We start from the raw sequence: 115,343 nt of genomic DNA, 5'->3' as shown, positions 1-115,343 counted from the left end.
AAAAACGATATTCAGCCGGCAGTCTATTTTTAAGATAAAAAGTCTGTGAAAACATTTCGTACTCGAAAGCTTATCAATAAAAACAATATTGTCTTTTCTGTATTTCTCTAGTGAAATACGCTATAATAGCGATATGAAAAGCTATTTTACCACCGGACAATTTGCACGTCTAGCCAATGTTACGGAAAGAACGATACGCTACTACGATAAACAAGGGCTTTTGAAGCCTTCCTTTATCATGGAAAACGGATATCGAAAATACAGTGAAGATGATTTTATTCGTTTACAGCGCATCATTTCCTTAAAACAACTGGGCTTTTCTTTAAATGAAATTAAAATGATGGATATTGACACCAATCATACAGCAATGGAGGAATCTTTACAGCTGCAAATTGATTTGTTGGATAAGAAAATCCGTCATGCGCAGCTTTTAAAGGATTCGCTTGTGCAAACCAAACAGCTGTTACGGCAAGGAAGTTTTACGTGGGATAAAATGGTTTCGGTATTACAGCTGAATACCGAAGAAGAAAAAATTATCGAGCATTATCGTGATGAACGACATTTGTCGATTCGTATTTCCCTACATGAGCGCTTTTCTCAAAATTCACAAGGTTGGTTTAACTGGTTGTATCAGCAAATCGACTTCACAGAAGCGCATCGTATATTGGAACTGGGGTGTGGATCGGGAGAACTTTGGAAGCAGCAGCCACTCAATATGCGTAATAAGGAAATCTTTTTATCGGATATTTCGCAGGGTATGTTGGAGTCCACACGTAAGGTGCTGGGAGAAGCTTTTAACTATATGCAGATTGATGCCAACAGCATTCCTTTTAAACAGGAATACTTTGATGCGATGATTGCCAATCACATGCTTTTTTATTTGAATGATGTAACAGCCGGTTTAAAGGAAATTCACAGGGTATTAAAAAAAGGCGGACATTTCTATTGCAGTACATATAGTAAGCGACACATGCAGGAAATCAATCAGCTTGTGAAAGAGTTTGATGAACAGATTACACTGTCCGATCGCAGCTTGCCGCAAATCTTCGGTTTGGAAAACGGGGAAGAAATATTGAAACGATATTTTTCAAAGGCGGAGAAGCGATTATATAAAGATGCTTTATCGGTAGATGATGCACAGGCATTATTTTCTTATATCATGAGCTGTCATGGTAATCAAATGGATATGCTGGCAGAGCGTATGGAGGAATTTAAAAGCTTTATAGAAGCAAAAATTGAGCAGGAGGGTGCTATTTATATAACAAAAGAAGCAGGTGTATTTATTTGTGAAAAATAAAGAATGATAGCTTGCGGTAGCTATTATTCGTTAAGGAAGGTAGATTGGTAGCTTGTTTGCATATAAAAGTGTATTGCTTATATCAATACATCACAGTATAATGAACATAGAAAGAGAAACACTGTTTCTATGAAAGGAGTCGTTGTTATGGCAAAATCAGCAAGCGTATATGCAAGAATTGACCCTGTATTAAAGGAACAGGCAGAAACCATATTATCTGCACTTGGTATTCCTACCTCTAATGCGATTGATATGTTTTTTAAACAGATTGTTTTAAAAAAAGGACTTCCTTTTGAAGTGCGATTGCCGTATGAAAACCCTGTCTGCATGGAGTCGCTTAATGAAGAGGGATTGAATGCAGAGCTTGAAAAAGGATATGCGGATATTTTGGCAGGAAGAACAAAGCCCGCAAAACAGGCATTTGCCGAAATGCAAAAAGATTTTGATTTATGAAATTTGCAGTAGAATTAACAGAAAAAGCCGACAGAGATTTAAGGAATATCTTTCTTTATATTAAAATGGATTTGTGTGCACCTGCAATTGCAGAAAAGCAAATCAAACGATTATGGAAGGCTATTCTATCCCTTGATGAATTACCGGAACGTTATCGCCGTTATGAAAAGGAACTGGTACTATGTCAAGATTTCGGACAACTAAAATATAAGAATTTTCAATTTTTAGTTTAAATTATTCTGGTAGTAGTTTTTTTCATATTTGTTTGGAGATTGGTAATCACAATGAGAATGTATTCTTACTGTATTGTAAAATCCTTCTATGTATTCAAATACCATCTGATAAGCTTCTGAATAGTCATTTATCTTTTTTCTGTTTAGCCATTCTCTTTTTATCAATGCATGAAATGATTCTATGCATGCATTATCCCATGGATTCCCTTTTTTAGAGTAACTGCCGATCATTCCTACCGTTAGATTATAGTATTTTTTTGATGTGAATTGAACACCTCTGTCACTGTGTATTACTACCGGATTATCTGTTTTTCTCCTCCTTTTTGCTTCTTCCAGACATTTTAATACTTCCTCTACTTCCATTGTTTTTGTTAGTTTCCAAGCTATTATTTTTCTTGAGTATAAATCCATTATACTTGTCAGATACACAAATCCTTCTTCCTGTGTCCAAATATAGGTTATATCTGTACACCAGGCTGAATTCGGCTTTTCAGGATTGAAATTACGTTTTAGAATATTCTTCAGTTTTGATGAAAAATCACAGTCCTTAGTGGTTATTGTGCATGGTCTGATATAATGGGCTTTAATACCCATCTCACGCATAATATTGCCCACATATTTTTCGCTGACTTTTATTCCTGACTGATTCAGTTTTACAGTTATTTTCGGTGCTCCATAAATTTCATGTGATTCTTCATGAATTGCTTTTATTTTTTTACTGAGTTCCTGTTTTCTAACTTTTTGTTTAGAAGGTTTTCTGTTAACATAATCATAATATCCTGATTTACTGACATTAAGTTTATCGAGCATACCGGAAATCGAAGCATTATTATCATTCTGCTTTTTTATTTTGATTTGATAATAAAGTTCCTGTTTCGTTATTTTCCCAGTATGCCAATAGCCTTTTTTAAGACATCAAGCGCATCCTGTGTATCTTTAAGCTCCTTACGCAAACGAGCAATTTCTTTAGCTTCATCACTAGAGAAATTACCAGAACCTCTGGAAACAATAGTACCATTATTTTTATCAGCATCTTTCACCCATTTATGAACAGTACTGTCAGCAATGTCAAAACGTTTAGCAATAGAAAGTTTAGATTCATCAGGATGATCAAGTACATACTGAACAACTCCTTGTTTAAATTCATCTGTAAATGTAGGTTTAGCCATAATTAAATTCCTCTTCTTTCTGTGTTAATAATTTATGACAGTATACCATAAGATGCTTTAACTCTCACATTTAACTGATACGGTTTTTATTCTAGCATCAAACTGTGGCATCGTCGAGGTATGCGAGTTCTTTCGATAGATAACTTCGTTATTTTATATATTCCTTACTTGGAAGAAAAGGTTGTGCGTATCGTTACTGTCATGTATGGCGGTCGTGATATAAGTGAACAGTTAAAGAAAATTTAATACGAGAAGAATATGTCATATAGTGTGAGAATAAGCAGTTGATTGTTATGATCGACTGTTTTTTATATCCGTTTTTCAAAGCAAGAAGCAATATTGTTAAGGATATGCAATAAAAAATCAGGCAGTAAGTAAGCATAAAATAAAACAGAGATTTAAAATGACAATATAAAAGAAGAATTAGATAGGAATTTCATAAAATCCGTTGACTCTGACGTTACGTAATGGTTTATACTGAACTTGCCTACATAAAGAAACTATTTATGTATTCATAGGAGGAAAATGAAATGAAAGGTATTATTTTAGCCGGTGGCAGTGGAACAAGATTATATCCATTAACCAAAGTAACCAGCAAGCAACTACTTCCGATTTATGACAAACCGATGATTTATTATCCGATGAGTATTTTGATGCGTGCCGGAATTCGTGAGATTTTAATTATTTCCACACCTGATGATACCCCTCGCTTCCAAGAGTTGTTAGGGAATGGAAGTCAGTTTGGTGTAGAATTAAGCTATGTGGTGCAGCCTTCTCCCGATGGATTGGCACAAGCCTTTATTTTAGGAGCGGATTTTATCGGTGAGGATTCTGTGGCTATGGTATTGGGAGATAATATTTTCCATGGACATGGACTTACCAAGCGCTTGCGTACCGCAGCGGAAAAGGAAAGCGGCGCAACGGTGTTCGGCTATTATGTAGAAGATCCTCAACGCTTTGGTGTTGTGGAATTTAATGCGGAAGGCAAGGCTGTTTCTTTAGAAGAAAAACCGACAGTGCCAAAATCCAATTATGCTGTTACAGGGTTATATTTCTATGATAATCGTGTTGTTGAATATGCGAAAGGATTACAGCCAAGTGCACGTGGAGAGTTGGAAATCACCGATTTGAATCGAATATATTTAGAAAATAATGAATTAAGTGTAAGTCTTTTAGGTGATGGTTTTACTTGGCTAGATACGGGAACGCATGAATCCTTGGTAGATGCGACCAACTTTGTAAAAACGATTGAGGAGCATCAGCATCGAAAGATTGCCTGTCTAGAAGAAATTGCTTATGACAACGGCTGGATCGATCGTAAGCAGTTAGAGGCAACCTACGAGGTATATAAGAAAAATCAATACGGTGCTTATTTGAAAAAAATCATGGATCGTAAATATATTGATAAAGGAGTGAAAGAATGAAAGCTATAAAAACAAAAATACCCGGTGTTTTAATTATCGAAACCGATGTATTCGGAGATCATCGCGGATATTTTAGTGAAACATATTCCAAGCCTAAATATGCAGAGCTTGGAATTGATGTAGAATTTGTACAGGATAATATGTCATTCAGTGCCCAAAAAGGAACACTTCGTGGTTTGCATTGGCAAAATCCTCCCTATGCACAGTCCAAATTAGTATCTTGCACCAAAGGAGCAGTCATTGATGTAGCAGTGGATATTCGCAAAGGAAGTCCTACCTATGGAGAATGGGTTTCGGTGGAATTAACTGCGGAAAATCATCGTCAGTTCTTTATCCCACAAGGCTTTGCACATGGTTTTTTAACAATCAGCGATGATGTGGAATTTCGCTATAAGGTAGATAATGTTTATAATAAGGAATCCGAGGGTGGTATGCGATACGATGATCCTAGCGTAAATGTCGATTGGGGTTCATTGCTGAATGGGATTGAACCGGTATTGAGTGAAAAAGATGCGCATGGACCTACTTTAGAAGATGCCAATAATCAATTCGTTTATAAGGAGGAAGCGTAAGATGAGATTTTTAGTAACCGGAGGAGCCGGATTTATCGGCGGTAACTTTGTGCATTATATGGTAGAAAACTATCCTGATGATATGATCGTAAATTTGGATAAGCTGACCTATGCCGGAAATTTAGAAACATGTAAGCCGGTTGAGGATAAGCCAAACTATAAATTTATCAAGGGAGATATTGCCGATCGTGAGTTTATCTTTGATCTGTTTGAAAAGGAAAAATTTGATGTCGTAGTAAATTTTGCGGCAGAAAGTCATGTGGATCGCTCAATTGAAGATCCGGAAATCTTTGTGAAAACAAATGTTATGGGAACGACCACCTTGTTAGATGCTTGTGTGAAATATGGCATTACTCGTTATCATCAGGTATCCACAGACGAGGTGTATGGTGATCTCCCACTTGATCGTCCGGATTTATTCTTTACCGAAACCACACCACTGCATACTTCAAGCCCGTATTCCAGTGCAAAGGCAAGTGCGGATTTGTTTGTTTTGGCATATCATAGAACTTATGGACTTCCGGTAACGATTTCTCGTTGTTCCAACAATTACGGACCATATCATTTTCCGGAAAAGCTGATTCCGTTGATGATATCAAGAGCGCTTGCGAATGAAAGCCTACCGGTTTACGGTACCGGAGAAAATGTACGTGATTGGCTGCATGTATATGATCACTGTGTAGCGATTGATTTGATTGTACGCAAAGGCCGTGTCGGTGAGGTTTATAATGTCGGAGGACATAATGAGCGTACCAATCTTGAGGTTGTGAAAACTATTTTAAAGGCATTGAATAAGCCGGAAAGTTTGATTAAGTATGTCGAGGATCGCAAAGGACATGATATGCGTTATGCAATTGATCCTACTAAGTTGGAAACAGAACTAGGTTGGGTTCCTAAGTATAACTTTGATACCGGTATTCAACAGACGATTCAATGGTATCTTGACAATAAGGAATGGTGGCAAAATATCTTGAGTGGTGAATATCAGAATTACTTTGATAAAATGTATAAGGAAAAAGGACGCGTATAATATGAAGCTGTTAGTAACCGGAGTGAAAGGACAGTTAGGCTATGACGTTGTAAAGGAAGCAGAAAAGCGTGGAGTAGAAGCTGTCGGTGTTGATATTGATGAAATGGATATTACCGATGCAAAGCAGGTGCGTGAGGTCATAACCAAGGGAGGCTATGATGCGGTTGTGCATTGTGCGGCATGGACAGCGGTGGATAAAGCCGAGGATATGGAGGAAGCTTGTCGTAAGGTAAATAAAGAGGGAACGGAAAATATCGCACAGGTTTGTGAAGTATTGGATATTCCGATAATGTATTTTTCAACCGATTATGTGTTTAACGGACAAGGCAGTGAGCCTTGGAAGGAATATGATAAAAGAGCTCCTCTGAATGTTTATGGACAGACCAAGTATGAGGGAGAACTAGCAGTAGAAAAACTAGCGAAACACTTTATTATCCGTATTGCATGGGTATTTGGTAAAAATGGAAATAATTTCATTAAGACGATGCTTCGTCTTGGTAAGGAAAGAGGCGCGATGAGCGTAGTAAATGATCAGATTGGCTCTCCTACTTATACCTATGATTTGGCAAAGCTTGTTTTGGATATGATTCAAAGTGATAAATACGGTACTTATCATGCAACGAATGAGGGGATTTGCAGTTGGTACGAATTTGCTTGTGAAATCTTTAAGCAGGCAGGTATGAATGTACAGGTTACACCGGTATCAAGTGATGAATTTCCAACAAAGGCAAAGCGCCCTTGCAATTCTCGTATGAATAAAACGGAGTTGGATAGAAACGGATTTGATCGTCTGCCGACGTGGCAAGATGCGTTACATCGTTATTTAAAGGAATTAGAGATAGAATGACATGGCAAAAGCTGTGTCATTTTTTTTGATATTTATCGTTTTTACTGCGTAACAAGTTACGGTTTTTGGCACATTTTACTAAAACATGTTTAACTATTTACATTGTATTTAATTAGAATATACTACAGTTATAAAGAACTAGATCTAGTATGAATTAAGAAAGGAAGGTATTTATGAAAAAATATTCCGTTGTAATTTGCGGTGGTGGAAGTACGTATACTCCTGATATGATGGAGTTATTATGTATGATGCAGAATGACTTCCCTTTACGAAAAGTTATTTTGTATGATATTTATAGCGAAAGACAAGAAGTAGTTGGTAAATTCGGAGAAGTAATGTTTAAAGAATATTATCCGGATTTAGAATTCTTTTATACTACTGATAAAAGGAAAGCATTTGAAGATATTGATTTTGCTTTTGTGCAAATTCGTGCCGGCGGCTTGAAGCAAAGGAATAATGATGAAAAAATTCCATACGAATTTGATTGTATCGGTCAGGAAACTTGCGGACCCGGAGGTTTAGCATACGGAGTTCGCAGCGTAATACAAATGGTAGACTTGATTAAAGATATTCGTACATATAGTAAAGATTCTTGGATTATTAATTATTCTAATCCGGCGGCTATTGTTGCGGAAGCAACGAAGCGTATTTTCCCTAGTGATAAAAAAATTGTAAATATTTGTGATATGCCAACTTCTGTATTAGATGCATATTTACCATTGATTGGAGTGAAACGATCTCAAATATATCCACGCTATTTCGGATTGAATCATTTTGGGTGGTTTACCGGATTATACGATAAAGAAACAGGACATGATTATTTACCCGATTTATTAAAATATGTGGAAGAAAATTATGATGAAATTCATGAAATGTTTAAGAAAAAAATTAAAGATAAAAATGATCATTGGGCAATTACATTCTTGGATCATTTAGAAATGCTACATGATTTTCCATACTCATTACCAAATACCTATAACTTATATTATTTATATCCGGATAGGACGTTGAAGCACTATAATATCCACCATACTCGTTATGATGAGGTCATGAACGGAAGAGAGGTTATGGTATTTGATTATTGTAGAAAAATTGCAGAGCTAGGAAGAATGAAAGGTACTGAGTTTGATATTTCTAGTAAAATCAATCCGGATTATACAGTTGATAATCCCCAAGCATCATCAACTGTTTATGCAGATAATGATGTCCATGCGTCTTATTTAGTAGAGTTGGTATTATCTATTATTAATAATGCAAATGAAATTGCACTCGTTATGATTAAAAACGATGGTATTTGCCAAAATCTAGATAGTGAGATGATGCTAGAGGTATCTTGTCGTATTGGTAAGGAAGAAATTGTTCCTCTGCATTATGGAAGTGTACCGGCATTTGAGAAAGGATTGTTAGAAAACCAGTATGCTTGCGAAAAATTATTGGTTGATGCGATCTTAGAAAAAGACGCATTGAAATTAAGACAAGCGTTTACGGAAAATCGTATTGTAAGAGATGGGGACTTAGCAAAAAAATTAATATCTCGTTTTATCGAAGTAAACAAAGATTTATGGCCAACATTTAAATAAGGGAGGAAAGTTTATGAAAAAATTAACAGATTGGCTAGAGAAAAAAGTTTATCCAATTGCGATGTTTTTTGAACAAAACAAGTATTTGTCATCTATTCAATATGGAATTATGTTAACTATTCCATTGTTACTGTTAGGAGCTTTTGCTTGCATTATCAGTGATTTTCCTTGGCAGCCTTATCAAGACTTTATGATTCACTTATTTGGTGAGGAAGCATGGGCAAGTTGGAACTGGAGTGTATTAAATCCTGCCACATTTGGTTTAATTGGGTTTGTTACATTAATCGGTACATCTTATGAATTGTGTCGAAAAAACAATGTATCTATGATGCCGGGTGTTATTGTTTCCTTGATGAGCTATTTCTTACTCATTGCATTAGATGAAAACAGTATGTTATCTATGAATGAATTCGGATCATCAGCATTATTTTTAGCAATCATTGTATCAATTGTGTCATGTGAAATTTATGCATTTTGTTTAAAGAAAAATTTGGTAATTAAAATGCCGGGAAATATTCCAAAGTTTGTAGAGGAGCAATTTACAGCTTTAATTCCAACACTGATTTCCGGTGCGTTGTTTATAACTGTTCGTTTTATTATTCAAACAACGCCATTTGAAACAGCCTATAATTTAATTTATGGATTATTACAAGCACCATTAACAGGTCTTGGTACATCTTTTGTCGGTACAATGGTGATAACATTCTTGAACTCTTTCTTATGGTTCTTTGGACTACACGGAACAAATGTTGTTTCCGCTGTTATGACACCTTTATGGTATGCAGCACGTGATGCAAATTTGTTAGTATATCAAGCTGATGCATTGGCATTAAGACCGTATATCGTTACCAATGACTTTGCCAATATGATTATCTTCTTAGGAGGAACAGGACTTACTATTCCACTTGCAGTAGAAATGATTTTCTGTTGTAAATCAAAACGTATTCGTACGATTGGAAAAGGTGGTTTATTACCGGGTATCTTTAATGTAAACGAACCTATTATATTTGGATTACCACTTGTTATGAACCCTGTTATGGTAATACCGTTTGTTTTAGTACCGATAGTTTGCACCGCACTTGCTTACTTTGCAATGTCTTTTGGGATTGTTCCATTACCAACTGGTGTTGCAGTACCTTGGACAATGCCGTTTTTCCTAGGTGGGTGGCTAATGTGTGGTGATATTCGAGGCGGATTATTGCAAATTGTGATTTTAATTATAGCGGGAATTTTATATTACCCATTTATTAAAACATTAGATAAAAAATATTACGAAGAGGAACAAGAAGTAACTGTTGAATAAGATATAGGGGTGGATACAACATGATTAGAAGATTAATAGCCTATGCGATTGATTGGTATATTATGTCATTCTTTATGAATGTAATATTAGTAATATCATATTATTTTAGTCAGGGAAAATTAGTAGCAGGGTTCGTCTCAATAGAATTTTTTGAACCATCACTACAAATCCTTTTATTGATGATATTATCCATATTCTTTATTCTATATACATGTGTATTCCCCCTTATATGGAATGGTCAAACATTAGGAAAGAAAATAGTAAAAATTAAAACATATTCTTTTCGAAAATTATCAATGTTATCTTTACTGATTCGAAATTTTATCGGTATGATTTTGATTGAAGGGTGTTTCAATCCTTTGAGTAACTATATACGAATGGTAATTATGGAATTTGTTGGAAGAAATACGGTAGAACATCTCGTAACAATTTCAATGATTATTGGTCTTTTATCGCTTGTTTGTATGGTAGTAACAAAGAAGAAAAGAATGTTGCATGATATCATCTCAAATACCTATGTTAATATGGTATAATCAAATAAAAGGTGATGTAATGAACATTAATGAAATAGAAAAAAACAATAATTTGAGAGCAAATGAAGTTACGATTTTAAAAGAGATTTTATTAAGAATTCAAAATGGGAGAGCAAAAATTCCTATTCGCGAAGTCGCAAAAAGTTCTTATGTTTCTACTACCAGCATTGTTCGATTAGCAAAAAAATTAGGGTATAGTGGCTATAATGAAATGCTGTATAGTTTAAAAGGTGATTTGGTAAGTAGTATTGAATATAGAAGTAGTGATGCGATTCGCTCAATTACAATGTCAGAAGCATCTTTAAATACGATTGATACCTTGATTCAAGAAATATTAAGCCTAGAGTATGAGAGATTTCATGTGATTGGAATTGGATACTCCGGTTATGTTGCTGAATATTTTTGCGATAAACTTCTCGAGTTAGATTATTTTGCGACAACGAAAAGTCCCTTAGATTTTGAGCATTATAAGAAATCATTGATTTTGTTTATTAGTGAAAGCGGAGAAACACAAGATTTAATTTTTATTGAAGAAAGATGTCAGGCATTGGGATATAGTGTATATGTGTTGAGTGCAAATATGAAGGGCACTTTATGTCAACATGTGAAAAACAGTATTATTCTGAAAAAAGGAAGAGAGCAAAAAAATTCTCCGAATTATTTTATAGGAAATGGGATTAATTTAGTTGAAAGTGTTTTAGCAATTATAAAAGCTAATAAAAAAGAAAGGGTGTGAGTTTAATGGTACATGTCTTATTGATTTGTTCTCAAGGAGCTTCAACTGCAATTATGTGTGATAAAATTCGTCAAGAAGCACAAAAGGACGGGGTGGAAATGGAAATAAAGGCAGTTCCGCTTGCGACTTCAAGCGACTATATTTCACAAGCTGATATTATTTTATTAGGTCCTCAGATTCGTTATATGAAAAAGAAGGTACAAGCAGAGGCAGGTAATACATTGGTAATGGATATTGATATGCAAGCTTATGGAATGATGGACGGAGCGAAAGTATATAAAAGCATCAAGGAGAATTTATAATGAATGAAAATGTTTACGAAAGTATTTGCTTTCAAATTATTTCTTATGCAGGCACTGCCAAAAGTTGTTTTTTAGAAGCGATAGAAGCAGCAAAGACCGGAAGTGATTATATCTCACTCCTAAAAGAAGGAAATGATGCTTTTCAAAAAGCAAGTGAAATTCATCACCAAGCTTTACAAAAAGACACAAATCGTGAATTAGAATTAGGTCTGTTGTTAATGCATGCAGAAACGATTTTATCAAGTGCCGAAACAATTCGTGATTTAGCTAATACGATTATTATGTTAATTGAGAAAAAGTAAAATGTATTCGATTTAAGAAATAAAATGATCCCACTAAAGTAGAAGCACAAAGTAATGTGTATAATGGAGGTGGGATTTTTCTGTGGAGAGAAATTCGAAATTACAAATTCTATTTTGAATCAAAAACATCAAAACTTGAATTGTTAAATATTGCCAAATGGACAGAATTATGATAATCTTTTATGGTAAGCGCATACATTTTGAGTAGCAGATGGGAGGAGAAACAAATTCAAATATACTTATTTAGAATATGCATATAATTAACTCGTGTCAACTTAGTTCAATAGTAGATAGAAAGGAAAAGGTATATTAAAAATTCAATCGAATTGACTTTAATATATCCGGAGAAAAAATGAACAAGAAAAACTTAAAAAAAGTATTGAATGCAGTATTAGCGACCGGTATGGTTTTGCCGACAATGACTTCACCTATTCATGTATTTGCGGAAGGTACAGCAAATCCGGTTTTTGATGAAGCAACAAAGAATTCTTCAAACGACACAGCAAAAGAACAGGCACAAAGTGAAACACCGATGAATACCAATTTAGCATTAAATAAGCCGGTTAAGGCAAGTGCTGAATTTTCAACAATGCCTGCAAAGAATTTAACCGATGCCGATGAAGAATCACGTTGGTCTACGGAAGTAGCGCCACCACAGTGGGCATATATTGATTTGGGACAAAGTTATTCCATGAACACCTTTAGTGCTATTTTTGAAAAAGAAGATGTATATGCAAGCGATTATAAGATTTATGTATCTGATGATGTAAATAACTTCGGAAAACCGGTTGTAGAGCGCAGCGGTAATAAGAAAGTTAAAGTCGTTGAGGTATTGAAAGAACCGGTAAAAGGGCGTTACGTTAAATTAGAAGTTACCGGTATGTATGGTTATCAAAGTGTATCTTGTAGAGATTTTAAAGTATCATTGACTGATGGTGAACTACAAGATCCTATGGAAAACGTAGCTCTGAAAACAAATGCTAAAGCTTCTTCGATTGAAGCTGAATCCGTAAAAGCAAGCAATGCATTTGATGGAAATGCATCAAGCAGAGATTCTAGATGGGGAAGTGATGTAGGAGACGGACCTCATTGGATTTATACCGATTTAGGAAAAACTTTAGATGTTAAAACCGTAAAGGTTTTCTGGGAAACAAGAAAAGCAACCGATTATCAAATTGATATTGCCACTGAAAATCCTGAAAAAGAAGAAAGTTGGACAACGGTTTATTCCAATAAGAACAAACCTTCTACTAAGAACGAGCGAATCGTTTTAAAAGATGTGCAGAAAGCCAGATATGTACGTTTAAAGGTCAATGCTTTTACAAGTGAAGATCCAGATGGTGGAGACAGCTATAATAGTATCTCTATCTATGAAATGGAAGTATATGGCGGAGAAATCAAGGAAGATAGTTCAGAAATCGGAAATAAGATTTCCGTTGAAAAAGTACAAAAAGGTGATAAAAAATTAAAAGTTAATATCCCTAACTCAGAGGATTATGAAATCACGTATAACGGTACAGATTATGAACAGGTTGTAGATAAAGATTTAACAATTTATCAGCCGATTGTAGATACAGAAGTAAAAGTATCCTTTAAACTTGTGGATAAAAAGACACAAGAATATTCATTTAAAGAAATTCCTGTTACCGTTCCTGGACAATATGAAGTTACAGAGAAGGATAACAAAGCACCGCTTGTATTACCTGAATTAAGAGAATGGAAGGGTATGCAAGGAAACTATGAATTGACATCTTCCAGCCGTGTAATTTATGCAAGTGCAGACTTGAAAGAAACCGCAGAAATTTTTGCGAAAGATTATTTAGATATGACAGGAAAGAAGCTTACGGTTATAAGCGGAACAAAGGAAGATGCAAATAAAGGCGATATTTTCTTTGCTTTAACAAAAGATACATCAAAAGGTTTGATGGAGGAAGGAAATCTTATTACCATTGATGATGCAGTTACTGTTGAGGCTTATACACAGACGGGAGCATTCTGGGGAACCAGAACCATTTTGCAAGCGTTAAAGCAAGGCAATAACACCAGCATCGCAAAGGGTATTACCCGTGATTATCCGCTGTATCCGGTACGTGGATTCATTTTAGATGTCGGAAGAAAGACATTTACAATGGATTATTTAGAGCAGTTAACAAAAGAAATGTCATGGTATAAAATGAATGACTTGCAAATTCACTTAAATGACAACTTAATTCCTTTAGAGGATTACACAAATAAAGGAAAAGATCCGATGCAGGCTTATTCAGGCTTCCGCTTAGAATCAAATATTAAAAAAGGCGGAAACAACGGTTTGAATAAAGCCGATTTGACAAGCACCGATGTGTTCTATACAAAAGAAGAATTTAGAAATTATATTCAAGAATCAAGAACTTACGGTGTAAACATTGTTCCGGAAATTGATACACCTGCTCACTCATTGGCACTTACAAAGGTTAGACCGGACTTAAGACATGGTACAAGCGGAAGACAAAACGACCACTTGAACTTGACAAGTAAATATGACCAAAGCTTGGAGTTTGTAAAAAGTATCTTTGCGGAATATATGACAGGAACCAATCCGGTATTCGATGAACAAACAACAGTTCATGTTGGTGCTGATGAATACAGTGCTGATGGAAATGCTTATCGTAAATTCTGTAATGATATGTTAGCGTATGTGCAGAATTCCGGCAGAACCGCACGTATTTGGGGAAGCTTAACTTCTATTAAAGGTGATGTAGATGTTACCAGCAAAGATGTTCAAATGAATTTATGGAACTTCGGTTGGGCAAACATGGATCAAATGTATGAAGAAGGCTTTGACTTAATTAACTGTAATGATGCGCATTACTATATCGTTCCTGCTGCTGGATATTATTATGACTATTTAAATAATGATATTATGTATAACTTGGCGATTAACTCAGTCGGTGGTGTAACGATTCCGGCTGGTGATGAACAAATGATTGGTGGAGCATTTGCAGTATGGAATGATATGACGGATTACTTAAATAACGGTATCAGTGAATATGATGTTTACGATCGTATCGAGCAAGGCTTACCATTGTTCGCTGCTAAGCTTTGGGGAAAAGGTGTTTATTCACAAGAACAAGCACAAAATGTTTCCGATCAGTTGGGAGATGCGCCAAATACCAATTTCGCTTATGAAGTTGAAAAAGATAAAGATGGTGTTATCTTACATGAAACATTCAATGATGTAAGTAAAGCAAAGAATGCAACAAAAGAAACTGTTGATGGAAAAGAAGCATTGAAGTTAAACGGAAGCGAAAGCTATGTTCTTACAAATGAAAAAACCGCAGGTCTTGGAAATGATCTAAGAGTAAAAGTAAAACGTACTTCTACAAGTACAAACGAACAAGTATTGTTTGAATCTGAATATGGAAGCATCAAGGCAGTACAGAAGAATACCGGAAAAGTAGGTTTCTCAAGAGAAAACTATGACTATTCTTTCAATTATGAATTGCCACTTGATGAATGGGTAGAATTGGAATTCAAAAATACGAAGGATCGCACAGATTTATATGTAAATGGTAAGCTTGTTGATTCTATCAATCCAAAAGAGGATAAGACTTCTAATGAATTGGCTGACTTAACCGGAAATTATAAACCATTGCATGCAACTACTATGCTTCCAATTACAACAATCGGAAGTAAAACAAATGCCTTTGTTGGTTATGTAGATGATATCAGAGTCGGAACAGATGCTACATTTGCTTCAACGATGGAATTGGATTACGCATGTATTACGGCAAATCAATTGTTGAAAGAAAATGATGCATTCGCTGATTTATTAAAAGAAGCGGAAAAAGTATTGGCAAAATACAATCCAACACAGGAAGAAATCAATACATTAACACAAAAGATACAAAAAGAGATTTCTGCAACCGAGTATAAAAAAGCTGATTACACGAGAGTTGATGAATACTTAGCACTTATCAATGAGGAGTATTTGGAAATCTATACTGAAGAAAGCAGAAAAGAACTGGAAATTGTTGTAGCCGGTATCAGAAGAGATTTACCGGTAAGCATGCAATCTACTGTTGATGGCTATGCTACTCAGTTGGCAAGAGCAATTGCGAACTTGGAATTAAAGGCACAGGTGAATGTAAATTACATTGATTCATCTACCATTAAAGCAACTGCATCATCATATCAAAAGGACGGAAGCTCACCAGATAAAGTGTTAGATGGAGATACTTCTACTATGTGGCATACCGATTGGACAGTTACGAAAATGCCTCATTGGATTACGCTGGATATGAAAGAACCGAAATATATCAACGGTTTAACGTATGTTCCTCGCCAAACCGGAAGCAATGGTAATGTAACAAAATATGAAATTTATGTTAGAGATAGCGAACCGACAGGTACGGAAGTAAGTGAGGCAACCGGCTGGAAGAAGATCAAAGCGGGAACACTGAAAAATGACAGTACAGAGAAGGTAATTGGATTTGATGAAGTTAAGACACGTTATGTTTCATTGAAATACATTGAAGCAGTAGGAAACAACGGTTCCGCTTCTGAGATTAAATTGCATAATGCAAGAGCTGTTGCAGATACAAGCGGATTGGAAGCAATTATAAAAGATGCAGAAAAGGTTCAAGCAGATAAATATACAGCAGCTTCTTATGCTGTGCTGCAAGAAAAACTAAATAATGCGAAGGAATTGTTGAAGCAAACAGAAATCATTGCCAATGATGCGGAAATTGCAAAACGTGAATTGATTGATGCAATGGTTCGATTGGTATTAAAAGTTGATACGTCCGCATTAAAAGAGTTGGTTGAACAATCAGAGGCATTGTTAGAAGAAGACTATACAAGTGCTTCATGGGCTAACTTTAAAGAAGCATTGAATTTCGCAAAAGAAGTATTGGCAAAATCTGAGGTAAGCGAGGCAGAATTGGAAGCAGCTTATTTAAGATTGTTGAATGCGCAGTCTGATTTGGTTGCTATATATTCAAAAGAAAGCTTGGCTTCACTAATCAATCAAGCAAATTCATATAATCAGGCAGATTATACAGAAGCATCATGGAAGAAATTGAAGGATGCCTTAAACAATGCAAATGTTGTATATGATAATGAATATGCAACATTAGATGAAATCAAATCCGCGATTTTAACATTAGAATCTGCAATTTCATCATTAGAAAAAGCAGAGGTTCCGGGTATTGACGAAGAACCTGGAAATGGAAGTAACAATCCTACAAAACCGGGACAAACGCAGCCGGGTGATGTTGGAACAGGAGATAGCACAAATACAGGACTATATGCTTCAATGTTGGCACTAAGTAGCTTCGGTGCTGTTATCCTAGCTGTAATTAAGAAAAAGAAAGCCTTAAAAGATTAAAAGGCTTAAGTGCTGCATAGCACTTTGAAGAATCGTGCATAAAAGGCAGTCGATTGGAAAATCGGCTGTCTTTTGTATAATAAAAGAGATAAGTAAATCCTATTTAGGTTTGCTTATCTCTGTTTTTGAGCAGTATTATAAGTGTTAAGATTATAATAAAATGCTATAAAAAGCAGCTTGACTCGCTGCTTTTATGACTATCTATACTATATAAATTCATTGGTATTGTTTCGAATACTGGCATTCATGATGATTCCAAAGGCTGCCAAGTAGGATAAAATAGAGCTTCCACCGTAGGAAATCAATGGCAGTGTAATTCCGGTTACCGGTAATAAGCCTATGATCATACCGATATTTTGGAATTGCTGATAAAGCAGTAAACCGAGGATACCGCAAATGAAATACTTTTCAAACATATTATGCGATTTGGTTGCGATTCGACATAAATGGATATCCAAGGCTAAGCATAAAGCCAATATCGCAACACAACCGATAAAGCCCCAGCTTTGTCCGATGACCGCAAAAATGAAGTCGGTATGTGCCTCTGGGATAAATACAAGGTTCGCTCCCATACCATAACCGCTAAGTCCGGCAGAACCGATTACCATCAAGGCAGTGTAGGTCTGCATACCGGCATTGCTAATATCGCTTTCTGGATTTAACCAAGTCGTGATACGCTGTAAGCGATACCCGTTTGTCCCTCCGATCAGCTTATTTAACAAATCAAATTGAAAGAAATACATATAGAAAAATAAAATAAGACCAATTACAAGAATAGAACCTAATACAATGAGCCATTCTCGTTTGATACCGGAACAGATAACCATTGCCAATAAGGAAATACCGATAATTAACACAACACCGGTATCCGGTTGTAATAAAATCAGGACAACCGGTGGAAGTGCCCATTTTGCTACTTCCATAAATAAAGAGAAGTCCATTTCATACGATTCAGTTGGATTGTTTTGATTATGCTCATCAATAATACCGGCTGTTAAAATAATAAGCACGATTTTCATATACTCACTTGGCTGAAACGAACCGATAACCGGAAAATTAAACCATGAGGTAGCACCATTTACCGTAGTAATCAAATATAGGAAGCGTTCATTTCCGGTAAATTTATAATAAAGATGCCCAATGACCAACAACACCAAGCAGCCCATAAGAATCCAATAGGCAAGCTTGGCAAGCTCTAAGATACCGTCATTTCCGATATAGATGAGAATGGCAATTACAAGAAAGCCAAGAACATAAAAGCCTGCCTGCTTGATTAGATTTTGCATACCTGCCGCTTCTCCAATCAAACCAAAACTGGAGTAAATGGAAATTAAGCTTACCACAGCCATTAACACCAAATAAAGCGCCAGCAACATGTCAATATGATTTGGACTTTTGCTTTTCGATAAGTAATTCTTCATGCGTTTTCTCCTTCAAGTCGTAATTATTATATCACGTAAAGAATAGGATATCATAAATGAAATGAAATTGTAAGAGAACTTGTTTTATGCTTTCTGTGCTAGAATTAAAAAGATATGCAAGCAGCATGGATTATGTAAGTAATATTTGACCATGTTATAATGGATAAAGTCGTACGATAATAAATGATTATTTACATCGTCAAAAGATTAAGTAAAAATTCGAAAGATAAGTATTATTAATACTATAAAAATACCTTTGTGTTCTAATTAGTTAGCCGATTTTGTAACTTTCAGTATATTTGTTGACTCATTACATTAAGCGAAAGCTAATAATATTGCTTTTCACACATCATTTTGATAAAATATAATGTGTTAAAATAGGTGATGATCATGAATAGTATGAATAGAATGAAAAATTTAATAAGTAAATCCACTAGTGGAATTATCAGTACACAAGAAGTTTTCGAAGAAAACATTACAAGAAACACATTAAATAAGTTTATTAAAAATGGGGAACTAACAAGATTTGGTCGTGGATTATATACCATTAATAGTGCTTGGGAAGATGATTTTTTCTCATTACAGAAAAAATATAGGAAAGGTATCTATTCTCATGATACTGCCTTATACTTATTAGGCTATTCTGATCGTACACCTAGTATTTATACAATGACCTTTCCTAAAGGATATAATAGTCCCTCCATTAAACAAGAAAATATTAAAGTAGTGCGAGTTATTCCCGATAATTATGATTTAGGTATTATTGAAATACAATCGCCTAGTAATAACACTATTCGTATCTATAATTTAGAAAGAACCCTTTGCGATATTTTAAGAGGTAAAGGTAGCGATATTCAGATTATAAATGCAGCAATGAAAAAATATGCGATTTCAAAAGAAAAAAACATTAATCTACTTATGCAATATGCAGAACAATTAAAGGTTAAAGATAAAATATTACGTTATATGGAGGTACTTCTATGATTACAAAAAATGCAATGCAATTTAAATCCATAATAAAGAAAACGGCAAAAGAAAAGAATATTTCTCCTCAACTTGTAATGCAAAATTACATGTTAGAAAGATTATTAGAAAGAATTTCATTATCTAAATATCATGATAATTTCATTTTCAAAGGGGGGCTTTCTTATTTCTTCAATCGTAGGATTAAGTTCTAGAGCGACTATGGATTTAGATACCACAATTAAAGGTTTTACCTTAACACATGAATCAATCACAGATATATTCAAAGAAATTTGTAATATTGAAATTGATGACGATATTACATTTGAATTTTTAAATGTAACTGACATTAGAGAAACAGATGATTATCCAGGAATTAGAGTTTCAGTAAAAGCTAACTATTCCCCTATTAGCGTTCCATTAACAGTTGATGTAACCACTGGAGATGTAATAACACCTAAAGAAATAAAATATCATCATAATTCTGTATTCGAAGATAAAATAATTCATGTATTAGCATATAACTTAGAAACAATTCTTGCAGAAAAAATAGAAACTGTTCTTTCAAGAAGTATTGCTAATACTCGACCTAGAGATTATTACGATATTTATATTTTATACTTTCTTCATAAAAGTGATATTAATTTTTCTACATTAAGAGAAGCTTTAGAAAAAACAACAATTAAAAGAAGAAGTACACATATATTAAATAAATATGAAGATATATTAGATACTATCAAAAATAATAAGCGACTTCACGATATTTGGGATAAATATTCTAAAGATTATGATTATGTAAAAGACATTTCGTTTGAAATGACTTATGAAGCAATTTCATCAATTTTATCAAATATTTATAGCGGTGTTCTCGTATGATAAATTAATGTTTTATAGTGGCAAATTCACTTTTAGTTTACTGGGAAAGAAAACTATTCTCATCAATATTGGGATTTTTCATCAACAGAGAAATTTCTAGATAATATAATTATTATAAATATTCAAAAGAAGAATGTATAAACTTATATTCTGAATGGCTTAAAAGAGTTGTTACAATCATAAAAACAAGAACTAAGAATCTTGAAAAAGAAATTAAAAATGCCTCTTAATATTTCTCTTTTTCAACAGTCAAAAAATAGTATTTAGGAAAATCAGAAAGATTTTGATTTGATTTTAGAAACATATAAACACCATGGTTACAAGAAAGTGGCAAGAAGTATTCAATGTATCTCTACATAAAGGGATTCAAATGAATGTGAAGAAGATAAGATGACTAATGAAGAAGTTTGGACTCTTTTGCCCGATTCGCAAAGTCAATCCATATAGACGAATGGCAAAAGCACTAAAGACAGATGCAATCGCAGAAAATATCGCCAATAGGAATTTTGCACAAGAGCCAAGAAAAGTAATTTTAACCGATATAACCTATCTAATTTACAAGGGAAAAGCGGAAAAAAGCATTGAAATTTCTTACAATCAAAGATAAAAATTTGTTATAATATAGGTTACGAAATAGGAGTTGATGAGATGGCAAAGGCAAGCGGATATACCCCGATGATGAAGCACTACTTAGAGGTAAAGGAACGCAACAAGGACGCAATTATTTTTTATCGCTTAGGTGATTTTTATGAAATGTTTTTTGAGGACGCTAAGACAGCTTCCAATGAATTGGACTTGGTATTAACAGGCAGAAATGCCGGTGTAGAGGAAAAAGTACCAATGTGTGGGATTCCTCATCATGCTGCCAATGGCTATATTCAGCGTTTGATCCAAAAGGGCTATAAGGTTGCTATTGTAGAACAGCTGGAAGATGTAAGCAGCGCAAAAGGATTGGTAAAGCGTGATGTCATCAAAATCGTAACTCCGGGAACGATCATGGACGAAGTCAGCGATGAAAAAAATACGGTTTACATTGCTGCTTTGCATGACTATCAATTCGGCTTGGCGGTCGTTTTATGTGAAATGACTACCGGAGAAATGCGTGCACAGCTGATTGATAAGCAGGTCATGGCAATTCAAAAGGTCATTATGGGCAACAATGTTCGTGAGGTTGTCGTAAGCGATGGTTTTGATAAAAAGATGTTAAAGATGCTGGAGGATATGCCACAGGTAACACTGTCTTATCAGAAAAACAGCGAAATCAAGCCTGCCTATATGCATTTATTAAGTGATATTGAGGATACACGTATTCATCAAGCCTTTGGTATTTTAACCAATTATTTAGATGATACCCAAAAGCGCAGTATGGCACATTTAAACCATGTGGAATTTGTCTATGAGCATGACTATATGCAAATGGACTTTGCGACCAAGCAAAACCTAGAACTGACACAAAGTATTCGCAACAATGCCAACAGCACTACACTATGGAGCTTTTTGGACAAATGTAAAAGCTCTATGGGTTCAAGAACCCTACGAAAATGGATTGAATATCCGCTATTAGATGTCAAAGCTATCAATAAGCGTTTAGATGCCATTGAGTTTTTAAATGATAATTTCATTACGAAAGATGAATTAAGAGAACATTTAAGCTATGTCTATGATATGGAACGCTTAAGTGCCAGAGTTGCGTATGGCAGTGCCAATCCAAGAGATATCGTACGTTTGATCAAAACTTTGGAGCATACACCGGCAATTTTTGAAATCTTTAAGGATTGCAGTGCGTATGAGGAATTTCAAAGCATTGATCCTTGTATCGCACTTTATGACAAAATCAAAGATGCCATTGTAGAAGAACCGCCCCTTAGCTTAAAAGACGGTGGAGTGTTTGTGGAAGGCTACCATGCGGAGCTTGATGAGGTTCGCCGCATCGGAAAAAGCGGAAAGAATTGGATCTTGGAGTTAGAAAATAAAGAACGTGAAAGAACCGGTGTGAAATCCTTAAAAATCGGATATAATCGGGTGTTTGGTTATTATATCGAGGTTACCAAAGCCAATCTGGATCAGATTAAAGAAGAATTTGGCTATATTCGTAAGCAAACGCTGGCGAATGCGGAACGCTTTGTAACGCAGGAATTGAAAGAAAAAGAAGATGCCATTGTGCATGCACAGGAAAGAAGCATTCGTTTGGAACAGGAATTGTTCCATGCACTCTTAAGCGATATTTGTGTTTATCTGCCAAAACTTCACGATGTTGCCAAAGCACTGGCAACGATTGACGCATTGTATGCTCTTTCTGAAATATCAAGCGAAAACGGTTATACAAGACCGCACTTTCATAGTGAGCATGCGATTTTTATGGAGGAAGCACGCCACCCGATCTTGGATCGCAGTATGAAACAAACACGCTATGTATCTAACAATTTGGATATGAGCGAGGAACATGATATCTTAATGATTACCGGTCCGAACATGGGCGGTAAATCAACCTATATGCGACAAACGGCATTGATTGTTGTTATGGCACAGATCGGCTGCTTTGTACCGGCTGCCAAAGTTGATATGCCAATCTTCGATCAGATCTTTACCCGTATCGGCGCAAGTGATGACATTATGTCCGGACAATCGACCTTCATGGTAGAAATGATCGAGGCAAACAACGCATTGCAAAATGCAACTGCCAATTCTTTGATTTTATTCGATGAAATCGGGCGTGGTACTTCTACTTACGATGGTATGGCATTGGCACAAGCCATGATCGAATATATCACCAATCATATTCATGCCAAAACCTTGTTCTCAACGCATTATCATGAGCTAACCGATATGGCGGTTCATAACCAAAGCATTCGCAATGTGCATGTTGATGTGCATGAGGAAGATGATCACATAACCTTCCTTTATCGTATCAGCGATGGGAAAGCAGATAAATCCTATGGTATCAATGTGGCTCGCTTAGCGCATTTACCGGATTCAGTATTAGAAAGAGCCAATCAATTATTAGAACAGTTAGAGCAACAGGATCAAGGTGTGGCAAATATTCAAGCACCACAGATTATCCAAACGGAAAATCCATTGCATAAAGCAGTTATTGAACGCATCGAAGCAGTGGATATCAATAAAATGACACCGATGGAAGCTATGCAGTGCTTATATGAAATAAAAGCTAAATTACATACAGATAAATAAGGGAGGTGTCCGTAATGGCACGCATTCATCAGCTTGATGAGCATTTATCCAATATGATTGCGGCCGGTGAGGTCGTGGAAAGACCAAGCGGTATTGTCAAGGAACTGGTAGAAAACAGCATTGACGCAAAGGCAAAGCATATTGAAATTCAAATTCTGCAAGGCGGCATTGACTGCATTACCATTATTGATGATGGGTGTGGTATGGACGCACAAGATGCAACCCTTGCTTTTGAACGCCATGCGACAAGTAAGATTCAAGCGGTTGACGATCTTTGGAAAATTTCCACCATGGGATTTCGCGGAGAGGCACTGCCTTCGATCGCCTCTGTTTCACAGGTAACACTGCGTACGAATGATGGTATAGATAGCAGTGAAGTTATCATTTATTACGGTACGCTAAAAAGTGCTCGTCCATGTGGAACACCGAAGGGAACGATGCTGGAGGTCAGAAATTTATTTCAAAAAACACCGGCACGCTTTAAGCATTTAAAAAGCCCGCAATATGAGTTTTCTTTGATCTCCGATGTCGTACAGAAATTTGCTATTTCTCACCCCAATATCGGCTTTGAACTATCGCATGATGGACGCTCTGTTTTCAAAACAAAGGGAAATGGAAACTTAAGAGAGGTATTGATGCAGATATACGGACGTGATGGCGCCAAAACAGCCATTGAGCTGCATGGACAGGACTTGGATTATACCATTCGTGGGTATGCTTTACAGCCGCAGTTTCAAAGAGCTACCAAATACTATGTGCTTTTATATATCAACGGGCGTATGATCCGCAATTATCATTTGCAAAAGGCAGTTATGGACGCGTATGCACCCTATATGCCAAAGGATCGCTATCCGATTGCCGTTATCAATATGGAAATGGACGCACAGCTTGTCGATGTAAATGTGCACCCATCGAAATGGGAAATCCGCTTATCAAAAGAAAAACAATTGGAAAAGCTGCTGTATCAAACCATAAAAGCGGCGTTAATGCAGGATATGGAGGTACCCAATATCCAAGCTCGTAAGGAAAACAAAAAAGAGAAGATAGAAATACAAGAACTTCAATTTACCTATCCACGCGATCAAGAGGTTAAAAAGTTGCATACAGAGGTAAACGACAGCTTTGTTCATTATAATGGAAAGCCAAAACAAACGATAACAGAAGAAAGCAAGGTACAAGTTGATAAGGTTGAACCCCAAGAAGCACCTGTGGAAGCGGAAAAACAAGAAAGTGTCGATAAGAAACAGGAGCTTAGCGAAAGTCAATCAAGTGATACACAAGCACCTATCAAGGATCAAGTGATAGAAGAAGTTTCTACCACCAAGCAAGCCGAAACATTGTTTAAGGACATTGTGCCTATTCAAGAGGTCGTCATGAAAGCAGAACAAGAACCTGCTTCGGAAAGTATAAACCCAAGCCTTCCACAGCTGCATGTTATCGGACAATTTCATAATTCCTATATTTTGGCGGAAGGCGAAAAGGGCTTGTATATCATCGACCAACATGCGGCACAGGAGCGCTATCATTATGAGATGATTCAAAAACAAATCCTAAGCGGAGTGAAGGATACACAGCCGCTTTTGATTCCGATTACAGTTGAAACAACAATATCCGCCGTTTCACGTATTGATGATTTGAATGCGCTGTTGGAACAGGTAGGCATTCATTTTGAGGTATTCGGAAATACGACATTGTTATGTCGAGAGCTTCCTATTTGGCTAAAGGATACAAAGGAAGAAGCCTTTTTACAGGATATGATCGACCTTTGGCAAAAGGACGATGAAATCAGCTTGGACAAGCTAAGAAAGCATACGATCGCAACAATGGCATGCCATAGCTCGATTCGTTTTCATCGCTCCTTAACTATGGAGGAAATGAAACAGGTTATTTTAGATTTAGGAAAGTGTGAACAACCCTTCCATTGTCCACATGGCAGACCGACACTGATCTGTTATGAGGATAAGGACTTGATTCATGACTTTGAACGGGGGTAAGTATGGAAAAGGTACTTGTAATCGTAGGACCAACCGGAGTTGGAAAAACAAGCTTAAGCATTGAATTGGCAAAGGCATACAGTGGTGAAATCATCAGCGGAGATTCCATGCAGGTATATCGTGAAATGAGCATCGGTACTGCCAAAATCAAGGAAAGCGAAAAACAAGCTATTCCACACTATTTGGTAGATGAATTTCATTTTGATGAAGAATACAATGTAAAGATATTTCAAGAGCGATCACGCAAGTATATAAAGGAGATTTGTGAACGTAAGCATTTACCGATCATCTGTGGTGGAACCGGTCTATATATTAAATCAACGCTATATGATTATGAATTTCTTGATCAAGAAGAGGATCTTAGTTTTCTTCATTTTCTGCAAGCTCGCAGCAACGATGAATTATGGTGCTTATTAAAGACGGTCGATCCAAAGGCTTGCGATAATTTACACCCAAACAATCGTCAGCGTCTAATACGTGCATTGTCTATGGCACATGCGGGAAAGAAAAAAAGCTCCATTATCGAAACACAGCAACACCAACCGATCTATGATGCCTATATTATCGGTTTAACGATGGATCGTGAGCGTTTATATGAACGCATCAATCAGCGAGTGGATATGATGATGGAGGAAGGACTGTATGAAGAAATACAAGACCTTGTAAGAAAGAGAGAACATATTTGGGAGCTGCAAAGCTTTCAGGGAATCGGATATAAGGAATGGAAGGAGCACTTTATCGGCAATGCCGGTATTGAAGAGTGCGTCGAACAAATTAAGAAAAATTCCCGCAATTTTGCGAAGCGTCAATATACCTGGTTTAAAAATCAAATGCAGGTACATTGGTATGATGTAGAGGATCAAAATGCTGTGGAAGCAATCCTTCAAGATGTAAAGGAATGGTTAGGATAATGGAAGAAGCATTACAGCGTATGGAGCTTTTGATTCAAAAGGAAGGAATCGAAAAGTTAAAGCATTCCTGCGTGATGATTATCGGAGTAGGAGGCGTTGGTTCTTATACTGCCGAAGCATTGGCACGCAGTGGTATCGGTAAGCTTATTCTTGTAGATGGCGATACGATTGCGCCGAGCAATTTAAATCGACAGCTTCATGCGACCTTTCATACGCTAGATGCCTCCAAGACACAGGCAATGAAGGAACGCATTGAAAGCTATCGCAAGGATTGTGAGGTTATCTGTAAGGATCTTTTCTATGATGAAACGCAAAATGAAGCATTATTTTGTGAACCGATTGATTTTGTGGTTGATGCGATTGATACGATGACGTCGAAGCTTGGCATAATTCGCTATTGCCTAGGAAATAAGCTTCCGTTTATTTCCAGTATGGGAATGGCAAATCGTATGGATCCGACAAAGATTGAAATTACCGAGCTTATGAAAACAAGCTATGATCCGGTTGCGAAAATCATGCGGAATATGGTACGCAAACATCATATTCGCGGAAAAATTCCGGTTGTTTATTCTTCTGAGCACCCTATTACACAAAATAGGATAATTGATGAAGCAGGAAAAACACGAAAACAAAAAATGCCACCGGCAAGCTCTCCGTTTGTACCAAGTGCAGCCGGACTTGCGATTGCGGCTTATGTGGTAAAAAAGCTTTTGGAACAAACAAATAATGAATAGAGGGGTACTTTGGAAGCAAAAGTATTCCTTTTTTTATGTTTTTCCACCGATTCTTCTTTTTCCTTCGTATGAGATATATGTAGGTATATTTCAGCGAAAGGAGAGGATCGATATGCTTACCAATACAACATGCAGTAATGAAGTGAATTACTGCAACGACTTTTTCTTTAAATATGCTCTTGGAAGTGAAGATGAGGATTCCACGTATATCCGTAACACCATCATTGAGCGTGTTACCGGTATTCACCCAAAAGAAAGCATCGTTTTGAATCCCAATCTTGATCCAACACTGCTTGCGCAAAAGCAAAGCATCTTGGATATTCATGTCAAGGACGAGCAAGATCATGAATATGACTTTGAAATGCAGACTACCTTCTTACAGGCATCGGAATGGAAACGATTTGAATACTATGGGGCAAACATGCTTAGCAAGCAGCTCGTAGAGGGAGAGAACTATCGTCAGCTGCAACCGATTTATCAGATCATCTTTGTAAATGCATGTCCGCAAAATGAGAAACGATTGATCAATCGCTATATTATGCGAGATCCATATGGAGAGGCAGAAAGCAAAGAGCCACTGTTACACAGAATCTATATTCAACTGCCGATGATTGATGAAATAGCGAAGGAAAAGGGAATGGAAGCAATGAATGATTTTGAACAGGTGTGCTACTTATTTAAAAACAATGCGAATCATGCTATACTAAAGACAAAGGAAAGGTTGGTGAGAAAGCTAATGGAAAAGCATGAGAAATTCAAAGATGATGAAGGGCTGTGGTCGCTGGCAATGTCGAGACAGATGGCAGAGTGGAGAGAGAAGAACAATCTGTTGGATAGCTATGATGAAGGCAAGAAAAAAGGTCTAGAGGAAGGTACAAAACTAGGGTTAGAACAGGGCACAAAGCTTGGTTTAGAAGAAGGCAATCGACTTGGCACTTTGAATTTATTGGCCATGCAAATCAAACAGAAATTCGCTATTGATGCTAAAGAGTGGTTATCCACCTTAAGCCTATCTCAACTATACGAGCTTTCCAATCAGCTTCTTACCTGCGATACTTGGGAAGAACTACAACAAGCTATGAAGCAGTAGGTATCAAAATGTTTATTACAAAATAAGAAAGCATAAGAAAAGCCCGATCGGGCTTTTTTCTATATCGTATAATCACGTTTACCAAACAAGATCGTTCCTAAACGTACCATGGTGGATCCATGCTTGATCGCAAGCTCATAATCATCACTCATACCCATGGAAAGAATGTGAATAGATGGTCCGAAGGCTTCTTGTGCCTCTTGAAATAAGGTGTGCATACTTTCAAAACAAGCTTCTATGTCGGCTTGATTATCTGTAAGCGGACCTACACACATTAACCCTTGGATATCCAAATGAGGGAATTGTTGGCACTCCTTTATAAAATTGATGCACTCCTCATAAGCGATTCCGGTTTTGTTTTCCTCTTGTGAAATGTTTACTTCCACAAGTACGGGCATGACCTTATCAATTTTTGCGCATTGCTTTTCAATTTCCTGTGCCAGACGCATAGAGTCTAAGCTTTCAATCATATCGGCATATTTCACTGCATCTTTGACTTTATTCCTCTGTAAGTGTCCAATCAAATGCCAAGTATATTTAGGATCGTATTTTGCGACCAGCTCTTGTACCTTATTTTCTCCGAAAGTACGACAGCCTAAACGATAGGCTTCGTCAACTTCCTCTTTTGTACGTGTTTTACTAACAGCAATCAACTCTACATGAGAAGGCAGCTCTTGAAGAATTTGCTTTGTCTTTTCAATATTCATAAAAGCTCCTTACAGCATCTGCTTTCTAAGTTCTTCACTAGAGAGTGGGTGAAGGTAGCTAGGTGCAATATCAAAAACGGTCTTAGCACCGGACATGCCCTCTTGATTCATACGATAGGCAGCACGTGCATAAGCGACTAAAACACTAGATGTAAATTCCGGATTGGAATCTAATTGTAAACGATATTCTATGACATGCTTATGCTCATCTTCCCAACCGGTTGTGCCGCTATGAATAACAAAGCCACCATGAGGAATGCCGCTATGTTCCTTTAAGAAGGTTTCTTCATCAATGAAATGTACGGTTGTATCATATTCATCAAAGTAGTTTGGCATCGTAACGATTTGACGCTTGATTTCCTCTTGATCTGCACCATCTTGTGCAACAACAAATACCTCACGTGTATGTTTTTCACGTGTAGTCAGCTTCGGATTTGCCCCTGATCGTACAGCCTCTAAGGCTTTTTCTACCGGAATGGTGTATTGTTTAGCATTCTTTACTCCTTCAATGCGACGCACCGCATCGGAATGTCCCTGTGAAACTCCCTTGCCCCAGAAGGTATAGGAATTTCCGGACGTTAAGATAGCACTGGCATATAGACGATTCAAGGAAAACATGCCAGGATCCCAACCTGCTGAAATTACCGCAATTTTATTGTTTGCTTTCGCGCTGTTATCGACGTTTGCAAAATGCTCAGGAATTTTTGCATGTGTATCAAAGCTATCCACAACATTGAAATATTTCGCAAATTCCTTTGTTTGCTCAGGAAGATCTTTGGCACTTCCTCCACATAAAATCATAACATCAATGCGATCCTTCATCTCGATAGCAGCTTCCATCGTATAAACCGGTGTGTTGGCATCGTGTGGTGTGATGCTTGCGGGATCTCGACGTGAGAAAATTCCGACCAGCTCCATATCTTTTGTTTTTGACAAGGCACATTCAACTCCTCGTCCTAAATTACCATATCCCATAATTCCGACTCTAATCATTGGAAATCCTCCTTTATGTATATATACTTTTTTATGATAGCACTATTTTTTTTTCGATGCATTATTTTTATGCGTAAAATTCCTAAAAATTGTCGCTCTTCGAATTTAAAAAAGCGTAATAAGCTTGAAATTATGGTACAATAATAAAGCAAAGTATTGCGAAATTTGAGGTGCTCAGAATGAAAAAGGGACTATTCATTACATTTGAAGGCAATGATGGAAGTGGCAAGACAACCATTTCCATGTTGGCATACGAAAGCTTGAAAGCGGCTGGATATCCGGTGATTTATACAAGAGAGCCGGGTGGCATTGATATTGCGGAGCAGATTCGTCATATCATTTTAGATCCGGCAAATACAGCGATGGACGGACGTTGTGAGGCGTTGTTGTACGCTGCCAGTCGTCGGCAGCATTTAGTTGAAAAGGTGCTTCCGGCATTAGAGAAAAAGCAGATCGTGTTATGCGATCGCTTCTTGGACAGCTCTTTGGCTTATCAGGGAGTTGCACGTGGTATTGGTGTCGATGAAGTGTATGGTATCAATGAATTTGCGATTGAAGGTTGTATGCCGGACGCAACGATTTATTTAGATGTGAGTTTGGAGGTTGGCTTAGCACGTGTGGCATCACGTGGTAATTTGGATCGTATGGATCAAGAAAGCATGGACTTTCATCAAGCGGTCGCAAAGGGCTATGCCATCGTACGTGAGAAATTTGCGAAACGAATGCATATTGTTAATGCGGATCAAGAGGTTGAAAAGGTATTGGCAGATACCTTGAAAGTCTTAGAGGAGATTGTTCAGCCTTATGTTTAAGGAACGCTTACGCAAGCAGCAGCCTATCGCTTATCAAACGCTTGAAAATGCTTTGTGTCAGGATCGCTTGGCACATGCGTATATGTTTAATGGGCCAAGTGGAACAGGGAAAAAGGAAGCGGCATATTTATTGGCACAAAGTATTTTGTGCGATGCGGAAGGCTTTGCCTGTGAAAGCTGTGCGATCTGTCAAAGAGTGCTGCATAATGAATACAGCGATATGATCTATTTAGATGGCAGTACCAAAGCAATCAAAAAAGAGGATATTATGAAACTGCAATCCGCTTTTAGTAAAACGGGATTGGAAGGCAAGGGAAAAAAGATTTATATTTTGGATCATGCCGAAAATGCTACGGTTGATGCACTGAACTCATTGTTAAAGTTCTTAGAGGAGCCAAATAGTGATATGATTGCGATTTTACTTGTGGAGGCGTTGGATCGTGTGCTGCCTACGATTGTATCACGTTGTCAGATCATTCCTTTTATTGCCTTGGGAAGTGATGTCTGTTACAACGAGGCAAAGGCGGAGATTGATGATTTAGATGCGTATTTATTAAGTCGTTGGATTCGTCAAAAAGATGCGATCGTTGCTGCCAGTGAAACGGAGGATTATCAGCACGCGCGCTTTGTCTTTCAAGGGGTGGTGGAGCGCTATTTGGTATCACCGCATGAAGCTTTGTTGTTTTTACAGTTGGAGGGCTTTCCAAGCAAACAGAAAAAATATGGAAAGCAAGCCTTTGGTTATGTAGTGGATATGCTTAATATTTTAATGAAAGATGCCTTTAAGGGAAGTGCGATTACGCAGGATAGCTGGTATCAAAAACAGCTTACAAGTATAGCAGATAAAAATTACGATTATCGCAAGCTAGCACAGATTTTTATGGATACGAAGGATAAGCTGCTTCGTTCGGTAAATATTCAGTTGTTGGCAGATCAAATGTTATATAAAATGAAAGAGGTGATGAAATGAGCTACGAACATAACCCCCATAAAATCAATGCTCATCAGAAACAGCATACGCCCAAAGAGCGTAAGGAAGATAGCAAGCCTGCTCGCAGCTATCAATATGTAGCCTATGTATCGTTTTCGGAATCGAAAAAGGTTTATACCTTTGGTAGTGATGTGAATACCTACAAGGTAGGTGATAAGGTCATTGTAGAAACAATACGTGGTTTAGAAATGGGAGAAATTGTGAAGGAAAGCGAAGCATTTTTCTCCAATGGTATGGAAATTAAACCGATTCTTCGCAAGGCTACGGAAAAGGATCTAAAGCAGGTTAAGGAAAACGAAGAAAAAGCAAAGAAGGCAATGGAAATTTGTCGTGAATGTATTCAAAAGCTACATTTGGATATGAATTTGATCGAAGCGGAATATACGCTGGATTGCAGTAAAATTATTTTTGTTTATGTGGCAGATGAACGTGTGGATTTTCGTGAATTGTTAAAAGAGTTGGCTAGTATTTTCAAATGCCGTATTGAATTGCGTCAAATTGGACCTAGGAACAAATCAAAGATCATCGGTGGACTAGGAAGCTGTGGTATGGAAACCTGCTGTTCACGCTTCTTGAATGATTTTGAGGTTATTTCCATCAATATGGCAAAAAATCAGTTGTTGGCATTAAATATCCAGAAACTAAGCGGACAGTGCGGTAAGCTGATGTGTTGTTTACGCTATGAGGATAGTCAATACAAAAAGTTACGTGAAGGCTTGCCGAAGCTGAATTCACAGGTGGAATATAAAGGACAGCGCTATCGTATTACGAGTATGAATGTCTTGTTGCAGCAGGTAAAAATCGAAAACAAGGAAGATGTCCAATTCTTAGATTTTAAGGAGTTGTGGCCGGATATTGATTTTTCCAATCGTTAGGAGATTGTTATGATACGTCAAAAAAGCTTTGAAAAAGAAGGTGCTGCTTTGTATATTGTCGCAACACCGATTGGCAATTTATCCGAAATGACTCCAAGAGCTATTGAGGTGTTGAAAAGTGTCGATGTTATTGCGGCAGAAGATACCCGTAATACGATGCGTCTATGTGCTCATTTTGATATTCATACACGTTTGATTGCGCATCATAAATACAATGAGGAAACAAGTGCCGATGGCTTGCTTGATTTATTGGATAAAGGGAATAGCGTAGCATTGGTTAGTGATGCCGGTTATCCGCTTGTTTCCGATCCGGGTTATGTGGCAGTTCAAAAGGTCATTGAAAAAGGGCATCCGGTAATCCCCATCAGTGGCAGCAATGCTATGTTGGCAGCACTTGTCGCAAGTGGCTTGGATACGCAGCATTTCTTATTTTACGGATTTTTAAAAGCACAAGAAAAGGAACGTGTAAAGGAGTTGCAAGTTCTTGCGGATTATCCGTTTACCATGGTGTTTTATGAAGCACCCCATCGCATAGAAAAGATGTTAAAAAGCATGTTAGCGGTATTTGAAGATCGAAATATTTGCTTGGCACGAGAGCTGACGAAGAAGCATGAGGAGCTGATTCGAGGTAAGATTTCCGAAATCTTGGAAATCGTAGGCGAGTGCAAGGGCGAGATGGTGGTGGTTGTTGAGGGAGCAAAGGAAAAAGAAGCGATTGTTGATGCAACCTCACCGCTTGTTTATGAGGAAATTCATCGTTATATCCAAGAAGGTCTTACTACCAATGCCGCAATTAAACGGGTAGCAAAAGAAATGGGATTATCAAAAAATGAAGTGTATAAAGAATTTCATGAATTAAGCTGAAAGTCGAATCATTAGGTTCGGCTTTTTTTCAAAATCTTAAAATTTTACCAATTTTTTTAATACTTTCCAGCGTTCCTTTTGTATAATTAAAACAGAGCATTATGCACATAAAAGCGGATTGGGAATAAAGCATGAAGAGGAAGTATTAAGTAATGAAGATGCAACAGCGAAAGAAGTAGAGCAAGCTAAGAATGCATTGAGTGAAGCAATTGAACAGCTAAAACCGGTAGAAACAAAACCGATCATACCGGAAGAACCTGAAAAACCAAACAAGGGAGATTCAACAGATACAGGAGATTATACAAATGCAATAACATACGCTGCATTATTAGCAAGAAGTGGTTTACTGCTCGGAGGTATCTTGTTGAATAGGAAAAGAAGAGGAGCTGATAAGAATAAGTAAGAAATAAAGGTGCAGACTGAAAATAGAGTTTTAAAACTAAAGAATTTTTCCAAATTGAAGATTAACTAAAAACTAGGAGATTTCTTATATGGTAGTTGTTTGATTCACCATGTTTGAAATCTCCGTTTATTATTTTTCGTAATTGACGAGAATTCCACTTAAAAAGATCTATTTTTCTATAATTTTTCACTGTTTTTTCTTTTTCCTTCGTATGAGATATATGTAGGTATATTTCAGCGAAAGGAGAGGATCGATATGCTTACCAATACAACATGCAGTAATGAAGTGAATTACTGCAATGACTTTTTCTTTAAATATGCTCTTGGAAGTGAAGATGAGGATTCCACGTATATCCGTAACACCATCATTGAACGTGTTACCGGTATTCACCCAAAAGAAAGCATCGTTTTGAATCCCAATCTTGATCCAACACTGCTTGCGCAAAAGCAAAGCATCTTGGATATTCATGTCAAGGACGAGCAAGGTCATGAATATGACTTTGAAATGCAAACTACCTTCTTACAGGCATCGGAATGGAAACGATTTGAATACTATGGCGCAAACATGCTTAGCAAGCAGCTCGTAGAGGGAGAGAACTATCGTCAGCTGCAACCGATTTATCAAATCATCTTTGTAAATGCATGTCCACAAAATGAGAAACGATTGATCAATCGCTATATTATGCGAGATCCATATGGAGAGGCAGAAAGCAAAGAGCCGCTGTTACACAGAATCTATATTCAACTGCCGATGATTGATGAAATAGCGAAGGAAAAGGGAATGGAAGCAATGAATGATTTTGAACAGGTGTGCTACTTATTTAAAAACAATGCGAATCATGCTATACTAAAGACAAAGGAAAGGTTGGTGAGAAAGCTAATGGAAAAGCATGAGAAATTCAAAGATGATGAAGGGCTGTGGTCGCTGGCAATGTCAAGGCAGATGGCAGAGTGGAGAGAGAAGAACAATCTGTTGGATAGCTATGATGAAGGCAAGAAAAAAGGTCTAGAGGAAGGTACAAAGCTTGGTCTAGAAGAAGGCAATCGACTTGGCACTTTGAATTTATTGGCTACACTAATCAAACAGAAATTCGCTATTGATGCAAAAGAGTGGTTATCCACCTTAAGCCTATCTCAACTATATGAGCTTTCCAATCAGCTACTTACCTGCAATACTTGGGAAGAGCTACAACAAGCTATGAAGCAATAGGTATCAAAATGTTTATTACAAAATAAGAAAGCATAAGAAAAGCCCGAGTGGGCTTTTTCATAATAAGAGCTGTAAATGTATCGAGCGGAATAATTGAACTGTGTGCTTATTTTATCTTCATATATTGTTTAATAAGTATGGATGGCTATGAACTTTGAATATTTTTTAATGTGAGGAAGGATAAAGTGATTGATCCTAATAGAATTATTCTGTTGCTTTTTTTAAAAAGTATCGAAAAGTTAGTAATTTGATGGGAATACTAGGTCTAAAAGAAACTAGGACAAAAAAGGTGTTGTGTGCCTTAGTGGCAGAAGGAAAGCTTATAGATGGCGGAGTAATCAAAGAAAAGCGATAAAAAAACCTGCTAATTGGTTATGGACTAGCAGGCTCTTTCCCTACAATTCTTTCTAATTCTATCTCCCTCAGCGATCAAAAAGCTTTCTACGCTCGGTTGCCTGAACAAAAAGGCGCTTCAATTCTTTTTCATCATTGTTTTGCAGCGTATTCTTCAAATGATTGATTTCAGCTACAAAATCCTCGATTTCACGAATCAAGATATCTTTATTCATGAAGAACAATTCACTCCAAAGAACCTCATTGATGCGAGCAATGCGGGTTAAATCACGAAAGCTATCACCCGTATAATCAACAAGATGGGTATTATCGTTGGTATTCATCAAAGAAACCGCAATGGCATGGGTTAACTGTGAAACAAAACCAATCATTTTATCATGCTCCATCGGATCTAGTATCGAAATATTCGCAAACCCTAACAGTTCAGCAAACTCCTGCATACATTCAATGGCGGAAATGGTGTTATTTCCGGTAGGTGTAATGATGAAATTAGCATTGTGAAAGATCGTGTCATCGGCATATTGCACACCACTGACTTCTTTCCCCGCCATTGGGTGAGAGGCAATAAACTCCAAATCTGTTCGTAGTATGGCTTGAACATCTTCCACAATTCCTTGCTTCACACCACAGACATCGGTTAATAAAGCATTTGTTTTAATAAGAGATTGATGCTGCTTGATCCATGGCAATATAGCATTTGGATATACAGCTAAAATAATTACATCGGCTTGTTGAATCAGCTCATTTCCAAGTGTCGCCCCATGTTTGATCATACCTTGTGCTTTTGCATAATCTAAGCTTTCCTGCTGAAGATCAATGGCATCGACATGAAAGCCCTGTTTTGATAAAGCACAAGCATAACTCCCTCCAATCAAACCAAGACCGACGATGAGAAAACGTGTATCTTTTGTAATCATAACAAATCCACCTTTCCGCCAACTTTTTTAAAATCTTCAAAGAAGGTTGGGTAGCTTTTTTCAATCGCTTGGGCATCTTCGATGATTGCTTCTTGTCGGCTAGCCATTGCCGCTACACTTAACGCCATGACAATGCGATGATCGTTATGCCCATATAAAGAAGTTTGACAAATCGGATTAGGGTTATGCTGTATGGTAATCGTATCCGGTGTAGAGGTAATATTCGTACCAAACTTTCTTAATTCCTCCTCCATTGCCGCAATGCGATCGCTTTCCTTGATACGTAAACGAGATGCATTATAAATATGGGTAGTGCCTTCTCCATACATACCAAGTACACAAACAATAGGACCTAAATCCGGACAGTTTTCTAAATTGATAGCTTGTCCTATGAGCTTGGCAGGGTGAATACGATAGCCGTCCTTTAATGTATCAATCAAAGCACCAAATTGTTTTAAAATATCAATGATCTGTTTATCTCCTTGCTTGGAGCTTGGCGTTACACCATGTAAGGTAATACCATTGGAAATAGCACCTAATACGGCAAAGAAGGCAAGCTGAGAATAATCTCCTTCAATGGTATAATTGCAGGCTTGATATTGCTGATTACCGGGAATGTATAGTGTAAATTCATCACGATAGTATGCCTTCACACCAAAGCGTTCCATCATTTCCAAGGTTAGATCAATATATGAACGTGATTCAAACGGTGGCTCAATGTGAATTGTGGAATCTTCAGTTAATAATGGAAGGGCAAATAGTAAGCCGCTGATGAATTGACTGGAAACATCTCCCTTTAGTGTATACCCTCCGGCTTGTAAGGACTGATGAATGTGAATGCCTGAAGGTGTATGGGTAAAATCCAGTCCTTGCTTATGAAAGATATCCGCATAAACCTTTTGCGGACGATCGAGCAAGCGGCCTTGACCGGTGAAGGTAATATCTTGATTGCATAAGGAAAATATAGGGATAAAGAAGCGCAACGTGCTGCCGGATTCGTTACAAAAAATTTCCTTGGCAGCTAACTGTTGAAAGCTTTGAACACCTCGAATATAGAGTGTGCTTCCATCTTTGCGAATACTTGCGCCAAGCTGCTTCATGCCTTCTATCGTTGCGAGAATATCTTTTGAATAAGCGACGTTTTGAATTATGCTTTCTCCATGAGCAAGTGCCGCACAAATAATTGCGCGATGGGACATAGATTTGCTAGGAGGAATATGAATGCTGCCAGTGCTTTTTGATGGCAATAGATGAGCTTTCATTATAAATCTCTCCCGATGACCTTCGCAATCGCACGTCCCTTGCGAATGACCTCTGCAAAGCGATTGGGACGTAAAGATTGTGCACCATCGCTCCATGCACATTCCGGTTGGTTATGCACCTCAATCATCAAGCCATCAGCTCCTGCCGCAATTGCCGCCAGTGAAGCAGCTTCTACCAATTCCCAATCACCGGTCGCATGACTTGGATCGATGATGATCGGTAAATGAGTTTTCTTTTTAATAATCGGAATAACACTTAGATCCAAGGTATTACGTGTTGCCGGTTCAAAGGTACGAATACCACGCTCGCATAAAATCACCTTTTCATTGCCCTCGCTCATAATGTATTCCGCACTCATGATCCATTCCTCAATGGTGTTTGCCAAGCCACGCTTTAAAAGAATCGGTTTATCTGTTCTTCCAACAGCCTTTAATAAATCAAAGTTTTGCATATTACGAGCGCCGATTTGAATAATGTCTACATTATCCACAAATTCATCTAATTTATCAATGCTCATCAATTCGCTGACAATCGGAAGGCCGGTTTGTTTACGTGCCGCAACCATAGCCTGAATGCCCGCACTTCCCATGCCTTGAAAAGCGTATGGACTGGTACGGGGTTTGTAAGCACCACCACGAAGCATCACAGCACCTGCCGCTTTGACATCTTTGGCTAACTGTACGACCATATCCTCACCCTCGACCGAACAAGGACCGCCGATAACAACAAGCTTTTCCTTGCCGCCGATACGAATGCCATTCACTTCTACAATGGTATCATCAGGGTGAAACAAGCGACTTGCTTTTTTATAAGGGGAAGAAACGCGAACGACGCTATCCACATGAGGATTGGCTTCAATACGTTTTGGGTCGATGCGGCTGGTATCACCAACGACACCAAACACATTATAGTTTTCGCCGATGCTTTCATGAATTTGTAAGCCTTGTGCCTTTAACTGATCCATAACCTTTGCAATATCTTGAGCAGAGGTATTTTTTTTCATTGTAATAATCATAATTGTATTCTCCTATCGTTTTTTATAAATGTGAAGCTGCTTCTTTTTCCAATAATAAATCCAAAACACCAAGCGCTAATACGCTGTCTACGACAACTCTTGCTCGATGTATGATAGCCGGATCATGACGTCCTTCAATCACTAGCTTCACCGCTTCCTTAGTTTTGGCATCTATGGTATCTTGCTGTTTATAAATAGAGGGCGTTGGTTTTACAACGGTATGAATAAGAATCGGCATGCCATTGGAGATTCCACCGTTAATTCCTCCGTTGTTGTTGGTTTTGGTTTTTACCTTTGTATCAAAATATAAGGCATCGTTTACTTCACTTCCATAATGCTTGGCAAAATCAAAGCCAAGACCAAAGGAAACGCCTTTGATTGCCGGAATGGAAAAAAGCAGATGGGATAGATGACTTTCTAGGGAATCAAAGAACGGTTCTCCGATTCCACAGGGAAGATTATAAATACAGCTTTCTAATATACCGCCAACACTGTCTCCCTGCTTAGCAGCATCTTCAATACAAGAGTGCATAGCCTGTGCTGCAGTATCATCTAATACCGCAAATTCCAGCTCGTGAAGCTTGTTGATTTGTTGTGTGAGTATGGTTTCTTCGTGATGAAATGGTGTATCACAGATCCCATGTAGATTTTCAATGTGCGTCGCGATCTCAATTCCTTTTTGTTTCAGTATTTGTATGGCAATCGCTCCTGCCGCTACCAATGGTGCGGTTAATCGGCCACTGAAATGTCCTCCGCCTCGGTAATCCTGATAGCCCTTATACTTTACCTCAGCGCAATAATCGGCATGCGAAGGACGAAGTCGATAACGGGTTTTGGTATAATCCTTGCTTCTGGTGTTGGTATTTTCGATAAGAATGGTTATGGGTGTACCGGTTGTATAGCCATTGAAATAGCCACTGACGATATGCACCTCATCTGCTTCATGACGTTGAGTGGAAATACGACCTTTTGCTTTGCGTTTTTCCATTTGTTTTTTTATTAAATCTTCATCAATGGCAATACCGGCAGGTAATCCATCAATAACACAGCCGATTGCCGCTCCATGACTTTCTCCGAATAGGGTAATTTGTAATAGATTTCCAAAGGTATTTTTCATAAATTAACCTCCTAGCTTTGTTTTCAATAGTTCAAGTGGTGTTTCGATCAGTTCTGCTTTGCCAAGCTCTTTTACATGCACGCAGGTAACGCTGTTGCCACTGGCTTTTTTATCGTTACAAAGTAAATGATAGATGCTTGTTGGATCAAAGCTTGTTTCCTTTTGAATGCCCAAGCGTTCATATACACGCAACACACGCTGTTTGAGGCTGGGATCGTCTATAAAATAAAGCATTCCCATGGCGACACATTCTCCATGCAGGTATTCCTCTAGGTGATAGTAGCTTTCAATCGCATGTCCGATCGTATGTCCGAAGTTTAAGATTTTACGTAGATTTTGTTCCTTTTCATCTTTTTCCACAACTGCTTTTTTAACACAGAGTGCCTTGTATAAGATGGTGTCATAGACCGCTTGTATATCTTCGCTTTCAAATAGCTCGAATAGGGAAGCATCATAAATTAAACCGGCTTTTAAAGCTTCGATCAAGCCATTGATATAGTGGCGTTTGGGCAGACTTTGTAAGGTGTCGGGATCAATGATGACCTTGCGTGGCTGATAAAATGCACCGATGATATTTTTGACTTCATTTAAATTTACGGCGACCTTGCCTCCGATGCTGGAATCAATTTGGGATAGCGTTGTTGTTGGAACCTGAATGAAATCTATCCCTCGCATATAGGCAGAAGCGACAAAGCCGCTTACATCACCGATTACACCTCCGCCTAATGCAAGCACGCAATCTTTGCGGGAAAAGTGATTGTTTAAAAGCTTCTCGCAAAGTGCTTGAAAGGTAGATAGCTGTTTGCTGGCTTCTCCTGCCGAAAGAACCTCGATATAGGCTTCCTTGCATTGTTTGGCAATCGTATCTGTATAGGCTTTAGGTACATTTTCATCGGTAATGATCATGACCTTGCGTTTTAAATCAACAACCTCTTGGATATGAGCAAGAATTCCATGCTCTACCAAAATATCGTATCCGTTTTCTTTTAAATCTACATGTAGCTTCATACTAACCCTCTCTTCTTAAAGAAAAAAGCATCAATCTTTTACGATAGATGCTTTTGTTTTCGTTATAAAGTATATGGAAAATAACCACTCATTGCTGGCTTTATAACGATATCAGCTAAAATAATACATTTTTTTATTTGCCAAAGTGATCACTCCATTTTTTATATCATAATACAAAGTGTAAAGAAATGCAAGAAGTAGAGGCGTTGTTTCCTAAATTTTGAGTGGAAAGTATGATAAGCCGATAAGTCGATATATTCTTCATAAGGCAAGGACTAGATGTGAATTTACATTCCATAAAGATTGCTTTTTATCACTTTTATTTCAAAGAGTTTTAGAAGCTACATTTTCTTGAATTGATTTATTCGCATCAAAGGCTTCCAAATATCTTGGAATACCACCTAAAATACCATAAGCGATCAACTTGTTTTCATTACTGTAATTAGGGAAGAAGTTACTGCTTTCTAAATAATCGAATGGAGTTATTTCCAAGGTTGCGGTTTGGCGATCATGCAGTGGACTTTTTCTTCCATGATTTCATTTTTCATGACACTAACCGAGGGACCACAAAGAATTAAAAAGATATTTTTATTCTTCCAACTATGGTCAATAGCATGTTGTAGAAGTGATTTTACGGAAGGATTTTCTTCAATGATATATGGAAATTCATCAATGATGAGGGCAGTTCGATCTTGCACCTTATGACCAATATACGAAAAAGCATCTTCCCGGCTTTTAAATGGTGTAATAAATTGTTTATCAAAATGAAGCTGTATCGTTTTTTTCACGTACGGGAAAAAAGACAGCATTTGTATGTTTTGAAAATTCTTGAAGCAATGTTGATTTTCCAACTCATCTTCGACTGTACATCACTAAAAATTCAAACTTCTCACTATCATATAATTCATTTAGATAGTTTAATTCTTCTATTCTATCTAACATTCTATTTCCTCCGTTCAATTATATACTTATAAGTATTATACTCTTGAGTATATAAATTATTGATGGTGAGTATCGTTTATTGAGGTGCGTTTAAATAAGGCAGAAAAATTTCAATTATAAATCCGATTTCACTGGTAGGTATTTGAACTGCAAATATTTCGTTAATAACTTTAAAATTTTTATCAATAACATTAAAAAGCTTAGAATGTTCTTTAATGAGATAGCGGGCTTTAGGATATGTATAAGGTTCTTTTCGAATGCAGCGTTCTAATGCAAATGTGGTATGAAATAGAAACTTGATTAACAAATCATCACTATATGGAATTGATAAATCATTTATGATGTTTAATAAGATATTGAACAAGGCTTGGCAAGCTTTTTCAGGATTTAGAAATATCAATGATTCCGATAATAGCTTGTTTTGAATATCTTGTAGTAAATTTTTAGCATGGGGCTCTACAATATTTTGACTGGTGCTTTTTGTGGTTTTTAAATCATCAAAAACATTCATTGATTGTATTGTTACACCTAGAGATTCAATTTTTTCAGCAATAGAAACGAGCTTTTGTACGGACATATCCGTGATTATAGTAAATTCTCCTTGGTATTGCTCGGCAATTAAACTGTTGATTTTCGATATAGTGGGGCTATCCGTTGCAATAATTACTCCTTTTCCTCTATCAATTGTATGCATTTTATCAACGATTGATTGTGCGATTTGGTTATCTTCTTGTTCTGGTGTAAATGTTAAATAAGATGTATAGGATTTAAAATATTGACTGTTAATGTAATCGGCATAATTCTTAGCTATATCTTTATTAGAGGATACGATCAATAATTGAATATATTTTTTATCAATCCATTGACTTGATAAATATAGATAAGTTGCAATATAGTCAATTTCAGCATCAGATAGTTCAATGTCATATTCCTTTTGAATAATACGGTTGATTTCATTAGCATATTCATAATCATTTTTTCTAGCAATTTTACTCGTTAAACTAGAGAAAGTGAAGCTTTGTTGACCGAGTGCTAAGCGATTGGTTTCATTAGAAATGTGATGAAGAAGCCCATACAATAAGTTTTCATTCTTACAAATGGAATGATTTTTTACAATAGGGTAAATTAAGTCATAAATTTTTTGAAGTAAAACGGAACGAATAGAGTTTAGTTGAATGCTGCTTGCGGCATCAATATCTGCAATACATTGTTTGATAAGTTCTTCATCAATCAGACACACATTTGAAATATCTTCTGTATTAGGAGCTCTGTTTAAATCATATAGCAATAAGAGTTCGGAATTTTGTTGATAAGGAGAGAAAAACAAATAATCATTATGGAATAAATTGAGAGTATCGTTTAATTCGTTTATTCTTTCATTAATGTTGAAGATATTAGTAAGCACAGAGGTGGATATTTCATCGAATTCAATATTTATGAAAAACGAATTCTCATTTATGTAGTTTTGATATCCCATTGCACATGCCTGACGAATTTCCGAGCGAAGCTGAGCTAAATTACCTTTATATTCTGACATGACAAAGCAACTTAGTGCATCTTTTGAAATACGAATGGTTTTATCAATTAAAGTTGCTTCATCTTGTAGATATTGTAAAATAATTACGATTTTTTCGACGATGGATCGATCATATAAATTAGGAATATCAATGAGCATCGGAAAGCATCGACGTATATCAATGTTATCTAAAATGGCTTGAGAGGTTGAAGTAGCTACAATTAATGATTTAAGCTCTATCATTTTATTAGAGTTTATGGGAACAAAGGATTTATCTAAAATGGCATTATATAAAGCACTGAGTGCATTTGCAGGAAGATTATCAATATTGTTGAAGATAATAATATTGTTTTGAGTTGTTTGAAATACTCCGCGTTTGTATATATTTGATTTTATATTATATTCTCCAAAGATTAACTTAAGAAAGCTCTGTTCGTTAGTAACATTGTAGTTTAAACACTCAATGATCGTTGGCTTTGATTTTGGATCAATAGCCTGAGCTTCTTTTGCATAATTCGCTAATGATTTTGCAAATTGAAATCTACCGGAACCACGTTCTCCAAAAATTAGAATATTCAATCTATTTGGATAGAGAATTGCAGATTTTGCTTTTTTGATTGGTTCATACATTTTCGAATGTCGAGGATTGGTGATATAACGATGAAAACTGTTTATGGAATCAGCTTTTATGGGATTGCTTTGGTTTACTAGATAATCTTGAAGCTCTTTGTCTTTAGGAATAATAGAAGGAATAAAAGAATCCTGTAAATAATTATCTAAAGAAGAACGATCGACATAAAGTACAGGGCGAGTGCTGGTTTTAATTAAGCGCCCTTCATTATAGAGCTGATTCAATATTCTTGAGATATTTGCTCGATCCATTTTTAAATCAAGACTGATTTTTAAAGTATCAATACCAAGCTCCTTATATTCCTGTTTATTTAATTTGCTAAGGGTGTCTTTATGAATATATTGAAAGATGTGTTCCTTTTTATCCATGAGAATACCTCCTATACAAAGGATAACAGAAAAATATGGAAATTTTGCAAGAAAATTGTGTAAATTATGAAGTTGTTTTCTTCTTATATTACAATTTCGCGAAAGAAATTCGTAGATAGAGTGTAATTATGTGTGTTTTTACTTGGTTGATAACCTTAGTATATTTTATATATAGTGCTTATTTAAAGGCTTTATCAGAGATACACAGATTTGATAATGTGTAAAAAACTGTCAGATTTTACAACGAATTATGTTTTTACTACAATATGAATGTAAAAATTATCGCGGTATTTTGCATACAAAGAGGAGGTGTATATATGGTAGCTTTATTATTAGTAACACATGGGGATTTAGCAAAAGCACTATTAAATAGCGCGGCATTGATTATGGGGGAGGCTCCTTTGATCGAAAGTTATGGTCTATATCATGGCGATGATGTAGATGAATTAAAGGAAAAAGTAAAAGCAGCGATTGTTCGTTTAAATGTACAATCGCAAAGCGATGGAGTATTGGTTCTAACAGATTTGTTTGGTGGGAGTCCATCAAACGTAACTGCAAGAAGCTTGCATGAATTGGGGAATAGTGTAAAAGTCGAATGCGTAACAGGTGTGAATTTACCAATGCTGTTGGAGGTTGCAACAAGTGCTTCTTATAGGAGCTTAGAAGAACTAAAAGATGTATGTTTAAGCATTGGAAATCAAAGTATCATTAGTATAAGAGATAAAATTCAAATATAGAAAAGGAGAAGGACATGGAGATTTCAATTATTCAAGCAATCTTGTTAGGTACACTTTATTATTTGACGAATAACGGAACACCACCGCTCACAGGCTTGGGAAGTGTATCTATTCGTCAACCGGTTGTATGTGGTACGATAACCGGTTTGATTTTAGGTGATGTTGTTCAAGGATGTATCATTGGAGCAACTATCAATACGTTATATTTAGGGTTTGTAAATGCCGGTGGAACCTTACCTGCCGATGCCGGTATCGGTGGTATTGTCGGAACCGCACTTGCTTTAACTTCCGGATCAACAGCAGAAGCGGCAATCGCTATTGCTGTACCATTGGGGATTATGGGAACGATGATTTGGACGTTACGTCAAACGGTAAATATTTATTTCGTACATAAAATGGATAAATATGCGGCAATCGGAGATACCAAAAAAATGGCGTTTTGGCAATTGTGGCCTACACAAATTTTTGCCTATCTTGTAACAGCAATTCCAGTAGCTTTATTGGTGTATTTAGGAGCGCCGGTAGTACAGAGTACTATTGAAATGTTATCAGGTACACCATTACATATTCTTAGTGTAATCGGTGGATTGTTGCCTGTTATCGGTATTGCGATGTTATTGCAAATGTTAAATACACGAAGTGGAATTCTGCTATTCTTTGTATTAGGCTTCTTTTTACAGACGTATTCCGGATTAGGTATGCTGATTATCGCTATTTTTGCAGGTGTGTTTGCATACGTATATGCAGAATTAAAATTTAAAACGGAGGATTAAATCATGGCTACAAAAAAAGTTGCATTAACTAAAAAAGACTTGAATAAAGCATATTGGAAATTTCAAATTTTCGCACAGGCTTGTTGTAGCTATGAACGCCTTCAAGCACCGGGTTTCTTCAGTGGAATGCGAAATGTAATTGAAAAGTTATATGAAGATGATCCGGAAGGAAAAATCGAAGCATGTCAACGACACATGGAGTTTTATAATTCAGAATTCGGGCTTGTCGGACCGGTGATTTTGGGAGCGGCAATTGCTATGGAGGAAGAAAAAGCAAATGGAGCAGAAATTGACGGGCAAGCGATTAGTGCAATAAAAACCTCTCTAATGGGACCATTAGCCGGAATCGGAGATACCTTGCGTCAAGGAACATTGATTCCGATTATCGGATCAATCGCAATTTCTTTAGGTCAAAGTGGAAATTTGTTGGCTCCGATCTTTTACATGGTAGCTACATTAGGACTGAATTGGGGTATTAGCTATACATTATTCAATAAGGTGTATCAATCGGGAAGTATGTTCGTTGCCGAATTCTTTAATGGAAATCGCATGGAAAAATTCATGACTATGATTACTACACTTGGGGCAATCACCATCGGGGCATTAGCAGCGAATACCGTAAAGCTATCAACACCATTAGAATTTGCTTTTGGTGAAAAACCGTTAAATGTACAAACCGATATTTTTGATGCAGTAGCCTTGAATCTTCTTCCTTTCTTAGTAATCATGCTTGTATTTTGGCTGATTACTAAGAAAAAGGTAAGCATCAATAAAGTAATATTAGGTATTTTCGTTGTTAGTATTATTGGTGGATTGATTGGTATTGTATAGGGAGTGATCATATATGAAGGTTTTAATTACATCAAATAGCTTTGGTAAATTCGATCCGAAACCAAAGAAATTCATGGAGTCGTTGGGTTGGCAGGTAGTTGGAAATCGATATCATCATATTATGAATGAAGCGGAAATGATGGAAGAGGTAGTAGGGGTCGATGCCATTATTTTAGGGTCAGATACAGTTAGTAAAAAAGTATTGGAAAAAGCAGATCAATTGAAGATTATTTCACGTTATGGTGTTGGAATTGATAATATTGACTTAATGGAAGCGAAAAAAAGAAATATAGAAGTAACGGTAACTAAGAATTGTAATACCGAAGCCGTTGCGGATTATGCTGTTGGGTTAATGTTAGCAACGATTCGCCATATCTCTAATGTAGATGCAAACTTAAAACAAGGGGAATGGAAAAAAGAAACAGGACTTGATTTGTGCCATAAAACGATTGGTGTGATTGGTTTAGGGGCCATCGGGCGCCAAGTGATTAAACGTTTAAAAGGATTTGATTGCCATTTCTTGGGATATGATAAGTACTTAGATAAAGCATATTGTAAAGAAAATAATATTGAAGTATTAGAGCCTAGGGAAATATTTAAAAAAGCAGATATTATTACGTTGCATGCTCCGGGAAATCCTGATGGCACTCCTCTTATAGGAAAAGAAGAAATTGGTTTGATGAATAAAAATACTGTTATTATCAATACCGCACGTGCATCTTTGGTTGATGAAGAAGCATTACTTGAAGCATTGGAAAATAATGAAATATATGGATATGGAACAGATGTTTTTGATGGAGAACCGCATATCAATGAAAAATTTCAGGCATTAGATAATGTGGTGCTAAGCCCTCATACCGCAGCTGTTAGTGTGGAGGCTATTAACAAGATGACAAGCTGTGCAGTAGATCATATTTTAGAATTCTTTGGGATAGAAAAAGGAGAATATTATGAAACAAATTGTATGGACAAGAATAGATGATCGCTTGATTCATGGACAGGTGATGACACAATGGATTCAACATGCTTCGGCTAATGAAGTCGTTATTGTAGATGATGGAGTTGCTAAAGATACGTTTATTCAAATGATTATGAAATCAAGTGTACCGGCTAAAATCAGTTTAAAGATTTTAAATACACAAGATGCGATTGAATACTTGAATGGTGAGGATAATGGAAAAAAAGAATTCATTCTTGTGAAAACACCACAAGCCCTAGTAGCATTAACTGATGCGGGAATCAAATTGGATTTTGTAAATGTGGGTGGAATTGGTGCTAAAGCCGGACGAAAAACATTGTATAAAAATATTTCTACGAGTGAAGCAGAAAATAAAGATTTAAGAAATTTAATTGATAAGAACATTAAGGTGTTTTTTAGAGTAGTGGTTTCGGATTCAGAAGAAGATGTTGCTAAATATGTATAGGAGGAAGAGAATTTATGAATGAGGTTGTAAAATTCATTGAAGATCATAAAACACTAGTCATTTGCAGAGGAATTTATGGCGATGATCTATTGCACTTAATTACTGCGTTGCATGCAGGTGGAATTATGATGGCAGAAGTAACATTTGATCAAGCTGATCCGAGCGCAATTTCAAAAACAGGACAAGCAATAAAGATGTTAAAAGAAAACTTTCCGGATATGAAAATCGGTTCGGGAACGGTAACATGTGTTGAGCATGTAGTTGCAACAAAGGAAGCAGGAGGAGAATTTTGTTTATCTCCGAATGTAAATTTAGAGGTAATAAAAAAGTCCAAGGAATTAGGTTTGGTTTCCATTCCCGGGGCTTTAACACCAACTGAAATTTTACAAGCGCATGATGCCGGCGCAGATATTGTAAAAGTATTTCCGGCAGGCTGGCTTGGTTTAAAATATCTTAAAGATGTCAAAGGCCCGATCAATCATGTAAAATTTATGGCAGCAGCCGGTGTCAATGAAGAAAACTATGCTGATTTCTTGAAGGCCGGATATTGTTCGGCAGGGATTAGCGGAAGACTGCTTGATAAGGGAATGATAGCTCAAGAAAACTATGCAGAGCTGACAAGGCGTGCACAGGTATTTACAAAAATCGCAAAAGAAAACTAAAGGGGCTAACAGCCTCTTCTTTTTAAAAACACAAATAAGCAAGGTTTCTGATTACGCAGTTTGAATAAATAATCTAGGAGGAAATAATGAAAAAATCAATTCTATTTGGAGCAGGGAAAATCGCCAGAGGGTTTCTAGGTCAATTATTATATTTAAGCGATTTTGAAATTACATTTGTAGATGTTTATGAGCCTATTGTATCTGTTTTGAATGAAAAGAAAACATATCATGTTCATGTGTTGGGAGATGAATCACTTGATAGTGATGTTACACATATTAAAGCATATTTATTTGATGAAAAAGAAAGTATCTATCATACGTTTTATGAATCGGATATCGCATTTGTATCGGTAGGTGGGAATCACCTAACAGATGTAGCAAAAAGTTTAGCTGATATTTTCAATCGGTTTGGTATTCAAAAAAAGATAAAGAATATCATTGTTTGTGAAAATTGGAGAGATGCGGCAAATACCTTTAAAACAGCTATGTTGAAGTTTTTGAATGAAGAGAATAAGAACTTATTTGAGGAATTCATCGGTGTTTCTGAAGCTGTTTTAATGCGTACAGCAACACAACCAGATGAAGAATTAGCAAAGCTTTATCCTCAAGATGTTTGGGTACAAAACTTTTGGTACTTACCAATCGACGGTTCACGAATAAAAGAAGCGATTCCCAAAATCCAATGTGTTGAATTATTAGATGAATTTGGTAACTTCTTGACACAAAAAATGTATACCAACAATACAAGCAATGCAGTAATTGCTTATAGCGGATATTTATTAGGATATGAAATTCTAGCAGAAGCTGCCAACAGTTTAGAAATTAGTGCTTTATTAGATGATGCATATAAAGAAATCAATCAAATATTAGTCGCCGAGTTAGGTGTAGATGAAAAACAACAAATGGAATTTTCCCAAAAAGCACGTGCCAAGTATTGTGATTGGACGATTGTAGATAAAGTGATTCGTCATGGGAAAGATCCAATTCGAAAGCTTGGACCACAAGATCGTCTAATTGCACCATGTAGAATGGCTTTGAAGCATGGTATTTATCCGAAAACACTTATAGATACCATTGCAAAAGCACTCTATTTTGATGAACCAAGCGATGTGGAAGCAGTAAAGCTCAAAATGCTTCGACAACAGAAGGGAATCGAATATGTGTTGCAAACAGTGTGTGGATTAGATAAAACAGAGCGTTTATATCATGAAATTTTAAAATCAGTTGAGCAAATAAAAGAACAAGGATTGGTAAAGGGACATGAGTAATATTGTGTTGATTGGTGCCGGACAAACCGGACGAGGATATTTGAATCGTTTTTTTAAAGATGAAAAAGTAACTTTTTTAGATATTGATTCAGAGCTGATAGAAAGGCTGCAACAAGAGAAAAAATATAATATTTTCTTTGGTAAGCAAAGAGAAACATTAACATTGGATAATTTTAAAGCATATACAGTAGATTCCAAACAAGGACTCGATGCTCTTGCACAAGCAGACTTAGTTATGATTAGTGTAGGACAAAAGAATTTAGATTCGCTAGTTCCCCTGATTCAAAAAGCTTTGGCTATACGTCAAAAAGGTGATGTTGATATTTTAACAGCGGAGAATGGAGTTCATACGAAAAACTATCTAATTCCGTTATGTCAAGATAAACGAGTTCATCTAGCAGAGACGATTGTTTTTTGTACCACTTTAAAACAGGAAAATTCATTAGATGTATTTAGTGAGGATTTAGATTATTTACCATACGATGTTGTATCTTTGGGACATCAGCTTCCCTATAAGCATACAGTAGCTGAAAAAAATTTGAGTAGTTTGATGCAAAGAAAAATTTATACCTATAACTGCTTATCTGCTGTTGTTACATATTTGGGATATTATAAAGGCTATGAAGAATATGCAAAAGCGGCAAATGATTCGGAAATTACTATGTGTATGGATAACATCTTACAAAAATTAAACGCATGTATTTGTAAGGAATATGAAATTGATGTTGATGAACAAGCAAAATTTTCTCAAATGGCTGTTGCGAAATTTCAAAATAAAGCAATTGTTGATACGATTGAAAGGAATGCAAGAGATGTAGATCGTAAATTAGGGGAAAACGAAAGAATTTTAGCCCCTCTTTGTATTCTTAAAAAATATGGTAAGCAAAGTGATGAATTATTGCTGGTAGCTGCCTGTGCCGTTTATTATGGACAAAAAACAAGTACATTATTAAAAAGCTTTGAGAAGTATTTTGAAATTCTCCCTAAGGAGTGGTTTACACAGATTGTTGATTATTTAAAAAAATTAGATAATCAAATGACGATTATTGAAGTACTGTCCGTTTAGGAGCGTAGCTATGGAGGATAAAAATATTTTAATAAGTATAGGAATTTTGCTGTTATTGATAGCAGTATTTTCCATATTGCGCTATTTAAAGCAAAGAAAAATTTTCAGATTCATTCAAACGCAGAATTTTTCAAAGCTAGAAAAGGAATTGGATTCGATAACAACAAGAATGTTGATAAAACCATATAATCGTGAAAATATTCGATTAAATATGTATCTAATGGAAAGAGATAAAAAGAAAATCAATGAACAGTTTGAACGATTATATCCAATTCTTAAGAAACCTCTTCAAAATCAAGAATTCTTAACGAAAATGTTTCAACACTATTTGTTTGAACAAGATGAGAAAAGATGTAAAAAACTATTAGGTACTATTCAAGAAAGTATTCAGCAGGCTTCGATACTACATGAAGCACAAATGCTATTTCAGATATTCTTTGAAAACAGTTCTGCATATATCAATGAGCTGAAACAAAAAATGGAGACTATGGAAAATGAACAAAAAGCGATGTGTGCGTACTATATTTCTCTACAGTATGAAAATAAAAAAGATGAATACCATGCGCAAAAATATCGAGAGCTTTCAAAGCGTTTGTTTTAATGTGTTTTCATGGTAGCTGTTTTTTACTTACAGAAGTAAAAATGGTAAAATAAAAGCAATTCATTAAAGTTAGTGTATGGTATAAAGGAGATGATACTATGGAACTGATTATTGATTCATCAAATATCGAAGCGATCAGACAGCTAAATGAACTATTAACCATTACAGGTATTACGACCAATCCCTCGATTATCACCAAATCCGGAAAAGATCCAAGCATCGTCATACAAGAGCTAACGGACATCTTGAAGCCGGAGCAACTGCTATTCATTCAGGTTGTTAAAACAGATTATGAGGGGATTCTTGAAGAGGTTAAACAAATTCATGCGCTTCGTAAGAAAAATATTTATGTAAAAATACCGGTTACCAAAGATGGTCTAAGAGCAATCAAAAAATGTAAGGAATTAGGAATCAAAACTTTGGCAACCGCAATTTACACAGCGGATCAAGCCTTTTTGGCTGCTTTAAACGGAGCCGAATATTTGGCACCTTATGTCAATCGAATGGATAATTACGGAAACGGTATTGAAAATGTAAAGGATTTGATCGAGATGCTAAAGGTTCATCATATTCCATCGAAAATTGTAGGCGCAAGCTTTAAAAACACACGACAGGTTCATGAGTTGATCAAAGCAGGTATTCATGCCGTTACGGTTTCAACAGATGTATTATTTCAAATGATCGAGCACCCGGGAACAAGCATTGCAGTAGAAGAATTTAGCAATGATTGGAAAAACACCTACGCAAGAGAATCTCTGTTTCAAACAAAATCAGCTTAACAAATAAGAAGGAAAGCATCAATCACGACAGAAAGGTGCTTTTTCTTTCCCATCTAGCCATCACGATTTTGAAATCTTCTGCACAACACCCAAAGAAATGCGATATAATAATAACCAAGAAATAGCCAAAGGAAGTGAAACTATGTCAAAGCTGGAAGAAGCACGCTTAACCATCAACGAAGTCGATGAAGCCATGGCACAGCTGTTTGAAAAACGTATGCAGGCAGTGGAAGAAGTTGTGAAATACAAGAAGGAGCATCACTTACCTGTACTCGATGAAAAACGTGAAGCTTTTGTTATCGAGCATAATACAAACTATATTCAAGAACAAAAATATAAAGCAAGCTATCATGAATTTATGAAACAGCTGATGGGAGTATCCAGAGCCTATCAGAAATCGGTTTTATACGATGATGTGATTGGTTTTCAAGGAGTAGAGGGAGCCTTCTCGCATATCGCAGCCAACCGCATCTTTCCGGATCTAAAGAAAAAACGCTATGCGACTTTTGAAGAGGTATTTAAAGCGGTTGTCAACCAAGAGATTGCCTATGGTATCGTACCATTTGAAAACAGCTACACCGGTGAGGTCGGAGAAGTATTGGATCTGTTGATGCAATATCCTGTCTATGTGCAAGGAGATTATGATTTACGCATATCACAAAACCTATTGGGTATCAAGGGATCATGCTTAGAGGATATCAAGCAGGTATATTCTAAGGATCAAGCCATTCATCAATCCAAGCAGTTTTTACAGGGGCGCGGTTATGAGCTGATTCCTTATCCAAATACCGCATTAGCAGCAGAATATGTTGCAAGAATGCAGGACAAAAGTAAGGCTGCAATCGCAGCTAAGGAAAATGCAGAGCTGTATGGCTTGGATATCTTGGCAGAGAATATCAACACCAGTGATCAAAATACAACCCGTTTTCTGATTCTTGGAAAAGCCTTGTGTACCAAAGGAAATCGCTCCAGTCTGGCTATCATTGTGCCACATAAGGCAGGGGCTTTGGTTGCGGCTATGAATTTGATTGCGAAATATGGCTTTAATATGCAAAGTATTATTTCCCGTTCTATAAAAGAGCGGCCATGGGAATATTATTTCTATATTGAAATTGACGGCAATATTCATGAAGCCCAAGAGAAGAAGTTATTAGCGGAATTGAATGAAGTTTGCGAGCAAGTAAAAATACTTGGTTTATATGAAACGAAAGGAAGGGATTAGCATGAGCTTTGTAAAACGTAAGGTAGATAAGACACCGATTGAGGATACCGTATTTGCGATTGTTAAAAAAGCAAAGGAGGATAAGGAGCGTGTCGGAGCAGAAAATGTTGTCGATGCGACCATTGGTTCTTTATATAATGAAGAAGGCAGCATCGTAGCCTTCGATAGTGTATTTACACCCTACAATCAGATTGCTAAGGAAACAAAGGCAGCTTATGCCTCCAGCTTTGTTGGAAACGAGTCTTTTCGCAAGCAGGTGTATGAATGGGTTGTAGGAAATCGCTCGGCATTAGCACATAGCGTGATTGCGACACCCGGAGGAACCGGAGCTGTTGCGCTAAGCGTACAAGAAATATTAGATGAGGGAGAAACACTGGTAATTCCGGAAATTGCATGGGGTTCTTATCGTTTGATGGCAGCCATGAATAATGTAGAGGTTGCTACTTACTCTTTGTTTGAAGACGATCATTTTAATATGAAAAGCTTTAAAGAGGTATGTGAAAGAGTCATGCAGAAGCAAAAGAAGCTATTGGTGGTCATCAATGATCCATGCCATAACCCAACCGGTTACTCCTTAAGCATGGAGGAATGGAAGGAAATCGTTGCTTTCTTAAATAGTTGTGCAAAGCATGGTGAGGTTGTATTGTTAAATGATATTGCCTATATTGATTATTCCTATGATTTAGAGCATTGTCGTGATTATATCTCTTGCTTCGACGCTTTCGATGAAAAAGTGATGTGTGTGATTGCATTTAGTTGCAGTAAATCTTTAACCTCCTATGGCTTACGTTGTGGTGCGGCGATTTTAATGGCGAAAACACAACAGCTTGTACGAGATGTAGAAATCGTATTTGAAAAAGCCGCAAGAGCAACATGGTCGAATATTCCTAATGCTGCCATGGATAATTTTACGCAAGTTACTACAACGAATGTAGAAGCCTATATAAAGGAAAAAGCAAAGTATATTGCTTTATTGAAGGAGCGAAGCGATATCTTCATGAAAGAAGCTAAGGAATGCGGACTGGCATGTTATCCATATAAAGAGGGCTTCTTTGTAACAGTAGCCATGGATAATGAAACACGTGATTGCTACCATGAAGCTTTAATGAAGGAGCATATCTTTACCGTTAAGGTAAATAAGGGAATTCGTGTTGCTGTATGCAGCTTAAGCGTTACAGCAATCAAGGGTTTAGCAAAACGAATGAAGGAAATCCTAGATACGTTATAAAACACCGCAAGGTGTTTTCTTTTATGCTTCTAAGGTGTATGTAAATAAAATGAGCATATTTGTAACACCGATATTGCTAACACTAATAAGACATAAGGAAAAGAATTTGATGAAATCTATCAATTATGGTAAGTGAATAAAAATTGGTAAATGTGAAGGCAGAAGCCTATTACATATAAATCATAATACTTTAAATAAATAGATAAAAAATTAAATCATAACGTTTTTTCAATAAAAAGTACACATTTTTTACCAAATTATTGTTTTTTGGAAAATTATGTATTATCATATTAAATGACTTAATAAGCCATATATTTAAGCTTAGAAGATACTGGTAAAAAATGTGTACATTATAAACCATTAAATAAAAGGGTGAAAAATCCGTTTGTTTTTTTGCGATATACATACCCTGACATGTTTGGTTATAGAAAAATTGGAGGATTTATATGCAATTGAATATAACAACAGACTATGCAATTAGAATTGTTTTATATCTAGCTACATCACAAGGCAAATCAACTTCAAAAGAGTTACCAGAGAATTTGTGTATCCCTTAGCATTATATATTAAAGGTAACCAAAAAGTTAGAAAATGAAAAATTGATAAATGTATAGAATGGAAAAAATGGTGGATTTTCCATTGCGAAAGACAAAGCGCAGATTAACTTATTAGATATTATAAAATTGATGGAACCTACCATTAAGATAAACCGATGTTTAGAACCGGATAAGTATTGTAGTCGATGTGCAACAGAATATTGTTCTGTTAGAAAAACTTATTGTTTTCTACAAAAAATTATGGAGGAAAGATTATCTTCAATTACTGTTGAAGAAATATTGAAACAATAGTTTGTTATAAGGGGAATGAAAGAATGAAAAAGACAAAAGCGACACGATTATTATTGTTGATGTTGAGTTTAGTAGTGGCTTTCTCTTCATTTAATGTATATGAGATTTCAGATAAAAATATATATGCTGAAGTAAATGAGAATGAAGATTATATAGCTCCGGCTGAATTATCTGAGGACTATTCACATTTATATAAGGACGAAGCAATTCATATTTATAATCTTGAACAATTAAAAGCCATAGGTACTAATCAAAAAGTTAAGGATTTGGACGAAACAAAAGAAGGCTTTGGTTTGGGAAAGGATATTGTTGTTGATAATCAAACAATTACATATTCATTAGACGCAACTTACATATTAGAAAACGATATTGCATTAAATGGAGAAAAATGGAATTTGCCAGAAGGATTTAATGGTTCATTTCTTAGTAAACAAGAAACAGGCTCCCCTCAATTATATGATGAAGATACAGATACTATTTACATATATAATTCATATCAATTAGATTTGATACAAAGTGATTCAGCTTCATTAGAACCGATATTATCATTAGATTATGATGTAACTCTATTTGGACAAGGCAAATTGATCTATCCGAATAATTCACAAGATTATGTAACATATAGCAATGAACATACTTATGTTCTTTCAAAAAACTTTACTGCTTTACGACCTGCAACTGAGGCAATAAAAGTACAAAAAGAACAAGAAGAAAAGAAACAAGAAATAGAGGTTTTGCAGAATAACAGATGGGGAAATGCAGAGTTATCCGGTAGAGATTATATAGGACAGGTGTATAAAGAACTAAATGGTATAAGGTACATTTTAATTGGTAATGAACAACAATTAAGAGCAATCGGGACAAATCAATCAGTAACACCTACTTTGTTTTTATATAAGAAACCAGCGTTAGGAATTGGATCTGGAACATATAAACCTCTTTATCCGGGAGATGCGGATTTTAATACCGAGATTACCTATGATGGCGATAAGTTTAAATACTACGAAGATAAGAACAGTTCAAATAAACTTATGCACATTGATTACAATAAAGGATTATTAGATTCAGTTGTTGATATTTTAGGTAGTATTCTCGGGTTGTTATTAGGAGAATCCGAAATCGTCGGATATAATCACGAAACGAATCAACCTGATAAAAATATTGATGAAAGTAAAATAAAGGCGGAGTATAAAGATTTAAAGTATTCCAGTGATGCGAATTATATTATTTTTAGAGATATTGACTTAAATAACGTTGAGTGGAAGCCATTGATGTTTAGTGGCACAATGGTCGGTGCTGTTTCTGAAGATAAAAATGCTGAAAGTACTTTATGGAATGATAGTGGAATTGTAAATACAAGGCAATCTGTAATTTCTAATATTACAGTTAATCAAACTTCTCCGATCGACATAAAAGAACAATCAGGTGTAGGATTTTTTGGAAGTATCATGTCAAAATCTACTCAAAAAATAGGTGTTGTAGACCAACAAGTTTCTGTAAAGAATATAAAGCTTCAAAATATTTCTGTAACAAATGCAACTAGCGAGATTGTGGATCGTAGAGGATTAATACAAGAACTTTTAGATCTTTTGAAGCCAATTTTAGGTATCTTGTTAGGGGATCTTGGAGATGTGTTAGGAAATTTACTGAATCCTAATGGTGATGGAGATCCAAGTGTTTTTGCGACTGGTTCATTTGCAGGTAGAATTAGCGGTGATGTATCTGTCGAAGATTGTGTTGTAGAAAATGTAATAAAAATAAGTAACGTAAATGACTTAACCGGTGGCTTTGTCGGGCATGTTGAAGGAATTACAGAATATGGTGGCTTACAAGATGCTTTAGGAACCCTTACTACGATTCTAGAAGAAATTTTAAATATTATTCCTTTTGTAGATTTAGGGACATTGATTGAGGTACTCTTAGATGGAAACATTATTGATTTAAACAAACTTATTCCAACCGGCTATAAAAGCCCAACCATTTCGAATTGTTATCTTGATAATAGTGGCAATAATTTATCAGTCGGAAATATAGCATATAATTATCAAGGAGGTTTTGTTGGAAAAGCAGTTGGAACACAAATCAAAAATTCTTCAATCAAAGCGAATAGTTTAACTGTTGAAGGAAAAAATATGGCAGGTGGATTTGCGGGATATAGCGCAAATGCTGAATTAGTCGGGGTGTTAAATGGTTTAGGTATAGAATTATTCAACGCATTTCAACTTAATACATTTTTGTTAAACGGTCGTGTAGAAACCAATAATTTAAGTGTTCATGCAAATGAAAAGTATGGTGGAGGAATCAGCGGGGCGTTAGCAAACAGTTTTATCGTTGATTGCAGTGTATCTGGAACAACCAATATTACAGCCGATTCTTATGCCGGTGGAATTAGTGGAATTGCGGCTTTAGGACAATCAATCTCTTTAAAAGATTTCTATACTGGAAAAAAGGACTTAACAGGATTATTAGGAAGTTTATTAAGTGGGATATTAACGCAAGATGAAGAAAATGTATTGCTGTCTTTAACAGGGATTAGTCCGAGTGTCCTAGCTGGAAATGAAATAACAGGTTCATTAACTGTCAAAGCAAATGATAAGTATGCCGGAGGAATGGTTGGTCAAGGAGATGGCGTAAAAATTATTTCTTCTTCTGACTTAAAAGTAAAATCCTATGTTTGGAAAAATGTAATAGGTGAATTAAATTACACAGTATTAGGAAGAAAGAATACGATCTCTAATTTAAAAGAAATTTCCGCTCAATCTCGTAGTGGTGGAGTTATCGGAGAAGCAAAAACAGCAAGTGCCGGAGGAATCTTAAATAAAACTTTAGGAATTGGAAATTTCTTAGGGTTTGAAATTGAAAATATAACGATATCGAGCATTAATGCACCGGGAATTATTCATGCAACCCAAGACTATGCAGGTGGATTTGCAGGTAAAGCAATGGGTGGAACAGTTTCAAATGTGCATATCAGTGAACTTCAAAAAGTAGAAGCAAACAATTATGCAGGTGGATTTGCTGGTTATGGTGGAACTGGAAGTTTAGCTGAAACCGGGGCATTGAATATACTTGGTTTAGTTAAAATAGCAAACTTGCTTGATCTGGCACAAGGGCTTGTCTTGGATATTAGCGAATGTGATGTGCAGGGAACAACAAATGGATTTACAGTAAAAGCATTAGGAACAAAAACATCTGATGTTGATGTAACAAAATATTATGCCGGTGGATTTATCGGAAAATCAACAAGTGTACATATTCGTAATTCTCATGTAAAAGGACTAAAAGATGTTACAGCTGATGGGATAAGCGGATATGCCGGAGGTTTTGCAGGTGCAACAGAAACCGGAGGCTTAGCTGATGCTGCTAATAAGGATACAGAGGCACTAAAGCTTTTAGGAATTAATGGCTTGTTAAATGCTGTTCCATATTTGGTTTCTGATTTTAAAAATACAACCGTTGCTTACCAACCGGAATCTGCAGAGGTTGCGCAAGTACGTGCAGCTTATGCCGGTGGTTTTATCGGAGAAATGCAAAGCGGATATATAGATAACAAAGGGTTAGATAAGCCTTATGCAGTATCTAATATATTAAATGTTAAAGGAACATATTATGCCGGTGGATTTGGTGGAAAAATCTATTCGGGCGGTTTAGCGACTGCCGGGGATTTATCCATTTTAAATGGACTCTTAAACATTAATGCCAGTAACCTGTTAAGTGTTTTAAACGTCTATATTCCAATCATCAATTCAGCAGGGGTTTCTTCAAATGGACTTATTGTTGAAGTAACTTCAACAGATGAAAATGATAGTAATTCCGGTAGTGCCGGAGGTTATGTCGGATATGGAAGTGGATTAAAAATCAGCAATTCCCATGTAAATCAGTTAAGACATACAACGGTTAAAGCGCCAAGTGATTTAAATAGCAATGATGGATCTTCCTATTTTTCTGATCAATCAAAATATGCAATCAAAGGATTACGATATGCCGGTGGTTATGTTGGTAAATTAGATATAGGAAGCTCGGCTGCGTTAGGTTCAGGGTTAGGCGTTCTTGGTAATGTTTTAGGTTTAAATGATGTAACACAAGCGTTAGATGTTGTGGCATCACAAATTGAACATTCAAATGTTTTAGGTGAAGTAGGAGGATATTCCGTACTTGCTAACTTCAAAGCTGGCAATGATCTACAAGGTCATTCCGGTGGATATGCAGGATCGATTGATGGTTCATCGCTTCAAGATTGCAATGCTTATAATTTTGAATATATTATCGGTCAAGAAACGGCCGGTGGATATGTTGGTAGAATGCAACCGGGAAATGTGGCAAGCGTTATAGGAAATGCTGATATTTTAGGCGGTTTATTAGAGGTTGAAGGAAATCTGTTATCAATTCTTCAATCATTTATCCCAATGATTTACAATTCAGAAACCACATCTGTTCCTTGTGGTGGTGCAGTTCGTGCAAATGCTGCTAGTGATGAAACACGTGAAAGAGGTTTGGCTGGTGGTTATGTTGGACATAACATTGGTGGAAGAATCGAAGGAATGTCTGAAAGGGAATGGAATAAAAAGAAGCCTACTGTTTTAAAAGAAAATGCAGCAGTGCGTATTCGAAATGTCTATGGATATGAATTCACCGGTGGTTTTAGTGGCCGAACAGAAAATGCAAATGTTGCAGATACAGGAAATTTGCATATTTTATTTGGTATTATCAATATTAGCAATCCTTTGTCTGCTCTTGGAGCTGTTTATTCTACGGAAACAAACACAGCGGTATATGGACCATTAAGAAAATTAACCGTTGATGTATGGAACGCTTGGGTAGGAGTAGTTGGAGTCAATGGAGCATACGGTCAGCAGCTACAAGAATTAGGAAAAGTAGAAACACAAGAACAGTTAAATGGAATTATTGAAAAATATGCTTATGGATATGATGTTAAGGCTGCTAGAGAAATCGCAGGTACATTAGCAACGCAAGGTGGCAGTGCCGGTGGTTATGTTGGAAGAATGGACGGAGGAGTTGTAACTTCCGGGCAAGCACACGATATAAAATTAGTTACTGCTTATCGAAGCAGTGGCGGGTTTGTCGGTGAGATGTCAAGTGCCGGTGTAGCCAATGTCGGTGGCATTCAAATAGGAGATCTTGATGTTGTAGGTTCTTTACCGGTGTTACAGACGTTTGTACCGGTGATTAAGACTTCCTCTGCTTACGGCTATCGTTCAGGAGCAACGATCCTTGCTAACGGAACGGATTTAAAAAATCAACAAGGAAATGCCGGTGGTTTTGCAGGTATCATCATCGGTGGTCAAATCGAAGGAAAAGAAGATAATTTCTGTTCGATTGAAAAATTAAAAACAGTCAAAGGAACCAATACGATCGGCGGCTTTGTCGGAAGTATCCTTTCAGGAAGTGCTGCAGAAGTAAATATCGGTTCAAATGACGGATTGCTTCCGATATTATTAAAACCTATTTTAGGAAATCCGGATAAGTTAGCTTCTTTATTAAATGCAACAGTATCTACAATAAAATATGCCAAAGTAGATGCATGGGATAATTGGGGTATTACAATTGACGGAAGATATCAAAAAGAAAATGATCCAAACACGCAATATACCTATGCAAGCGGTGGTTTTGCAGGAAATATGAGTGGAGCGGTATTAGGCGATAAAGGTAGCAATAGCGATTCATTGATTGTAAACAATATAAGAAAAGTAATTGGCGGAGAACACGTTGGCGGTTTCTTTGGACTAGCTGATGTGGCAGCCGTTGCTGAAGTAGGGGACAATGCATCAAATGGTATTTTAGGTCTCATTAAACTAGGTGAATTAGATGTACTAGATGCCTTTCGAACATATATTTATCATGCATCAGTGCGTGGATCAACTGAGCATGGTCTAATTGTCAGTGCCAATACGCAAAACGAAGCAGGTGGCTTTGAAAGTACAGTACAAACGGGAAATACCGGAGGTTTTGGCGGAAGCTTATTAAACGGATCTGTAAAAAATGCAAGCGTTACGAATTTGAATCAAGTAAATGCATTAAATTATAGCGGTGGTTTTATCGGACATCTTGGAAAAAGCGGAGTTGTTGATTTAGATAAAGCAGCAACCGGAGGCGCACTTACCGGCTTGTTAAATGCCACAGCTGGAGTGTTGGATAACTTTGGTTCTCATTGTGATGATTGTAAGGTTGATGGAATCCAAGAAGGTTTTCTTGTAAATTCACAAAACGGAAAGGAATCTATTTCCGGTGGGTTTGCAGGTCTTGCGGATCTTGCAAAAATAAATAATAGTCATGTTACAAACATCAAGAAGGTAAACAGTGATCAAATTGCCGGCGGGTTTGTTGGAAGAACAACATTCTCTTACTTGGCAGATATTGATGCTGGTTCCACTACATTATTAAATCCTGTTTTGAGTATTGTAAATAAATTATTGGATATTTTATATGTTGGTGATTTGCAAAACTTAGGTGTAATTGATTTAGGTCTTGGAAAACTTTTAGAGATCAAATTGTTAAGTGATGGAAAAACACTTTCCGTAACACTTCTAGGATTACCGATTTCTGTTGCTTTAGTAAGAAACAACGGAGATGGAACAAGTGATCTAGCTCAAATACATATTGGGGACAGTTATATTGAGATACCTTGTACAAGTACAGAGGGAAATCATATAAGTGAGGAAGATAAGAAGAATATCAATATCGGATTAATCAAATCCAATCGTACAAGTATTAAAAATTCTTCAATTACAGGAATTTCAATTGGCTATGATGTTTTTGGTGGCGGTGCAAATGATGAAAAAGATGGCACAGATCAAGAAGGATATGCCGGTGGTTTTGTAGGCTATAATGATGAAGGATTATTTGAAAATAATCAAATGTATTATGCAGATACCATTTGTGGTATAAAAGATAAGGTTGGTCCGTTTGTAGGAGAAACTTCCTTAGATTCAGCATACGATTTTAATACAGTTGAAAATATTGAAGGAAATCACAATGGATATCGTGTTTATCGTGATCATAACGAGTTAACTTCTCTTATAGTCGGTGGTAAAACGATAACTGCAGAATCATCGAATATAAATTGGAATGAGTTTGTAATTTCACATATTAATGATATAGATAAATATGTTAAGTTCGAAAATGCTATTCTTTCTAGCGTTGGTATACAGGAAAAAGCAGGGGTTTATGTTTCATCAGCAAAAGCAGTATTGATGGAAGATAAAAAAACATCGGATAATGAGGAAAATTTAACTCCACCGCCATCTGATATGCAAGATCCTTGCGATGAGTTAATCAATTTAACAATCAACAAGATTTGGAAAGATTTTGGCAATTTTGAAAATATTCGCCCAGCTCAAATCGAACTTCTTTTAACAAGAACATACGAAGCAAATGGCACAGTGGTTAAAGATGAACAATTTGAACAGACGATTATAGTAAAACCATCAGATGATATGCAAAATATATGGCGAGAGACTGTGAAAGGATTAGAAGCCTATAAAGTATTAGATGGTGGTACACACGCTTATTATACCTATCAATTAAGTGAAAAAAAGGTTGATGGCTATTCGACAACAATAGAGAGTTCAGAAGATGGATTCACTATTACGATTACCAATTCACATATTCCATTTTTACCTGATACAGGTGGAATAGGAACGTATGTATTTACCTTAGTAGGTATGATAGGTATAGCAGCAGTATTTTATAGTTTAAAGAAAGGAAGAAAGAAAAATGAAAGACATGCTTAAAAAACTAGGAACACTTGCACTTACATTTGTTGTTATGTTCTCTATGGTAACAAATGTATTTGCCGCAACACAAGGAACAATTACCTTGCACACAGGGAAACACAATGTTAACGGAGTGGAATTTAAGGTTTATAAGATGATGAATGCCACTGTTACAGCAGATGGGGAATCAGCAGCTTATACGATTGCAGATAATTTTAGAAAATTCTTTACGCAAAATAGTTATGCTACTGATGAACAGGCATATAACTATATTAAAAAAAATGTAAAGACTGCGGTTTTTCAAAATAAAGTGAAAGAATATGTTAAAACCGAAAACTTAGTTGCTGTTGAAACATTAATAGGGACAGATGCCAAAACATATACTATCGAGAATTTAGATGCAGGATATTATGTTATTATCCCTAGTGGTGAAAACTATACTCCAATGTTTACAACAGTCGCAAAAGCCACTCAAGATGTTTATCTAAAAGGGAAAACTCCTGATGTAGATAAAACTGTTGATGGAGATAAATGGAATTCTGCTCAAGTTGGAGATCCTATTCGATTCAAAGTTGAGTCTATGGTTCCAAACATGACAGGATTTGATAAATATACTTTTAAATTAACAGATACTATGAGTTCAGGATTAACAGTAACAAAAGAAACATTAAATGAAAAAGTTACAATCGGTAATAAACAACTTACAGACACTGAGTATACAGTAACAGTTAAAGGACAAGAAATTACTATCGAAATTAATGACTTTATTAAATATAAAGATCAAGCAAATGAAGCTATCGTATTTGAATATGATGCAGTGTTAAATGAAAACGCAGTTACTGCTGGTAAAGAAACCAATACTGCAAATGTTGAATATGGAAATGATCCTGATCATTTAACTCAGGGAACTCCAGATAAAGTAATTGTAAGAACACATAATTTGACTATTACAAAGAAAAATGGAGATGGAACTGAAACATTAGCAGGAGCAGAATTCAACTTATATAGAGGAACTGATACAAATGGTGATCCAATTGAATTTGTTGATTTAAGAAATGGTGAATATAGAGTTGCTACTGATGCAGATAATCAATTAACTAAAACATCTACATTAGTATCACCAACTAACGGTAAAATTACTGTTAAGGGGTTAGATGATGGAAAATATACATTAGTGGAAACAAAAGCACCAGATGGATATAACAAATTAACAACTCCTACAACTATCACAATTGAAGCATCTTCTGATAATAATGGAACTGATGTTACAGTAACTGGTAACGATGTAACAGTAAATAACAACAAAGGTTCATTATTACCGGAAACCGGTGGAATGGGTACAGTGTTATTTACCGTTGTTGGTGTAGGAGGAATCTTAGCAGTTTTATATTCATTTATGAAATCAAATAAAAAGAATAAATTAAATGAAAATAAATAACACATATTATGAATAGAAAAAAGAGAATTTTTGATGGAATCAGGGTCATAGCATTATTGTTTTTTGTTGGTGTATTGCTCTATCCCACAGTTAGTGATTATTTGTCAAGAATTCATAGCTCCAAAGTCATTCAATCGTATGAAAAATCTATTGTAGGATTGGATCAAGAGACAAAAAATAAAATGCTTCAAGAAGCACAAGCATACAATTCCTCTTTGATAGGAAAAGGGGAATTGTATGATCCTTTTATGAGTATTGAAAAAGTAGATAAGTATTACATGAGTTTGCTTAATTCTAATGGAGATGGAGTCATGGGATATATTCAGATTCCTAGAATTGACGTTAAATTACCAATCTACCATACTACTTCAGATAAGGTCTTACAAAAAGGAGTCGGACATTTACAAGGAACTTCTTTACCGGTTGGGGGTAAGAGTACCCATGTGGCTTTATCAGGTCATAGAGGCTTGCCAAGCTCCAGTTTGTTTACGGATTTAGATTTGTTAGAAATTGGAGATATTTTCTATATGGAAGTGCTGGGAAATACAAGTGCTTATAAAATTGATCAAATCAAGATCGTCTTACCAACAGAAACAAAAGATCTTGAAATTATAGATGGAAAAGACTATGTAACATTGATTACTTGTACTCCTTATTCTGTCAATACTCATCGATTGTTAGTTAGAGGAACAAGGATTGATTATCAAAAAGCGGTTGAAGAACAAGCCAATGAAGTTAATAACGGAATTCATATACCGTTTGAAATTCAAATTCTTCTCATTGGGTTTACAGTTTTAGCATTAATGCTTTTGTTATGGAAGGTAAGGAGGAAAAAACATGAAGTGGTTAGTAAATAAAAATCATTTGAAAATCATAATCATTTGTATGCTATTTATCTTTTTGCCTACAAGAACAGTTTTTGCTAAAGAAAATATAGGCTCCATTTCTCTGTATGCTCATTATCTTGATGATGGTAAACTCATTGAGTTTGTCGATATGCCATTTCAAATTGTTAAAGTTGCAGATATTGTTAACGGAGAATTTGTCAATGTGGAAGATTTTAAATATTTCAAGAATATTTCTACAAATATGAATGCATCACAAATGAAAAAAACAAGTTATGAATTACAAGCATATATGAAAAGTGAGAATATTTCATTTAGTGAAGAAAAAAATACGAATAACAATGGAGTTGTTCAATTTTCTAATTTAAATTTAGGCTTATATTTAGTGTCTCAAAAAGAGAGTGATGATAGTAAATATTGTTCAGAACCTTTTTTAATATCCATACCTATGATTGAAGATAGCAGTGAGATATTTAATGTCTATTCTAAGCCAAAATTTATTGAGAAAAATGAGAACGAAGTTCCTATTTCTCCTAATGTTCCAGATAGTTCAGTTGGAACAGGTGATAACACGAATATAACATTATGGATAGTATTATTATTAGTTTCAGGATTAGCTATGTTAAGTGTTATAAGAAAGCTAGCTGTGAAAAAGAAAAAAGCATAATTTGTTAACTATGCTTATATGAAAACTAGTATATAAAATAAGCTTAAATGTTGCCCATATACCATCGTTCACTGTTTGGATAAGCAAAATAAACCTCATCAATAAGCCATTTGTTATCCATAAAACGAAGGATAAAGCGATCCTTTTGTTGAAGATTAGAGAAATCTTCAGCTATAATTTCGATGGTATGCTCATTAGTAAATGTAACTGATAAGCGACAACCGTTGTTGATGTAATGAAATCGTGCCGGAGTCGCAAAGGTTTCGGCATAACCACGTTGTAATAGTTTAGGGGAACAAAGAGGTGTAGCCAGCTTTTCAAATTGTTCATGATAATGAATCCATAACTTTTCAATCTCTGGTGTACGTGCGAAATCAGATAAACCGTCCTCGAGCTTTTCACGCTCTAGGATTTGACTTTTGCGCTGAGTATTTTCTTCCAATCTTGTAATATCACGCAGAAAGGCAATAAAGGTAGGTAAAATCTCTCTTTTCAATGCTTCCGGTTGATTGTCAGAAGCTTCAATGATAAGCGTAGGCTCCGTTTTTTCAGCTGATGCCGTTGCCTTGCTTTGCTTTTTCTTTCGAAATAATCCCATGATAGACACCTCCGAATAGGAAAAGTATAGCACGAATTGGGCATTATGGAACAGCAGCTTTTTTATCTTCGTAACAAGTATGCTAGGAAAGTAGCGAAATAGATTGAAATTTCCCTTTAAAGTGTTAGAATAAAGTAGCAAAAGTGAGGAAATATATATGGTACAAAAAAAATATTTTACATCGGAATCTGTAACGGAAGGACACCCGGATAAAATCTGCGATCAAATCAGTGATGCGGTGCTTGATGCGATCTTAGCTAAGGATCCAGCTGCTCGTGTAGCTTGTGAAACCTGCTGTACGACAGGTATGGTTATGATTATGGGAGAAATATCTACAAACTGCTATGTGGATATTCCAAGCATTGCACGTAATGTGGTATTGGATATCGGTTATGATCGTGCGAAGTATGGTTTTGATGGAACTACTTGTTCCGTACTTACTTCTATTGATGAGCAGTCAAGCGATATTGCTTTAGGTGTCGATCATTCCTTGGAAACCAAGGAAGGCGGAGAAGAAAATAACGGTGCCGGTGATCAGGGTATGATGTTTGGTTATGCCTGCAATGAAACACCGGAGCTTATGCCGCTTCCGATTTCTTTAGCACACAAGTTAGCTAAGCAATTAACCAAGGTACGTAAAGACGGTGTTTTGGACTATCTTCGTCCTGATGGAAAAACACAGGTTACGATTGAATATGATGATGGGAAACCAAAGCGTGTAGATACGATCGTTATTTCTACACAGCATTCGGATAGTGTTTCTTTAGATACGATTCGTAAAGATTTAAAGAAGCATGTGATTGATGTGATCGTTGATAAGGATATGATGGACGAAGATACGAAAATCTATATCAATCCAACCGGTCGCTTTGTCATCGGTGGTCCACAGGGCGATAGTGGATTGACCGGACGTAAGCTGATTGTTGATACGTATGGCGGAATGGCAAGACATGGCGGTGGTGCCTTCTCCGGAAAAGATCCTACAAAGGTCGATCGCAGTGCTGCTTATGCCGCAAGATATGTTGCGAAGAATATCGTAGCTGCCGGATTAGCAGAAAAATGTGAGGTACAGTTAGCGTATGCTATCGGTGTTGCCAAACCGGTAAGTTTGCTTGTGGATACATACGGTACGGGAAAACTTGATGATGAAAAAATTGCGGAAATCGTAAATAAGGAATTTGATTTACGACCAACTGCAATTATTGAGGAATTGGAGCTGCGTAAACCGATGTATCGTCAGCTAGCTGCTTACGGACACTTTGGTCGTGAGGATTTAGGTGTGAAGTGGGAAAGCGTAGAGCCTGCGGAAAGATTGAAGAAATATTTATAAGCCTGTATGCCAAACATACAGGTTTTTTAATAACCCAATGACGCATATAGACGCACACAGAAGTATGGCGCTTATAAAAAATTTATAAATGAAATGTTTGAAAAAAGCATGCCGGTTTCATTCCTCAATGATATAATACTTTTGAAAGATAACAATAAATTAAGTGTGAGAAAATGAAGAAATTGTATTGTACGAGCTGTGGTACGAAATTAAATATTAAATTTGGAATGATACCACACAAATGTTCTTGTGGAGCTGAATTTAATTTAGTAGATACAAAGAATACCGCGAAAATAATCATAAGTATAATATTCTTTGTAATTTTAATGTTGCCGCCATTTGTTATTATTTATTTCAGTAGACAATATTTTCAAGCGTCGATAATTTTATATACCTTAGCTCTGATTCTCATTATTATCTGGTATCGTATTGTAGAAACGATTTTAATTCGGTTGGGGCTAGTAACCATGTCGAATATTGAAATTAAGTAACAACAATAAAATCTTAAGCATCTTTGAATAAGCCCGTTTCACCAATGAAAATCCTATTGACCTATTAAAAAAGTTGGAAAGGGTATTTGGATATGTAGTGGAGCAAATCTAATCCAACAGCTTGTTAAAGAAGATATTATAGATTGTTATTATATTACTGTTATTCCGACAATTTTAGGTTCAGGCATTCGCCTTTTTGGAGAAACGGATCATGAAATTAAGCTTAAACTGTTAAAAACACAATCATATAATGGCATGACAGATTTAATATATACAAAAAGGTAGCTTTCTGTTGGTTTATATAAGTGATTTAGCATATTTTTCAACAATGACAAATAATAGAAATATTATTTTAAAAAGTGAACTATACTTTAAAAAGTGATAAAATAGAGATAAGAAAAGAGGTGCTGATCATGCTTGATCGTTTAGGAGAAGATGTTAAAAAAGTATTATTAGCCGGTATCGGCGCAGCAGCTTTAACTGCTGAGAAAAGCAAAGATGTGATTGATGAATTGGTAAAGAAAGGAGAATTAACGGTAGAGCAAGGAAAGATCATCAATGAAGAACTAAAGCACGACATTAAAGAAAAACTGAAATTAAAAAAAGATGTAGATCAAATCGGAAAGATGATGGAGGATCTGTCTGCCGAGGAATTGGCTGTATTAAAGGCAAAGCTGGAAGCCTTACAGGATAACGGAGAAGTGAATGAGTGATGCCGGTGCATTAAACAGCAAAAAGAGGCTTGCGCAAATCGTTGCTATTTTGCGCAAGCATCATATTACCCAAGGCTTATCACCAGAAAAGCTGCGACTTATCATTGAGGATTTAGGACCGACCTTTGTTAAAATCGGACAAATCATGTCCACACGTCAGGACATGTTTTCTCAGCGCTATTGTAAAGAATTGAAGAAGCTGAGAAGTAATGTAAACCCACTTCCGTTTGAAACTATTGCACAGGTCATTGAAGAAGAATATGCCTGTGATATTCAAAATGTTTTTGTTAGTATCGAAAAAGATCCGTTGGGAAGTGCTTCGATTGCTCAGGTACATAAGGCAACGCTGAAAAACGGAGAACAGGTTGTTTTAAAGGTGCAAAGACCGCATATCTACGAGATGATGGAACGGGATATATCCCTCATACGCAAGGCATCAAGACTCTTGCGATTATCGGAAATATTAGGCAGTGTTGTGGATATTGATATTGTGCTTGATGAATTTTGGGCAGCGGCAAAGCAGGAAATGGATTTTACGGTAGAAGCCGGTTATGCGATACGCTTTAAAAAGACGTATGAAGATCTGAAATACATTGATGCGCCGATGATTTATCGTGAATATACAACAACACGAGTTTTGATGATGGAGTATATTGACGGAATTGAAATCAGCAACCAAGCTGCCTTGGAAAAAGCCGGTTATGATTGTGAAGAAATTGCGGATAAGTTGGCAGATAATTATATAACCCAAATCATTGATGATGGATTCTTTCATGCCGATCCACATTCCGGAAATCTTCGTATTCGTGATGGCAAAATCATTTGGATTGATTTTGGTATGATGGGAATTTTGGATCCTAAGGATCGAGGGTTAATGAAAGAAGCGGTGCAAACGATTGTTGCCAATGATGTTGCGCGCTTAACCGATGTGGTGTTAACGCTTGGAAATCACGAGGACAGCGTTGATTATTCTACGCTTGTTAATGACATGGAAGAATTTATGGACACCTATCTAACCTTGGAATTATCACAGATTAAAATGGACGTAATGGTACAAGATATTTTCAAGCTTTGTCATAAGCATGGCATATCTATGCCAAAGGGAGTCAGTATGCTGGCACGTGGTATGGTAACCATGGAAAGCACATTGATGGATCTTAGTGATTCTACCAATATGATTCGTATAGCGGCAAATCACATGGCTTCTTCTTTTGATGGTGCAAAAATTAAAAAAGACATCAAAGCATTGGGAAAGAAGCTTTACGATGCCGGTTATCACAGCCTTGATATTCCTGTACAGCTATCACATATTCTTCAAATGACAAAGAAGGGACAATTAAAGCTGAATTTAAATGTTATCGGCAGTGAAGAACCGATTACGAAATTAGATAAGATGGTCAATCGTATCATTATATGTATTTTAGCTGCGGCATTGTTGGTAGGAAGCTCCTTGCTTTGTACTACCGATATGCAGCCAAAGGTATTCGGTATCCCACTGATCGGCTTTATGGGGTATATGAGTGCAACCCTAATGGGCTTATGGCTCTTATTTAAAATGTTAAAGATTCATAAAAAGGATAAGTAGAAAGACTGTGTATCGGCTTTCTCTTGATAATGGATACATAAAACAAAGATTTCCATCATGAAAGAAAACAATCATGTCGGAAATCTTTTTTCATATCGCCTATACTTTTTTTGCATACCTGCCGGTATATTTGATAATGTGCTTGTCAATACTATCTTTAGTAAAGGAAGTGTTGTGATGAAAGCAACTGGTATCGTGCGTCGATTGGACGATTTAGGCAGGCTTGTAATACCGAAAGAAATTCGTAAGCAATATCGTTTGAAGGAAGGCGATTCGATTGAGTTTTTCACAGAAAACGATCGGATTTTAATACAAAAGTTCGATGTTATGTCAAAAAATATTGAGGAAATCTGTATTATGTGTGAAACCTTACAAGCAATGTATCAAAATACAGTATTATTTATCCAAGAAGAATGGTTACAGAGAAACCAGTATCATTTGCAGGAGGAATTTGTACGGCTTACGCATGTTCATCGCGTATGTCATTTTGAAGGTAAACAGGTTTTTCAAGATATGGATAAGCTACATAAGGGGATTATTTATCCGATTACTGCCTATGGGGATTGGTATGGAGCATTTGTGGTCTTATTGGAGAAAAGAGAGGTAAAGGAGGAGGAATATGCGGCTATGGAGGCATTTGCACAACTTTTAGCTCGCCAACAAATGCAATAAATGGTAAACTATCGGTGAGGTGAAACTATGCGATTGGATAAATATTTAAAAACAGCTCGCATTTTGAAGCGCAGAAGTGTTTCTAAGGAGCTGGCGGATAATGAGCGTGTTTATGTCAATGGACGTGTCGCCAAACCGGCAACTGATGTAAAAATCGGAGATATTGTAAAGGTTATCTTCGGTTATCGTGAATTAACGGTGCGCGTATTGGCTTTACCAAAGCAAGTGAATAAGAATGATGCGGCTTTGATGTTTGAGGTTGTTGAGGAAAAGCTAATCAAAAAGGATAGCTTAGTGGATAGAGAATGCTGATCGGAGGCATTCTTTTTATTTTGAATAATATACTGCTTGCGATCAAAGGAAGGCTTTGCTATGTAGGCGAAATGCAGATTTTGTAATGCTATGGCTAATGTTGGCTCACAGCTATTTGGTGGTTTGTATGCAGATTGTAATAAAATACAATTTGAAAGTAAGAATACAAATTTCTGTTCTCTTTGCCACCAAGGAATTGAAAAGGTAATTTATGAAAGCGTTAAAAAATGGTATAATAAAATATATAGCAGAGAGAAGGAATTGTATGAAGCTAAGTAATAAAGAGCTTATGAGGGATCTTCTATGGATTCTAGCCGGTAATATTGCATTATCAGCCGGCGTTGCATGGTTTGTTTTACCCAATAATGTATTAACCGGAGGTCTTCCCGGTGTTGCCGTTGCCTTGCAGAAGCTGATTCCGCTATCGCCGGAGCTGATGATCAATATCGGAACGATTGGATTGTTTATCGTAGGGGTGCTTATCCTAGGGAAAAAGTTTGCGATGAAAACGATTTTAAGCACGATTTGTTATCCGGTAATGCTTTCCTTGTTTTCTTATCTTGCGGAAAACTATATCCCTGCCGACACTTTTATCATGGATAAATATTTGGCAACGATTTACGGAGGCGCTTTGATGGGGATTGGGATAGGCTGCGTTTTTCGTACCGGTGCCAGTACCGGTGGTATGGATATTCCTCCATTGGTAATCAATAAATATACCCACATTCCATTACCTACCCTTGTTATGATCGTAGATGCGTTAACGGTGTTATTAGGTGCTGCTACCTATGGCTTACAAGCAGCTTTAACAGGTATTTTATCCGTATGGGTAAGTAGTTTTATGATCAATAAAACAATGCTGATTGGTGGGCATGATGCAAAAAATGTAATGATTATTTCCGATCACTATGCGGAAATCATGGATAAGATTCATGAAAGCTTAGAGCGAGGAACAACGATCATTCAAGCCGTAGGTGGATATTCGCAACAACAAAAGCCGGTTCTTATGGTAGTTGTTGTTAATAAGCAGCTTCCGGAACTGCAAAAAATGGTGGCACATATTGATTCCGAAGCCTTTGTCATTGTTATGAATGCCAATGAGGTTCAAGGACTTGGCTTTAGCTACGAGGAAGAATTGTAAGGAGGATGGTGAAGGTGCAAAGCTTTAATTATCATGCACATACCAAACGCTGTGGTCATGCGATTGGTGAAGATGAAGAATATGTTGTTGAAGCAATTCGAAACGGATATCGAAAGATTGGAGTATCTGACCATATACCCTATCCTAACGGTTATTTAGAAACGGATCGGATGCATGAAGATGAATTTGAGGAATATGTGGAAAGCATTCAGCGGTTGCAACAAAAATATGCAAAGGATATCGAAATTCGCATCGGTTTGGAATTTGAATATTATCCGGATTTTGAGGAGTATTTGTGGGATATGAAAAATCGGGTAGATTATCTCATCTTAGGACAGCATGATCGTGGTCTTTTTGCTCTTGATTTCTATAAGAATTATCGAGATGAGGATACCGAATTATATGGCAAGCTGGTAGTTGAAGCAATTGAAAAAGGATTGCCGGATATTTTGGCGCATCCGGATTTGTTCATGTATGGCAAAGAGGAGTGGACTGCGACCTGTGAAAAGGTAGCACACGATATATGTAAAGCGGCACAGGATCATCAGGTGTTACTAGAGGTAAATTTAAACGGAGTGAAGTATGGAAAATGCAAGCGAGGAAAGGAAACACGTTATTTGTATCCGTATCGTCACTTTTGGGAGATTGCCGCGCAATATGATGTTCGGGTTATTTATGGGCTTGATGCACATTTTCCTCAGAAATATAGTGATCAAAAATGCTATGACATCGTAAATCAAGAGGTCATTTATGACTTGCCATTAACCTTTGTAGAGGATTTATCATTTGATAAGAAGATTTAGCGCTGCGGCGCTTTTTTTATTTTCCTTTGTTATTAAAGTGTAAATAAAGAAAAATATGAAGTAGATGAGGATGCATTGAAAGATTTGGCAAGCAAAAAAGCTGATTCTAATGAATGCTAAAACATTCGATTGGAAGGGAAAGCAGCGCAGTTACTGATAAGTATATGGTCAGGATATACAGTTTTATTATATATCTTATATTGTTTTGTCCAATTACTAACAACTCCATCTGCCATATTTATTTCTTTGTCTAAAGAAATATTTGATTTTAACTATCCAAATATTTTTTACAATGCTTAAAATTTTTCTTCTTAATATAAAATTTTATACTAGCATTAAATTATTTACACTATCTATTATAGTGACATCATATCACTAACGATTAGACAATCCTGTTCTTTATATTTAGAGCTATTTTAATTGTTATAGCTCTTTTTTTGTTGATTTTCACTAAGTATTTGACTAAGCTACCACTGATTCTAGTAGAATCCCCATTATATGAATGAAAAAAGAATGACATGTTGTTTAGGTGATTTTTCATAATAATTTATTATAATCTAAGTTTGACAGAAAAATATTTGAAAAAGTATAAGAACATAAGGAGAGGTTTATTGTGAAAAAATATGGATATATACGAGTATCAAGTAAAGATCAAAATATCGACAGACAAGTGGAGTCACTTAGGCAATTAAAAATCGAAGATAAGAATATGTTTGTGGATAAGCAGTCTGGGAAAAATCTTGAAAGAAAAAAATTATCAAAGGATGGTGAAAAAATTGCTGGAGGGAGATGAAGTTTACATTAAATCAATTGATAGGTTTGGAAGAAATTACGATGAAATTATGGAGCAATGGAGATATTTAACGAAAGAAAGAAATGTTGATATTATCGTACTTGATTGCCCTTTACTAGATACTCGTGTGGAAACAAATGATTTAACGAGGAAATTGATATCAGGGTTAGTAATACAGATTCTCTCATATGTAGCACAAATCGAGCGGGAGAATATTAAGCAAAGGGCATCAAAATTTTAATGAAGTGTACAATTTGTGAGCAGAACATAAAATAAGTAAAAGAGAAGCTGCAAAACAGTTGAATACTAATCATAACACATTCACGAAATGGGTAGAAAGAAGAAATAAAAAAATGGAAAAAATTGGATAAAATTGTAGAGAATGAAAAACCTGGCTCTCGTTTTACAGATACTTTAACATTCAAAGTAACTAGTTTAAGTGGTGATGGATTAACTCAAGTGAAATAATCGAATTTAAATAAATTATATAGCCCATAGGGCAATAATGGTTCAATGGCTGTAATGTCATTGAACCATTTTTAGGAGGTGTGAGAATGTTTTATAAGCTTAAAGAAACGAGTAACAGTAAGGATTCTTGGGTAGATGTAAATCATCAATCATGGCCCTATATCAGTAATGATCAGATGGATCACATATATCCTAATGGGGGGTATAGAATCATCGGAGATGTAGGGAGTCGGAAAGAAAGTCAGTTTACACTGCAATATCACGATCAATGTATTGATGTAGCACCATATATTCCAAAATTAAGATCGAATGAATATTGTTTAGGGTATATTGCAGTGGAATCAAATGATTTTAGTGATGCATATATTCGAATCATTAAAAGATCAAATAAGAAGTTTCTTTTTTTGCTTTTGATGCTTCTTTTAATAGGAACAGGTTTATTTGTCGGTAGAGATATTTGGAAACAAGATGAGCCTAGTTTAGATGATAGTGCTATTTCGTATCACATTGAGGGATTAGAAAATAAAGATCCAAAGAATATTTCGATTCCTTTATTTGGGACTATACATGTAGATTCAAAGACTATGAAGTCTACAATAAATTTGGCAAATCCGAAAGGAAATCCGTGTTATTTTGGCTATCGTATTATTTTAAAAGAGAGAGATGAGGAAATTTATCGTTCAAAGCTTATAGAACCAGGAACGGCAATTCCGGGATTTAAAGTGAATAGAAAATTAGAGAAAGGTAGTTATCCATCGCTCATTATTGTAGAGACATATTCACTACAAGACCATTCGGTTAAAATGAATGGTGGGGAAATGGATGTGACATTAGTAGTAGAGGAGGAATGATGTATGAAATATGAATATAGAGAGATAGAATCTTGTTTAAAAAAATGGAAAGATGATCATAAGCGAGAGTGGCCGTATTTGTCTCAAGAAGATTTGATTGCTAATGGGGTGGATGCACCTATGCTATTTGCTGATGTTGCATTGGATAAGAAAAAGACAAATGGTAGTTTTTTATCGTATTGCGGTAGAAAACTGAAGCTGAATGCGATAGATGAATCAATATCTACTAAGATGGTGATTGGTTACATTCCTTGTGTTAATGAAGATGGAGAAAAAGGTTTTTTACGCATTATTAGGAAAAAGAGAAGGATTTTATTGTTTTTGATTCCCTTACTGCTTTTAATTGGGTTGCTTATAGGGGGTTGGTATTTTCTAAGTCATCAGAATACCGTAGATTTAGATGAAGCTGCGATATCCTATCAAATGCCGAATGGCATGAAAAATGATAATCCTCAAGAGATCATGATACCGGTTTTCAATCAACTAAAAACGAATCATAATTCTAATACAATTTCGGTTGGTTTAGTAAATCCGGAAGGAAATCCTTGTTATTTTAAATATAAGATTGTGTTGAAAGAATCAAAAAAGACGATTTATGAGAGTAAGTGGATAGAGCCGGGTACTGCAGTAGTTGAAATTGAAATTAAAGAAAAATTAAAAATAGGAACATATCCTATTACGATCAAGGTAGAAAGCGGAAGTTTAGATGATCCAAGCGTAGCTTTAAATGGCGGAGAAATAGAATCAACTTTGAAGGTTGAATGACATGAAGAAGATAAGAAATTTAAGTATGGTATGTGTTTTCTTTATTGCAATTGCAGGCTGTTCAGATAACGAATGGAGTGCAAAAGAGAGTGATGTTGTTAGCAGTAAGACGATTGTTGTTACAGATTTAGAGATGGATTTTCATTCAGCGAAGATACAAAAAGAGGTGAAACCGCAGAAACCTCAAGGATATTATCCACATTATAAAGAAAAAGAAGGATACCATTATTATGTATTAACCGGAACACTTAAAAATCTTGGGAAATCTACGTTTAATTTAAAGAATATAAAAGTTAATGGGAGCAACGCTAAGGGTTTATTGCCTGCAAAATTAGTTCTGATCAATGAGATAGAGAGTTATTTTTGGGATGAAATAGGACCCAATGGCTCGCTTCAATTCTACTTGTTTTCTATTGTAAAAGATGATGAAAAGAACCCTGATTATTTTCATTTCTATTATGATGAGGATAATAAGTTGGAAGAAGAACAAGTTGAATTTGATTATAAGCTAACCTATGAAATACCTAAGGTATTTAAAAAATAATTGATTGAGAGGGATAGTATGAGGAAATGGAAAAAAAAGCATTGCTTATCAATCCTCTTTGTTGTGTTTACCATCTGTGGAATGCTGTATTTATCGTCTCGAAAAAACAATAGCGCGCCCTTTGGGGAAGTTATTTCAATTACCCAAAGGGAAATGAAGTCTAAGTTTAATAATCAGGATACGTTTATAGCAGTTGTTACCAGAGATAATTGCAAATACTGTCATGAGTGGAACCAGATGATAAGCGATTATTTACAAGATCATGATGTAACAATATATGATTTGAACATTGACAAAAATAAATTAAGTGATGAAAATGAAATTCGAGAGTTGTTTCCTAGTTATATAGGAACACCTAATATTTTTTGTGTTAAAGATGGTAAAATTGTGAGTCAATATGACAATATGAATGGAACGTTAAATGCGGAATTGTTTGATAAATGGGTACAAAAGTATGCAATGGAAAAATAAAATATATTTAATCGTGGTTCATAGTTTGCTCCTTCGCTCTTAGCGAGGGAGTTTTTACTTTTAACATGTATGAATATTTGAAATTAGGGAATATTAGCAATAACTAAGAAAATAAATAGTAATTAGGGATATATTGTAAGATGTATCCTAAAGGAGGAAACAATGAAACGAAAGCGAATGCTCTTTGGAGTTGTTTGTAGCCTTACTTTGTTTTGCAATGGATACAGTGAATATATATATGATGATGTTTTCGGTAAACAACAGGCTGCAATGGTTATGCACATCACAGATGAAAACAGCCGCTTGCCAAAAGACCTTTTTCAAGTACATAATTCGCCGATAAAAAACAATCGAGTGTTAAAACATATTCATAGGGTATTCGATAAGCTGGTAATAAACTCCGGAATAAAAAAAATAACGCTCAGCTTCTTAAAGGAAATACAAGCACAGCAAGAAGCAGAGCGTCAAAAACGAACCATACCGGCGAGTATTACTACTTATGGGATAGATTGTGTTGGTTGTCAATCGTATAATGGGCGAGGAGGTACGGCAATGGGGATAGCCTTAGATGCTTCATTGGGTGTTATGCAGCCAAATGGGGAGTGGAAAGCGGGCATTCAATATGGAGGTTACTATATTATCGCCGCTGATCCAAGCATACCGATGTGTTCGATTTTTAAAATCAGTAATCATGGCTTAAGCGGTGCCGGAATTAAGGTAGAACAGCCCTTTTATGCAATGGTGATGGATCGCGGAGGTGCTATTCAAGGAAATCATTTCGATTTATATATTGGTTTACAATCCGCTAATCCTTTACAACGTATCTATGTATCCACTGCCAATGCAGAACTTATACGTTATGGTGGGAATAATGGACAAGGGTGTGCTCTTTAAGGGCATATCTTTTTTATAAATATATCTTATTTGTTCCATTTGGAAGGAATCTTATATTTACGAAGATAAAATATAAGGGATACTACGCTTGGAATGATGATCCATGAAAACATGCTGATAAGCAAAACCTTTTCTTTATCCGCAAACATAAGAAGTCCTACTATCATTAACATAATAGAAGGAACTGTGATCAAGGCAATGATACGATGAGCGAAATACCAAGTTTCTTCATCACAAACGGTCCATGGCAGACGCAGACCGACAAAGCGGGTGTAAGGCAGTTTCGGACTGATATGGCCTAAAAACAGCATCACGACTATAACGATACCTACCGCAAAGCAAAACTCACTTTCTTCTCCTACCATGCCTAGCTTTTCCAAGCATACAAAGCCAACGATAAAAAGGATCAAACAAAGTGAAAAAAGCAAGGACAGCTTTAAGGCGTGGAACTGTTGCTTAGAGGGAGAGGAGGTTTGTGATGCTAAGAGTGCTAAATTGCGATATAAAACCCAAAGGCTTGCTAAAACACAAAGTAAGATCAAACCGATAGACAAGAAGGTATTTTTAACGACAAGAGCAATGGTAAGAGAGGCAATAAGAAGATATAAAATCAGGTTGCGTTTTTGATGATAAAGCTGTAACCTGCGTTCCTCCTTAATATGCTTGGCCAATTCTTCATTTAAGCGTGCTAATTCTGTATCAACCGATAGGCTATCCTTTCCACTGTAATCCAACAGCTGTTCTACGGAAACTTGTAACAGCTTGGCAATTTCAACCAACATATCCGCATCGGGAACGGATAGATTTGTTTCCCATTTTGATATGGTTTGTCGTACGACATGCAGCTTTACTGCCATTTCCTCTTGACTTAATCCACATTCTTTACGATATTTACGTATATTTTCATTTAGCATTAAAAACACCTCGTTTCCGTTATTATAAAATTCATTATGATTTTTTCCAAGCAACGAAAATTAACATCGGAAAGAAAGCATTAAGAGAATGGATTGTTACTTTTCATAAATTTTTTAGGTTGCGGAAACCCACTTCCTTTGGGTGGTGGGACCTATCCTTGTGATTCGATATATCTTTGTATGGTAGCGGATGATACTTCTCCGATGCTATAAGCAAAATAACCATCTGAATTCCTACTTACTTGAATCTCACTAATTAAAATTATATAATTTAGATAGTGAAATATCAATGAAAGGAGTACGCTTATGGGACAAATGACAGTTACAGCAAAAATACAAATATCTGTTTCCGATGATGAGAAAACATTGTTAGACAATACAATGTTTGCGTATCGTGATGCTTGTAATTATGTTTCTAATTATGTATCCCAGACACATGACCTTAAACAATTTTCCCTTAATAAAGCGTTATATTCTACGATTCGAGAAAGATTTGGCTTAAAATCACAAATGACACAATCTGTTTTTAAGGCTGTTATCGCTAGATATAAGACAATTCTTGAAAATCAGAAAGAATGGATCAAACCATGTTTTAAAAAGCCTCAGTATGACCTTGTCTGGAATCGAGATTATTCTCTTACACAGAATTGTTTTTCAGTAAATACATTATATGGTCGTGTGAAACTATCATATTTCGCTCAAGGTATGGATAAATACTTTGACCATACTATCTATAAGTTTGGAACAGCTAAACTTGTAAATAAACATGGTAAGTATTATCTGCATATTCCTGTGACTTACGATGTTGAAGAAACATCACTTTCGGATATATGTAATGTTGTCGGTATAGACAGAGGAATCAACTTTGTTGTTGCAACTTATGACAGTAAATATAAGTCAAAGTTTGTTCGTGGCAAAGAAATAAAACAAAAGAGAGCGAATTATTCTAAACTTCGCAAAGAGTTGCAGATGCGACATACATCGTCTTCAAGACGAAGAATTAAAGCAATTGATCAACGAGAAAACCGTTGGATGCAGGATATTAACCATCAGGTATCAAAGGCACTTGTTGAAAAGAACCCAAAGCATACCCTTTTTGTACTTGAGGATTTATCTGGTGTCCGTAATGCTACGGAACGAGTACGCATGAAAGATAGATATGTATCTGTATCGTGGTCTTTTTACGACCTTGAACAAAAACTTATTTATAAAGCAAAACAAAATCAGTCAACAGTTATCAAAGTTGACCCTCACTATACAAGTCAATGTTGTCCTGTTTGTGGACATATTGAAAAAGCAAATCGAAATAAAAAGAAACATTTGTTTACTTGTAAGAATTGTGGGTATCAATCAAATGATGACCGTATTGGAGCAATGAATCTGTATCGAATGGGAATCAATTATCTAGTGGATAGTCAAGTACCAAATACAGTTGTTGTAGAGTAAACTCTACGGCAAAGGGTGCTGTCAACCACCCTATGATGTAACGCCACTATGAACAGTGATGTTTGTAGAATAACAAAGGTCGGAGATGCAAATCGTTGGTACGACTGGGCAGTTACAAGCCCATTACCTTCAGGTGATGGGTAGTTGACTTTAAGCGATTTCCTGTAAAATGTATATGAAATGTGGTGTGAAAATGAAAATAAAAGAAGTCATTGTTGTAGAGGGAAAAAACGATACGAACGTCTTACAAAGCTATGTGGAATGTGATACGATTGAAACACATGGCAGTGCGCTTTCGCAAGAAACGCTATGTCAGATTCGTGAAATGCAAGAAACAAGAGGCGTTATTATTTTTACCGATCCGGATTATCCGGGAGAAATGATACGTCGTAAGATCAATCAATTTATTCCCGGCTGTAAGAATGCTTTTATTGAAAAGGGAAAGGCAAAGACCACCAAAAAGGTAGGCGTTGAGCATGCGAAAAAAGAGGATATTCTAGATGCTTTAAAGCATTTGATGACTTATGATGAAGAAGTAAAGGAAAGCTTATCCTATGAGGAATTTATAGATCTTGGCTTAGTCGGAGGAAAAGAGGCGGCGAAGCATCGTGAGGAAATAGGAAGAATATTATATTTAGGTAAGCCCAATGCCAAAACACTGTATAAGCGTTTAAATATGATCGGTTATACCAAGGAAGATGTATTACGTATTTTGAAAGGAACAGAAGCATGATAAAACCAATCGCAACCCCAAGCAGAACAAAAGAGATACTCGCTAAGCATGATGTATTTGCGAAAAAGAACTATGGACAAAACTTTTTGATTGAACCAAGCGTAGTGGAAAAGATTGCACGCAGTGCGATTGGCGAAAAGAAGTGTGTTGCATTTGAAATCGGACCGGGCATCGGAGCACTTACGCAATATCTTTGTGAATATGCCCAAAAGGTGGTATCCTTTGAAATTGATGAGAGATTACCGGAGGTGTTGAAAGATACCTTACAGGAATATGATAATTTTGAAATTGTTTTACAGGATTTTTTAACGATTGATTTAAACGCTTGGGTGGAAAAATATCGTCAAGAGGGCTATGAGGTTGTAGTGGCGGCTAATCTTCCGTATTATATTACCACACCGATTTTGTTTAAAATCTTTGAGGCGGAAGCTAACATATCTTCGATTACGGTGATGATGCAAAAGGAAGTCGCAGATCGCTTCTATGCGAAAGTGAATACGAAGGATTATAATGCGCTTAGTGTTATCACACAGTATCGCTGTGAGGTATCGCCTGTGATGAAGGTTCCTAAAAATGTATTTATGCCAAAGCCCAATGTCGATAGTGCGGTTTTGCAGTTTCGCTTTAAACAGCGTAATGAAAATATTGAGGAAGAAGTCTTTTTCGAGATGGTTAAGGCTTGTTTTAAGCAACGAAGAAAGACGATGTTAAATAATTTTGGAGAATATCTGCAAGATAAAGCCAAAGCAATGGCATTGCTGGAACAGGCAAATATCGATCCGAAGCGGCGTGGAGAAAGTGTTAGCTTAGCTGAGTTTTTGGTATTGTATGAGGTGATGCGTAATGAAGCTTAAGGCGTATGCGAAAATCAATCTTTCCTTAGATGTAAAGGGAAAGCGCAAAGACGGTTATCATGAGCTTGATATGATCATGGTACCGATCGATCTTTACGATCTCGTGAATATCGAATTGGCAACGGAAGATCGTTTTACATGCAATGTGGAAGGACTTGCTATGGATAGCAGCAATACGGTTGTTAAGGCAGCTACATTGATGCGTGAAGTATATCATTTGGATCAAAAATTCCATATTCATGTGGAAAAAAATATTCCCGCTCAAGCCGGTTTGGCAGGGGGAAGCAGTGATGGAGCAGCGGTGATGCGAGGTATTCGGGAATTGTGTAAATTAGATGTACCGATAGAGGAACTGGCAATGCTGAGCAAGCGGGTCGGTGCCGATGTACCATTTTGTGTTATGGCAAAAAGTGCAGTTGTGCAAGGAATTGGTGAATATATTACACCGTTTGATGTTCATTGTGATTTTGATATTTTGCTTGTTAAACCACCGATGGGAGTATCGACACAACAGGCGTTTTCGATGCTGGACTTTTCTAAGTGTGCTCACCCAAGCAGTATGGCGGTGCGTAAGTGCTTGGAGGAGGATCGCTTTGAAGAATTAGCGCATTGTATGGGAAATTCATTGGAATACAGTGCCTTTCAGCTTGTTTCGGATATTGCCAAGATTAAAACGGAATTAAGTGAGGCGGGGTTTGAGGTTGTTTTAATGTCCGGAAGTGGGAGTACGGTGTTTGCCTTGACTAGAAATCAAGCGTTATTGAATACACAAGCAGAGAAAATGAAAGCCAAAGGCTATTTTGTTGCGAAGACCAAAATAGTGAAGGAATAAAAAGAAAACCGGATAACACACAGATAGGGAGATTGAATTTTTATATATCCTAGGTGTGGTGATCTGGTTTTTTTGATAAGCTTAAATATGTAAGATTGACATATGATTCTATTTATACATGATGAAAGAAATCACAAAAGGCTTCGACATTGCTTTTTTGATTTTTAAATTCACTGATTGTAGAAGAATTTAACCATAAGATTTTTATTTTTTCTTGATTGAATTCTAACTGTAAATGACTTTTTAAAATACCTTTATGAATCTTTGAAGCTGTAATATCGGATAGAGGAATATTAAAAAGACCGGTTGTTCGCGTGGTATCTAAAGAATGTAAGGTAATAATTTTTATATGGGTATTACTTAAAGCAACATAGGCATATATATTTTGAAAACCGATTGATGATTTAGAGGAATCTACACGGTAGCTGTTAAGCTTAGGAGTGTAATTGATGGTTCCCCATGTTTTCGCAAGAATGGTTTCATTCGCATCAGTAATCGGTTTTAAAGCATTGTCCATACTTTCGTTATTTAATGATATTGCCATGAAAGTTACCTCCGATATTTTTTATATGTTTTAAATTGTTTTGTAAAGTATCTTCTTGAAGAAATAATCCCGAGGAGCCCAATGTGAATGTATCCGCACCGGCTTCTATACAGCGGTTGATCGTAGTTTGGTTGATATTTCCATCAACTTCGATCCTACGATAAATCTTTGCTTGGTTTAACAGTTCACGCATTTGTCTAACATGTTCTAAAGCATCTAGATGAATTGTCTGACCGGCATATCCAGGATTTACCGTTAATTTAAGTATTTTATCTGCGACCTTGGCAAGGGATAGAAAATCTTTTGGTGGGGAGGTATCACATTTGAATGCCAGAACTGCACAAGCTCCTAATTGTTTGATGATATTAAGGGTCTCCATACAATCGACAGTTGCTTCATAATGAATAGCGATTTCGCTAGCACCACTTCGAATCATGGGTTTCAAGTAAGGAAAAGGGTTTTCACATGCCAGATGGACTAAGATAGGAAGCTTTGTATACTCGCTGATGACTTGAAGAATTTTATCTCCGAAGATGAAGCAATCGTTAAAAATACCATCAACGACATCATAATGCAGTCCGTTGATTTCAGAAACATTTAATTCTTGAATAGATTTTTCGATATGTCCTAAATGCATACAGGAAACGGAAGCATTGTATAGAAATGTAGGTTCATTGTTCATCGTCTTATACCTTCTATCGTTTATAAAATATTGGATTTTAAGTTTGCTTCAAGAACTTGCTTAAAATGTTCGTAGTTCTCTACCTCTAATACCTCTTGTTTAAATTGGTTATTAAACAGTAGAGGAGATAGATAATCCCAAGCACGAAAGGCCTCTAGATTATTTTTTTGTATGCATACAAGGAATACTAAATTTACATAGTTTCCATCATTATCCCATGGAATCGGCTTCTTTAAAACAATTTCACCGATGAAAGACTCATTTGTAATTAAGTGCATGGGGTGCAAAATCGCAACTCCGTTTCCGAAATAGGTACTTCCAAATTCTTCACGAAGTTCAATTTCTTCGTATAAATTTTCAATCTGATACAATTGGCTAGCCGTTTTGACAAGCTTTTTTTGTACCTTTTCTTTAGCGGGGATTTCCGCACGGAAAAACAGACGAGGATCGAATAAACGGATAATATCTTCGACATTTTTAAATCCTTCGATGCGAACTTTAATTTTTTGTAGTTCCGAAGCATCGGGGAAAAAGGTAAGTTTTGTGGCTAAGCCAACCTCGGTAGCCTTGTTATCTTCGGTAGAGAAGAATAAATCAAAGGCATCTAAGTCGATTTTTTCTAATTCTTGAGAGGAAACAAAGGTAATATCAGCGATATATTTTCTGAATTGATCGTAAAGAAGCTGTTCCAATAAAAAATATTCAGAACGTTTCAAATTGGTAATGATACATAATCTTTTGTTTCCTTTTAATACCGCATAATCATTGATGCTTTTGTTAAAGTATATTGCTAAAAAGGCAGTTTCGCTTTCTTTTATCAAACAGTTATAGCGTTCGGATAATAAATAAGAAAAATAAGTGGCTATGTCAAAGGCATAAGGAAAACTTTGTTTGATATAATCCAACATCTCATTTTTGATTTGTACGTTGTTTTTGGCACGGGATATGAGAGGAACGAGGTGAAGTGCCAATGACATTCTTAAATTTACATCATGCAAAAAATCAGTTGGATAGGATTCTTTGATTTTTTCCAAAGCATACAAAATAAACTCGTTTAGATCTTCGGAGATATAATCTGTATTGCGGAAGTTGGAGTGATTGTTGATATACATTGCCAAAAAATTGATTTCTGTTTGCGGTACGCGTAACAGATATTTTGTTTCAATACGCTCAAAGATATTTCTTGCGATTTCAATTTCCACAGAATGTGTAATATCGTCATTGATATCCTCCTCATTGAGATAAAAAAAGGAACCAATGCGGCGAATGGAGATATTTAACCAAAGTATTAAGTTTTGAAATTCGACATCGGAAATCGGATATTGCTTATGTAAAAGCTCATTAATCAACAGATTGTGAATAAAGGAAATATGTCCGGTTTCGGAGCCGGTGATCAAATTGGTAGGCAAAACAGAGAGATACGCATAGTTATTATCCATTAAACAGATTCGTTTATCTCTTTCTAAGCCATCGATCCAAAGGTAGCCTTTGGATTGAATCAGACGTAAGGAATACTTGGAAATAATAGTTTCTAATTCCTTTAAATCAAGCATTAAGGTAGATTTTGATACAAAGATATAATCAGCGCATTTTGTAATCGAGATGCTTTTTCTTTGGTCGAGTAGGAAATTTAAAAGCTTATAGATGCGATCATCACGATCATTTGTATTGAATTCATCGGATTGCAATTTTAAATCGTTGATGAATTGTTTGAATTTTTCATTATGCATCACGATAATTCGTGTCCCGAAAGGAACTTTTGACTCAATGATAAAATCGTTTTTATACATCAATGTTTCTTCTTTGATAGCTTTTAAATCATTTTGGACAGTTCGTAAGCTTACATTAAATTTATCTGAAAAATGGTTGGCTTTGTAATATTCACCAACTTGATTAGACATTTCCAATAAAATACTGATTTGGCGTTTGATCAACATAGACTGTCATTCTCTCCTCTCATCATCTAAGCATCAAATATATAGAAAAATGCAGAATCATTATTCCATAAAACAAAAATCTCTATTAATGAATTACACCTATAATAATATCCTGTATTTAATTATGAAAAAATATAGATTTGCATAATCATTACGCAATATTATAACAATTTTTTTACGTAGATAATATGAAATTGTTTGAATCAATTATGTAATTCGGTTTTATATAATGAATTTGTCGGAGGACATTAGAATAATTCAAGAAGGAAAAGGAGGCCTTGGTGTTTGCTGATATGTGTATGATCTAAGTAAAAAATGTCTTCCCTACTCAAGTATCTATGCGTTTTCTTTGAAAAGATGAACATTATAGGCTGAATATAACAGCTGTCATATAAGACAAAGTGAAAAAACCGTAAATGAAACGGAAGGTAATTCGGCAAAACAAGCAGTGGAATAACGAAAAAGATTGTTCGAAAACTTCATAATGATTATGAAGTTAGTAAAATTTAAATTTCACAATGATTGCGAATATTAAAAAAATAATTTGCTGAAATATCTACTACAATAAAGCTGTCAAATGAAAACGCTCACAAAGAAGGGGTCGTAAATATGAAAATAGTTTTAGTATCGCATGGGTCCTTTTCCAAGGGCTTGTTTGAAACAATGGAAATGGTTTTAGGACCACAGGAGGATTTGTCTTATGTTGGATTATATCCACAAGAAGGAATTGATGCATTGAAGGGCAGAATAGAAGATGAATTTCAGAAAGCAAAGGAAGATGAAGAAATTCTTGTACTAACCGATTTGTTTTATGGAAGTCCATTTAATGCAGTAGTTCAGCTGATGAATGACTATGATGTGTACCATCTTACCGGTATTAACGTTCCACTGTTAATGGAAATCCTATTGATGCGTGGCAATGGAAAGTGTGCTGCGGAAATTTGTGAAGAAGCTATAAAGTTAGCTAACGAAACAGTGAAGGACGTAAAAAAATATTTAACCGATTTATTAGCATTAGAGGAGGGTGATGAAGAATGCGAAACGTCGTTTTAGCTCGTGTAGATGATCGTTTGATACACGGTGAAGTTGTTACTGCTTGGACACCAAGTTTAAGTGCCAATCGCATTGTGATTGTAGATGATGTCGTAGCAGCGGATAAGTTTAATAAGCGGGTGCTGATGGCCTTGGCACCGGCAGGAACAAAGGTGGCTGTTTTGACTGTGGAAGGGGCTGCGAAAGCTTTACAGAAACCGGATCCGGGGAATGAACGAGTTATTGTTTTAACGAAAACACCTATTGTATTTGAACAACTTATTGATGCCGGAGTAGCTATCAAGGAGGTTTGTTTAGGTGGCATGGGGATTCGTGGTGATCGTAAGCCGTTTATTAACAATGTTTCGGCAAGTCCAGAGGAAGTGGATTCCATTCGTCGAATGAAAAATGAAAAAGGAGTCAATGTGTATTATCAATTAGTACCGGAACAGAAGGTCATCGATATTTCCAATTTGTTATAGCGATGCATTCTGTAAAAGACATAAGAAATAATAGAGAGGAGAGTAATTATGTCAATTTTACAGGCAATACTTTTAGGGGTCTTGTATTGGATTGGAGAAGCAAACTTGCCATTTGTAGGACTATGGACCGTACAGCGTCCGCTTGTGTGTGGTTGGATTGCTGGACTTATTTTAGGAGATTCGTTAAAGGGAGCCATGGTAGGTGCTTCTATTAACTTGGTATATTTGGGGTTTATCTCTGCAGGGGGTTCCATGCCAGCCGATATGGCATTAGCGGGAACGTTAGGTGCAGCATTTGCGATTACCGGAGATCTTGATGCGGAAACAGCTTTAGCATTGGCAGTTCCAATCGGATTGTTGGGAACTTTGGTTTGGAATACACGTATGACATTAGATTCCTTCTTTGTTCATTTAGGGGATAAGTTTGTTGAAAAAGAACAATACAATAAGATTTGGATTGTAAATATTCTATTGCCGCAAATCATGTCCGCAATCATTTGTGTGGTACCGGCAACTTTGGCAGCTTATTTTGGTGCTGCTTATGTAGAGGATTTTATTACCATGCTATCCGGAACACCGTTAAAGATTTTCCAAATCATTGGTGGATTGATGCCGGCACTTGGAATAGCGATTACATTGCAATACATCTTTAAGGGAGAGAGTCGTGTGTTCTTATTCTTGGGATTTGTAGTTGCGGTGTATTCCGGGCTTGCATTGTTGCCACTTGGAATCTTAGCATTGCTTTGTTCTATTGTTTACGTACAGTTGCATTTTAAAGGCGGTAGTGAAAAGGGTAATATTGCCCAAGAAGCTGAGTTAGAGGAGGATTTCTAAAATGGCAGAGAAAGCAAAACATATTATTCCTAAAAAAGCGTTATATCATGCAGCTTTTAATTGGGAAACATGGGTACAGACAAACTATAACTATGAACGTATGATGGGAATGGCTTGCGGTCATACTTTTGTACCGATCATTCAATATTTATATAAAGATGACCCTAATGGGAATGAGAAGCGCAAAGAAGTCATGCAGCGTGAGATGGAGTTCTTTAATGTACACCCAGAATTCGGTTCTTGCATTTTAGGTATGGCGATAGCCTTAGAAGAACAGAAATCCTTGGGAGAGCCGATTCCGGGAGAATTTATAACATCGTTGAAAACATCTTTAATGGGACCTTTGGCAGGTATCGGAGATACGATTTGGCAAGGAGTATTGATTCCGATTTTATTGGCAATCTGCATTGATATTACATTAACCGGAACGGTTTGGGGAGCAGTTGCTTATCTGGTTTTGATGCTGGCAATCACATATATCTTCAGCTTTGCAAATTTCTTCTTCGGTTATAAACAAGGCTCAGAGGCAATTATGGATTTCTTGGAGAAAGGAATCTTGGATAAATTACTGTTAGGTGCACAAGTAATGGGCTGTATGGTGATGGGTGGATTGATTGCTAACTATGTGAAGCTATCTTGTGGATTGGAAATTGTTACATCTGGGTCTACCTTTAATGTACAGGAACAATTGTTTGACGCAGTAATGCCGGGGATTTTACCGTTTGCATTCACTATGTTGGTATATTGGTTGATGAAAAAGCGTTGGACTTCATTAAAAATTATTGCGCTTATTGTTGTTATCGGTATCGTTGGTGGCGTAACTGGTATTTTAGCTTAAGTATTATGAAGTAAAGGACCGGTGTACGGTCCTTTCTGTTTAAAAAATGTAAGGAGGGTTACAGAAATGAAAGCATGTGTATTGGAAAGACCTCAAAAATATTCTATTCAAGATATACCTATGCCGAAGGTAGGAGCTGATGAAGTTCTTGTACGGATTTTGGTTTCCGGTATTTGTGTCAATGATGTTCGTGATTATAAAGGATCCAAATGGAGCTATCCACGGATAGGAGGACACGAATACAGTGCGGTTATTGAAAAAATAGGAGAAGATGTACCAAAAGAAAGTTTTAAGATAGGTGATAAGGTTATTGCATATATTATTGATGATTGTGGGATTTGTTATGATTGTAAACATAATCATGAAAACATTTGCGAAAGCTTTACTAAAAGTAAAGCCTACTATAACCCTAATGGGTATTCCGGATTTTATGGTTTTTCCGAATATGCGGTAGTAAAAGCAAGAAATCTATATGTATATCCCAAAGCTACACCTGATGAAGAAGCTGCATTTAGTGAACCGTTGGCTTGCGTGTTAAATAGTATTCAGCGTTCACACATAAAGATGGGCGATGATGTTGTTGTTATCGGTGGCGGTGTTATGGGGTTATTGCATGTTTTGTGTGCAAAATTGCAGGGAGCACGTGTTATCTTAAGCGAGGTAGATGCAAAACGAAGGGAATTTGGATTAAAACTAGGCGCCGATGAAGTAATTGATCCGTTAAGTAGTGATCCGATTCAGCAGGTTCGTGATTTAACCGGCGGCAGAGGGGCTGATGTAGTCGAGAATACGACAGCAATTCCTTCGGTTGCCATACAAGCGATTGAAATGTGTGCTAAGAACGGCATCGTGAATATGTTTAGCTCTATTCACCCAAATGAACCGATTTTAGTTGATGCAGGGCGTTTGCATTCTCAGGAAATTACCATTACGGGAACGCAAAACGGAACTGTCGAAACATTCGCAAGGGCAATTGATTGTATTTCGAAAAGAATTATTGATGTTAGGCCTTTGATTGAAAAGATTTTTGATTATCAAGATATAGAAGAAGCCATAGAATATGCAAGTCGCAGTGATACGTATAAAGTCATGCTGAGATTTTCGAAATAGGAGGTACTATGCTAGTTACTTTAAAGGATATATATCCGATTGCACAAGAAAAACAAATGGCAATCGGAGCGTTTAATGTCGTAGCTTTAGAAAATATAGTAGCTGTTATTGAAACGGCTGAGAAGCTTAATGTTCCGGTAATTCTTGCTTTTGCGCAGACACATGAAGAAAATCAGGTAGCAAGCTTAGATATTTTAGGACCAATCATGGTCATGGCCGCAAAAACCTCTAGTGTTCCGGTAGCAGTACACTTAGACCATGGTATTAGTGAAGCATATATTGAGAAAGCCTTGAAGATGGGATTTCGTTCGGTTATGTTTGATGGATCTTCTTTGCCATTTGATGAAAATGTCGAAATGACCAAAAGAGTCGTGGAAATGGCTCATCGCTATGGGGCAAGTGTAGAGGGTGAGATAGGTAAAATGGCAGGAGTTACACTTAATCATGAAGGAATTACAGAAAATCGTAAATCCAAACGTAGTAATTATACAGATCCGGATCAAGCAAAACGATTTGTGGAATTGACCGGTGTAGATTGTTTAGCTTGTTCCTTCGGTACCGTTCACGGAGAATATTTTTCAAAACCGGATATTGATTTTGAATTGGTTAAAGTCTTGAGTGAAGCAGCCCAAGTTCCTCTTGTTATGCATGGGGGAAGTGGTGTTAGCCATGAAGATTATAAAAGGGTAATTAAAAATGGTGTACGGAAAATCAATTATTTTACGTATATGGATAAAGCCGGTGGTGAAGGTATTAATGCTATCTATCCGATTCAATATTATCACGAAGCTCTACGTGCCGGACAAAAAGCGATGCAAAAAGATGTAGAAGCAGCTATGCGTTGCTTTGCGAATATGGATTAAGGAGGCTTACTATGAAAATTGATGTAAATAAGTTTACTATAAATGATTATTTGGGGCATGAATTTATATGCGATTGTGGAAGAACACATAGCACTTGTTTAGAGAAAGTGGCTGTAAAAGAATATGTAAAAGATGATATTGCGGATTTTTTACATAAACATAGTTATCATACTATTTATTTGATTGAGGATACCAATACGAAACAAGCGTTTGGAGCACAGCTAGAAGCATTTTTAAACAAACAAGGCTTTGTGGTAGATACTGTTTGTTTGCTTGGTGATGTGGTTCCTGATGAGGAGGCAGTATTTACCATATTTGCGAATCTTCAAAGAAGGTACGATTATATCTTAGGTGTCGGATCAGGAACATTAAATGATTTAAGCAAATTTATCTCTTTTAAGCTTCAGTTGGACTATGGGATTGTTGCCACTGCACCAAGCATGGACGGATTTGCATCAGTAGGTGCTGCGTTGATTACACATGATTTAAAGACTACGTATGATTGTCATGTACCTACTGCTATTTTTGGGGATTTGAATGTTTTGGCAAATGCACCGCTAGAAATGATAAAGGCGGGATTAGGAGACATCGTTGGGAAATATAGCTGTTTGGTAGATTGGAAGATTTCACATATTATCAACGAAGAATATTATTGTCCGACAATCGTAGAAATGGTGTATAAATCTATTCAAGAAGTTGTAGAAAATGCTGATGGTGTGCTTAAACGAGATAAAAAAGCCGTAAAAGCGATTACGGAGGCATTGATTGAAACAGGAATGGCAATGGGATTTGTAGGGAATTCCCGACCGGCTTCAGGAAGTGAACACCATGTTTCGCATTATTGGGAAATGAAGTTTTTGTTTGCTCATCGTAAGGCTGTATTCCATGGTACCAAAGTCGGTTTAGCAACACCGGGCGTAATTGCTTTATGGAAGCAGTTGGCTAAGGAAGATATTGATTTTGATGGTTGCAAAGCAAAAGTCGCAAGTTTCGACCAAAAAGCGTGGGAGCGATGCGTGCGTGATCACTTTGAAGGAGCTGCACAAGGAGTTATCGAATTGGAACAAAAAGCTGGCAAGAATGATATTGAAAAAGCTAAGCAACGCATCGATCATATTCAAAAGCATTGGGATACAATAAAAGATGTTATTGTAAATGAGTTGCCGGATCCTGTTAAGATTATTCAAATTTTAAAAGCAATTGATGCGCCATATCGTCCAATAGACGTAGGTATTGAAGATTCCTTAGTTAAAGATAGTTTGATTCTTGCTAAGGAAGTGCGTGTGCGCTATGGCTTGCTGCAATTGCTATGGGATTTAGGATATTTAGATGCATATAGCCAAGACTTTGTGGATTTTTATAAAGGAATTAAATAATTATGATAAAAAAGGATTTGATAGAGATTAAAAAGCATTTGGAAAAAATCAAGGTGTTTATTTTAGATATGGACGGAACGATTTATTTAGGCAATGATTTATTTCCATGTACACTGCCGTTTTTGAATAAAGTTAAGGAAACGAAACGAGATTATTATTTTTTTACAAACAATTCTTCGAAAAGTGTAAACGTATATCTAAATAAACTAGAAAAAATGAAGATTCCGATTAAAGAGGATCATATGATGGTTTCTACTCATGTAATCATGCAATATTTAAAGCAGCATCATTTTAATGAAACTGTTTATATCGTTGGAACATCAGCACTATTAGAAGAGTTTCAAAAACAGGGATTTGTTATTGATGAAAAGGATCCGGATATCGTGATACTAGGCTTTGATACATCATTAACATACGAAAAATTAGAAAAAGCTTGTATGTGGATTCGCCATGGTAAAACGTATTATGGCATCAATCCAGATTTAAATTGTCCGATTGAAGGCGGAGAGTTTATTCCCGATTGTGGTTCTATGGCGAAGCTTATTGAAGCCAGCACCGGAAAATATCCGGAGTTTTTTGGAAAACCAAGTCATAGGACATTAGACTATATTATTGAAAAAACGGGATTTTCCGGAGAGGAGATTGCTATTGTAGGGGATCGCTTATATACCGATATTGCTGTTGCTGATAAAAGCGATGTAACAAGTATTTTGGTATTAAGCGGAGAAACAAAAGAAAAGGATATTTTAGAAAGTGAAATAAAACCGGATATTCTTGTAGAAGACATAGGGGTGCTTTCTACACTTTTATAAATACTGTATAGGGGATAGTATATAGTATTAGGCAAAGGTATTTTAAGTATAAAGGAAGGCTTTAAGTATCATTTAAGATAAAAAACCGGATATTCGTTAGAGATGTATGAACAATCTAGCGGCTATCCGGTTTTTATACGATAAGCAATCATGATATTATTTGATATTTTTTTGACTAGATTTACGAATAATCAACTTAGGTTCATATTCCATTCGAATCGTTTTTCGTGTACGCGAAGATTCCTTTTTTTTATTGGCAATTAAATCTACTGCTTCCTTGCCTTTCTCATTTGAACAATGCTCAATCGTTGTTAAAGAAATGATTTCACTCGCAGCTAAGGGAATATTATCAAATCCGCATACCGCATAATCCTTGGGAATGGAATGACCAGCATCTTTTAAAGCAGCCATGATGCCGATAGCAGTCATATCGTTATTTCCAACAAAAGCGGTATAGGGGTGCTTGGTTTGTAAAATTTCACTGCATAATTGATAGCCATTCATATATTCTTGGTTTTCGTAAGGGTAGTTCATAAAGATTTCATGTGTTGATGTATAGCATTCAATATGAACCGGATCATGAACGTTGTTCGATGCTTGTTTCAACCCCTCATAGCGATCGTTTCGACCGATTTCTTTATCTGACATCGGACTTGAAATATAGGCAATGTTACGATGACCCAACGCTAGTAAATGCTGTCCGACAAGCTTTCCGGATTTAATAGAATTCAGTTCAATCGTATCAAAAACACTTCCGCTTGGTTTATCTCCAATTTCAACAATAATGGTAGATTTTGCCAATTCGTTTATCATTTCGATATTACCTGCTGCAGGAGGATATAAAAAGATAATGCCGGTTGGCTGTACGGTTTTTAAATAATATAAATATTCTTTTTCCAAGCTTGCCTCGCGTAAGGTAGTGAGGGTAAAAATATGATAATGGTATCTTTTCGCTTGTTTACAAATATTAGAAATGATGACAGAATAATAAGCGTTTGTTACATTCGGAGAAAAGATAACGATCGTATCTAAAAGTGTTTTTTTATTCACCTTTTTCTTATTGGCTTTCGGTTTTACATAATGATATTTTTTGGCCGCCTCTTTCACTAACCGAACAGTTTCATCTTTAAAGCTGACATCGGATTTTCCGCTTAATATCATAGATACCGTTGTTTGAGAAACACCGGTGATTTGTGCGATATCACGTGTTGTAATCTTGTTTCTTTTTCCCATAATGTACCTCCTTTTGATTTATTTTGATTAATAAGTGATTTTTAATCAAAATGTTAATCACATAATTAGTATGTCATGAAAGATGCAGAAAATCAACGGATTTATGTAAGCGGATAACTTTTATTTTAGTAATCAAAATTTTGATTACTAAAAAGACAGTAGTATTTGGCTGTTACATAATTTGACTTTTCTTATGAATTCCACTATTTTAAAGCTGTAAATATTGATTCTAGGGAGGTACGTATATGTACGATTGTGTGATTATCGGAGCGGGGATAAGCGGAGCTTCGTTAGCATTTGAGTTAAGTAAGTATCAGGGGAGCGTTTTATTGTTGGAAAAGAATAATGATGTTGCCGATGAAACAACAAAAGCAAATAGCGCCATTATTCATGCAGGATATGATCCTGAAAACGGAACATATATGGCAAAGTATAATGTTGAAGGCAATAAGCTGATTCCGAAAATTTGCGAGGATTTAGATGTACATTGTAAAAAAATCGGTTCTTTAGTAGTAGCGTTTGAAAAAGAAGAACTTGCAACTTTACATGCTATCTACGAACGCGGTCTACAAAACGGTGTTGAGGGAATGCACATCATAGATCAAGAAGAACTGCAAGAAATGGAGCCAAATATAAATCCTAATGCCATTGCGGCATTGTATGCACCGACAGCTTGTATCGTCAATCCATGGGAGCTGGCTATTGCTTATAGTGAACTGGCAATTCAAAATGGTGTGGATCTTCATTTGGAGGAAGCTGTTACTGCTATTCAAAAGCAAGCTGATTATTTTTTGGTAACAACCGAAAAAGGCGTTTATGAAGCGAAAACAGTTGTAAATGCTGCAGGAGTTGCCTGTGAGAAGATAACTTCCATGGTAATGGAACCGGAATATCATATTCAGCCAAACAAAGGTGAATATTATTTGTTAGATAAAACACAAGGAGGACTTGTGCATCACGTTATTTTCCAATGTCCGACAGCAAAGGGAAAAGGAATTCTTGTAGCTCCTACGGTACATGGTAATTTAATCGTAGGACCGACAAGTGAAAATTGTGGAGAAACGGATACAGCGACTACCTTAGAAGGCTTATCCTTTGTAAAGGAAAAAGCTTTGAAGTCTGTACCGAATATTAATTTCAGAGAAAATATCCGCACATTCTGCGGTATTCGAGCAAGAAGTAGTGATTATCATGATTTTGTAATTGGTGAATCCAAGGTTTCAGGATTTTATCAGATAGCAGGAATGAAATCTCCGGGCTTATCAAGTGCCAGTGCGATTGCAATTGATATGGTAAAAGCAATACAGACAAAGGGTTTATTTACCGAAAGCAATCCAAATGCAAAAGTTACAAGGAAACTTGTTCGTTTTCAAGAGATGTCGCATGCTGAAAGAGCACAGTGGATCGAAAAGCACCCCCAATACGGACGTATTATTTGCCGTTGTGAAACAATTAGCGAAGGGGAAATCATTGATGCTCTTCATCGAAGTCCAACCGTAGCATCACTTGATGCAATCAAAAGACGATGCAATACGGGAATGGGAAGATGTCAAGGTGGATTCTGCGGACCACGTGTACAGGAAATTATTGCCAGGGAGTTAAATATTTCGCAAGAAGATGTTTTGAAGGACAAGAAAGGTTCTTTGGTTCTGCTTGGACAAACCAAAGAAATAGGTGATTAGTATGAAGCAACAATATGATGTAATTGTTATTGGCGGGGGTCCGGCAGGATTGGCAAGTGCGATTGCTGCTAGTGAACATGGTGCAAATAAGGTTTTGGTAATTGAAAGAGATAAAGAGCTTGGTGGAATTTTAAATCAGTGTATTCATAATGGATTTGGACTACATCATTTTAAAGAGGAATTGACAGGACCGGAATATGCCGGGAAGTATGTGGATTTGCTTAAGAAAACGAATGTCGAAATTTTATTGGATACCATGGTGATTGAGATTGATACAAATAAAACTGTTTACTGTACCAGTGAAACACATGGCTATATGGTGTTGCAGGCAAAAGCTTTGATTTTGAATATGGGTTGTCGAGAACGAACACGAGGAGCCATTGCGATACCGGGGGATCGTCCTGCCGGTGTATTTACAGCAGGAGCTGCACAGCGATATGTGAATGTAGAAGGCTATATGCCGGGAAAACGTGTAGTTATTTTAGGAAGTGGAGATATCGGTTTGATTATGGCCAGACGTATGACATTGGAGGGTGCAAAGGTGTTGGCGTGTGTAGAATTGATGCCTTATTCAAATGGTTTAAATCGAAATATTGTGCAATGCTTAAATGATTACGATATACCGCTCTATCTATCCCATACGATTACCGATATCCAAGGGAAAAACCGCGTGGAAAAGGTAATTGTATCCAAGGTAGACGAACATAAAAATCCGATTCCCGGAACCGAAATCGAATTTGCATGTGATTGTGTGTTATTGTCCGTAGGATTGATTCCGGAAAACGAATTAACAAGACAGGCTTCGATTGAAATGGACCCGCGGACAAACGGACCGGTGGTTTATGAAAATATGGAAACAAGCATACCCGGTATTTTTGCGTCCGGCAATGTTGTGCATGTCCATGATTTGGTTGATTTTGTCAGTGCGGAAAGTGAAAAGGCAGGAAAAGCAGCAGGAGAATACATTCAGCATGGTGCGTTCCATAGCGAAAGAGTTTTGAATACAAAGCCGGGAGATTGTATAGGCTATATTGTACCGCAGAGGATTCGCTTTGATGCTGTGGATCAGGGAGTAGAATTGTCATTCCGTGTGCGCAATGTCGGTGAAAATGTTGCTATCGAGGTTCGAGATGAACATAAGATTATAGCAAGGTTTAAAAGGGAACACGTAGCACCGGGAGAAATGGAAAAAGTGATGATTCCCAAGATTTTGATGGATAAAATAGAAGGCGATACATTAACTGTATCTTTAAAACAGGAGGACTAAATGATGAAAGAGCTGATTTGTATTGTTTGTCCCAAGGGCTGTCATTTAAAAGTAGATGAAACCAATGATTACTCTGTTACAGGCAATAGTTGTCCTAAGGGAGCTGAGTATGGGCATAAAGAACTAGTGAATCCGACACGTACGATTACCACTACAGTTCAACTGTTAAATTCGAAAGAAAGACGTGTCAGTGTGAAAACGAGCTGTGATGTTGCGAAAGATAAGATTTTTGAAATCATGCAGATTATCAATCAGGTTCAGGCAAAAGCACCGTTGCATCGAGGTGATGTATTGATAAAGCATATTTGTCAAAGTGATGCGGATTTAATTGTTACTAAAGATGTTGATTAAAGAAAACCAGATGAAATATTGTGATTAGTCATCATAATAAATCATATGGTTTTCTTATGCTATTGGATATGAGAAAGTAAAAAATATAGAATAAGATATAGGCTTTAACTATTGTCCAAGATATTCAATAATTGTTCGTGTGATAATCAATAAAGGTATTCTTGAGTATACAGTCATTCCGCTAGCTTTCATAATTTGTTCTGAATGACCGTAAATGATGATATCTGAAAAGTTTTCTAATTCGCAAGGAGATTTACAACAACAACTTATTACTTTAGCACCTTTTCTTTTGGCGGCTCTAGCCGATGTAGCAAGCTCAGGTGTTGTATTTCGTACAGATAAAATAAAAACAACATCATTTGTATTTACGATTCGCTCTGTATTTTCCATCCATTTTACATCTTTAACAATAATTGCATTGTAACCTAATAACTGTAAATACATTTGGAATTCTTCGGCAATTAATGCGGTAAAGCCTCTAGAAAAAATAAAAATTCTTTTTGCGGTTTTCATAAATTCAATAGTCTGTAACATAGCAACAGGGCTAATATTATCAATTGTTTTTGTACTTTCACGATAAGATTTTGAAAGAATATTATTAACACCGTAACTAGATTCGTGATGATTTTTCATTTGTTCTTGTTGAGATATAGCAAAGCGTAATTGCGAGATTCCTTGATAACCACATTTTTGGATAGTGCGGGAAACAGTTGATTGAGATGTAAAAGTCTTTTCGGCAATATTGGTAATACTCATATAGGGTATTTTTTCTTCATTTTGATTAAGGAATTGAATAACACCTTTTTCGGCTTCAGAAAGTTTTTCATAAATGGTTTTGTCAATTTGAATAAACATAATGTAACCTCCTAATAATGCGATAATATTGTATCATGAATAAGCATTCATGAAGGTGTTGTTTTTTTAATTTTTAGAATGCATTTTCATACAGAAAACGAGGTAATTTAATATTAATTAAGTATAATATGGGTGTAGTCAAAACATACGTATATTTTGATATTATGATGTCCGTATATTTCAGCAAATTTAATGCTGAGATGGATGCAATTTCTATATAGAAGAATAGTGTTATTCTTTTATATTATTGTAATCAAAGGAGGAAATTATGTATATCACATTAAAAGAAACATTAAAGGAAGCAGATGAGTTGAATATGGCGATTGGTGCATTCAATACGCATAATTTAGAAATGCTTCCGGCAATTATAAAAGCAGCAGTAAATCAAAAAACTCCTGTCATTATACAAACAAGCTGCGGTACTGCGAATTATGTGGGACATAAAAATCTTGTTGCTGTTTGTCGTTCAATGGCAGATGAATATGGCATAAATGTTGTATTACATTTAGATCACGCAAAAGATTTTGATGAGATTAGGAAAGCGATTGATGCAGGTTATAGTTCTGTAATGTTTGATGGATCTTCGCTTCCACTTAAAGAAAATATTTTGGGAACTAAAAGAGTGGTGGATTATGCAAAACTGCATAATGTAAGTGTCGAAGCGGAGTTAGGAACTGTTGGTGGTACTGAAGATGGTATTGCGGTAGCTCAAGAAGATGTTCGTTATACAGAGCCAGAAGATGCTGTTAATTTTATAAAAGAAACTGGAATAGATGCTTTAGCGGTAGCGATTGGAACGAACCACGGTCAGTATAAGTCAAAAACAAACCTTAATTTTGATAGATTAAAGGAAATACACAATGCGGTAAATATTCCTTTGGTAATTCATGGAGGAACAGGTGTAAAAGAAAAAGATGTGAAACGTGTAATTAATTTAGGTATTCGCAAATTTAATGTTGGTACAGAGTTGCTTGTTGAATGGAATAGAAAGTCAAAAGAATGTTATGAAGAGCATCGAGAAAATATATCAAATCGCGAAAATGTAGTTCCTTGTTTAGATATTATAACTGAAATAGTTGAACATAAAATTCATCTGTTTAAAAATTTAGATAATTGAGGTTAAAATATGAAAGCAGGTTATTATGTAGGAAATTTTGAATATGAGGTACGCGATATTCCAGATCGAGATCCAAAATCAGATGAAGTAAAAATTCGAGTTGCATGGTGTGGATTGTGTGGTACTGATATTCATAAATTTCAAGGAAAAAATGGAGCAAGTGTGGTAATTCCACCAATTATTTTGGGACATGAATGTTCAGGTATAGTAACAGCGGTTGGACCAAAGTGTAAATATTTTAAAGTTGGCGATCGCGTTGCTTGTGATCCAAGTTGGGGATGTGGAAAATGCATTTGGTGTCAAAGGGGGTTACCAAATTTCTGTTTAGAGCGTCATGGAGTAGCAAAAGGCTTTTCGGAATATGTATATCCACCAGAAAAAAATGTTTATCATATTGCAGACAGCTTAGATTTGGAAAGCGCGGCGTTTACAGAACCATTATCTTGTGCTATTCATGGACTTGATTTGTTAAATATAAAAAGTGGGAAAACAATAGCGATGTATGGTATGGGGGCAATTGGCTCTTTAATGCTTCAACTGATTCGGTTTACAGGTGCTGCTAAAATTATAGTTATTGAACGAGACAAAGCCAAAAGAGAATTAGCTCTCGATCTAGGAGCTACAGTAGCAGTTACGGATCAGGAAATCGAAGAAATTGCAAAAGAAGAAAATATTGATTATGTTGTTGAATGTATAGGATTGAAAGCAACTATGGAGCAAGCAATACAGATAGCAGGTAAAAATGCAAAAGTATTATTATTTGGCTTGGGAGATCCGGAAGAACCAATTAGTTTTAATCAATTTGAAGCTTATACAAAAGAGCTGAGTATATTTACATCATATTTAAATCCGCTTTGTAGCGATAGAGCTGTTCGTTTATTAGAAAGCGGATTGATTGATACAAAGAAAATAGTAAGTGCACGTCTTACTTTAGAAGAAATGGGGAAAGAATTAAAAACATTAGAATATGCCAAAAAAGGAAAAGTTTTAGTTTCAGTTAGTGGAGAACATTGAGGAGGGAATAATTATGATATTATCGGCAGTTTTGGTAGCGTTATTAGCTACAATGGGACAATGGTGGTTCTTTGGGCCAGTTACAAAATGTTTGGTTTATCCTTTAACTACAGGGACATTAGTTGGTTTATTTATGGGAGATCCAATGACAGGTATGATGGCCGGTGCAAATATTCAGTTAATATATTTAGGGTGGATTTCAGCAGGAGGTACAATGCCAAGCAATACGATTGTTGCAGGTATTTTTGGAACAGCCATGACTATTTTATCAGGAGCAGATCCAACAATGGCAGTAACATTTGCTATTCCATTTAGTATGTTTGGTCTGTTGTTGAATCAAGTGTATATGACAGTTAATGCAGCGTGGATTCATCAAGCAGATAAGTTTCTAGAAAAGGGAAATTTACGTGGTGTCCGCCTTATGAATTTTGTTCCATCATTTTTCATGGCGTTTATCTTATACGGTATTCCGGCATTTCTATTAGTAGTATCTGGTAGCAGTTGGGCAACAGATTTAATTAATGCTGTACCAGAGAGTGTCATTAGTGCTTTACAGGTTGTTGGTGGAATAATGCCTGCTTTAGGTATTGCGATGTTGTTAAATTATTTAGGAAAAAAGAAGTTAATCCCGTGGTTCTTTGGCGGTTTCTTCTTGACGGTATATTCTGGATTAGGTTTAACAGCTATTTCAATTTTCTCGGCAATTATCGCTTTAATTATGTATTTAAATAGTAACGATAAACAAAAGCAAGTGGAAACAAAGAAGGTTAAGAGACTTTCGTTAAATAAGAAAACAGAGACAGTGGAAGTTTCACAGCATTTACAGGATGAAATGAACGCAAATACAGCAGAGATTCCAGAATATAAAAAGAAATTATCTAAGAAAACATTAGTTAAAACATGGTTATGGACAACAAGTACAGAGGCTTGTTACAATTATGAGAGATTACAAGCATTAGGAGCAGCCAATTTAATGCTTACTCCAATTCGTGAATTATATGATACGAATGAAGAACGAGTGAATGAATTAAAGAAATACATGGTATTTTACAATTCGGAAGTGTTTACTGTAGGGCCGATTATTAATGGTATTGCATGTTCTATGGAAGAAGCACGAGCAAACGGAGAAAATGTTACAGAAAAGGATATTAATGCGGTTCGAACGGGGTTAATGGGACCTGTTGCAGGTATCGGTGATACAGTGATGCAGGGTATTTTATTTCCAATTCTATTTGGTATTGGCTGTTCAATGGCATTAGATGGAAGTTATTTAGGTCCAATTTTGTCTTTTGCTATCTTTGAATTCTTGATTTTCGGTTGCGGATATTTTATGTTTATGACTGGTTATAAACAAGGGAAAACTTCGTTATTGAAGATTTTAAAGAATGGAACTATTGATCGAATTATTAATTCATTTAGTATTGTTGGGTTAATGGTCGTTGGTTCTATGGCAGCAACTAGGGTTACCGTAAATACACCACTTGCCATTAAAATTGGTGAAGGAAGTACAACGATTCAAAGTGTCTTAGATTCTCTAGCTCCTGGATTGATTCCATTAGGAATTACTATGCTTGTATGGTGGATGTTGAAGAAGAAAATCAATACAGTATGGATTATTATTGCAATTTTCTTGGTAGGCATCATTGGTTATTACACAGGAATTCTTGGATATGTAGGGTAAGAGGTGAATATGCAAAAGTATGGTAAATATTGTTTTGATTAGTCATGGAGGATTTTGCGAGGGGCTGTTAGATAGTTTAAAAATGATTGCTGGTGGAGATTACGGAGTGAGAGCTGTTCCTCTCATTCCGGGAGAATCTCCAGAAACCTATCGAGAAAAATTATCTTTAGTATTAAAAGAGGTAAGTGCTGGTGATATTGCTAATTCTGGAATTATCATTTTATCAGATATTGCAGGAGGAACTCCATTTCAAAGTGCTGCTTATCTTTCTAAAGATTTTAAAATAGGTTTAATTTCAGGAATGAATATGCCAATACTTCTAACACTAGCATTAGAGCGTAACGAAAAAACCACACTTGAAGAACTGATAGAAAAAGTTAATGTTTCAAGTACAGTAGGAGTAAAAGCGACAATAGTAAAAAAAGGAGAGAAAAAACAACGTGCAAAACTTAGTATTAACGAGAATTGATGACCGGTTAATTCATGGTCAAGTAATGACCGCTTGGATAAAAAATAAAAAGGCAGATCAAGTGGTAATTGTTGATGATGGAACAGCTAATGATGAGTATATGATTGAAGTTCTGGAAATGGCAATACCAGAAGAAATTGCAATTGGTATTTTTACAAAAGAAGAAGGAGTACAGTTTTTCGAACAAGGTTTAGATGCACCAACAATTTTACTAGTTAAAGGTCCAGAGGCATTAAATTATCTAGTTGATCACGGTATTCCTATTGATGAGGTCGATGTTGGGGGTATGGGAGCTAGAAATGATCGAAATGTATTGTATAAAAATATTTCGACAAGTGCGGAAGAAAACAAGGCATTTCTACAATTACTAAATAAAAATGTTAATGTTTTTATTCAAGTAATGCCACAAGATAAACCAATTGATATAAAAGAGTACTTAAAATAATAGAGAGTGATGGTGGATAGATATGAATACAGAAAGATTAGATGGGAAAGTAATCATTATTACAGGAGCTAGTAGTGGTATGGGAGCTGCTATGGCAAAAGATTTTGCAGCTCGAGGAGCTAGTATTGCGATTTTTGATTTAGACGAGACAAAAGGAATTAGTGTAGTTAAAGAAATAATTGAAAATCATGGTAAGGCAATCTTTAAAAAGGTAGATGTAACTGATAAATCAGCCATACAAAATGCGACAGATGCTGTAGAAAAAGAATTTGGTAATATCACTTCTTGGGTGAATTCAGCAGGCATAAGTAAAATGCGTCCCTTCTTAAAATGTAGTGAAGAATTGTGGGATTTGACTATTAACGTAAATTTAAAAGCAACTTTTCTGTGTTGCCAAGTAGCGATTGAAAAAATGTTATTGCATGGAGGAGGAACAATCTTGAACATGTCATCTCTTTCCGGTAAGAAACCAAGTGCATGGCAAACTGTTTATTGTGCAAGTAAGTTTGGTGTACAAGGATTAACACAGTCAATTGCCAAGGAATTTGCAGATCAAAATATACGTGTAAATTCTATTTGTCCAGGTATTGTATATACAGAAATGTGGGAAAAACTAAAATATGAATATGCCCAAAAAAAGAATATTGATCCGGAAGAAGTTATGCCGTATTTCAAAAAGAATATTCCGATGCATAGATTAGTGGAGCTACAGGATGTTATTAATGCCGCAATTTTCTTTTTAACAGATAATTCTAGCTATTTAACAGGACAATCTATTAATTTAACGGGAGGAGAATGGATGGATTAAATGAATAGTAAGTGGGGGATAGCATAATAATGGAAACTTTAGATTTTAGCGGCAGACAACAGTTATATTATCAACTTTATAATATTTTGTTTCAAGATATTGTAGGTGGCAAATATCCTGTTGGAAAAATGATACCTGCTGAGAGTGAGTTAATGGAGATTTATCGGATATCTAGAGCAACTGCTAGAAAGGCGGTGGAGTTATTAGCAAATGATGGTTTAGTTAAGAAAAAAAGAGGTTATGGAACTATTGTAATTTCTAATCGACCGAATACATCTCCTCAACGTGTCATTCGTTATGATAGAAAATATAAAGGAGATAGTGTAGCAGCTATTAAAATTACGGTTGAACAAAAAGTTATACCATCATCTGATGAAATAGCACGTTGTCTCCAACTTTCTTATAATGATGATATCATTTGTTTAAAACGTGTTCGTTATGCAGGCGATGAACCACTTTATTTGGAAATAAATTATTTTCAACAGTCATTTGTTCCGGAAATAATGAATCATGATTTTTCAAAAGAATCCCTACGATTATTTTTATCTAATACCTACCAAATTCAATGGCTTTATGCAAAGCAATCAATTTATTCAATAATAGCAAGTGAAGAAATAGCGAAGCTAATGCATATTGATATTGGTACTCCATTACTCTATATACGTCGTATTTCATTTGACAAAGAAAATATACCAAGAGAATGTGTATGTACTTACTATCGAGCGGATACTTATCATTTAGCAATTGAACTTGCTATGTAAAAGAGGAGAAAAAGTATGAAGCAGGCATTAATATTACTTGCAGGATATCCTGGAACTGGTAAAACTTATATGGCAAATATGTTATTAAATAAATTTAAAAATTTTGAAGTTTTATCTCCTGATAAAATTAAAGAAGAATTTTGGGATGCGTATGGTTTTTGCAATGAAGAAGAAAAAGAAAAGTTGATTAAAAAGAGTTGGAATGAATATTATCAAAGATTGAACTGGAAATTAGAAAGAGGTTATAGTTTAATTAGTGATTACCCATTCAGTGATAAGCAACATGATGAGATTCAAGGTATTTGCGGTCGATATTGTATAGAAGTAATTACGATACGAATGGTTGGAGATTTAGATGTTCTATTCAAACGTCAAAAGAAACGCGATTTAGATGATTCACGCCATTTAGGCCATATTCTTAAAGAATATCACCAAGGGACTTGTTTGATGAATCATGAAGAAGCAGATAATTTACTAGATAACGACGAATTTATTAAACGTTGTAAATGTAGAGGCTATGGAACTTTTGAATTAGGAACAACGATAGAACTTGACGTTACGGACTTTACAAAAGTTTCTTATGATAAAATCATGAATGAAATAGCATTGATTTTGAATTAGAATAGAAAATAAATATAGTGTAAAAATAGCAGTATAGTCTGCTATTTTTATCCGATAAGATGTAATTACGTTAAAAGAATATGAGGAGAATTATATGAGTATAGTATGTATTGGACAATGCACTTATGATATGACTTTTCCTATTGAAACACCATTAGTTGAAAATCAAAAATATAGAGTGTTAGAACCATTTGCGTGTATAGGTGGTCCAGCAACTAATGCAGCATATCTATGTGCATTATGGAATGTGAGAACTACATTGGTATCTAGATGTGGAACGGACTTTTATGGTAAAGAAATTTGTGATACTTTAGAAAAAGTAGGAGTAGATATTAGTCATTTAATAATAGATCCTACAATTGAAACACCCAGGAGTGCAATAATTGCGAACGCTTGTAATGGATATCGAACAATTTTTAATTGTCCAGGCAAATTACAGGAGTTATGTTTCACATTTCCCACAAAACCAAGAGTTCTCTTGCTAGATGGACATGAACTTAAGGCTTCTATAGAGGCTTTGAATCAATTTCCAGATGCTGTAAGTGTAATGGATGCTGGAACATATCATGAAGAAACAAAAGAAATTGCTCAACGCGTTAATTACTTAGTCTGTTCACAAAATTATGCTGAGCAGTATAGTCAGACAAAGATTACATTAGACGACGAAGGTAGCTGGAAACAAGCGTTTGATACTTTATGTCAGTTAAATTCTGGAATTGTGGTTATAACATTAGGGGAAAATGGATTGTTATATAAGGAACATAATGTAATCTATCACATTCCTTCTTTTTCTGTTTCGGCAATTGATACAACAGGTGCAGGGGATATTTTTCATGGAGCTTTCGCATATTGTCTATATAACGGTTATTCTCTGCGCGATACACTAATAATATGTTCTGCTGCAAGTGCAATAGCAGTTCAAATACTAGGAGGACAAACTTCGATTCCGCAAAAACAAGATGTACAATATTTTTTGGAAAGTCATGATATTTATCTGAAATTGAAATGAATGGAATAAGGTAGGTGATCCGTATTTATCAAAAAACTTATTTAGATTAAGAAAGTATTTCTTTTTCACCTATTGCCTCAAAAACAAGGCCTTCCATATTCCGAAATATTCACGAATGCTAAAGCATGGATAAGTCAGTAAATCGGATTTTGCCGGAATACCAACCGCTTGTAAGTCTTGCTGTCTTGCAAGGATCAAGGCACGAAGCATGTGAAAGGAATTGGTAATTACACCTACTTTCTGTGTCTTATCTTTTATATATTCCTTAGAAAATGCAAAGTTTTCAAAGGTCGAGGTAGAAAGCTCCTCTTCTATGATTTGGTGTTGCGGGATTCCATGAGCAACCAAGTAGCTGCGCATAGCCTCGGCTTCGGATATGCTTTCGTTGATTCCCTGTCCGCCACTGACAATAAAGGTAGTATCTTGGTATTGCTTATGATAGGCAATCGCTTCATCAAGGCGATGCTGCAAGGAAAGGGAAATCTTATCCTTGTTTAAACCTGCCCCTAAAATGATGACATACTCTAATTTTTCATTAGGTGTATGCAAACCATTAGCAAGGATCAGTCCTTCCACAATAAGGAAGCTAGTTAAAAAGATAGTAAGCAATCCAATGGCAGCAATGCGTAAAAATTTAGGCAGATATGTTAATACATGCTGTTGCTGTTTTCTTTCTATCAAGCCATAGCCTACCAACAGCAAACCTCCGATAAGAAAACAAAAGGAGAAGGAAATCTGAAAGAAGCCGTAAGCGAAGGATAAAATAAAAAAGTAAAGAATACATAAGCTGCCTAGAAATAGTAAAATATTTGTTATGATTGGTTTATATGTTTTCATGCCATTCACCTCATATACTAATCATAATCAAAAAAGCTGAATAAAGTTTTAAGAAACTATTACATTTCTATAAAAATTTTGACAGCCTGTTTAGTATTATCAAAAACGAAAGTATGTAGTAATTTTATGTGCTTTTCATCGTTTTATATTTTCATATATCATGTGTAAAATACTTGTTTTGTGTCCTTTATCAAATAGGCAAGTCCTATTTTGTATATGATATGGTAAAAGGCTTACTTTTACATTAAATCCATCTTCGACACTTAAAAAGAAAAAAACTTAAAAAATTACCTTTATCTATCGGTGATTTTTAAGTTTTATCCTTCTAAGTGTATCAAATGCAGGCATATTCAAAAAAATATTTGGATTGTTGTTTATACTCATAACATTCTTTTACTATATCCACTCATTATTTTGTGCAATCCAACTGCCTGTAAATACTCTGTCTTCTATCGCTGCTGTAAATGGTTTTGTCAAGAAGGCTTGTATTGTTTTCAATATGGTACTATAGTTATCTGTTTTTGTATCTATCTTACGGATAAATGTCTTCCATTTCTTCTGCATAGCAGCATCGTCATCGAAATTCATAACCTGCTCAAACTGAGCCGCTGTAAAACTATGCGCTCTGTTTGTAAAGGTCTTTTTGAGAGCTTCGGATAGTGTCGTGCCATCAAAATCAAATTTATTGGCAAGATAATAAATATCGTAATAGTCTTTCATGCGACTGGAAAACTCCATCAGACTGAGGATTGCGTCAATTTTCTCGGCAACGGTCGTTTCAATGGAATAAGTATTGATTGTCGGCGCAATAAAATCATCAAGCTGAGTGGGGATTTTTCTTTTTTCTTGCTTTGGCACAATGATATCGCCAACACCGAAATCAATGCCAAAGGGTGTTCGAGTATTTTTAATATAAGCGACCATTGAAGCGCCTATACCGGCATATTTCTTCGTAACAGCAATAGGTGTAATATCTTTTATCTCAAAGGTTACAAAATCATTGCCGGTTTGAACTGTAATAATTTCTTCAAGTATGCCTTTTAATTTTTCCGGTGTATTAGGTATTCTTTGAAGCAAAAAATCTACATCAACCGTTACTCGGCTATCAAAGTCAGTAAGCGAATAGAGGAACAAGCCTCCTTTTAACACGAGGTTTTCGGCATACTTGGACTTTTCCAAACGGCGTAAAAACTCTTCCTGACAAAAGAGCTGCAAACAAAGCTGATAACTTCTTCCGCTTTCTTTTGCCTTATTTTTGAGTCGTGTCAACACGGACGCAGCTATATCAGGCATTAAGCAGCACCTCCATTACATTCATAACCTTTGTATAAAGCTCCATTTCTTTTGCATATTTAGACAAATTTGCAAGGTTCTTTTTTTCATCGGCAGCATAGGCATTGACAGCCTTATTAAAAATTTCGTTATCAAGTTTTGTGCGGTACTTAAAACAATCGCATATTGTTCGTTCACGATCATATACAGGCAATATTACACCGTTAAAATTGCTTATGGACTTACCTATATCTAAAAATTCCTTTTGAATATAGTAAGCCTTCATCGGAAATTCTTCAATGTTCTTTACGCTACGGGACGCTGTTCTCGGTACAGCAATCGACCATTTACGGGGAGAAAAATCACTATATCCGTAGTGAAACAAAGCGGACTCTACACAAATAATTCCCTGGGGAAGAAGCTTTCGTATGAGCTGTTCTTCTGTAATATTTTTACTTTGGGGGAGCTGATAAAAGCCTCTGCGAATTCTTTCAATGACTCCTTTTTTACAAAAAGCCGCTACCTCGTATTTATTTATCCCGTTAACGGCAAAATCTGAAGTTTTTGCAATGCCGCCATTATTTTCGATTATCGTTTTTAAAAGTTCTTTTTTACTCAATCATACACCAACTTTCTGCATACAAAAAATAAATAATGTATGCAGTTATTATACTATCCAGCTTAGCAAATATCAACAACTATGTGCAGACACTATTTGAAACTTGTATGTCAAAAGTAATCAAAATATCAAAAAATTAAATAGTATTCTCCACTTGTTCCATTTGCCGAAAAAATATCCGAAAAAGTATGTTGCTGTATGATGGGGTAAAAGGTTTACTTTTACAGCAATATATCTTATAATTTAACTGTTATAAAGAAGGAGATATAATATGAAAATTTCATCGTTACAAAAAGCAAGATACGAGTATTCTCCAAAGCTTCCGGCAATGTTGAGAAACGGAATTTCCGAAATCAGCGTGCTAGAGGGTGAAGAAACTCAAAGTGTTGCAGATCAAGAAAAAATCAAGGCTTTGTTCCCAAATACATACGGAAAAAAGGAAATCACTTTCCAAAAGGGAGCAAACACATCAGAAGCTAAAAAACAGGTTGTAGGTGTTATTCTTTCCGGTGGACAGGCTCCGGGCGGACACAACGTAATCTGTGGTTTGTATGATGCTTTGAAGGCAACCAATCCAGACAATGAATTGTATGGCTTCAAGAACGGACCAAGCGGACTGATCGAAGATGACTATTTGGTTTTCGATGATCAATATATTAACGAATATCGCAATACCGGTGGATTTGATATTATCGGTTCCGGTAGAACAAAATTGGAAACAAACGAACAGTTTGCAGTTGCTGCTGAGGTTTGTAAAAAGCATGGAATTACCGCAATCGTAATTATCGGTGGTGATGATTCCAATACCAATGCTGCGGTGTTAGCTGAATATTTTGCAGCAAACAACACAGGTGTTCAGGTTATCGGCTGTCCTAAGACAATCGACGGAGACTTGAAGAACGAAGATATCGAATGCTCTTTCGGTTTCGATACAGCAACGAAAACATACAGCGAATTGATTGGTAATATCGAACGTGATGCCAATTCCGCTAAGAAATATTGGCACTTCATCAAGGTTATGGGACGCTCTGCATCTCACGTGGCTTTGGAATGTGCACTTGAAACACAGCCAAACATCTGCTTGATTTCCGAAGAGGTTTCTGAAAAGAAAATGTCTCTTTCTCAGATTGCAGACTACATTGCGGATTCTGTTGAAAAACGTGCCGCAAAGGGTATGAACTTCGGTGTAGCAATCATTCCTGAGGGTGTTGTTGAGTTCGTTCCTGAATTCTCAACTTTGATTCACGAAATCAATGAATTGTTGGCAGGTTCAAAGGCAGATGCATTCAATGCACTTCCTACTTGGAAAGAAAAATATGCTTTCATTGAAAACGGATTAACAAAAGAATCTATGGAAGTATTCGCAATTCTTCCGGAAGCAATCCAACAGCAGTTGTTCTTAGAAAGAGATCCACACGGTAACGTACAGGTTTCTTTGATTGAATCCGAAAAGCTATTCTCTGCATTGGTTGCGGACAAATTGGCTCAGCGCAAGGCTGCCGGTACTTACAACGGTAAGTTTAATGCACTTCACCACTTCTTCGGTTATGAAGGAAGATGTGCATTCCCATCTAACTTTGATTCTGATTACTGCTACTCACTTGGATACAACGCATTTATGTTGATTCAGTATGGTTATAACGGTTATCTATCTAAGATCAGTAACCTATCAAAACCGGCAAATGAATGGGTAGCCGGTGGTATGCCAATCACAAAGATGATGAACATCGAAAGAAGACATGGAGAAGATAAACCGGTTATTCGTAAAGCACTTGTTGAATTGGAGGGAAAACCATTCAAATTCTTTGAAGCTCACCGTGAAGAATGGGCTGAAAACACTTGCTTCGTATATCCTGGTGCAATCCAGTATTACGGACCTGCTGAGGTTTGTGATATTACCACAAGAACACTTGCATTAGAAAAAGAATAAGAAAAGCATTTGCTCATCATAATGGATATTATGGTGAGCTTTTTTCAATAGTAATAAACTAAGAAATACTTATTGCTTTAACGATACTCTTATATTCGTCATAAGTATTTTATAAAAGACTGCACAATCTATGAAACAGAAAATATTTGTTTATAGACTTAATACAAGATACAAACAGTCAAACTTGTTTTTAAAGAAACAAACTGTTTCATATATAAGAAAAGGCTGTCGATTGCCAACAGCCTAAAATATTGTTTAAATCCTTGATAATAAAAATCATTTGTGGTTTTTTAAATACTTGTACACCATATAAACCACCGCCGCACCTAAAACTAGCAATAGAAAAATATAAAAGTAGGAAATGTTCATTAGCGTTTGCATTCTGTTCGCCTCCTTCCGTGATATACAGATGCGAATGCGATAAACCCGTTTAACTAGAAATGTATAGCTTATAAAGATAATTGTAACTGTTTAACGAACGGATATAAAATCTTTGTGCAAGCATTCACAATCCTTCTACTTTTAGGATATCATAAATACACAGAAAAGCCTATAATATTTTATCTTTGTCATAGAAAACTTAATGCTTAAAACATAGAAAATACATTGCATAATAAATGGAAATTGACACTATTATGCAGGTGCATAGGTTATGTGTACGGTATGTTTTATTAGTAGGTATAAGGAAGCTGTAAGCTATAAAATCACAAATGAGTGCCAAGCTTTTTTTTGCTTATCCTGCGATTCTTTTTATGAGCTTTGACAAAGCCGAAAAGCAGTGTTAAACTGTAAAAAAATAAATGCTTTTGAATATATTCAATATCTATGGACACGAAAGGAGGTATGGAGAATATGAAAAAACGATGGAGATTGTATGGTTTATGCCTATTAAGTGTATGTCTTATGACTGCTTGTCAAAAAAGCGATCCGGAAGCAAAACAAGATTTTTGGACAGAAACCATTGAGGTGCTTGAAGAAGCAAGCAAAGCGAAAAGCTATGATTCGAATGCTTGGGAAATCGGCATACAGGACGCATCTGTGGTAAGTGATGCAGATCATCGAAGCGTGCATATTACATGGAAAGATGTAAACAATGCACAGGAAACCTTTTCGTTTTCACTTGAAAACTATGGAAAACCAAGCATTGTATATTCCTATAAAAAAACAATGGAAGCCGATGCAAAGACGATTCAAGATATAGCGGTGGTAAGATCCACAGACACTGCTTATCAAGTTTATCGTGCAAGCTATCAACGAAATGTTTATCAAGATGATATATGTATTGATAGTACGCAACAAGAAGTAGATATACAAATCAAAGATAATCGTGTAGAATACGAAAATATTCCTTATCTAAAAGAAGTCATGGACAAGGGAGATAAGCTGCTAACGGCTTTTCAAAAAGAATTTGGTATTGAATACGCAAAGAATGGTTTTGTGAATTTACCGGCAATGATAAAGGATACAAATATTGTTTCTATGATTGATGAACTAGAAACAAATGCAAGCTATACAAGCTATTATTCTTTACCGCAAATCAATGCCAAGGGACATTCGCTGATTACCTCCTTAGATGTGAAGCAAGATTACAGCAGCGTTATTTATCAGGTGTACGATGTAGAGGGGCAAGGCTATGAAACAAGAAACATGGCATTGGAGGCAACGAGCATAGAAAACTTATACAATATGATACCTGATTATGATGCGGAAGTATTGTATGCGGTATATTTTGATGGTGAAGCTGCATACTTGTACTCTCAAAAGCAACCAGCGCAGGAAATTTACGAAGATGTCCAACAAGGTGCAGTCAATGCACTTACGGTATTAAATACAAGCAATCCAAGTGGGGAATCCTATGGAACTGCGTATTAGATAGAAATGTTTATTACCCCCAAAAATAAGGGTATAAGCTAGGGAAAGGAAGATATACATGCTGCAAATCAAACATATTCATAAGGAATATAAAACCGGTACACTTGTTCAAAAAGCCTTAGATGATGTAAGCCTACATTTGCGTGATAGTGAATTTGTCGCAATCCTGGGGCCAAGTGGTTCAGGAAAAACGACATTGTTAAATATCATCGGTGGTTTGGATCGCTATGACAGCGGAGATTTGATTATCAATGGCATATCCACAAAAAATTATCGTGATCGGGATTGGGATTCCTACCGTAATCATACGATTGGCTTTGTATTTCAAAGCTATAACCTGATTCCACATCAAACTATCTTATCCAATGTGGAATTAGCTCTTACCATTTCCGGAACTTCCAAAAGTGAACGTAAAAAGCTGGCAATCCATGCCTTGCAGCAGGTAGGTTTAGGTGCACAGCTACACAAGAAGCCAAACCAGCTGTCCGGTGGACAAATGCAGCGTGTCGCAATTGCCAGAGCTTTGGTAAATGATCCGGATATCCTGTTAGCCGATGAGCCGACAGGAGCACTTGACTCGGATACAAGCATTCAGGTCATGGATCTGTTGCAAGAGGTTGCCAAGGATCGCTTGGTTGTCATGGTTACGCACAATCCCGAATTGGCAGAGCAATATGCCAATCGTATCGTAAATTTACGTGATGGAAAGATCATATCCGACAGCAATCCTTTTGTTGTAGAGGAAGAAAAACAAGCCGTTCATCAAAGTATGGGCAAAACCTCTATGTCGTTAATGACCTCCTTATCGCTAAGCTTCAATAACCTGAAAACCAAAAAAGGAAGAACGATCTTAACTGCCTTTGCAGGATCGATTGGAATTATCGGTATTGCAGCTATTTTATCCTTATCCAATGGTGTTAGTACGTATATTAAAGATGTAGAAGAAAACACTTTATCGCAATATCCGCTGCAAATTCAAAGCTCCGGTTTTGATATGACCTCTATGATGGGAGAGGCTATGCAGCAGGAGGAACAAGAGCCACAAGGCGATATTCAAGTCGGCAATATGCTGACAAGTATGTTTTCTACTATCGGATCAAACGATTTAGCAAGCCTCAAGCAATATCTTGAAACAGGAGGATCGGGTATTGAACGCTATACGAATGCAGTGGAATACACCTATCAAATAACTCCGCAAATTTATCGTATGGAGGAAAATGATGTTCGCCAAGTACACCCGGATCAATCCTTTCAAACACTTGGTCTTGGTTCTACTAGCAGCTCTAACAATATGATGTCAAGCATGATGAGCACCAATGTTTTTTATCCGTTACCACAAAATGATGCAT

The 115,343-nt window shown here is 36.2% G+C and carries 110 protein-coding genes and 2 pseudogenes (1 of these 112 only partly in view); 89 read left to right on the top strand and 23 right to left on the bottom strand.

What is annotated here, in order from left to right:
• The first annotated feature begins 133 nt into the window (after positions 1-133).
• The 3 genes from EUBDOL_RS03815 (at position 134) to EUBDOL_RS03805 (ending at position 1,983) form a co-directional block, all read left to right on the top strand.
• Positions 134-1,297 (top strand): MerR family transcriptional regulator, encoded by a 1,164-nt coding sequence (locus EUBDOL_RS03815; RefSeq protein WP_004798677.1) that lies wholly within the window; start codon positions 134-136, stop codon positions 1,295-1,297.
• Positions 1,298-1,444: 147 nt separating this feature from the next.
• Positions 1,445-1,750, top strand: coding sequence for a type II toxin-antitoxin system RelB/DinJ family antitoxin (locus EUBDOL_RS03810; protein WP_022420824.1), 306 nt, complete (start codon positions 1,445-1,447; stop codon positions 1,748-1,750).
• Positions 1,747-1,983, top strand: coding sequence for a type II toxin-antitoxin system RelE/ParE family toxin (locus EUBDOL_RS03805; RefSeq protein WP_004798674.1), 237 nt, complete (start codon positions 1,747-1,749; stop codon positions 1,981-1,983). Before EUBDOL_RS03810 ends, EUBDOL_RS03805 begins: the two co-directional genes overlap by 4 nt.
• On the opposite strand, the gene EUBDOL_RS03800 is transcribed toward EUBDOL_RS03805, so the two are convergent.
• On the bottom strand, positions 1,975-2,865 hold the full coding sequence (locus EUBDOL_RS03800) for an IS3 family transposase (protein ID WP_328284342.1): 891 nt from the start codon (positions 2,863-2,865) through the stop codon (positions 1,975-1,977). The two genes, EUBDOL_RS03805 and EUBDOL_RS03800, sit on opposite strands and share 9 nt — an antisense overlap.
• Positions 2,862-3,152 carry a transposase gene (locus EUBDOL_RS03795; protein WP_004798671.1) on the bottom strand — a complete coding sequence of 97 codons (291 nt, stop codon included), beginning with the start codon at positions 3,150-3,152 and terminating at the stop codon, positions 2,862-2,864. The genes EUBDOL_RS03800 and EUBDOL_RS03795 overlap by 4 nt, the downstream gene beginning before the upstream one ends.
• 120 nt (positions 3,153-3,272) lie before the next feature.
• Here EUBDOL_RS03795 and EUBDOL_RS11795 point away from each other — a divergent pair, with 120 nt between their 5' ends.
• The 12 genes from EUBDOL_RS11795 to EUBDOL_RS03740 all read left to right on the top strand — a co-directional run bounded on the left by EUBDOL_RS11795 (position 3,273) and on the right by EUBDOL_RS03740 (position 17,146).
• Positions 3,273-3,398: a hypothetical protein gene (locus tag EUBDOL_RS11795; RefSeq protein WP_004798668.1), complete on the top strand. Its 126-nt coding sequence runs from the start codon at positions 3,273-3,275 to the stop codon at positions 3,396-3,398.
• A 284-nt stretch (positions 3,399-3,682) separates the two neighbouring features.
• Positions 3,683-4,576: a glucose-1-phosphate thymidylyltransferase RfbA gene (gene rfbA, locus EUBDOL_RS03790; protein ID WP_004798666.1), complete on the top strand. Its 894-nt coding sequence runs from the start codon at positions 3,683-3,685 to the stop codon at positions 4,574-4,576.
• Positions 4,573-5,148, top strand: coding sequence for a dTDP-4-dehydrorhamnose 3,5-epimerase (gene rfbC / locus EUBDOL_RS03785; RefSeq protein WP_004798664.1), 576 nt, complete (start codon positions 4,573-4,575; stop codon positions 5,146-5,148). Before rfbA ends, rfbC begins: the two co-directional genes overlap by 4 nt.
• Before the next feature lies 1 nt (position 5,149).
• Complete coding sequence (rfbB, locus tag EUBDOL_RS03780) at positions 5,150-6,178, top strand: dTDP-glucose 4,6-dehydratase (RefSeq protein WP_004798662.1); 1,029 nt, start codon at positions 5,150-5,152, stop codon at positions 6,176-6,178.
• A gap of 1 nt (position 6,179) precedes the next feature.
• Positions 6,180-7,025 carry a dTDP-4-dehydrorhamnose reductase gene (rfbD, locus tag EUBDOL_RS03775; protein WP_004798660.1) on the top strand — a complete coding sequence of 282 codons (846 nt, stop codon included), beginning with the start codon at positions 6,180-6,182 and terminating at the stop codon, positions 7,023-7,025.
• Between the two features lie 173 nt (positions 7,026-7,198).
• Positions 7,199-8,605, top strand: coding sequence for a 6-phospho-alpha-glucosidase (locus EUBDOL_RS03770; protein WP_004798657.1), 1,407 nt, complete (start codon positions 7,199-7,201; stop codon positions 8,603-8,605).
• 13 nt (positions 8,606-8,618) lie between these two features.
• Entirely contained in the window at positions 8,619-9,908 is a 1,290-nt protein-coding gene (locus tag EUBDOL_RS03765) for a PTS sugar transporter subunit IIC (protein WP_004798655.1), read from the top strand.
• Between the two features lie 20 nt (positions 9,909-9,928).
• On the top strand, positions 9,929-10,441 hold the full coding sequence (locus EUBDOL_RS03760) for an RDD family protein (protein WP_004798653.1): 513 nt from the start codon (positions 9,929-9,931) through the stop codon (positions 10,439-10,441).
• Between the two features lie 19 nt (positions 10,442-10,460).
• Positions 10,461-11,177 (top strand): MurR/RpiR family transcriptional regulator, encoded by a 717-nt coding sequence (locus EUBDOL_RS03755; protein ID WP_050750074.1) that lies wholly within the window; start codon positions 10,461-10,463, stop codon positions 11,175-11,177.
• A 5-nt stretch (positions 11,178-11,182) separates the two neighbouring features.
• Positions 11,183-11,479 (top strand): PTS sugar transporter subunit IIB, encoded by a 297-nt coding sequence (locus tag EUBDOL_RS03750; protein ID WP_004798650.1) that lies wholly within the window; start codon positions 11,183-11,185, stop codon positions 11,477-11,479.
• Positions 11,479-11,781 carry a PTS lactose/cellobiose transporter subunit IIA gene (locus EUBDOL_RS03745; protein ID WP_004798648.1) on the top strand — a complete coding sequence of 101 codons (303 nt, stop codon included), beginning with the start codon at positions 11,479-11,481 and terminating at the stop codon, positions 11,779-11,781. The genes EUBDOL_RS03750 and EUBDOL_RS03745 overlap by 1 nt, the downstream gene beginning before the upstream one ends.
• 352 nt (positions 11,782-12,133) lie before the next feature.
• Complete coding sequence (locus EUBDOL_RS03740) at positions 12,134-17,146, top strand: discoidin domain-containing protein (protein WP_004798644.1); 5,013 nt, start codon at positions 12,134-12,136, stop codon at positions 17,144-17,146.
• A 206-nt stretch (positions 17,147-17,352) separates the two neighbouring features.
• Here EUBDOL_RS03740 and EUBDOL_RS03735 read toward each other — a convergent pair whose 3' ends face one another.
• On the bottom strand, positions 17,353-18,567 hold the full coding sequence (locus EUBDOL_RS03735) for an FtsW/RodA/SpoVE family cell cycle protein (protein WP_004798641.1): 1,215 nt from the start codon (positions 18,565-18,567) through the stop codon (positions 17,353-17,355).
• 390 nt (positions 18,568-18,957) lie between these two features.
• Between EUBDOL_RS03735 and EUBDOL_RS03730 the strand changes: the two genes are divergently transcribed.
• The 9 genes from EUBDOL_RS03730 (at position 18,958) to EUBDOL_RS03695 (ending at position 28,324) form a co-directional block, all read left to right on the top strand.
• Complete coding sequence (locus EUBDOL_RS03730; RefSeq protein WP_022420834.1) at positions 18,958-19,551, top strand: type IV toxin-antitoxin system AbiEi family antitoxin domain-containing protein; 594 nt, start codon at positions 18,958-18,960, stop codon at positions 19,549-19,551.
• On the top strand, positions 19,548-19,745 hold the full coding sequence (locus EUBDOL_RS11625) for a nucleotidyl transferase AbiEii/AbiGii toxin family protein (protein WP_004798638.1): 198 nt from the start codon (positions 19,548-19,550) through the stop codon (positions 19,743-19,745). Before EUBDOL_RS03730 ends, EUBDOL_RS11625 begins: the two co-directional genes overlap by 4 nt.
• A 7-nt stretch (positions 19,746-19,752) precedes the next feature.
• On the top strand, positions 19,753-20,406 hold the full coding sequence (locus tag EUBDOL_RS03725; RefSeq protein ID WP_004798637.1) for a nucleotidyl transferase AbiEii/AbiGii toxin family protein: 654 nt from the start codon (positions 19,753-19,755) through the stop codon (positions 20,404-20,406).
• 397 nt (positions 20,407-20,803) lie between these two features.
• Positions 20,804-21,013, top strand: coding sequence for a hypothetical protein (locus EUBDOL_RS03720; protein ID WP_004798633.1), 210 nt, complete (start codon positions 20,804-20,806; stop codon positions 21,011-21,013).
• A 41-nt stretch (positions 21,014-21,054) separates the two neighbouring features.
• Positions 21,055-23,595: a DNA mismatch repair protein MutS gene (gene mutS, locus EUBDOL_RS03715; protein ID WP_004798630.1), complete on the top strand. Its 2,541-nt coding sequence runs from the start codon at positions 21,055-21,057 to the stop codon at positions 23,593-23,595.
• A gap of 14 nt (positions 23,596-23,609) precedes the next feature.
• Positions 23,610-25,589, top strand: a complete 1,980-nt coding sequence (gene mutL / locus EUBDOL_RS03710; RefSeq protein WP_004798628.1) for a DNA mismatch repair endonuclease MutL — start codon at positions 23,610-23,612, stop codon at positions 25,587-25,589.
• 2 nt (positions 25,590-25,591) lie between these two features.
• Positions 25,592-26,500, top strand: a complete 909-nt coding sequence (gene miaA, locus EUBDOL_RS03705; protein WP_004798625.1) for a tRNA (adenosine(37)-N6)-dimethylallyltransferase MiaA — start codon at positions 25,592-25,594, stop codon at positions 26,498-26,500.
• Positions 26,500-27,234, top strand: coding sequence for a tRNA threonylcarbamoyladenosine dehydratase (locus EUBDOL_RS03700; RefSeq protein ID WP_022420839.1), 735 nt, complete (start codon positions 26,500-26,502; stop codon positions 27,232-27,234). The genes miaA and EUBDOL_RS03700 overlap by 1 nt, the downstream gene beginning before the upstream one ends.
• Positions 27,235-27,346: 112 nt before the next feature.
• The gene (locus EUBDOL_RS03695; protein ID WP_040463032.1) at positions 27,347-28,324 is read left to right on the top strand and encodes a PD-(D/E)XK nuclease family transposase; all 978 of its coding nucleotides are present in this window, start codon (positions 27,347-27,349) and stop codon (positions 28,322-28,324) included.
• 59 nt (positions 28,325-28,383) lie between these two features.
• Here EUBDOL_RS03695 and EUBDOL_RS03690 read toward each other — a convergent pair whose 3' ends face one another.
• Complete coding sequence (locus EUBDOL_RS03690) at positions 28,384-29,031, bottom strand: YggS family pyridoxal phosphate-dependent enzyme (RefSeq protein WP_004798620.1); 648 nt, start codon at positions 29,029-29,031, stop codon at positions 28,384-28,386.
• A gap of 9 nt (positions 29,032-29,040) precedes the next feature.
• Positions 29,041-30,024, bottom strand: a complete 984-nt coding sequence (locus EUBDOL_RS03685; protein WP_004798618.1) for a diaminopimelate dehydrogenase — start codon at positions 30,022-30,024, stop codon at positions 29,041-29,043.
• Positions 30,025-30,203: 179 nt separating this feature from the next.
• Between EUBDOL_RS03685 and tmk the strand changes: the two genes are divergently transcribed.
• The 6 genes from tmk to EUBDOL_RS03655 all read left to right on the top strand — a co-directional run bounded on the left by tmk (position 30,204) and on the right by EUBDOL_RS03655 (position 35,178).
• The gene (tmk, locus tag EUBDOL_RS03680; protein WP_004798616.1) at positions 30,204-30,836 is read left to right on the top strand and encodes a dTMP kinase; all 633 of its coding nucleotides are present in this window, start codon (positions 30,204-30,206) and stop codon (positions 30,834-30,836) included.
• Positions 30,829-31,806: a DNA polymerase III subunit delta gene (locus tag EUBDOL_RS03675; RefSeq protein WP_004798614.1), complete on the top strand. Its 978-nt coding sequence runs from the start codon at positions 30,829-30,831 to the stop codon at positions 31,804-31,806. Before tmk ends, EUBDOL_RS03675 begins: the two co-directional genes overlap by 8 nt.
• Entirely contained in the window at positions 31,803-32,702 is a 900-nt protein-coding gene (ricT, locus tag EUBDOL_RS03670) for a regulatory iron-sulfur-containing complex subunit RicT (RefSeq protein WP_004798612.1), read from the top strand. The genes EUBDOL_RS03675 and ricT overlap by 4 nt, the downstream gene beginning before the upstream one ends.
• Positions 32,703-32,711: 9 nt before the next feature.
• Positions 32,712-33,566: a 16S rRNA (cytidine(1402)-2'-O)-methyltransferase gene (gene rsmI, locus EUBDOL_RS03665; RefSeq protein WP_004798610.1), complete on the top strand. Its 855-nt coding sequence runs from the start codon at positions 32,712-32,714 to the stop codon at positions 33,564-33,566.
• Between the two features lie 118 nt (positions 33,567-33,684).
• Positions 33,685-33,969 carry a hypothetical protein gene (locus EUBDOL_RS03660; RefSeq protein ID WP_004798607.1) on the top strand — a complete coding sequence of 95 codons (285 nt, stop codon included), beginning with the start codon at positions 33,685-33,687 and terminating at the stop codon, positions 33,967-33,969.
• Positions 33,970-34,224: 255 nt separating this feature from the next.
• Positions 34,225-35,178: an Rpn family recombination-promoting nuclease/putative transposase gene (locus EUBDOL_RS03655; protein WP_004798605.1), complete on the top strand. Its 954-nt coding sequence runs from the start codon at positions 34,225-34,227 to the stop codon at positions 35,176-35,178.
• A gap of 422 nt (positions 35,179-35,600) precedes the next feature.
• Here the strand turns inward: EUBDOL_RS03655 and EUBDOL_RS03650 are convergent, their stop codons facing one another.
• The 7 genes from EUBDOL_RS03650 to EUBDOL_RS03620 all read right to left on the bottom strand — a co-directional run bounded on the left by EUBDOL_RS03650 (position 35,601) and on the right by EUBDOL_RS03620 (position 44,309).
• On the bottom strand, positions 35,601-36,449 hold the full coding sequence (locus EUBDOL_RS03650) for a prephenate dehydrogenase (protein ID WP_004798600.1): 849 nt from the start codon (positions 36,447-36,449) through the stop codon (positions 35,601-35,603).
• Positions 36,446-37,711: a 3-phosphoshikimate 1-carboxyvinyltransferase gene (gene aroA / locus EUBDOL_RS03645; RefSeq protein ID WP_004798598.1), complete on the bottom strand. Its 1,266-nt coding sequence runs from the start codon at positions 37,709-37,711 to the stop codon at positions 36,446-36,448. The genes EUBDOL_RS03650 and aroA overlap by 4 nt, the downstream gene beginning before the upstream one ends.
• Complete coding sequence (gene aroF / locus EUBDOL_RS03640; protein ID WP_004798597.1) at positions 37,711-38,727, bottom strand: 3-deoxy-7-phosphoheptulonate synthase; 1,017 nt, start codon at positions 38,725-38,727, stop codon at positions 37,711-37,713. Before aroF ends, aroA begins: the two co-directional genes overlap by 1 nt.
• Positions 38,728-38,749: 22 nt before the next feature.
• Positions 38,750-39,844, bottom strand: coding sequence for a chorismate synthase (aroC, locus tag EUBDOL_RS03635; RefSeq protein ID WP_004798595.1), 1,095 nt, complete (start codon positions 39,842-39,844; stop codon positions 38,750-38,752).
• A gap of 3 nt (positions 39,845-39,847) precedes the next feature.
• Complete coding sequence (gene aroB, locus EUBDOL_RS03630; RefSeq protein WP_004798593.1) at positions 39,848-40,852, bottom strand: 3-dehydroquinate synthase; 1,005 nt, start codon at positions 40,850-40,852, stop codon at positions 39,848-39,850.
• Positions 40,853-41,334: 482 nt separating this feature from the next.
• Positions 41,335-41,640, bottom strand: coding sequence for an ATP-binding protein (locus EUBDOL_RS11710; RefSeq protein ID WP_235713688.1), 306 nt, complete (start codon positions 41,638-41,640; stop codon positions 41,335-41,337).
• Between the two features lie 230 nt (positions 41,641-41,870).
• Positions 41,871-44,309, bottom strand: coding sequence for a PRD domain-containing protein (locus tag EUBDOL_RS03620; protein ID WP_004798589.1), 2,439 nt, complete (start codon positions 44,307-44,309; stop codon positions 41,871-41,873).
• 317 nt (positions 44,310-44,626) lie between these two features.
• On the opposite strand from EUBDOL_RS03620, the gene EUBDOL_RS03615 reads away from it, so the two are divergent.
• From EUBDOL_RS03615 to EUBDOL_RS03535, 17 genes and pseudogenes are all read left to right on the top strand, one after another.
• Positions 44,627-45,046 carry a PTS sugar transporter subunit IIA gene (locus tag EUBDOL_RS03615; RefSeq protein ID WP_022419725.1) on the top strand — a complete coding sequence of 140 codons (420 nt, stop codon included), beginning with the start codon at positions 44,627-44,629 and terminating at the stop codon, positions 45,044-45,046.
• Positions 45,047-45,060: 14 nt separating this feature from the next.
• Positions 45,061-45,819, top strand: coding sequence for a PTS mannose/fructose/sorbose/N-acetylgalactosamine transporter subunit IIC (locus EUBDOL_RS03610; RefSeq protein WP_004798586.1), 759 nt, complete (start codon positions 45,061-45,063; stop codon positions 45,817-45,819).
• A gap of 3 nt (positions 45,820-45,822) precedes the next feature.
• Complete coding sequence (locus tag EUBDOL_RS03605; RefSeq protein WP_004798584.1) at positions 45,823-46,650, top strand: PTS system mannose/fructose/sorbose family transporter subunit IID; 828 nt, start codon at positions 45,823-45,825, stop codon at positions 46,648-46,650.
• 13 nt (positions 46,651-46,663) lie between these two features.
• A complete protein-coding gene (locus EUBDOL_RS03600; protein WP_004798583.1) occupies positions 46,664-47,632 on the top strand; it encodes a phosphoglycerate dehydrogenase in 969 nt (322 codons plus the stop codon).
• On the top strand, positions 47,601-48,074 hold the full coding sequence (locus tag EUBDOL_RS03595) for a PTS sugar transporter subunit IIB (RefSeq protein ID WP_004798581.1): 474 nt from the start codon (positions 47,601-47,603) through the stop codon (positions 48,072-48,074). Before EUBDOL_RS03600 ends, EUBDOL_RS03595 begins: the two co-directional genes overlap by 32 nt.
• Positions 48,075-48,088: 14 nt before the next feature.
• Positions 48,089-48,736, top strand: a complete 648-nt coding sequence (locus EUBDOL_RS03590; protein WP_004798580.1) for a bifunctional 4-hydroxy-2-oxoglutarate aldolase/2-dehydro-3-deoxy-phosphogluconate aldolase — start codon at positions 48,089-48,091, stop codon at positions 48,734-48,736.
• An 86-nt stretch (positions 48,737-48,822) separates the two neighbouring features.
• Positions 48,823-50,004, top strand: coding sequence for a mannitol dehydrogenase family protein (locus EUBDOL_RS03585; protein WP_004798578.1), 1,182 nt, complete (start codon positions 48,823-48,825; stop codon positions 50,002-50,004).
• Positions 49,997-51,070 carry a mannitol dehydrogenase family protein gene (locus EUBDOL_RS03580; protein ID WP_004798576.1) on the top strand — a complete coding sequence of 358 codons (1,074 nt, stop codon included), beginning with the start codon at positions 49,997-49,999 and terminating at the stop codon, positions 51,068-51,070. The genes EUBDOL_RS03585 and EUBDOL_RS03580 overlap by 8 nt, the downstream gene beginning before the upstream one ends.
• Before the next feature lie 10 nt (positions 51,071-51,080).
• Positions 51,081-51,671 carry a hypothetical protein gene (locus EUBDOL_RS03575; protein ID WP_004798574.1) on the top strand — a complete coding sequence of 197 codons (591 nt, stop codon included), beginning with the start codon at positions 51,081-51,083 and terminating at the stop codon, positions 51,669-51,671.
• Between the two features lie 98 nt (positions 51,672-51,769).
• Positions 51,770-52,450 (top strand): transaldolase family protein, encoded by a 681-nt coding sequence (locus EUBDOL_RS03570; protein ID WP_004798573.1) that lies wholly within the window; start codon positions 51,770-51,772, stop codon positions 52,448-52,450.
• 142 nt (positions 52,451-52,592) lie between these two features.
• Positions 52,593-53,672 (top strand): chorismate mutase, encoded by a 1,080-nt coding sequence (locus tag EUBDOL_RS03565; RefSeq protein ID WP_040463029.1) that lies wholly within the window; start codon positions 52,593-52,595, stop codon positions 53,670-53,672.
• A 1-nt stretch (position 53,673) separates the two neighbouring features.
• A complete protein-coding gene (locus tag EUBDOL_RS03560) occupies positions 53,674-54,900 on the top strand; it encodes a pyridoxal phosphate-dependent aminotransferase (protein ID WP_022419733.1) in 1,227 nt (408 codons plus the stop codon).
• A 629-nt stretch (positions 54,901-55,529) separates the two neighbouring features.
• Positions 55,530-55,748, top strand: a pseudogene (locus EUBDOL_RS11930) (Rrf2 family transcriptional regulator); the annotation flags it as partial.
• A 23-nt stretch (positions 55,749-55,771) separates the two neighbouring features.
• Positions 55,772-63,499 (top strand): Cna B-type domain-containing protein, encoded by a 7,728-nt coding sequence (locus EUBDOL_RS03550; protein ID WP_004798568.1) that lies wholly within the window; start codon positions 55,772-55,774, stop codon positions 63,497-63,499.
• A complete protein-coding gene (locus EUBDOL_RS03545) occupies positions 63,483-64,919 on the top strand; it encodes a SpaH/EbpB family LPXTG-anchored major pilin (RefSeq protein ID WP_004798566.1) in 1,437 nt (478 codons plus the stop codon). The genes EUBDOL_RS03550 and EUBDOL_RS03545 overlap by 17 nt, the downstream gene beginning before the upstream one ends.
• An 8-nt stretch (positions 64,920-64,927) precedes the next feature.
• Positions 64,928-65,776 (top strand): class C sortase, encoded by an 849-nt coding sequence (locus tag EUBDOL_RS03540; RefSeq protein WP_004798564.1) that lies wholly within the window; start codon positions 64,928-64,930, stop codon positions 65,774-65,776.
• A complete protein-coding gene (locus EUBDOL_RS03535; RefSeq protein WP_004798562.1) occupies positions 65,757-66,431 on the top strand; it encodes a pilin N-terminal domain-containing protein in 675 nt (224 codons plus the stop codon). The genes EUBDOL_RS03540 and EUBDOL_RS03535 overlap by 20 nt, the downstream gene beginning before the upstream one ends.
• Positions 66,432-66,474: 43 nt before the next feature.
• Here the strand turns inward: EUBDOL_RS03535 and EUBDOL_RS03530 are convergent, their stop codons facing one another.
• Positions 66,475-67,029 (bottom strand): hypothetical protein, encoded by a 555-nt coding sequence (locus EUBDOL_RS03530; RefSeq protein WP_004798560.1) that lies wholly within the window; start codon positions 67,027-67,029, stop codon positions 66,475-66,477.
• A gap of 157 nt (positions 67,030-67,186) precedes the next feature.
• Here EUBDOL_RS03530 and metK point away from each other — a divergent pair, with 157 nt between their 5' ends.
• The 15 genes from metK (at position 67,187) to EUBDOL_RS10935 (ending at position 78,862) form a co-directional block, all read left to right on the top strand.
• Positions 67,187-68,359: a methionine adenosyltransferase gene (metK, locus tag EUBDOL_RS03525; protein WP_004798558.1), complete on the top strand. Its 1,173-nt coding sequence runs from the start codon at positions 67,187-67,189 to the stop codon at positions 68,357-68,359.
• A 554-nt stretch (positions 68,360-68,913) separates the two neighbouring features.
• Positions 68,914-69,135 carry a dihydrofolate reductase family protein gene (locus EUBDOL_RS11180; protein ID WP_328284341.1) on the top strand — a complete coding sequence of 74 codons (222 nt, stop codon included), beginning with the start codon at positions 68,914-68,916 and terminating at the stop codon, positions 69,133-69,135.
• A 128-nt stretch (positions 69,136-69,263) separates the two neighbouring features.
• Positions 69,264-69,563: an aspartyl beta-hydroxylase gene (locus tag EUBDOL_RS03515; RefSeq protein ID WP_040463027.1), complete on the top strand. Its 300-nt coding sequence runs from the start codon at positions 69,264-69,266 to the stop codon at positions 69,561-69,563.
• On the top strand, positions 69,556-71,148 hold the full coding sequence (locus EUBDOL_RS03510) for an ABC1 kinase family protein (protein WP_004798552.1): 1,593 nt from the start codon (positions 69,556-69,558) through the stop codon (positions 71,146-71,148). The genes EUBDOL_RS03515 and EUBDOL_RS03510 overlap by 8 nt, the downstream gene beginning before the upstream one ends.
• Before the next feature lie 177 nt (positions 71,149-71,325).
• Entirely contained in the window at positions 71,326-71,820 is a 495-nt protein-coding gene (locus EUBDOL_RS03505; protein WP_040463025.1) for an AbrB/MazE/SpoVT family DNA-binding domain-containing protein, read from the top strand.
• 27 nt (positions 71,821-71,847) lie between these two features.
• Positions 71,848-72,132, top strand: a complete 285-nt coding sequence (locus tag EUBDOL_RS03500) for an RNA-binding S4 domain-containing protein (protein ID WP_004798547.1) — start codon at positions 71,848-71,850, stop codon at positions 72,130-72,132.
• A gap of 265 nt (positions 72,133-72,397) precedes the next feature.
• A complete protein-coding gene (locus EUBDOL_RS03490) occupies positions 72,398-73,273 on the top strand; it encodes a YitT family protein (RefSeq protein ID WP_004798543.1) in 876 nt (291 codons plus the stop codon).
• Between the two features lie 5 nt (positions 73,274-73,278).
• Positions 73,279-74,076, top strand: a complete 798-nt coding sequence (locus EUBDOL_RS03485) for a histidinol-phosphatase (protein ID WP_004798541.1) — start codon at positions 73,279-73,281, stop codon at positions 74,074-74,076.
• Positions 74,077-74,689: 613 nt separating this feature from the next.
• Positions 74,690-74,869: a recombinase family protein gene (locus EUBDOL_RS11925; RefSeq protein ID WP_004798537.1), complete on the top strand. Its 180-nt coding sequence runs from the start codon at positions 74,690-74,692 to the stop codon at positions 74,867-74,869.
• Positions 74,853-75,110 (top strand): recombinase family protein, encoded by a 258-nt coding sequence (locus EUBDOL_RS11920; protein ID WP_407636351.1) that lies wholly within the window; start codon positions 74,853-74,855, stop codon positions 75,108-75,110. The genes EUBDOL_RS11925 and EUBDOL_RS11920 overlap by 17 nt, the downstream gene beginning before the upstream one ends.
• A 313-nt stretch (positions 75,111-75,423) precedes the next feature.
• The gene (locus EUBDOL_RS03475) at positions 75,424-76,188 is read left to right on the top strand and encodes a hypothetical protein (protein ID WP_004798535.1); all 765 of its coding nucleotides are present in this window, start codon (positions 75,424-75,426) and stop codon (positions 76,186-76,188) included.
• 3 nt (positions 76,189-76,191) lie between these two features.
• Positions 76,192-76,953 (top strand): hypothetical protein, encoded by a 762-nt coding sequence (locus tag EUBDOL_RS03470; RefSeq protein ID WP_004798533.1) that lies wholly within the window; start codon positions 76,192-76,194, stop codon positions 76,951-76,953.
• A gap of 1 nt (position 76,954) precedes the next feature.
• Positions 76,955-77,497: a hypothetical protein gene (locus EUBDOL_RS03465; RefSeq protein WP_004798531.1), complete on the top strand. Its 543-nt coding sequence runs from the start codon at positions 76,955-76,957 to the stop codon at positions 77,495-77,497.
• An 18-nt stretch (positions 77,498-77,515) separates the two neighbouring features.
• On the top strand, positions 77,516-77,968 hold the full coding sequence (locus tag EUBDOL_RS03460) for a thioredoxin domain-containing protein (RefSeq protein ID WP_040463022.1): 453 nt from the start codon (positions 77,516-77,518) through the stop codon (positions 77,966-77,968).
• A 162-nt stretch (positions 77,969-78,130) separates the two neighbouring features.
• Entirely contained in the window at positions 78,131-78,862 is a 732-nt protein-coding gene (locus tag EUBDOL_RS10935) for a 3D domain-containing protein (protein WP_004798527.1), read from the top strand.
• 26 nt (positions 78,863-78,888) lie between these two features.
• Here EUBDOL_RS10935 and EUBDOL_RS11555 read toward each other — a convergent pair whose 3' ends face one another.
• The gene (locus EUBDOL_RS11555; RefSeq protein ID WP_040463020.1) at positions 78,889-79,776 is read right to left on the bottom strand and encodes an XRE family transcriptional regulator; all 888 of its coding nucleotides are present in this window, start codon (positions 79,774-79,776) and stop codon (positions 78,889-78,891) included.
• Positions 79,777-79,928: 152 nt separating this feature from the next.
• Positions 79,929-80,006: pseudogene (locus tag EUBDOL_RS11985) on the bottom strand (IS200/IS605 family transposase); the annotation flags it as partial.
• 76 nt (positions 80,007-80,082) lie between these two features.
• On the opposite strand from EUBDOL_RS11985, the gene EUBDOL_RS03445 reads away from it, so the two are divergent.
• From EUBDOL_RS03445 to ispE, 4 genes are all read left to right on the top strand, one after another.
• Positions 80,083-81,222 (top strand): RNA-guided endonuclease InsQ/TnpB family protein, encoded by a 1,140-nt coding sequence (locus EUBDOL_RS03445; RefSeq protein WP_004798524.1) that lies wholly within the window; start codon positions 80,083-80,085, stop codon positions 81,220-81,222.
• A gap of 193 nt (positions 81,223-81,415) precedes the next feature.
• Positions 81,416-81,955, top strand: coding sequence for a ribonuclease M5 (gene rnmV, locus EUBDOL_RS03440; RefSeq protein WP_040463100.1), 540 nt, complete (start codon positions 81,416-81,418; stop codon positions 81,953-81,955).
• Positions 81,952-82,809 (top strand): 16S rRNA (adenine(1518)-N(6)/adenine(1519)-N(6))-dimethyltransferase RsmA, encoded by an 858-nt coding sequence (rsmA, locus tag EUBDOL_RS03435; protein ID WP_004798521.1) that lies wholly within the window; start codon positions 81,952-81,954, stop codon positions 82,807-82,809. The genes rnmV and rsmA overlap by 4 nt, the downstream gene beginning before the upstream one ends.
• Positions 82,799-83,641, top strand: a complete 843-nt coding sequence (gene ispE / locus EUBDOL_RS03430; protein ID WP_004798519.1) for a 4-(cytidine 5'-diphospho)-2-C-methyl-D-erythritol kinase — start codon at positions 82,799-82,801, stop codon at positions 83,639-83,641. The genes rsmA and ispE overlap by 11 nt, the downstream gene beginning before the upstream one ends.
• 112 nt (positions 83,642-83,753) lie before the next feature.
• On the opposite strand, the gene EUBDOL_RS03425 is transcribed toward ispE, so the two are convergent.
• From EUBDOL_RS03425 to EUBDOL_RS03415, 3 genes are read right to left on the bottom strand one after another with little or no spacing between them, the layout of a single operon-like run.
• Positions 83,754-84,185 (bottom strand): hypothetical protein, encoded by a 432-nt coding sequence (locus EUBDOL_RS03425; RefSeq protein ID WP_004798518.1) that lies wholly within the window; start codon positions 84,183-84,185, stop codon positions 83,754-83,756.
• Complete coding sequence (locus tag EUBDOL_RS03420) at positions 84,166-84,867, bottom strand: ribulose-phosphate 3-epimerase (protein WP_040463018.1); 702 nt, start codon at positions 84,865-84,867, stop codon at positions 84,166-84,168. Before EUBDOL_RS03420 ends, EUBDOL_RS03425 begins: the two co-directional genes overlap by 20 nt.
• Before the next feature lie 20 nt (positions 84,868-84,887).
• On the bottom strand, positions 84,888-86,804 hold the full coding sequence (locus EUBDOL_RS03415; RefSeq protein WP_004798514.1) for a BglG family transcription antiterminator: 1,917 nt from the start codon (positions 86,802-86,804) through the stop codon (positions 84,888-84,890).
• 609 nt (positions 86,805-87,413) lie between these two features.
• Here EUBDOL_RS03415 and EUBDOL_RS03410 point away from each other — a divergent pair.
• From EUBDOL_RS03410 to EUBDOL_RS03375, 8 genes are all read left to right on the top strand, one after another.
• A complete protein-coding gene (locus EUBDOL_RS03410; protein WP_004798513.1) occupies positions 87,414-87,857 on the top strand; it encodes a PTS sugar transporter subunit IIA in 444 nt (147 codons plus the stop codon).
• Positions 87,839-88,318 (top strand): PTS system mannose/fructose/N-acetylgalactosamine-transporter subunit IIB, encoded by a 480-nt coding sequence (locus EUBDOL_RS03405; RefSeq protein ID WP_004798511.1) that lies wholly within the window; start codon positions 87,839-87,841, stop codon positions 88,316-88,318. Before EUBDOL_RS03410 ends, EUBDOL_RS03405 begins: the two co-directional genes overlap by 19 nt.
• Before the next feature lie 48 nt (positions 88,319-88,366).
• Entirely contained in the window at positions 88,367-89,152 is a 786-nt protein-coding gene (locus EUBDOL_RS03400) for a PTS mannose/fructose/sorbose/N-acetylgalactosamine transporter subunit IIC (RefSeq protein WP_004798509.1), read from the top strand.
• A gap of 1 nt (position 89,153) precedes the next feature.
• The gene (locus EUBDOL_RS03395) at positions 89,154-89,990 is read left to right on the top strand and encodes a PTS system mannose/fructose/sorbose family transporter subunit IID (protein WP_004798507.1); all 837 of its coding nucleotides are present in this window, start codon (positions 89,154-89,156) and stop codon (positions 89,988-89,990) included.
• A 66-nt stretch (positions 89,991-90,056) separates the two neighbouring features.
• Positions 90,057-91,100 (top strand): zinc-dependent alcohol dehydrogenase, encoded by a 1,044-nt coding sequence (locus EUBDOL_RS03390; protein WP_004798506.1) that lies wholly within the window; start codon positions 90,057-90,059, stop codon positions 91,098-91,100.
• A gap of 8 nt (positions 91,101-91,108) precedes the next feature.
• Positions 91,109-91,963 (top strand): class II fructose-bisphosphate aldolase, encoded by an 855-nt coding sequence (locus EUBDOL_RS03385; protein WP_004798503.1) that lies wholly within the window; start codon positions 91,109-91,111, stop codon positions 91,961-91,963.
• 11 nt (positions 91,964-91,974) lie between these two features.
• A complete protein-coding gene (locus tag EUBDOL_RS03380; RefSeq protein ID WP_004798501.1) occupies positions 91,975-93,339 on the top strand; it encodes a sn-glycerol-1-phosphate dehydrogenase in 1,365 nt (454 codons plus the stop codon).
• Between the two features lie 2 nt (positions 93,340-93,341).
• Positions 93,342-94,151 (top strand): HAD-IIA family hydrolase, encoded by an 810-nt coding sequence (locus tag EUBDOL_RS03375; protein ID WP_004798499.1) that lies wholly within the window; start codon positions 93,342-93,344, stop codon positions 94,149-94,151.
• Positions 94,152-94,307: 156 nt separating this feature from the next.
• On the opposite strand, the gene EUBDOL_RS03370 is transcribed toward EUBDOL_RS03375, so the two are convergent.
• Positions 94,308-95,384, bottom strand: a complete 1,077-nt coding sequence (locus EUBDOL_RS03370; protein WP_004798498.1) for a LacI family DNA-binding transcriptional regulator — start codon at positions 95,382-95,384, stop codon at positions 94,308-94,310.
• 245 nt (positions 95,385-95,629) lie between these two features.
• Here EUBDOL_RS03370 and EUBDOL_RS03365 point away from each other — a divergent pair, with 245 nt between their 5' ends.
• From EUBDOL_RS03365 to EUBDOL_RS03355, 3 genes are read left to right on the top strand one after another with little or no spacing between them, the layout of a single operon-like run.
• Positions 95,630-97,066, top strand: a complete 1,437-nt coding sequence (locus EUBDOL_RS03365) for an NAD(P)/FAD-dependent oxidoreductase (RefSeq protein ID WP_004798496.1) — start codon at positions 95,630-95,632, stop codon at positions 97,064-97,066.
• Position 97,067: 1 nt separating this feature from the next.
• Positions 97,068-98,333 (top strand): NAD(P)/FAD-dependent oxidoreductase, encoded by a 1,266-nt coding sequence (locus EUBDOL_RS03360; RefSeq protein WP_004798495.1) that lies wholly within the window; start codon positions 97,068-97,070, stop codon positions 98,331-98,333.
• 3 nt (positions 98,334-98,336) lie between these two features.
• Entirely contained in the window at positions 98,337-98,684 is a 348-nt protein-coding gene (locus EUBDOL_RS03355; RefSeq protein WP_040463092.1) for a DUF1667 domain-containing protein, read from the top strand.
• 108 nt (positions 98,685-98,792) lie between these two features.
• Here the strand turns inward: EUBDOL_RS03355 and EUBDOL_RS03350 are convergent, their stop codons facing one another.
• Positions 98,793-99,539, bottom strand: a complete 747-nt coding sequence (locus EUBDOL_RS03350; RefSeq protein ID WP_004798491.1) for a MurR/RpiR family transcriptional regulator — start codon at positions 99,537-99,539, stop codon at positions 98,793-98,795.
• A 268-nt stretch (positions 99,540-99,807) separates the two neighbouring features.
• Here EUBDOL_RS03350 and EUBDOL_RS03345 point away from each other — a divergent pair, with 268 nt between their 5' ends.
• The 9 genes from EUBDOL_RS03345 to EUBDOL_RS03305 all read left to right on the top strand — a co-directional run bounded on the left by EUBDOL_RS03345 (position 99,808) and on the right by EUBDOL_RS03305 (position 107,464).
• Positions 99,808-100,656 (top strand): class II fructose-bisphosphate aldolase, encoded by an 849-nt coding sequence (locus tag EUBDOL_RS03345; protein ID WP_004798490.1) that lies wholly within the window; start codon positions 99,808-99,810, stop codon positions 100,654-100,656.
• A 9-nt stretch (positions 100,657-100,665) separates the two neighbouring features.
• Positions 100,666-101,670, top strand: a complete 1,005-nt coding sequence (locus tag EUBDOL_RS03340) for a zinc-dependent alcohol dehydrogenase family protein (protein ID WP_004798489.1) — start codon at positions 100,666-100,668, stop codon at positions 101,668-101,670.
• 13 nt (positions 101,671-101,683) lie between these two features.
• Positions 101,684-103,351 carry a PTS system mannose/fructose/sorbose family transporter subunit IID gene (locus EUBDOL_RS03335; protein WP_040463015.1) on the top strand — a complete coding sequence of 556 codons (1,668 nt, stop codon included), beginning with the start codon at positions 101,684-101,686 and terminating at the stop codon, positions 103,349-103,351.
• Between the two features lie 19 nt (positions 103,352-103,370).
• Positions 103,371-103,820, top strand: a complete 450-nt coding sequence (locus EUBDOL_RS03330; RefSeq protein WP_004798485.1) for a PTS sugar transporter subunit IIA — start codon at positions 103,371-103,373, stop codon at positions 103,818-103,820.
• Positions 103,792-104,265, top strand: coding sequence for a PTS system mannose/fructose/N-acetylgalactosamine-transporter subunit IIB (locus tag EUBDOL_RS03325; RefSeq protein ID WP_040463013.1), 474 nt, complete (start codon positions 103,792-103,794; stop codon positions 104,263-104,265). Before EUBDOL_RS03330 ends, EUBDOL_RS03325 begins: the two co-directional genes overlap by 29 nt.
• A gap of 22 nt (positions 104,266-104,287) precedes the next feature.
• Entirely contained in the window at positions 104,288-105,073 is a 786-nt protein-coding gene (locus EUBDOL_RS03320; RefSeq protein ID WP_004798481.1) for an SDR family NAD(P)-dependent oxidoreductase, read from the top strand.
• A 29-nt stretch (positions 105,074-105,102) separates the two neighbouring features.
• The gene (locus tag EUBDOL_RS03315; RefSeq protein WP_004798480.1) at positions 105,103-105,834 is read left to right on the top strand and encodes a GntR family transcriptional regulator; all 732 of its coding nucleotides are present in this window, start codon (positions 105,103-105,105) and stop codon (positions 105,832-105,834) included.
• 15 nt (positions 105,835-105,849) lie between these two features.
• Complete coding sequence (locus tag EUBDOL_RS03310) at positions 105,850-106,455, top strand: AAA family ATPase (RefSeq protein WP_004798478.1); 606 nt, start codon at positions 105,850-105,852, stop codon at positions 106,453-106,455.
• A gap of 94 nt (positions 106,456-106,549) precedes the next feature.
• The gene (locus EUBDOL_RS03305; protein ID WP_040463012.1) at positions 106,550-107,464 is read left to right on the top strand and encodes a carbohydrate kinase family protein; all 915 of its coding nucleotides are present in this window, start codon (positions 106,550-106,552) and stop codon (positions 107,462-107,464) included.
• Between the two features lie 69 nt (positions 107,465-107,533).
• Here the strand turns inward: EUBDOL_RS03305 and EUBDOL_RS03300 are convergent, their stop codons facing one another.
• The 3 genes from EUBDOL_RS03300 to EUBDOL_RS03290 form a co-directional block, all read right to left on the bottom strand.
• A complete protein-coding gene (locus EUBDOL_RS03300) occupies positions 107,534-108,301 on the bottom strand; it encodes a YdcF family protein (protein WP_004798475.1) in 768 nt (255 codons plus the stop codon).
• Positions 108,302-108,697: 396 nt separating this feature from the next.
• Positions 108,698-109,594: a nucleotidyl transferase AbiEii/AbiGii toxin family protein gene (locus EUBDOL_RS03295; RefSeq protein ID WP_004798473.1), complete on the bottom strand. Its 897-nt coding sequence runs from the start codon at positions 109,592-109,594 to the stop codon at positions 108,698-108,700.
• Positions 109,587-110,192 (bottom strand): type IV toxin-antitoxin system AbiEi family antitoxin domain-containing protein, encoded by a 606-nt coding sequence (locus EUBDOL_RS03290; RefSeq protein ID WP_004798472.1) that lies wholly within the window; start codon positions 110,190-110,192, stop codon positions 109,587-109,589. Before EUBDOL_RS03290 ends, EUBDOL_RS03295 begins: the two co-directional genes overlap by 8 nt.
• Positions 110,193-110,463: 271 nt before the next feature.
• Between EUBDOL_RS03290 and EUBDOL_RS03285 the strand changes: the two genes are divergently transcribed.
• The 3 genes from EUBDOL_RS03285 to EUBDOL_RS03275 form a co-directional block, all read left to right on the top strand.
• Positions 110,464-112,122 (top strand): diphosphate--fructose-6-phosphate 1-phosphotransferase, encoded by a 1,659-nt coding sequence (locus EUBDOL_RS03285; protein ID WP_004798470.1) that lies wholly within the window; start codon positions 110,464-110,466, stop codon positions 112,120-112,122.
• 852 nt (positions 112,123-112,974) lie between these two features.
• Positions 112,975-113,994: a hypothetical protein gene (locus EUBDOL_RS03280; protein WP_040463009.1), complete on the top strand. Its 1,020-nt coding sequence runs from the start codon at positions 112,975-112,977 to the stop codon at positions 113,992-113,994.
• Positions 113,995-114,052: 58 nt separating this feature from the next.
• Positions 114,053-115,343: the beginning of an ABC transporter ATP-binding protein/permease gene (locus EUBDOL_RS03275; protein WP_004798465.1), read on the top strand. It continues 1,931 nt past the right edge of the window; 1,291 of the gene's 3,222 nt are visible here — the first part of the coding sequence; its start codon is at positions 114,053-114,055; its stop codon lies beyond the right edge, outside the window.

The sequence above is a fragment of the Amedibacillus dolichus DSM 3991 genome, from assembly GCF_000154285.1.
Classification (GTDB): domain Bacteria; phylum Bacillota_I; class Bacilli_A; order Erysipelotrichales; family Erysipelotrichaceae; genus Amedibacillus; species Amedibacillus dolichus.
The sequence above is the reverse complement of the archived record's forward strand: the minus strand, read 5'-3'. Positions and strand labels throughout refer to the sequence as shown.

Excerpts from the sequence above, each read along its gene's own strand:
- EUBDOL_RS03585 (WP_004798578.1), top strand. The coding sequence starts at position 48,823 with ATGAAAAAATCAATTCTATTTGGAGCAGGGAAAATCGCCAGAGGGTTT.
- EUBDOL_RS03285 (WP_004798470.1), top strand. The coding sequence starts at position 110,464 with ATGAAAATTTCATCGTTACAAAAAGCAAGATACGAGTATTCTCCAAAG.
- EUBDOL_RS03310 (WP_004798478.1), top strand. The coding sequence starts at position 105,850 with ATGAAGCAGGCATTAATATTACTTGCAGGATATCCTGGAACTGGTAAA.
- EUBDOL_RS03390 (WP_004798506.1), top strand. The coding sequence starts at position 90,057 with ATGAAAGCATGTGTATTGGAAAGACCTCAAAAATATTCTATTCAAGAT.
- EUBDOL_RS03765 (WP_004798655.1), top strand. The coding sequence starts at position 8,619 with ATGAAAAAATTAACAGATTGGCTAGAGAAAAAAGTTTATCCAATTGCG.
- EUBDOL_RS03610 (WP_004798586.1), top strand. The coding sequence starts at position 45,061 with ATGGAGATTTCAATTATTCAAGCAATCTTGTTAGGTACACTTTATTAT.
- metK (WP_004798558.1), top strand. The coding sequence starts at position 67,187 with ATGGTACAAAAAAAATATTTTACATCGGAATCTGTAACGGAAGGACAC.
- EUBDOL_RS03395 (WP_004798507.1), top strand. The coding sequence starts at position 89,154 with ATGGCAGAGAAAGCAAAACATATTATTCCTAAAAAAGCGTTATATCAT.
- EUBDOL_RS03700 (WP_022420839.1), top strand. The coding sequence starts at position 26,500 with ATGGAAGAAGCATTACAGCGTATGGAGCTTTTGATTCAAAAGGAAGGA.
- EUBDOL_RS03620 (WP_004798589.1), bottom strand. The coding sequence starts at position 44,309 with ATGGATAAAAAGGAACACATCTTTCAATATATTCATAAAGACACCCTT.
- EUBDOL_RS03410 (WP_004798513.1), top strand. The coding sequence starts at position 87,414 with ATGAAAATAGTTTTAGTATCGCATGGGTCCTTTTCCAAGGGCTTGTTT.
- EUBDOL_RS03685 (WP_004798618.1), bottom strand. The coding sequence starts at position 30,024 with ATGATTAGAGTCGGAATTATGGGATATGGTAATTTAGGACGAGGAGTT.
- EUBDOL_RS03345 (WP_004798490.1), top strand. The coding sequence starts at position 99,808 with ATGTATATCACATTAAAAGAAACATTAAAGGAAGCAGATGAGTTGAAT.
- EUBDOL_RS03575 (WP_004798574.1), top strand. The coding sequence starts at position 51,081 with ATGGAGGATAAAAATATTTTAATAAGTATAGGAATTTTGCTGTTATTG.
- EUBDOL_RS03360 (WP_004798495.1), top strand. The coding sequence starts at position 97,068 with ATGAAGCAACAATATGATGTAATTGTTATTGGCGGGGGTCCGGCAGGA.
- EUBDOL_RS03805 (WP_004798674.1), top strand. The coding sequence starts at position 1,747 with ATGAAATTTGCAGTAGAATTAACAGAAAAAGCCGACAGAGATTTAAGG.
- EUBDOL_RS03380 (WP_004798501.1), top strand. The coding sequence starts at position 91,975 with ATGAAAATTGATGTAAATAAGTTTACTATAAATGATTATTTGGGGCAT.
- EUBDOL_RS11795 (WP_004798668.1), top strand. The coding sequence starts at position 3,273 with ATGCGAGTTCTTTCGATAGATAACTTCGTTATTTTATATATTCCTTAC.
- EUBDOL_RS03515 (WP_040463027.1), top strand. The coding sequence starts at position 69,264 with ATGCTTGATCGTTTAGGAGAAGATGTTAAAAAAGTATTATTAGCCGGT.
- EUBDOL_RS03300 (WP_004798475.1), bottom strand. The coding sequence starts at position 108,301 with ATGAAAACATATAAACCAATCATAACAAATATTTTACTATTTCTAGGC.
- EUBDOL_RS03405 (WP_004798511.1), top strand. The coding sequence starts at position 87,839 with ATGCGAAACGTCGTTTTAGCTCGTGTAGATGATCGTTTGATACACGGT.
- EUBDOL_RS03795 (WP_004798671.1), bottom strand. The coding sequence starts at position 3,152 with ATGGCTAAACCTACATTTACAGATGAATTTAAACAAGGAGTTGTTCAG.
- EUBDOL_RS11625 (WP_004798638.1), top strand. The coding sequence starts at position 19,548 with ATGATTACAAAAAATGCAATGCAATTTAAATCCATAATAAAGAAAACG.
- EUBDOL_RS03570 (WP_004798573.1), top strand. The coding sequence starts at position 51,770 with ATGGAACTGATTATTGATTCATCAAATATCGAAGCGATCAGACAGCTA.
- EUBDOL_RS03675 (WP_004798614.1), top strand. The coding sequence starts at position 30,829 with ATGTTTAAGGAACGCTTACGCAAGCAGCAGCCTATCGCTTATCAAACG.
- EUBDOL_RS03760 (WP_004798653.1), top strand. The coding sequence starts at position 9,929 with ATGATTAGAAGATTAATAGCCTATGCGATTGATTGGTATATTATGTCA.
- EUBDOL_RS03720 (WP_004798633.1), top strand. The coding sequence starts at position 20,804 with ATGAAGAAGTTTGGACTCTTTTGCCCGATTCGCAAAGTCAATCCATAT.
- EUBDOL_RS03315 (WP_004798480.1), top strand. The coding sequence starts at position 105,103 with ATGGAAACTTTAGATTTTAGCGGCAGACAACAGTTATATTATCAACTT.
- EUBDOL_RS03615 (WP_022419725.1), top strand. The coding sequence starts at position 44,627 with ATGGTAGCTTTATTATTAGTAACACATGGGGATTTAGCAAAAGCACTA.
- EUBDOL_RS03545 (WP_004798566.1), top strand. The coding sequence starts at position 63,483 with ATGAAAGACATGCTTAAAAAACTAGGAACACTTGCACTTACATTTGTT.
- EUBDOL_RS03350 (WP_004798491.1), bottom strand. The coding sequence starts at position 99,539 with ATGTTTATTCAAATTGACAAAACCATTTATGAAAAACTTTCTGAAGCC.
- rfbC (WP_004798664.1), top strand. The coding sequence starts at position 4,573 with ATGAAAGCTATAAAAACAAAAATACCCGGTGTTTTAATTATCGAAACC.
- EUBDOL_RS03690 (WP_004798620.1), bottom strand. The coding sequence starts at position 29,031 with ATGAATATTGAAAAGACAAAGCAAATTCTTCAAGAGCTGCCTTCTCAT.
- EUBDOL_RS03695 (WP_040463032.1), top strand. The coding sequence starts at position 27,347 with ATGCTTACCAATACAACATGCAGTAATGAAGTGAATTACTGCAACGAC.
- rnmV (WP_040463100.1), top strand. The coding sequence starts at position 81,416 with ATGAAAATAAAAGAAGTCATTGTTGTAGAGGGAAAAAACGATACGAAC.
- EUBDOL_RS03485 (WP_004798541.1), top strand. The coding sequence starts at position 73,279 with ATGGTGAAGGTGCAAAGCTTTAATTATCATGCACATACCAAACGCTGT.
- EUBDOL_RS03320 (WP_004798481.1), top strand. The coding sequence starts at position 104,288 with ATGAATACAGAAAGATTAGATGGGAAAGTAATCATTATTACAGGAGCT.
- EUBDOL_RS03500 (WP_004798547.1), top strand. The coding sequence starts at position 71,848 with ATGCGATTGGATAAATATTTAAAAACAGCTCGCATTTTGAAGCGCAGA.
- rsmA (WP_004798521.1), top strand. The coding sequence starts at position 81,952 with ATGATAAAACCAATCGCAACCCCAAGCAGAACAAAAGAGATACTCGCT.
- EUBDOL_RS03445 (WP_004798524.1), top strand. The coding sequence starts at position 80,083 with ATGGGACAAATGACAGTTACAGCAAAAATACAAATATCTGTTTCCGAT.
- EUBDOL_RS03730 (WP_022420834.1), top strand. The coding sequence starts at position 18,958 with ATGAATAGTATGAATAGAATGAAAAATTTAATAAGTAAATCCACTAGT.
- EUBDOL_RS03750 (WP_004798650.1), top strand. The coding sequence starts at position 11,183 with ATGGTACATGTCTTATTGATTTGTTCTCAAGGAGCTTCAACTGCAATT.
- rsmI (WP_004798610.1), top strand. The coding sequence starts at position 32,712 with ATGATACGTCAAAAAAGCTTTGAAAAAGAAGGTGCTGCTTTGTATATT.
- ricT (WP_004798612.1), top strand. The coding sequence starts at position 31,803 with ATGAGCTACGAACATAACCCCCATAAAATCAATGCTCATCAGAAACAG.
- EUBDOL_RS03650 (WP_004798600.1), bottom strand. The coding sequence starts at position 36,449 with ATGATTACAAAAGATACACGTTTTCTCATCGTCGGTCTTGGTTTGATT.
- EUBDOL_RS03355 (WP_040463092.1), top strand. The coding sequence starts at position 98,337 with ATGAAAGAGCTGATTTGTATTGTTTGTCCCAAGGGCTGTCATTTAAAA.
- EUBDOL_RS03465 (WP_004798531.1), top strand. The coding sequence starts at position 76,955 with ATGAAGAAGATAAGAAATTTAAGTATGGTATGTGTTTTCTTTATTGCA.
- EUBDOL_RS03295 (WP_004798473.1), bottom strand. The coding sequence starts at position 109,594 with ATGCCTGATATAGCTGCGTCCGTGTTGACACGACTCAAAAATAAGGCA.
- EUBDOL_RS03330 (WP_004798485.1), top strand. The coding sequence starts at position 103,371 with ATGGTAAATATTGTTTTGATTAGTCATGGAGGATTTTGCGAGGGGCTG.
- EUBDOL_RS03600 (WP_004798583.1), top strand. The coding sequence starts at position 46,664 with ATGAAGGTTTTAATTACATCAAATAGCTTTGGTAAATTCGATCCGAAA.
- tmk (WP_004798616.1), top strand. The coding sequence starts at position 30,204 with ATGAAAAAGGGACTATTCATTACATTTGAAGGCAATGATGGAAGTGGC.
- EUBDOL_RS11555 (WP_040463020.1), bottom strand. The coding sequence starts at position 79,776 with ATGCTAAATGAAAATATACGTAAATATCGTAAAGAATGTGGATTAAGT.
- aroC (WP_004798595.1), bottom strand. The coding sequence starts at position 39,844 with ATGAAAAATACCTTTGGAAATCTATTACAAATTACCCTATTCGGAGAA.
- EUBDOL_RS03370 (WP_004798498.1), bottom strand. The coding sequence starts at position 95,384 with ATGGGAAAAAGAAACAAGATTACAACACGTGATATCGCACAAATCACC.
- aroA (WP_004798598.1), bottom strand. The coding sequence starts at position 37,711 with ATGAAAGCTCATCTATTGCCATCAAAAAGCACTGGCAGCATTCATATT.
- EUBDOL_RS03400 (WP_004798509.1), top strand. The coding sequence starts at position 88,367 with ATGTCAATTTTACAGGCAATACTTTTAGGGGTCTTGTATTGGATTGGA.
- EUBDOL_RS03735 (WP_004798641.1), bottom strand. The coding sequence starts at position 18,567 with ATGAAGAATTACTTATCGAAAAGCAAAAGTCCAAATCATATTGACATG.
- EUBDOL_RS03365 (WP_004798496.1), top strand. The coding sequence starts at position 95,630 with ATGTACGATTGTGTGATTATCGGAGCGGGGATAAGCGGAGCTTCGTTA.
- EUBDOL_RS03580 (WP_004798576.1), top strand. The coding sequence starts at position 49,997 with ATGAGTAATATTGTGTTGATTGGTGCCGGACAAACCGGACGAGGATAT.
- EUBDOL_RS03565 (WP_040463029.1), top strand. The coding sequence starts at position 52,593 with ATGTCAAAGCTGGAAGAAGCACGCTTAACCATCAACGAAGTCGATGAA.
- EUBDOL_RS03375 (WP_004798499.1), top strand. The coding sequence starts at position 93,342 with ATGATAAAAAAGGATTTGATAGAGATTAAAAAGCATTTGGAAAAAATC.
- EUBDOL_RS03815 (WP_004798677.1), top strand. The coding sequence starts at position 134 with ATGAAAAGCTATTTTACCACCGGACAATTTGCACGTCTAGCCAATGTT.
- EUBDOL_RS03590 (WP_004798580.1), top strand. The coding sequence starts at position 48,089 with ATGAATGAGGTTGTAAAATTCATTGAAGATCATAAAACACTAGTCATT.
- EUBDOL_RS03770 (WP_004798657.1), top strand. The coding sequence starts at position 7,199 with ATGAAAAAATATTCCGTTGTAATTTGCGGTGGTGGAAGTACGTATACT.
- EUBDOL_RS03385 (WP_004798503.1), top strand. The coding sequence starts at position 91,109 with ATGCTAGTTACTTTAAAGGATATATATCCGATTGCACAAGAAAAACAA.
- EUBDOL_RS03335 (WP_040463015.1), top strand. The coding sequence starts at position 101,684 with ATGATATTATCGGCAGTTTTGGTAGCGTTATTAGCTACAATGGGACAA.
- EUBDOL_RS03470 (WP_004798533.1), top strand. The coding sequence starts at position 76,192 with ATGAAATATGAATATAGAGAGATAGAATCTTGTTTAAAAAAATGGAAA.
- aroB (WP_004798593.1), bottom strand. The coding sequence starts at position 40,852 with ATGAAGCTACATGTAGATTTAAAAGAAAACGGATACGATATTTTGGTA.
- EUBDOL_RS03745 (WP_004798648.1), top strand. The coding sequence starts at position 11,479 with ATGAATGAAAATGTTTACGAAAGTATTTGCTTTCAAATTATTTCTTAT.
- EUBDOL_RS03510 (WP_004798552.1), top strand. The coding sequence starts at position 69,556 with ATGAGTGATGCCGGTGCATTAAACAGCAAAAAGAGGCTTGCGCAAATC.
- EUBDOL_RS03280 (WP_040463009.1), top strand. The coding sequence starts at position 112,975 with ATGAAAAAACGATGGAGATTGTATGGTTTATGCCTATTAAGTGTATGT.
- aroF (WP_004798597.1), bottom strand. The coding sequence starts at position 38,727 with ATGATTATTACAATGAAAAAAAATACCTCTGCTCAAGATATTGCAAAG.
- miaA (WP_004798625.1), top strand. The coding sequence starts at position 25,592 with ATGGAAAAGGTACTTGTAATCGTAGGACCAACCGGAGTTGGAAAAACA.
- EUBDOL_RS03460 (WP_040463022.1), top strand. The coding sequence starts at position 77,516 with ATGAGGAAATGGAAAAAAAAGCATTGCTTATCAATCCTCTTTGTTGTG.
- EUBDOL_RS03505 (WP_040463025.1), top strand. The coding sequence starts at position 71,326 with ATGAAAGCAACTGGTATCGTGCGTCGATTGGACGATTTAGGCAGGCTT.
- EUBDOL_RS03530 (WP_004798560.1), bottom strand. The coding sequence starts at position 67,029 with ATGGGATTATTTCGAAAGAAAAAGCAAAGCAAGGCAACGGCATCAGCT.
- EUBDOL_RS03755 (WP_050750074.1), top strand. The coding sequence starts at position 10,461 with ATGAACATTAATGAAATAGAAAAAAACAATAATTTGAGAGCAAATGAA.
- mutL (WP_004798628.1), top strand. The coding sequence starts at position 23,610 with ATGGCACGCATTCATCAGCTTGATGAGCATTTATCCAATATGATTGCG.
- EUBDOL_RS03425 (WP_004798518.1), bottom strand. The coding sequence starts at position 84,185 with ATGGCAATATCATTAAATAACGAAAGTATGGACAATGCTTTAAAACCG.
- EUBDOL_RS03420 (WP_040463018.1), bottom strand. The coding sequence starts at position 84,867 with ATGAACAATGAACCTACATTTCTATACAATGCTTCCGTTTCCTGTATG.
- EUBDOL_RS03475 (WP_004798535.1), top strand. The coding sequence starts at position 75,424 with ATGTTTTATAAGCTTAAAGAAACGAGTAACAGTAAGGATTCTTGGGTA.
- EUBDOL_RS03305 (WP_040463012.1), top strand. The coding sequence starts at position 106,550 with ATGAGTATAGTATGTATTGGACAATGCACTTATGATATGACTTTTCCT.
- EUBDOL_RS03415 (WP_004798514.1), bottom strand. The coding sequence starts at position 86,804 with ATGTTGATCAAACGCCAAATCAGTATTTTATTGGAAATGTCTAATCAA.
- EUBDOL_RS03535 (WP_004798562.1), top strand. The coding sequence starts at position 65,757 with ATGAAGTGGTTAGTAAATAAAAATCATTTGAAAATCATAATCATTTGT.
- ispE (WP_004798519.1), top strand. The coding sequence starts at position 82,799 with ATGAAGCTTAAGGCGTATGCGAAAATCAATCTTTCCTTAGATGTAAAG.
- mutS (WP_004798630.1), top strand. The coding sequence starts at position 21,055 with ATGGCAAAGGCAAGCGGATATACCCCGATGATGAAGCACTACTTAGAG.
- EUBDOL_RS03740 (WP_004798644.1), top strand. The coding sequence starts at position 12,134 with ATGAACAAGAAAAACTTAAAAAAAGTATTGAATGCAGTATTAGCGACC.
- rfbB (WP_004798662.1), top strand. The coding sequence starts at position 5,150 with ATGAGATTTTTAGTAACCGGAGGAGCCGGATTTATCGGCGGTAACTTT.
- EUBDOL_RS03595 (WP_004798581.1), top strand. The coding sequence starts at position 47,601 with ATGAAACAAATTGTATGGACAAGAATAGATGATCGCTTGATTCATGGA.
- EUBDOL_RS03490 (WP_004798543.1), top strand. The coding sequence starts at position 72,398 with ATGAAGCTAAGTAATAAAGAGCTTATGAGGGATCTTCTATGGATTCTA.
- EUBDOL_RS03655 (WP_004798605.1), top strand. The coding sequence starts at position 34,225 with ATGCTTACCAATACAACATGCAGTAATGAAGTGAATTACTGCAATGAC.
- EUBDOL_RS03725 (WP_004798637.1), top strand. The coding sequence starts at position 19,753 with ATGGATTTAGATACCACAATTAAAGGTTTTACCTTAACACATGAATCA.
- EUBDOL_RS03560 (WP_022419733.1), top strand. The coding sequence starts at position 53,674 with ATGAGCTTTGTAAAACGTAAGGTAGATAAGACACCGATTGAGGATACC.
- EUBDOL_RS10935 (WP_004798527.1), top strand. The coding sequence starts at position 78,131 with ATGAAACGAAAGCGAATGCTCTTTGGAGTTGTTTGTAGCCTTACTTTG.
- EUBDOL_RS03810 (WP_022420824.1), top strand. The coding sequence starts at position 1,445 with ATGGCAAAATCAGCAAGCGTATATGCAAGAATTGACCCTGTATTAAAG.
- EUBDOL_RS03540 (WP_004798564.1), top strand. The coding sequence starts at position 64,928 with ATGAATAGAAAAAAGAGAATTTTTGATGGAATCAGGGTCATAGCATTA.
- EUBDOL_RS03340 (WP_004798489.1), top strand. The coding sequence starts at position 100,666 with ATGAAAGCAGGTTATTATGTAGGAAATTTTGAATATGAGGTACGCGAT.
- EUBDOL_RS03550 (WP_004798568.1), top strand. The coding sequence starts at position 55,772 with ATGAAAAAGACAAAAGCGACACGATTATTATTGTTGATGTTGAGTTTA.
- EUBDOL_RS03605 (WP_004798584.1), top strand. The coding sequence starts at position 45,823 with ATGGCTACAAAAAAAGTTGCATTAACTAAAAAAGACTTGAATAAAGCA.
- rfbA (WP_004798666.1), top strand. The coding sequence starts at position 3,683 with ATGAAAGGTATTATTTTAGCCGGTGGCAGTGGAACAAGATTATATCCA.
- rfbD (WP_004798660.1), top strand. The coding sequence starts at position 6,180 with ATGAAGCTGTTAGTAACCGGAGTGAAAGGACAGTTAGGCTATGACGTT.